The sequence below is a fragment of the Knoellia sp. LjRoot47 genome (assembly GCF_964253435.1).
In the GTDB taxonomy this organism is placed as follows: domain Bacteria; phylum Actinomycetota; class Actinomycetes; order Actinomycetales; family Dermatophilaceae; genus Knoellia.
In genome coordinates this window covers 111,715-223,100 of record NZ_CAXUQS020000003.1, presented here as the reverse complement: position 1 = coordinate 223,100, position 111,386 = coordinate 111,715, and the positions used below count along the sequence as shown (strand labels likewise).

109 protein-coding genes, 2 tRNA genes and 1 pseudogene (2 of these 112 only partly in view) are annotated in these 111,386 nt (G+C 71.6%); 84 read left to right on the top strand and 28 right to left on the bottom strand.

Translation table 11 applies throughout. The annotated features are described in order from the left end of the window. Positions 1-1,219 carry the 3' portion of an aldehyde dehydrogenase family protein gene (locus tag ACSQ11_RS17650; protein ID WP_436007944.1) on the top strand. Its footprint begins 167 nt before the window's first position, so only the last 1,219 of its 1,386 coding nucleotides appear in the window; the start codon falls outside the window, past its left edge; its stop codon occupies positions 1,217-1,219. On the opposite strand, the gene ACSQ11_RS17645 is transcribed toward ACSQ11_RS17650, so the two are convergent. Both ACSQ11_RS17645 and ACSQ11_RS17640 read right to left on the bottom strand, forming a co-directional pair. Next, positions 1,201-1,911 carry a response regulator gene (locus tag ACSQ11_RS17645; RefSeq protein WP_436007942.1) on the bottom strand — a complete coding sequence of 237 codons (711 nt, stop codon included), beginning with the start codon at positions 1,909-1,911 and terminating at the stop codon, positions 1,201-1,203. The genes ACSQ11_RS17650 and ACSQ11_RS17645 overlap by 19 nt on opposite strands. Positions 1,912-1,914: 3 nt before the next feature. Beyond that, positions 1,915-3,582, bottom strand: a complete 1,668-nt coding sequence (locus ACSQ11_RS17640) for a sensor histidine kinase (protein ID WP_436007940.1) — start codon at positions 3,580-3,582, stop codon at positions 1,915-1,917. A 167-nt stretch (positions 3,583-3,749) separates the two neighbouring features. Between ACSQ11_RS17640 and ACSQ11_RS17635 the strand changes: the two genes are divergently transcribed. The 7 genes from ACSQ11_RS17635 (at position 3,750) to gatB (ending at position 10,847) form a co-directional block, all read left to right on the top strand. Then, positions 3,750-4,766, top strand: a complete 1,017-nt coding sequence (locus ACSQ11_RS17635; protein WP_436007938.1) for a Bug family tripartite tricarboxylate transporter substrate binding protein — start codon at positions 3,750-3,752, stop codon at positions 4,764-4,766. After that, a complete protein-coding gene (locus ACSQ11_RS17630; RefSeq protein ID WP_436007936.1) occupies positions 4,766-5,269 on the top strand; it encodes a tripartite tricarboxylate transporter TctB family protein in 504 nt (167 codons plus the stop codon). The genes ACSQ11_RS17635 and ACSQ11_RS17630 overlap by 1 nt, the downstream gene beginning before the upstream one ends. 1 nt (position 5,270) lies before the next feature. Then, positions 5,271-6,836, top strand: a complete 1,566-nt coding sequence (locus ACSQ11_RS17625; protein WP_436007934.1) for a tripartite tricarboxylate transporter permease — start codon at positions 5,271-5,273, stop codon at positions 6,834-6,836. Position 6,837: 1 nt separating this feature from the next. Further along, positions 6,838-7,233: a universal stress protein gene (locus ACSQ11_RS17620; protein WP_436007932.1), complete on the top strand. Its 396-nt coding sequence runs from the start codon at positions 6,838-6,840 to the stop codon at positions 7,231-7,233. Positions 7,234-7,414: 181 nt separating this feature from the next. Then, on the top strand, positions 7,415-7,711 hold the full coding sequence (gene gatC, locus ACSQ11_RS17615) for an Asp-tRNA(Asn)/Glu-tRNA(Gln) amidotransferase subunit GatC (RefSeq protein ID WP_436007930.1): 297 nt from the start codon (positions 7,415-7,417) through the stop codon (positions 7,709-7,711). 81 nt (positions 7,712-7,792) lie between these two features. Then, positions 7,793-9,319 (top strand): Asp-tRNA(Asn)/Glu-tRNA(Gln) amidotransferase subunit GatA, encoded by a 1,527-nt coding sequence (gene gatA / locus ACSQ11_RS17610; RefSeq protein ID WP_436007928.1) that lies wholly within the window; start codon positions 7,793-7,795, stop codon positions 9,317-9,319. Position 9,320: 1 nt separating this feature from the next. Then, positions 9,321-10,847: an Asp-tRNA(Asn)/Glu-tRNA(Gln) amidotransferase subunit GatB gene (gatB, locus tag ACSQ11_RS17605; RefSeq protein WP_436007926.1), complete on the top strand. Its 1,527-nt coding sequence runs from the start codon at positions 9,321-9,323 to the stop codon at positions 10,845-10,847. 105 nt (positions 10,848-10,952) lie between these two features. On the opposite strand, the gene ACSQ11_RS17600 is transcribed toward gatB, so the two are convergent. Continuing rightward, the gene (locus ACSQ11_RS17600) at positions 10,953-11,570 is read right to left on the bottom strand and encodes a DUF937 domain-containing protein (protein WP_436007924.1); all 618 of its coding nucleotides are present in this window, start codon (positions 11,568-11,570) and stop codon (positions 10,953-10,955) included. 86 nt (positions 11,571-11,656) lie between these two features. Continuing rightward, on the bottom strand, positions 11,657-12,829 hold the full coding sequence (locus ACSQ11_RS17595; RefSeq protein WP_436007922.1) for a PQQ-dependent sugar dehydrogenase: 1,173 nt from the start codon (positions 12,827-12,829) through the stop codon (positions 11,657-11,659). Positions 12,830-12,954: 125 nt separating this feature from the next. On the opposite strand from ACSQ11_RS17595, the gene ACSQ11_RS17590 reads away from it, so the two are divergent. Beyond that, a complete protein-coding gene (locus ACSQ11_RS17590) occupies positions 12,955-13,884 on the top strand; it encodes a 2-hydroxyacid dehydrogenase (protein WP_436007920.1) in 930 nt (309 codons plus the stop codon). Between the two features lie 31 nt (positions 13,885-13,915). Continuing rightward, positions 13,916-14,461, top strand: coding sequence for a SixA phosphatase family protein (locus tag ACSQ11_RS17585; RefSeq protein ID WP_436007918.1), 546 nt, complete (start codon positions 13,916-13,918; stop codon positions 14,459-14,461). A gap of 43 nt (positions 14,462-14,504) precedes the next feature. Here the strand turns inward: ACSQ11_RS17585 and ACSQ11_RS17580 are convergent, their stop codons facing one another. Then, complete coding sequence (locus ACSQ11_RS17580) at positions 14,505-14,996, bottom strand: MarR family winged helix-turn-helix transcriptional regulator (protein WP_436007916.1); 492 nt, start codon at positions 14,994-14,996, stop codon at positions 14,505-14,507. A gap of 111 nt (positions 14,997-15,107) precedes the next feature. Here ACSQ11_RS17580 and ACSQ11_RS17575 point away from each other — a divergent pair, with 111 nt between their 5' ends. Continuing rightward, positions 15,108-17,180, top strand: a complete 2,073-nt coding sequence (locus ACSQ11_RS17575) for an MMPL family transporter (RefSeq protein WP_436007914.1) — start codon at positions 15,108-15,110, stop codon at positions 17,178-17,180. A 43-nt stretch (positions 17,181-17,223) separates the two neighbouring features. Further along, positions 17,224-18,924 carry a dihydroxy-acid dehydratase gene (ilvD, locus tag ACSQ11_RS17570; protein ID WP_436007912.1) on the top strand — a complete coding sequence of 567 codons (1,701 nt, stop codon included), beginning with the start codon at positions 17,224-17,226 and terminating at the stop codon, positions 18,922-18,924. A gap of 83 nt (positions 18,925-19,007) precedes the next feature. Here the strand turns inward: ilvD and ACSQ11_RS17565 are convergent, their stop codons facing one another. Next, entirely contained in the window at positions 19,008-19,955 is a 948-nt protein-coding gene (locus ACSQ11_RS17565) for a family 43 glycosylhydrolase (RefSeq protein WP_436007910.1), read from the bottom strand. 387 nt (positions 19,956-20,342) lie between these two features. Here ACSQ11_RS17565 and ACSQ11_RS17560 point away from each other — a divergent pair, with 387 nt between their 5' ends. The 3 genes from ACSQ11_RS17560 to ilvC are packed head-to-tail and all read left to right on the top strand — an operon-like array spanning position 20,343 to position 23,859. After that, positions 20,343-22,235 (top strand): acetolactate synthase large subunit, encoded by a 1,893-nt coding sequence (locus ACSQ11_RS17560; protein WP_436007908.1) that lies wholly within the window; start codon positions 20,343-20,345, stop codon positions 22,233-22,235. Next, entirely contained in the window at positions 22,235-22,747 is a 513-nt protein-coding gene (ilvN, locus tag ACSQ11_RS17555; protein ID WP_436007906.1) for an acetolactate synthase small subunit, read from the top strand. Before ACSQ11_RS17560 ends, ilvN begins: the two co-directional genes overlap by 1 nt. Before the next feature lie 32 nt (positions 22,748-22,779). Further along, positions 22,780-23,859, top strand: coding sequence for a ketol-acid reductoisomerase (gene ilvC / locus ACSQ11_RS17550; protein WP_436007904.1), 1,080 nt, complete (start codon positions 22,780-22,782; stop codon positions 23,857-23,859). 113 nt (positions 23,860-23,972) lie between these two features. Here ilvC and ACSQ11_RS17545 read toward each other — a convergent pair whose 3' ends face one another. The 3 genes from ACSQ11_RS17545 to ACSQ11_RS17535 form a co-directional block, all read right to left on the bottom strand. Continuing rightward, positions 23,973-24,299 carry a hypothetical protein gene (locus ACSQ11_RS17545; RefSeq protein ID WP_436007902.1) on the bottom strand — a complete coding sequence of 109 codons (327 nt, stop codon included), beginning with the start codon at positions 24,297-24,299 and terminating at the stop codon, positions 23,973-23,975. A 227-nt stretch (positions 24,300-24,526) separates the two neighbouring features. Continuing rightward, positions 24,527-24,664, bottom strand: a complete 138-nt coding sequence (locus ACSQ11_RS17540; protein WP_436007900.1) for a hypothetical protein — start codon at positions 24,662-24,664, stop codon at positions 24,527-24,529. Continuing rightward, positions 24,661-25,443, bottom strand: coding sequence for an SDR family oxidoreductase (locus ACSQ11_RS17535; protein WP_436007898.1), 783 nt, complete (start codon positions 25,441-25,443; stop codon positions 24,661-24,663). Before ACSQ11_RS17535 ends, ACSQ11_RS17540 begins: the two co-directional genes overlap by 4 nt. Between ACSQ11_RS17535 and ACSQ11_RS17530 the strand changes: the two genes are divergently transcribed. The 13 genes from ACSQ11_RS17530 to ACSQ11_RS17470 all read left to right on the top strand — a co-directional run bounded on the left by ACSQ11_RS17530 (position 25,442) and on the right by ACSQ11_RS17470 (position 40,359). Beyond that, positions 25,442-25,900, top strand: coding sequence for a hypothetical protein (locus tag ACSQ11_RS17530; protein WP_436007896.1), 459 nt, complete (start codon positions 25,442-25,444; stop codon positions 25,898-25,900). The two genes, ACSQ11_RS17535 and ACSQ11_RS17530, sit on opposite strands and share 2 nt — an antisense overlap. 155 nt (positions 25,901-26,055) lie before the next feature. After that, positions 26,056-27,642, top strand: coding sequence for a phosphoglycerate dehydrogenase (serA, locus tag ACSQ11_RS17525; RefSeq protein WP_436007894.1), 1,587 nt, complete (start codon positions 26,056-26,058; stop codon positions 27,640-27,642). 158 nt (positions 27,643-27,800) lie between these two features. Then, on the top strand, positions 27,801-28,076 hold the full coding sequence (locus ACSQ11_RS17520) for an HU family DNA-binding protein (RefSeq protein ID WP_147061694.1): 276 nt from the start codon (positions 27,801-27,803) through the stop codon (positions 28,074-28,076). Positions 28,077-28,614: 538 nt separating this feature from the next. Then, on the top strand, positions 28,615-29,694 hold the full coding sequence (locus ACSQ11_RS17515; RefSeq protein WP_436007892.1) for a 3-isopropylmalate dehydrogenase: 1,080 nt from the start codon (positions 28,615-28,617) through the stop codon (positions 29,692-29,694). Between the two features lie 60 nt (positions 29,695-29,754). Continuing rightward, positions 29,755-30,852, top strand: a complete 1,098-nt coding sequence (locus tag ACSQ11_RS17510; protein ID WP_436007890.1) for a branched-chain amino acid aminotransferase — start codon at positions 29,755-29,757, stop codon at positions 30,850-30,852. 157 nt (positions 30,853-31,009) lie between these two features. Continuing rightward, positions 31,010-32,539 carry an amino acid permease gene (locus ACSQ11_RS17505; RefSeq protein WP_436007888.1) on the top strand — a complete coding sequence of 510 codons (1,530 nt, stop codon included), beginning with the start codon at positions 31,010-31,012 and terminating at the stop codon, positions 32,537-32,539. Between the two features lie 36 nt (positions 32,540-32,575). After that, a complete protein-coding gene (locus ACSQ11_RS17500) occupies positions 32,576-33,307 on the top strand; it encodes a FadR/GntR family transcriptional regulator (protein WP_436007886.1) in 732 nt (243 codons plus the stop codon). 70 nt (positions 33,308-33,377) lie between these two features. After that, entirely contained in the window at positions 33,378-34,763 is a 1,386-nt protein-coding gene (locus ACSQ11_RS17495; RefSeq protein WP_436007884.1) for a glutamine synthetase family protein, read from the top strand. 127 nt (positions 34,764-34,890) lie between these two features. Further along, the gene (locus ACSQ11_RS17490; RefSeq protein WP_436007882.1) at positions 34,891-36,270 is read left to right on the top strand and encodes an aldehyde dehydrogenase family protein; all 1,380 of its coding nucleotides are present in this window, start codon (positions 34,891-34,893) and stop codon (positions 36,268-36,270) included. Between the two features lie 30 nt (positions 36,271-36,300). Next, positions 36,301-37,068, top strand: a complete 768-nt coding sequence (locus ACSQ11_RS17485; RefSeq protein WP_436007880.1) for a 3-oxoacyl-ACP reductase — start codon at positions 36,301-36,303, stop codon at positions 37,066-37,068. Between the two features lie 3 nt (positions 37,069-37,071). After that, the gene (locus ACSQ11_RS17480; protein ID WP_436007878.1) at positions 37,072-37,809 is read left to right on the top strand and encodes a gamma-glutamyl-gamma-aminobutyrate hydrolase family protein; all 738 of its coding nucleotides are present in this window, start codon (positions 37,072-37,074) and stop codon (positions 37,807-37,809) included. A 10-nt stretch (positions 37,810-37,819) separates the two neighbouring features. Continuing rightward, positions 37,820-38,929 carry an MBL fold metallo-hydrolase gene (locus tag ACSQ11_RS17475; protein ID WP_436007876.1) on the top strand — a complete coding sequence of 370 codons (1,110 nt, stop codon included), beginning with the start codon at positions 37,820-37,822 and terminating at the stop codon, positions 38,927-38,929. A gap of 137 nt (positions 38,930-39,066) precedes the next feature. Next, positions 39,067-40,359: a DUF2786 domain-containing protein gene (locus ACSQ11_RS17470; protein ID WP_436007874.1), complete on the top strand. Its 1,293-nt coding sequence runs from the start codon at positions 39,067-39,069 to the stop codon at positions 40,357-40,359. Positions 40,360-40,438: 79 nt separating this feature from the next. Here ACSQ11_RS17470 and ACSQ11_RS17465 read toward each other — a convergent pair whose 3' ends face one another. The 3 genes from ACSQ11_RS17465 to ACSQ11_RS17455 are packed head-to-tail and all read right to left on the bottom strand — an operon-like array spanning position 40,439 to position 41,782. Beyond that, positions 40,439-41,026 carry a hypothetical protein gene (locus ACSQ11_RS17465; protein ID WP_436007872.1) on the bottom strand — a complete coding sequence of 196 codons (588 nt, stop codon included), beginning with the start codon at positions 41,024-41,026 and terminating at the stop codon, positions 40,439-40,441. Next, entirely contained in the window at positions 41,016-41,267 is a 252-nt protein-coding gene (locus ACSQ11_RS17460; protein WP_436007870.1) for a hypothetical protein, read from the bottom strand. Before ACSQ11_RS17460 ends, ACSQ11_RS17465 begins: the two co-directional genes overlap by 11 nt. A 53-nt stretch (positions 41,268-41,320) precedes the next feature. Continuing rightward, entirely contained in the window at positions 41,321-41,782 is a 462-nt protein-coding gene (locus tag ACSQ11_RS17455) for a YdeI/OmpD-associated family protein (RefSeq protein WP_436007868.1), read from the bottom strand. Positions 41,783-41,987: 205 nt separating this feature from the next. On the opposite strand from ACSQ11_RS17455, the gene ACSQ11_RS17450 reads away from it, so the two are divergent. The 4 genes from ACSQ11_RS17450 (at position 41,988) to arfB (ending at position 46,790) form a co-directional block, all read left to right on the top strand. After that, on the top strand, positions 41,988-42,923 hold the full coding sequence (locus tag ACSQ11_RS17450; RefSeq protein WP_436007866.1) for a hypothetical protein: 936 nt from the start codon (positions 41,988-41,990) through the stop codon (positions 42,921-42,923). A 316-nt stretch (positions 42,924-43,239) separates the two neighbouring features. Continuing rightward, entirely contained in the window at positions 43,240-44,922 is a 1,683-nt protein-coding gene (gene cimA / locus ACSQ11_RS17445) for a citramalate synthase (RefSeq protein WP_436007864.1), read from the top strand. A 173-nt stretch (positions 44,923-45,095) separates the two neighbouring features. Next, positions 45,096-46,304 carry a hypothetical protein gene (locus ACSQ11_RS17440; protein ID WP_436007862.1) on the top strand — a complete coding sequence of 403 codons (1,209 nt, stop codon included), beginning with the start codon at positions 45,096-45,098 and terminating at the stop codon, positions 46,302-46,304. Positions 46,305-46,334: 30 nt separating this feature from the next. After that, complete coding sequence (arfB, locus tag ACSQ11_RS17435; RefSeq protein ID WP_436007860.1) at positions 46,335-46,790, top strand: alternative ribosome rescue aminoacyl-tRNA hydrolase ArfB; 456 nt, start codon at positions 46,335-46,337, stop codon at positions 46,788-46,790. Positions 46,791-46,796: 6 nt separating this feature from the next. Here the strand turns inward: arfB and ACSQ11_RS17430 are convergent, their stop codons facing one another. Further along, entirely contained in the window at positions 46,797-48,704 is a 1,908-nt protein-coding gene (locus ACSQ11_RS17430) for an N-acetylmuramoyl-L-alanine amidase (protein WP_436007858.1), read from the bottom strand. A 123-nt stretch (positions 48,705-48,827) separates the two neighbouring features. Beyond that, positions 48,828-49,715, bottom strand: a complete 888-nt coding sequence (locus ACSQ11_RS17425) for a 3-methyladenine DNA glycosylase (RefSeq protein ID WP_436007853.1) — start codon at positions 49,713-49,715, stop codon at positions 48,828-48,830. A gap of 117 nt (positions 49,716-49,832) precedes the next feature. Here ACSQ11_RS17425 and ACSQ11_RS17420 point away from each other — a divergent pair, with 117 nt between their 5' ends. The 6 genes from ACSQ11_RS17420 to ACSQ11_RS17395 all read left to right on the top strand — a co-directional run bounded on the left by ACSQ11_RS17420 (position 49,833) and on the right by ACSQ11_RS17395 (position 53,910). Continuing rightward, positions 49,833-50,669, top strand: a complete 837-nt coding sequence (locus ACSQ11_RS17420; protein ID WP_436007851.1) for an SGNH/GDSL hydrolase family protein — start codon at positions 49,833-49,835, stop codon at positions 50,667-50,669. A gap of 16 nt (positions 50,670-50,685) precedes the next feature. Continuing rightward, positions 50,686-51,120, top strand: a complete 435-nt coding sequence (locus ACSQ11_RS17415) for a group II truncated hemoglobin (RefSeq protein WP_436007849.1) — start codon at positions 50,686-50,688, stop codon at positions 51,118-51,120. Between the two features lie 9 nt (positions 51,121-51,129). Continuing rightward, the gene (locus ACSQ11_RS17410) at positions 51,130-51,903 is read left to right on the top strand and encodes a fumarylacetoacetate hydrolase family protein (protein ID WP_436007847.1); all 774 of its coding nucleotides are present in this window, start codon (positions 51,130-51,132) and stop codon (positions 51,901-51,903) included. A gap of 45 nt (positions 51,904-51,948) precedes the next feature. Further along, a complete protein-coding gene (locus ACSQ11_RS17405) occupies positions 51,949-52,146 on the top strand; it encodes a hypothetical protein (protein WP_436007845.1) in 198 nt (65 codons plus the stop codon). Positions 52,147-52,259: 113 nt separating this feature from the next. After that, on the top strand, positions 52,260-52,607 hold the full coding sequence (locus tag ACSQ11_RS17400; protein WP_436007843.1) for a YciI family protein: 348 nt from the start codon (positions 52,260-52,262) through the stop codon (positions 52,605-52,607). A gap of 19 nt (positions 52,608-52,626) precedes the next feature. After that, positions 52,627-53,910, top strand: coding sequence for an RNA polymerase sigma factor (locus tag ACSQ11_RS17395; protein ID WP_436007841.1), 1,284 nt, complete (start codon positions 52,627-52,629; stop codon positions 53,908-53,910). Here ACSQ11_RS17395 and ACSQ11_RS17390 read toward each other — a convergent pair. Next, positions 53,882-54,094: a dodecin gene (locus ACSQ11_RS17390; protein ID WP_436007839.1), complete on the bottom strand. Its 213-nt coding sequence runs from the start codon at positions 54,092-54,094 to the stop codon at positions 53,882-53,884. The two genes, ACSQ11_RS17395 and ACSQ11_RS17390, sit on opposite strands and share 29 nt — an antisense overlap. A gap of 128 nt (positions 54,095-54,222) precedes the next feature. Here ACSQ11_RS17390 and gltX point away from each other — a divergent pair, with 128 nt between their 5' ends. The 3 genes from gltX to ACSQ11_RS17375 all read left to right on the top strand — a co-directional run bounded on the left by gltX (position 54,223) and on the right by ACSQ11_RS17375 (position 56,113). Then, a complete protein-coding gene (gltX, locus tag ACSQ11_RS17385; protein ID WP_436007837.1) occupies positions 54,223-55,752 on the top strand; it encodes a glutamate--tRNA ligase in 1,530 nt (509 codons plus the stop codon). Between the two features lie 115 nt (positions 55,753-55,867). Then, positions 55,868-55,939: transfer RNA gene (locus ACSQ11_RS17380), tRNA-Gln, on the top strand. A gap of 98 nt (positions 55,940-56,037) precedes the next feature. Next, a tRNA-Glu gene (locus ACSQ11_RS17375) sits at positions 56,038-56,113 on the top strand. 263 nt (positions 56,114-56,376) lie between these two features. Here the strand turns inward: ACSQ11_RS17375 and ACSQ11_RS17370 are convergent. Further along, complete coding sequence (locus ACSQ11_RS17370; RefSeq protein WP_404383918.1) at positions 56,377-57,120, bottom strand: IclR family transcriptional regulator; 744 nt, start codon at positions 57,118-57,120, stop codon at positions 56,377-56,379. Positions 57,121-57,253: 133 nt separating this feature from the next. On the opposite strand from ACSQ11_RS17370, the gene leuC reads away from it, so the two are divergent. The 3 genes from leuC to ACSQ11_RS17355 all read left to right on the top strand — a co-directional run bounded on the left by leuC (position 57,254) and on the right by ACSQ11_RS17355 (position 60,371). Then, positions 57,254-58,687, top strand: coding sequence for a 3-isopropylmalate dehydratase large subunit (gene leuC / locus ACSQ11_RS17365; protein WP_436007835.1), 1,434 nt, complete (start codon positions 57,254-57,256; stop codon positions 58,685-58,687). 1 nt (position 58,688) lies between these two features. Beyond that, on the top strand, positions 58,689-59,276 hold the full coding sequence (leuD, locus tag ACSQ11_RS17360) for a 3-isopropylmalate dehydratase small subunit (RefSeq protein WP_436007833.1): 588 nt from the start codon (positions 58,689-58,691) through the stop codon (positions 59,274-59,276). A 387-nt stretch (positions 59,277-59,663) separates the two neighbouring features. Beyond that, entirely contained in the window at positions 59,664-60,371 is a 708-nt protein-coding gene (locus ACSQ11_RS17355) for an HU family DNA-binding protein (RefSeq protein WP_436007831.1), read from the top strand. A 92-nt stretch (positions 60,372-60,463) separates the two neighbouring features. Here ACSQ11_RS17355 and ACSQ11_RS17350 read toward each other — a convergent pair whose 3' ends face one another. Next, complete coding sequence (locus ACSQ11_RS17350) at positions 60,464-60,673, bottom strand: hypothetical protein (RefSeq protein WP_436007829.1); 210 nt, start codon at positions 60,671-60,673, stop codon at positions 60,464-60,466. A 9-nt stretch (positions 60,674-60,682) separates the two neighbouring features. Beyond that, positions 60,683-61,306, bottom strand: coding sequence for a 2-phospho-L-lactate guanylyltransferase (cofC, locus tag ACSQ11_RS17345; RefSeq protein ID WP_436007827.1), 624 nt, complete (start codon positions 61,304-61,306; stop codon positions 60,683-60,685). Positions 61,307-61,431: 125 nt separating this feature from the next. On the opposite strand from cofC, the gene ACSQ11_RS17340 reads away from it, so the two are divergent. Both ACSQ11_RS17340 and ACSQ11_RS17335 read left to right on the top strand, forming a co-directional pair. Next, entirely contained in the window at positions 61,432-62,274 is an 843-nt protein-coding gene (locus ACSQ11_RS17340) for a lysophospholipid acyltransferase family protein (RefSeq protein WP_436007825.1), read from the top strand. Continuing rightward, positions 62,271-63,269: an NAD(P)H-dependent glycerol-3-phosphate dehydrogenase gene (locus ACSQ11_RS17335; protein WP_436007823.1), complete on the top strand. Its 999-nt coding sequence runs from the start codon at positions 62,271-62,273 to the stop codon at positions 63,267-63,269. The genes ACSQ11_RS17340 and ACSQ11_RS17335 overlap by 4 nt, the downstream gene beginning before the upstream one ends. Positions 63,270-63,282: 13 nt before the next feature. Here ACSQ11_RS17335 and ACSQ11_RS17330 read toward each other — a convergent pair whose 3' ends face one another. Further along, a complete protein-coding gene (locus ACSQ11_RS17330; RefSeq protein ID WP_436007821.1) occupies positions 63,283-64,392 on the bottom strand; it encodes a trans-sulfuration enzyme family protein in 1,110 nt (369 codons plus the stop codon). Between the two features lie 50 nt (positions 64,393-64,442). Here ACSQ11_RS17330 and ACSQ11_RS17325 point away from each other — a divergent pair, with 50 nt between their 5' ends. After that, complete coding sequence (locus ACSQ11_RS17325) at positions 64,443-65,588, top strand: D-alanine--D-alanine ligase family protein (RefSeq protein WP_436007819.1); 1,146 nt, start codon at positions 64,443-64,445, stop codon at positions 65,586-65,588. A gap of 92 nt (positions 65,589-65,680) precedes the next feature. Here ACSQ11_RS17325 and ACSQ11_RS17320 read toward each other — a convergent pair whose 3' ends face one another. Next, positions 65,681-66,136: a DUF3515 family protein gene (locus ACSQ11_RS17320; protein WP_436007818.1), complete on the bottom strand. Its 456-nt coding sequence runs from the start codon at positions 66,134-66,136 to the stop codon at positions 65,681-65,683. 2 nt (positions 66,137-66,138) lie between these two features. Further along, positions 66,139-66,372, bottom strand: coding sequence for an Lrp/AsnC ligand binding domain-containing protein (locus tag ACSQ11_RS17315; protein ID WP_147061664.1), 234 nt, complete (start codon positions 66,370-66,372; stop codon positions 66,139-66,141). Between the two features lie 168 nt (positions 66,373-66,540). Between ACSQ11_RS17315 and thiL the strand changes: the two genes are divergently transcribed. Further along, complete coding sequence (thiL, locus tag ACSQ11_RS17310; protein ID WP_436007816.1) at positions 66,541-67,554, top strand: thiamine-phosphate kinase; 1,014 nt, start codon at positions 66,541-66,543, stop codon at positions 67,552-67,554. Between the two features lie 200 nt (positions 67,555-67,754). On the opposite strand, the gene rpmB is transcribed toward thiL, so the two are convergent. Then, entirely contained in the window at positions 67,755-67,949 is a 195-nt protein-coding gene (rpmB, locus tag ACSQ11_RS17305) for a 50S ribosomal protein L28 (protein ID WP_009778186.1), read from the bottom strand. A 171-nt stretch (positions 67,950-68,120) separates the two neighbouring features. Between rpmB and ACSQ11_RS17300 the strand changes: the two genes are divergently transcribed. The 9 genes from ACSQ11_RS17300 (at position 68,121) to mutM (ending at position 76,539) form a co-directional block, all read left to right on the top strand. Continuing rightward, on the top strand, positions 68,121-69,827 hold the full coding sequence (locus ACSQ11_RS17300) for a DAK2 domain-containing protein (RefSeq protein WP_436007813.1): 1,707 nt from the start codon (positions 68,121-68,123) through the stop codon (positions 69,825-69,827). A gap of 4 nt (positions 69,828-69,831) precedes the next feature. After that, positions 69,832-72,057 carry an ATP-dependent DNA helicase RecG gene (locus tag ACSQ11_RS17295; RefSeq protein ID WP_436007811.1) on the top strand — a complete coding sequence of 742 codons (2,226 nt, stop codon included), beginning with the start codon at positions 69,832-69,834 and terminating at the stop codon, positions 72,055-72,057. A gap of 4 nt (positions 72,058-72,061) precedes the next feature. Then, entirely contained in the window at positions 72,062-72,625 is a 564-nt protein-coding gene (rsmD, locus tag ACSQ11_RS17290) for a 16S rRNA (guanine(966)-N(2))-methyltransferase RsmD (RefSeq protein ID WP_436007809.1), read from the top strand. Between the two features lie 34 nt (positions 72,626-72,659). Further along, positions 72,660-73,292, top strand: coding sequence for a hemerythrin domain-containing protein (locus tag ACSQ11_RS17285; protein ID WP_436007807.1), 633 nt, complete (start codon positions 72,660-72,662; stop codon positions 73,290-73,292). A 48-nt stretch (positions 73,293-73,340) separates the two neighbouring features. Further along, positions 73,341-73,844, top strand: a complete 504-nt coding sequence (gene coaD, locus ACSQ11_RS17280; RefSeq protein WP_436007805.1) for a pantetheine-phosphate adenylyltransferase — start codon at positions 73,341-73,343, stop codon at positions 73,842-73,844. A gap of 211 nt (positions 73,845-74,055) precedes the next feature. Then, the gene (locus tag ACSQ11_RS17275) at positions 74,056-74,637 is read left to right on the top strand and encodes a YceD family protein (protein ID WP_436007996.1); all 582 of its coding nucleotides are present in this window, start codon (positions 74,056-74,058) and stop codon (positions 74,635-74,637) included. Between the two features lies 1 nt (position 74,638). Continuing rightward, positions 74,639-74,833, top strand: coding sequence for a 50S ribosomal protein L32 (gene rpmF, locus ACSQ11_RS17270; RefSeq protein ID WP_436007803.1), 195 nt, complete (start codon positions 74,639-74,641; stop codon positions 74,831-74,833). Between the two features lie 11 nt (positions 74,834-74,844). Next, a complete protein-coding gene (rnc, locus tag ACSQ11_RS17265) occupies positions 74,845-75,618 on the top strand; it encodes a ribonuclease III (RefSeq protein WP_436007801.1) in 774 nt (257 codons plus the stop codon). A gap of 18 nt (positions 75,619-75,636) precedes the next feature. Continuing rightward, on the top strand, positions 75,637-76,539 hold the full coding sequence (mutM, locus tag ACSQ11_RS17260; RefSeq protein ID WP_436007799.1) for a bifunctional DNA-formamidopyrimidine glycosylase/DNA-(apurinic or apyrimidinic site) lyase: 903 nt from the start codon (positions 75,637-75,639) through the stop codon (positions 76,537-76,539). On the opposite strand, the gene ACSQ11_RS17255 is transcribed toward mutM, so the two are convergent. Both ACSQ11_RS17255 and ACSQ11_RS17250 read right to left on the bottom strand, forming a co-directional pair. After that, entirely contained in the window at positions 76,481-76,927 is a 447-nt protein-coding gene (locus ACSQ11_RS17255) for a DUF1801 domain-containing protein (RefSeq protein WP_436007797.1), read from the bottom strand. The two genes, mutM and ACSQ11_RS17255, sit on opposite strands and share 59 nt — an antisense overlap. Continuing rightward, positions 76,924-78,885 (bottom strand): acyltransferase family protein, encoded by a 1,962-nt coding sequence (locus ACSQ11_RS17250; protein WP_436007795.1) that lies wholly within the window; start codon positions 78,883-78,885, stop codon positions 76,924-76,926. The genes ACSQ11_RS17255 and ACSQ11_RS17250 overlap by 4 nt, the downstream gene beginning before the upstream one ends. Positions 78,886-78,959: 74 nt before the next feature. On the opposite strand from ACSQ11_RS17250, the gene ACSQ11_RS17245 reads away from it, so the two are divergent. From ACSQ11_RS17245 to smc, 3 genes are all read left to right on the top strand, one after another. Next, positions 78,960-79,283, top strand: a complete 324-nt coding sequence (locus ACSQ11_RS17245; RefSeq protein ID WP_436007793.1) for an acylphosphatase — start codon at positions 78,960-78,962, stop codon at positions 79,281-79,283. Positions 79,284-79,388: 105 nt separating this feature from the next. Then, positions 79,389-79,676: a chorismate mutase gene (locus ACSQ11_RS17240; RefSeq protein ID WP_436007791.1), complete on the top strand. Its 288-nt coding sequence runs from the start codon at positions 79,389-79,391 to the stop codon at positions 79,674-79,676. 148 nt (positions 79,677-79,824) lie between these two features. After that, a complete protein-coding gene (gene smc / locus ACSQ11_RS17235; RefSeq protein ID WP_436007789.1) occupies positions 79,825-83,409 on the top strand; it encodes a chromosome segregation protein SMC in 3,585 nt (1,194 codons plus the stop codon). A gap of 9 nt (positions 83,410-83,418) precedes the next feature. On the opposite strand, the gene lepB is transcribed toward smc, so the two are convergent. Further along, positions 83,419-84,126, bottom strand: coding sequence for a signal peptidase I (lepB, locus tag ACSQ11_RS17230; protein WP_436007787.1), 708 nt, complete (start codon positions 84,124-84,126; stop codon positions 83,419-83,421). A 97-nt stretch (positions 84,127-84,223) separates the two neighbouring features. Between lepB and ACSQ11_RS17225 the strand changes: the two genes are divergently transcribed. From ACSQ11_RS17225 to ACSQ11_RS17200, 6 genes are read left to right on the top strand one after another with little or no spacing between them, the layout of a single operon-like run. Then, complete coding sequence (locus tag ACSQ11_RS17225; protein WP_436007785.1) at positions 84,224-84,505, top strand: hypothetical protein; 282 nt, start codon at positions 84,224-84,226, stop codon at positions 84,503-84,505. Beyond that, entirely contained in the window at positions 84,505-86,466 is a 1,962-nt protein-coding gene (locus tag ACSQ11_RS17220) for a M13 family metallopeptidase (protein WP_436007783.1), read from the top strand. Before ACSQ11_RS17225 ends, ACSQ11_RS17220 begins: the two co-directional genes overlap by 1 nt. A 22-nt stretch (positions 86,467-86,488) precedes the next feature. Then, on the top strand, positions 86,489-87,691 hold the full coding sequence (gene ftsY / locus ACSQ11_RS17215; RefSeq protein WP_436007781.1) for a signal recognition particle-docking protein FtsY: 1,203 nt from the start codon (positions 86,489-86,491) through the stop codon (positions 87,689-87,691). Beyond that, positions 87,691-88,440 carry a maleylpyruvate isomerase N-terminal domain-containing protein gene (locus ACSQ11_RS17210; RefSeq protein ID WP_436007779.1) on the top strand — a complete coding sequence of 250 codons (750 nt, stop codon included), beginning with the start codon at positions 87,691-87,693 and terminating at the stop codon, positions 88,438-88,440. Before ftsY ends, ACSQ11_RS17210 begins: the two co-directional genes overlap by 1 nt. Before the next feature lie 45 nt (positions 88,441-88,485). Then, positions 88,486-88,962 (top strand): hypothetical protein, encoded by a 477-nt coding sequence (locus ACSQ11_RS17205; RefSeq protein WP_436007777.1) that lies wholly within the window; start codon positions 88,486-88,488, stop codon positions 88,960-88,962. Further along, entirely contained in the window at positions 88,959-89,885 is a 927-nt protein-coding gene (locus tag ACSQ11_RS17200) for a hypothetical protein (protein ID WP_436007775.1), read from the top strand. The genes ACSQ11_RS17205 and ACSQ11_RS17200 overlap by 4 nt, the downstream gene beginning before the upstream one ends. Here ACSQ11_RS17200 and ACSQ11_RS17195 read toward each other — a convergent pair. Beyond that, positions 89,818-90,210, bottom strand: coding sequence for a thiol-disulfide oxidoreductase DCC family protein (locus ACSQ11_RS17195; protein ID WP_436007773.1), 393 nt, complete (start codon positions 90,208-90,210; stop codon positions 89,818-89,820). The genes ACSQ11_RS17200 and ACSQ11_RS17195 overlap by 68 nt on opposite strands. Before the next feature lie 174 nt (positions 90,211-90,384). Here ACSQ11_RS17195 and ACSQ11_RS17190 point away from each other — a divergent pair, with 174 nt between their 5' ends. From ACSQ11_RS17190 to ACSQ11_RS17135, 12 genes and pseudogenes are all read left to right on the top strand, one after another. Next, positions 90,385-91,818 carry an ammonium transporter gene (locus ACSQ11_RS17190; protein ID WP_436007771.1) on the top strand — a complete coding sequence of 478 codons (1,434 nt, stop codon included), beginning with the start codon at positions 90,385-90,387 and terminating at the stop codon, positions 91,816-91,818. Then, positions 91,815-92,153, top strand: a complete 339-nt coding sequence (locus ACSQ11_RS17185; protein WP_436007769.1) for a P-II family nitrogen regulator — start codon at positions 91,815-91,817, stop codon at positions 92,151-92,153. The genes ACSQ11_RS17190 and ACSQ11_RS17185 overlap by 4 nt, the downstream gene beginning before the upstream one ends. 145 nt (positions 92,154-92,298) lie before the next feature. Further along, a complete protein-coding gene (locus tag ACSQ11_RS17180; protein ID WP_436007767.1) occupies positions 92,299-94,701 on the top strand; it encodes a [protein-PII] uridylyltransferase in 2,403 nt (800 codons plus the stop codon). A gap of 22 nt (positions 94,702-94,723) precedes the next feature. Beyond that, complete coding sequence (gene ffh / locus ACSQ11_RS17175; protein ID WP_436007765.1) at positions 94,724-96,328, top strand: signal recognition particle protein; 1,605 nt, start codon at positions 94,724-94,726, stop codon at positions 96,326-96,328. A gap of 10 nt (positions 96,329-96,338) precedes the next feature. Next, the gene (locus tag ACSQ11_RS17170) at positions 96,339-97,154 is read left to right on the top strand and encodes an alpha/beta fold hydrolase (protein ID WP_436007763.1); all 816 of its coding nucleotides are present in this window, start codon (positions 96,339-96,341) and stop codon (positions 97,152-97,154) included. Positions 97,155-97,335: 181 nt separating this feature from the next. After that, positions 97,336-98,424, top strand: coding sequence for an amidohydrolase family protein (locus ACSQ11_RS17165; RefSeq protein WP_436007761.1), 1,089 nt, complete (start codon positions 97,336-97,338; stop codon positions 98,422-98,424). Between the two features lie 131 nt (positions 98,425-98,555). Beyond that, entirely contained in the window at positions 98,556-99,596 is a 1,041-nt protein-coding gene (locus ACSQ11_RS17160; RefSeq protein ID WP_436007759.1) for a sulfate ABC transporter substrate-binding protein, read from the top strand. A gap of 1 nt (position 99,597) precedes the next feature. Next, on the top strand, positions 99,598-100,542 hold the full coding sequence (gene cysT / locus ACSQ11_RS17155; RefSeq protein WP_436007757.1) for a sulfate ABC transporter permease subunit CysT: 945 nt from the start codon (positions 99,598-99,600) through the stop codon (positions 100,540-100,542). Then, entirely contained in the window at positions 100,539-101,345 is an 807-nt protein-coding gene (cysW, locus tag ACSQ11_RS17150) for a sulfate ABC transporter permease subunit CysW (RefSeq protein WP_436007755.1), read from the top strand. Before cysT ends, cysW begins: the two co-directional genes overlap by 4 nt. Beyond that, positions 101,342-101,995 (top strand): annotated as a pseudogene (locus ACSQ11_RS17145) (sulfate/molybdate ABC transporter ATP-binding protein); the annotation flags it as partial. The gene cysW and the pseudogene ACSQ11_RS17145, both read left to right, overlap by 4 nt. Positions 101,996-102,025: 30 nt before the next feature. Then, positions 102,026-102,352 (top strand): TOBE-like domain-containing protein, encoded by a 327-nt coding sequence (locus tag ACSQ11_RS17140; protein WP_436007994.1) that lies wholly within the window; start codon positions 102,026-102,028, stop codon positions 102,350-102,352. A gap of 224 nt (positions 102,353-102,576) precedes the next feature. Further along, entirely contained in the window at positions 102,577-104,136 is a 1,560-nt protein-coding gene (locus tag ACSQ11_RS17135) for an SDR family NAD(P)-dependent oxidoreductase (RefSeq protein ID WP_436007753.1), read from the top strand. On the opposite strand, the gene ACSQ11_RS17130 is transcribed toward ACSQ11_RS17135, so the two are convergent. Further along, on the bottom strand, positions 104,108-104,581 hold the full coding sequence (locus ACSQ11_RS17130; protein ID WP_436007751.1) for a hypothetical protein: 474 nt from the start codon (positions 104,579-104,581) through the stop codon (positions 104,108-104,110). The two genes, ACSQ11_RS17135 and ACSQ11_RS17130, sit on opposite strands and share 29 nt — an antisense overlap. Positions 104,582-104,847: 266 nt before the next feature. On the opposite strand from ACSQ11_RS17130, the gene rpsP reads away from it, so the two are divergent. The 6 genes from rpsP to ACSQ11_RS17100 all read left to right on the top strand — a co-directional run bounded on the left by rpsP (position 104,848) and on the right by ACSQ11_RS17100 (position 110,638). Beyond that, on the top strand, positions 104,848-105,363 hold the full coding sequence (rpsP, locus tag ACSQ11_RS17125) for a 30S ribosomal protein S16 (RefSeq protein ID WP_436007749.1): 516 nt from the start codon (positions 104,848-104,850) through the stop codon (positions 105,361-105,363). Positions 105,364-105,365: 2 nt separating this feature from the next. Next, positions 105,366-105,608, top strand: coding sequence for an RNA-binding protein (locus ACSQ11_RS17120; RefSeq protein ID WP_147061631.1), 243 nt, complete (start codon positions 105,366-105,368; stop codon positions 105,606-105,608). An 84-nt stretch (positions 105,609-105,692) separates the two neighbouring features. Next, positions 105,693-106,241 (top strand): ribosome maturation factor RimM, encoded by a 549-nt coding sequence (rimM, locus tag ACSQ11_RS17115; protein ID WP_436007747.1) that lies wholly within the window; start codon positions 105,693-105,695, stop codon positions 106,239-106,241. A gap of 10 nt (positions 106,242-106,251) precedes the next feature. After that, positions 106,252-107,496, top strand: a complete 1,245-nt coding sequence (trmD, locus tag ACSQ11_RS17110) for a tRNA (guanosine(37)-N1)-methyltransferase TrmD (RefSeq protein ID WP_436007745.1) — start codon at positions 106,252-106,254, stop codon at positions 107,494-107,496. A 111-nt stretch (positions 107,497-107,607) separates the two neighbouring features. Beyond that, complete coding sequence (locus ACSQ11_RS17105) at positions 107,608-109,965, top strand: chromosome segregation ATPase (protein WP_436007743.1); 2,358 nt, start codon at positions 107,608-107,610, stop codon at positions 109,963-109,965. A gap of 88 nt (positions 109,966-110,053) precedes the next feature. After that, on the top strand, positions 110,054-110,638 hold the full coding sequence (locus ACSQ11_RS17100; RefSeq protein ID WP_436007741.1) for a hypothetical protein: 585 nt from the start codon (positions 110,054-110,056) through the stop codon (positions 110,636-110,638). 48 nt (positions 110,639-110,686) lie between these two features. Here ACSQ11_RS17100 and ACSQ11_RS17095 read toward each other — a convergent pair whose 3' ends face one another. Beyond that, a protein-coding gene (locus ACSQ11_RS17095; protein ID WP_436007739.1) for an ABC transporter permease crosses the window boundary here: on the bottom strand, positions 110,687-111,386 show its 3' portion. Its footprint extends 59 nt past the window's final position; the window shows 700 of its 759 coding nt (coding positions 60-759); its start codon lies off the right edge, out of view; its stop codon occupies positions 110,687-110,689.

The following is a 111,386-nucleotide window of genomic DNA, read 5'->3' as shown; positions in this document are numbered from 1 at the left end:
CGACACCCTCGAGGCCCGGCGTGAGCAGCTCGCCGCGCTCATGACCTCGGAGATGGGCAAGCCGCTGCGCGAGGCGCGCGGCGAGGTGGACAAGTCGGCGACGACCGCCCGCTGGTACGCCGACAACCTCGACCGGCTGCTCGCCCCACAACAGGTCGACGTCGGTGACGGCGCGCAGGCCTGGGTGACGCGCGAGCCCATCGGACCCGTCCTCGCCGTGATGCCGTGGAACTTCCCCCTGTGGCAGGTCATGCGGTTCGTCCTGCCCGCGATCGGCGCCGGCAACACCGTCCTGCTCAAGCACTCACCCAACGTCACGGGCTCGGCGCTGGCGATCGAGACGCTCCTGCTCGAGGCCGGTGCGCCCCAGGGCCTGCTGCGCGCCCTCGTCGTCGACGAGGCACGCGTCCCCGAGGTGAGCGACCGGCTGGTCGCCGACCCGCGGGTCGCGGGCGTGACCCTCACCGGCAGCAACCGGGCCGGCGCGGCTGTCGGCGCCGCGGCGGGTCGGGCGGTCAAGCCGTCCGTGCTCGAGCTCGGCGGCTCCGACGCCTTCGTCGTCCTGTCCGACGCCGACGTGGCCGCCGCGGCCGAGGCCGCCGTGCGCGCGAGGTTCCACAACTCCGGGCAGTCGTGCGTGTGCGCGAAGCGCTTCGTCGTCGCGGCAGACGTCGCCGACGACTTCCTCGACCGCTTCCTGCTCGGGGTCTCCGGGCTCCGCGTCGGCGACCCCACCGACGAGTCCGTCGACGTCGGCCCGATGGCACGCAACGACCTCCGCACGGCGATCCAGCGTCAGGTGGACGCCTCGGTCGCCGCAGGCGCACGCCTCGTCGCCGGCGGCTCGGCGATCGACGGCGACGGCTGGTTCTTCGAGCCGACCGTCCTCACCGTCGACGGTCCCGGGGTCCCGGTGTTCGACGAGGAGACCTTCGGTCCGGTGGCTGCCGTCGTGGTGGCCGCGGACGACGACGACGCGGCACGGCTGGCCGGCGCGACGGCATACGGGCTGGGTCTGTCCGTCTGGAGCGCCTCCACGAAGCGCGCGGTGGCGCTGGCCGCGAAGGTGACCACGGGTGCGGTCTTCATCAACTCCGTCGTCGCGTCCGACGTCCGCGTGCCGTTCGGCGGCACGAAGCAGTCGGGCTACGGTCGCGAGCTGTCGGGCGAGGGGATGTACGCGTTCATGAACCAGCGGACCTACTGGGCCGCGCTCTGATAGCGGCGCTCGGGGCGGCCGGCTGACCCGTAGCGGTGCCGGACGGCCGCCGCCCCCGTGTCGACGAGGTGCTCGAGGTAGCGGCGGGCGCTGCTGCGCGCGATGCCCACGGCCTCGCCGCACTCCGTCGCGGACATTCCCTCGTCGCCGGCGCCGGCGAGCGCCGCGCTCACGAGGGCGACGGTCTCGGCGCTGATGCCCTTGGGCAGGGAGGTCCGGCCACGGCCGGCCGGTCCGGCCCGGAAGAGACGGTCGGCCTCCTCCTGCTCGACGGTGGTGTCCGGGTCCTGGCCGCGGATCCGCGCGCGGTGGAGGGCGTACTCGGCGAGCCGTCGGCGCAGCTCGTCGAGCTCGAAGGGCTTGACGAGGTACTGGTAGACGCCGGACTGCATCGCCTGACGGAGCGAGTCGAGGTCGCGGGCGGCGCTGATGACGATGACGTCGCAGTCGGCGCCGAGCCCTCGCAACCGGCGCAGCACCTCGAGGCCGGTGAGGTCGGGGAGGTAGACGTCGAGGAGGACGAGGTCGGGGCGCTTGTCCTTGACGACGGCGAGCGCCTGGGCGCCGGTGCTCGCCACGCCGACGACCTCGAAGCCGTCGAGGCGGGTGACGGTGCTCGAGTGCAGCCGCGCCACCATGAAGTCGTCGTCGACGACGACGGTGCGGATGGGGAGGGGGTCCGGGGTCGCCATGGGTCAGGCGGTCGGGAGGTCGACCGTGAAGACGGCACCGTCGTCGTTGCTCACGCTCACCTCTCCTCCTCGCTTGGTGCAGACCATACGCACGAGGGCGAGCCCGATGCCGCGCGAGCCCCCGGGCTCGGTCTTCTTGGTCGACCAGCCCCGGACGAACAGGGTGCTCATGTCGTCGGCCGCGACCCCGGGTCCGTTGTCGTGCACCACGAGCCGGACCGAGCCGTCGTCAGGGCCGGTGAGCGCGACCCGCACGCGACCGCTGACCTCGGGGACGGCGTCGAGGGCGTTGTCGACGAGGTTGCCCAGGATGGTGTTGAGGTCGGTCGACAGGTCGCCGTCGAGCCGGGCGAGGTGGGTGTCATCGTCGAGGTCGAGCGCGATCCCTCGCTCTGCCGCCTGACGCGACTTCGCCATGAGCATGGCCGCGACGGCGGGGTCGGCCACGGCGGTGCCCACTCTTGCGGTGAGCTCGGCCTCGTCGGCGGTGATGTGGCGGATGTAGTCGGTGACGTCGGCGTACTCCTCGAGCGCGATGAGGCCGGCGACGACGTGCATCCGGTTGCTGAACTCGTGGGCCTGGGCGCGCAGCGAGTCGGTCGTCGCCCGGGTGACGTCGAGGTCGCGCTGGAGCTCGAGCAGCTCGGTGCGGTCGCGCAGCGTCGCGACGTGTCCGACGAGGCGGCCCTGCTGACGAACCGGCATGACGTTGGCGGTGACGAGGCGTCCGCGCACGAGCAGGACCCGGTCGACCGAGGAGACCTCCGGCTCGTCCGTCACGGTGACGGTCGGTCCGCTGCGCAGCGCGCCCCGTCGCGGGAAGAGCGCGAGGAGCGGCCGGTCGGCGCCGAGCTCGGAGAGCGAGTGGCCCACCGCACCGGCCTGCGGGATGGACAGGAGCGTCGCTGCCTCGTCGTTGATGAGCGTCACCCGGCCGGTGAGGTCGACGGCGAGCAGGCCCTCCTTGATGCCGTGGAGCACCGCCTCGCGCTGCTCGACGAGCCCGGCGATCTCGCGCGGCTCGAGGCCGAGGGTCTGCCGCTTGACCCGGCGGGCGAGCAGGAGCGAGCCGACGACACCGATGAGCCCGGCGAGCCCGAGGTAGGTGAGGAGGTTCGGCGTGATGGCGGCGAGGTCGTCCCAGACCGAGTGCGAGGGGCGGGTGACCGCGACGACGCCGGCGGGCTCGAGGCTGCCGGGGACGATGACCGGGGCCATCGCCATGACCGTCGACGCGTCCGCGTCGTCTCCGTCGCCGCCGAGGAAGGACCTGCCGTCGAACGCCTCGGTGCGGGGGACCCGGCGCAGCGGCTGGTCGGCAGCCGACGCGACGACCGTGCCGTCGGCGCGGGCGAGGTAGACGCCGGCGGAGTCCGACAGGGTCCGCCCCGACTCCAGTGCCGCTTGTGCCTGCGACATCCACGCCTCGCCCTGCGGGCCGAGCACCTGGCGCACACCCGGCTCCTGGGTCACCTGCTCGGCGACCTGGCGGGCCCGCCGCACCTCGCGGTCGGTGACGCCGGCGCCCTGCTGGGCGACGGAGAGCGCGCCCACCCCGACGAAGACGATGCTCACGATGAGGAGCTGGGTGGCGAGCATGCGGCCGGCCAGGGTCTGCGGCCAGATGCGGCGCAGCGCAGCCCGCACCTGCCCCGACCGTCGTCGCTCCACCCCCTGATTGTGCCGGTCGCCGCGGCGGGCGCCCGCATGACCGTGAGCACAAAGAACTCAACGACGTCTGTGCCCGCAACCGTGACAGGCGGGCCGCGAGGGGAGACCGTTGCCTGCGACGCACCCCACCGTGCACCGTCACGCACCCCTCGACAAAGGAGTCCCCCGTGCGAATGACCTCCCTGGCTCGCGCCGCCGCCGTCACCGCGGCCGCCGCCCTCGCCCTCAGCGCCTGTGGCGTGAGCAAGACCGACGACGGCGCCACCTCCGGCTCCGGCAGCAGCGCCTCGGCAGAGAAGCTGAGCGGCCTGCGCATCATGGTCCCGAACTCGCCCGGCTCGGGCTACGACCAGACGGCCCGCGCCGTCTCGGCCGACCTCCAGTCCTCGGGCCTCAGCGGCTCGATCGAGGTCTTCAACCAGGCCGGTGCCGGCGGCACCGTCGGCCTCGCCCGCCTCGTCAACGAGAAGGGCAAGGGCGACCTCCTCATGCAGATGGGCCTCGGCGTCGTAGGCGCGTCCTACAGCAACAAGTCGGAGGCCAAGCTCACCGACACCACGCCCATCGCCAAGCTCATCGAGGAGTCCGAGGCGATCGTCGTGGCGAAGGACTCGCCCTACAAGACGCTCGACGACCTCGTCAACGCGTGGAAGGCCAACCCGGGCGCCGTGCCCGTCGGTGGCGCCTCCAACGTCGGCGGTCCCGACCACCTCACGCCGATGCTCCTCGCCAAGGCCGTCGGCCTCGACGCCAAGAAGGTCAACTACGTCTCCTACGACGGTGGTGGCGAGCTCATGACTGCCGTGCTCGGCAAGAAGCTCGGCTTCGCAGCGACGGGTGTCAGCGAGGTCGTGAAGCAGGCCGAGTCCGGTGCCGTTCGCGTCCTCGCCGTGACGAGCGACAAGGCGGTCGAGGGCCTCGACGCCAAGCCGCTCAAGGACCAGGGCGTCGACATGGTCTTCACGAACTGGCGTGGCCTCGTCGCCGCCCCGAACATCTCCGAGGCCGACAAGAAGAAGCTCGTCGACGCCGTGACCGCCCTGCACGGCACGGAGGAGTGGAAGAAGACGCTCGCCGAGAAAGGCTGGGGTGACGCGTTCGTCCCCGGCGACGAGTTCGAGACCTTCCTGACGTCCGAGAGCGACCGGGTCGCCGGTGTGCTCAAGGAGCTCGGGCTCTCCTGATGACTGACCAGGTGCAGAAGCGGGGGGAGGGTCGCTCCGAGTACGGGGTGTCCCTCCTCCTGCTGGCCCTCGGCGTGGTCGCGATCGTCGACGCCTTGGGGCTCGTCGACCAAGGAGCCCGCGGCTTCATGACCACGCGGACCGTCCCGATGTTCGTCGGCGGCCTCCTCATCCTCTGCGCCGTCCTCCTCGCGGTCGACATCGCCCGCGGCGGTCGGGGTGAGCAGGAGGAGGGTGAGGACGTCGACCTCAGCCACGGGTCGGACTGGAAGACCGTCGGGCTGCTCGTGGCGGCGTTCGGCTTCAACGCGGCGTTCATCGACCGCCTCGGCTGGCCGATCACCGGGGCGGTGCTGTTCTTCGGTTCCGCCTACGCGCTCGGCAGCCGCCACTACGTGAGGCTCGCGATCATCTCCGTCGCGTTGTCGCTCATCACCTGGTACGGCTTCTTCCTCGGCTTGGACGTCAAGCTCCCGGCCGGCCTCCTGGACGGGATCCTCTGACATGGACGGCATCAACCTCCTTCTCGACGGGATGTCGGCGGCCCTGACGCCGATGAACCTCCTGTACGCCTTCCTCGGCGTGCTCTTGGGCACGGCCATCGGCGTCCTGCCCGGCATCGGTCCGGCGATGGCCATCGCCCTGCTGCTGCCCCTCACCTACACGCTGCCTGTCGAGCAGGCGATCATCATGTTCGCCGGGCTCTACTACGGCGGGATGTACGGCGGCTCGACCACCTCGATCCTGCTCAACACCCCGGGCGAGAGCGCGTCGGTCATGACAGCCATCGAGGGCAACAAGATGGCCAAGGCGGGACGCGGGGCAGCCGCTCTCTCCACCGCGGCCATCGGCTCCTTCGTCGCCGGCACCATCGCGACGCTGCTGCTCGCCCTCCTGTCACCGCAGGTCGTGAAGGTCGCCATCCAGCTCGGCGACCCCGACTACCTGGCCGTCATGCTCTTCGCGTTCGTCGCGGTCACCACGGTCCTGGGATCCTCGAAGGTCCGCGGTTTCGCCAGTCTCGGCGTTGGTGTCTGGATCGGGCTCATCGGCATCGACCGCCTTTCCGGTCAGCAGCGGCTCACCTTCGGCATCGACCAGCTGTCGGACGGCATCGACGTCGTCGTTGTCGCCGTGGCCGTCTTCGCGATGGGCGAGGCTCTCTGGATCGCCGCGCACCTGCGGCGGGCCCCGGCGCGGATCACCCATGTCTCGGGCCGTTGGATGACCAAGGAGGACTTCTCGCGCTCCTGGAAGCCGTGGCTGCGCGGCACAGCCATTGGCTTCCCGTTCGGAGCCATCCCGGCTGGCGGTGCGGAGATCCCGACGTTCCTCTCGTACATCACCGAGCGCAAGCTCGCCAAGAAGCCGGAGGAGTTCGGCAAGGGCGCCATCGAGGGCGTCGCGGGACCGGAGGCGACCAACAACGCGTCGGCGGCCGGCAGCCTCGTCCCGCTCCTCACCTTGGGCATCCCGACGACCGCGACCGCGGCCGTCATGATCCTTGCGTTCCAGACCTACGGGATCCAGGTCGGTCCACGACTCTTCGACGAACAGGGCCCGCTCGTGTGGACCCTCATCGCGAGCCTGCTCATCGGCAACGCCATGCTGCTCGCCCTCAACCTGCCGATGGCCGGACTGTGGGCCAAGCTCCTGCTCATCCCGAGGCCCTATCTGTATGCCGGCATCCTCATGTTCGCCTCGCTCGGCGGCTACGCCGCCAACGGCTCGTCGTTCGACCTCTGGCTGCTTCTCATCATCGGTGGACTGGGCTTCGCGATGCGCCGCTTCGGCCTTCCGGTGGTCCCGCTCATCGTCGGGATGATCCTCGCCCCCCGGGCCGAGGTCTTCATGCGACGGGCTCTGCAGATCAGCGACGGACACCTGTCGGGACTGGTCAACACGACCTTCGCGAAGGTCGTCTACTTCTTCATCGTGCTCCTCGTCGTCGCTCCGTTGCTGTGGTCCAAGGTTCAGCGCCGTCGCACGCCCCCGCGCGGGGACGACACAGCAGACCACGGTGACGGCGACGCCCGCCGTCAGCAGCACGCCAACAGCGAAGGAGCCTGACATGCCGGTCATCGTGGGGTTCGTGCCCACCAAGGAGGGCCGCGCCGCCCTCGACGCCGCCGTCACCGAGGCGCGCCACCGCGGCAGCAGGCTCCTCGTCGTCAACGCGAGCACCGGTGCGGCGTCGGCGGACAACCGCTACGTCGACGACGAACAGCTCACCGCGCTGCGCGCCGAGCTCGACGCGTCGGGCCTGGACTACGAGGTCTCGCACGCGGTCCACAAGAAGGACCCGGCCGAGGTCATCGTCGAGCTGGCCGAGGAGACCCGCGCCGACCTCATCGTCATCGGGGTGCGACGTCGCACCCCGGTCGGCAAGCTCCTCCTCGGGAGCCAGGCCCAGAAGGTCCTCCTCGACGCCGAGTGCCCCGTGCTCGCCGTCAAGGCACCGCGCTAGCCCGTCACCCGCCCCGCCGCGGCACCCCCCTGCCAGGCCGCGGTGGTCGCCGCGAGCACCGCGCGGCACGGAGCCGCCCACAAGATCCCCCGTGGGCGGCTCCGTTGTGTCCGGGGACGTCGCGCCCACCGCCGTCGAAGCCCTGAACGCGCGACCTCGGCGGAGTCCTAGACTGGCGCCCATGGCTGAACTCACCCGTGACGACGTGGCGCACCTCGCCGGTCTCGCCCGCATCGACCTCTCCGACGCCGAGCTCGACAAGATGGTCGGCGAGCTGGGCGTCATCCTCGAGTCGGTGGCCGTCGTGCAGCAGTCGCCCATCGAGGGCGTCGAGCCGATGAGCCACCCGATGCCGATCGTCAACGTGACGCGCCCCGACGTCGTCCGGCCGAGCCTCGGCGCCGACGCGGCGCTCGCGGGCGCTCCGGAGTCCGACCAGCAGCGTTTCTCCGTACCCCGCATCCTCGACGAGGACTGACGCGACCGTATGCCGTGAGGTGAGCCCCCGGCATACCTCCGCCTCGACAGCCCCACGCCTCCCGCAACCGCAAGGACCGACGTGACCACAGACCTGACCCGCGCCAGCGCCGCCGAGCTCGCCGACCTCCTCACCAGTGGTGGGGCGAGCTCGGTCGAGGTGACGCAGGCGATGCTCGACCGGACCGAGGCCGTCGACGGCGACGTCCACGCCTACCTCCACGTCGACCGTGAGGGCGCCCTCGCGAGCGCGCGCGCCATCGACGAGCGGCGTACGGCGGGGGAGCAGCTGCACCGGCTCGCCGGTGTCCCGATCGCCGTCAAGGACGTCATGGCGACCCAGGGCCTGCCGACGACGTGCGGCAGCAAGATCCTCGAAGGGTGGATCCCGCCCTACGACGCGACCGTCGTGTCGCGCCTCAAGCAGGCGGGCATGCCGATCCTTGGCAAGACCAACATGGACGAGTTCGCGATGGGCTCCTCGACCGAGCACTCTGCCTACGGGCCGACGCGCAACCCGTGGGACCTCGACCGCATCCCCGGCGGCTCCGGTGGTGGCTCGAGCGCGGTCGTCGCGTCGTTCCAGGCGCCGCTCGCGATCGGCACCGACACCGGTGGCTCGATCCGCCAGCCCGCCGCGGTCACCGGCACCGTCGGCACCAAGCCGACCTACGGCGGTGTCTCGCGCTACGGCCTCGTCGCGCTCGCGTCCTCGCTCGACCAGGCCGGGCCGTGCACGCGCACCGTCCTCGATGCCGCCCTCCTGCACGAGGTCATGGGTGGTCACGACCCGATGGACTCGACGTCGATCGACGCCCCGGTCCCGCCGGTCGTCGAGGCTGCGCGCCGCGCCGACGTCAAGGGCATGAAGATCGGCATCGTCCGCGAGCTCACCGGCGACGGCTTCCAGGCCGGCGTCCAGGCGCGCTTCGACGAGTCGGTCCAACACCTCGTCGACGCCGGCGCCGAGGTCGTCGAGGTCTCATGCCCGAGCTTCACCGCCGCCCTCGCGGCCTACTACCTCATCCTCCCGTCGGAGGCCTCGAGCAACCTCGCGAAGTTCGACGCCATGCGCTACGGCCTGCGCGTCCTCCCCGAGGGCATCGACGACCCGAGCGCCGAGCAGGTCATGGCGGCGACGCGTGACGCCGGCTTCGGCGACGAGGTCAAGCGCCGCATCATCCTCGGCACCTACGCCCTCTCGTCGGGCTACTACGACGCCTACTACGGCTCGGCCCAGAAGGTCCGACGCCTCATCGCCGACGACTTCACCAAGGCGTTCGAGACCGCCGACGTCCTCGTCTCGCCGACCGCGCCGACGACGGCGTTCCGGTTCGGCGACAAGCTCGACGACCCGATGGCGATGTACCTCAACGACATCGCGACCATTCCCGCCAACCTCGCCGGCGTCCCCGGCATGTCGCTGCCGAGCGGCCTCGCCGACGAGGACGGCCTGCCCGCGGGCTTCCAGATCCTCGCGCCGGCCGCTGCCGACGAGCGCCTGTATGCCGTCGGCTCGGCTCTCGAGCAGCGGCTCCACGCCGCGTGGGGTGGGCCGCTGCTCGCCCAGGCGCCCGACCTGTCCACCTCGACGACGAAGGGTGCGTGACATGAGCACCACGACCACCGACGCGACCCTCGCCTACGACGACGTCCTCGCCTCGTTCGACCCGGTGCTCGGGCTCGAGGTCCACGTCGAGCTCGGCACCAACACGAAGATGTTCTGCGGCTGTGCGACCGAGTTCGGCGCCGAGCCCAACACCCAGGTCTGCCCGGTCTGCCTCGGCCTGCCCGGTGCGCTGCCCGTCGTCAACGAGAAGGCCGTCGAGTCGGCGATCCGGATCGGGCTCGCGCTCAACTGCGAGATCGCGCAGTGGTGCCGGTTCGCACGCAAGAACTACTTCTACCCGGACATGCCCAAGAACTTCCAGACCTCTCAGTACGACGAGCCGATCGCCTTCGAGGGCTACCTCGACGTCGAGCTCGACGACGGTTCGACCTTCCGCGTCGAGATCGAGCGGGCGCACATGGAGGAGGACACCGGCAAGTCGCTGCACGTCGGTGGCTCGACCGGTCGCATCCACGGCGCCACGCACTCGCTCGTCGACTACAACCGCGCGGGCATCCCGCTCATCGAGATCGTCACCAAGCCGCTGCGCGGTGCGGGGGAGCGCGCGCCCGAGGTGGCCCGTGCCTACGTCGCCACCCTGCGTGACCTGCTCAAGGCGCTCGACGTCTCCGACGTCAAGATGGAGCAGGGCTCGATGCGCTGCGACGTCAACCTCTCGCTCATGCCCAAGGGCACGACGACGCTCGGCACCCGCACCGAGACCAAGAACGTCAACTCGCTTCGCTCGGTCGAGCGCGCCGTCCGCTACGAGATGTGCCGGCACGGCGCGATCCTCAAGGACGGCGGGTCGATCCTCCAGGAGACGCGGCACTGGCACGAGGACACCGGCATCACGACGTCGGGTCGCGTGAAGTCCGACGCCGACGACTACCGCTACTTCCCCGAGCCCGACCTCGTGCCCGTCGCCCCGACGCGCGAGACGGTCGAGGAGCTGCGCGCCACGCTGCCCGAGCCGCCGGCCCAGCGCCGCAAGCGCCTCCAGTCCGACTGGGGCTTCAGCGACCTCGAGATGCGCGACGTGCTCAACGCCGGTCTCGTCGACCTCATCGGCGAGACGGTCGACGCGGGCGCGACCCCTGCGGGCGCGCGCAAGTGGTGGTCCGGTGAGATCGCTCGTCGCGCCAACGCGGAGGGCTCGACCGACGTCGCCTCGTATGCCGCGCAGCGGTCGATCACGCCGGCTCACGTCGTCGAGCTCGAGGGCCTCGTGACCTCGGGTCGGCTCAACGACTCGATGGCGCGCCAGGTCTGGGAGGGCGTGCTCGACGGTGAGGGTGCACCCACTGCCGTCGCCGACGCCCGCGGGCTCGAGCTGGTCCAGGACGACGGCGCCCTCGAGGCAGCCGTGGACGAGGTCATCGCCGCCAACCCCGACGTGGCTCAGAAGGTCCGTGACGGCAAGGTCCAGGCCGCGGGTGCGCTCATCGGCCAGGTCATGAAGGCCATGAAGGGTCAGGCCGACGCCGGCAAGGCCCGCGAGATCATCCTCGCCAAGCTCACGAGCTGACGCTCCCGGGGGGACACCCCGACTTCTTGCGACTTCGCAGAGTGGCTCGCTGCCCTCGCAACTCTGCGAAGTCGCAAGAAGTCGAACCGGGGTCGGGGCGGACGCTCAGCGGCGGCCGCCGCCGAGCAGGCCGCCGAGGACGTCGAGGATCGAGCCGCCGCCCGACGGCTGTGACTGCTGCGGTGCCTGCTGTGTGGCCGTGCCCCCGCCCAGCGCGCCGCCGAGGACGTCCTGGAGCATCGAGTCGAGCGAGCCGGGCCCGCCCTGGGCCGAGTTGTCGGTGGTCGAGGGAGCCGTCGCGCCGCCTGCGCCACCCAGGCCGCCGCCGCCCTTGAGGACGCGGTTGGCGATGTAGGACAGGACGATCGGCGCGAGGATCGGGATGAGGCGCTTGACCAGCCCGCCACCCGCACCGGACGAGCCCAGTGCCGAGTAGACCTGCTCCTCGTTGGACCCGAAGATGTGCGACGCGATCTTCTCCCCGTCGGCCTGGTCCACCTGTCCGAGGTCGACACCGCCTTGGAGCAGGTCGTCGTCGTGCTGTCCGAGCGCCTCGACGATCGAGCTGGCGCCACCGGGGTCCTGCGCGTTGGCGTGGAGCCCACCGAGCAGCGCGGGCAGCGCGGTCCGGGCGGCCTGCTGCACCTCCTGCGGGTCCGCGCCGAGCTGCTGGGCCAGCTGGTCGAGGGGGAGGTTCTGGAGGATGTCGTCTGTTGCGGCCATGGGTGGTGCCACCTCTCTCAGATCGGTGGGCGACGGTGCCCACTCTTCGCACAACGTACTCAGCGACGGTGGGCCCGGGGGGCTCGTCAGCCGATGGGCACCCGCAGGACGCGGTCGTCGCCCTCGCGCGCGTTCCCCCGTGCGGTGTTGTTCGTGAGCACCCAGAGCGTGCCGTCCGGTGCCCTCACGGCGTCCCGGAGCCGGCCGTACCTGTCCTCGAGCAGCCGCACCGGGTCCCCACTGCGGTTCGCGCCGTCGACCGGGACCTTCCAGAGCGAGGCCCCTCGCAGGGCCGCCATGTAGACCTCGCCGTCCGCGCCGACGGCGATCCCGCTCGGCGACGCGTCGTCGGTCGACCACTGGGCCACGGGCGCGACGAAGCCCTCGCGCCTCTCGATGCCCTCGACGTCGGGCCAGCCGTAGTTGCTGCCCGGGGTGATGACGTTGAGCTCGTCCCACGTGTTCTGCCCGAACTCGCTGGCGTACATCGTCCCGTCGGCGCCCCAGGCCAGCCCCTGCACGTTGCGGTGGCCCAGGCTCCACACCCGGCTGCCGGCGGTGGGGTTGCCCGGCGCCGCCTTGCCGTCCGCCGTGACGCGCAGGATCTTGCCGCCGAGGTTGCTCGGGTCCTGGGAGCGTTCGGGGCGGGCGGCGTCGCCGGTGCTCACGTAGAGGAAGCCATCGGGCCCCCACGCGATCCGCCCGCCGTTGTGGTTGCCGGCCTTGGGTATGCCGGTGAGCACCGGTGTCATCGGCCCGAACCCGCCTGCCCGTAGCGTCGTCCTGACGACACGGTTGTCGTCGGAGGCGGTGAGGTAGAAGTGCACGGTCGCGTCGGTGGCGAACGTCGGTGAGACGGCGACGCCGAGCAGTCCGCCCTCCCCACCGGCGTCGACGCCGTCGACCCGGCCCAGGCTCGTGCGACCACCGGTCGGCGAGATCCTCAGCACCTCCCCGCGGTCGCGCAGGGTGACGAGGGCGTCGCCACCGGGCAGGAAGGCGATGGCCCACGGCACCTCGAGACCTGTGACGACGTCGCTCGGCGAGCCCGCGGGGATCGGCGCTCGCGCGCTGGCGCTCGGTGGTGCGGAGGACCCCGACGAGGCAGAAGGGGTCGGACTCGAGGTGGGCCCACCGGAGGTGGGGGCGCTCGTCGTCGGTTCGGTGCCGCCGTCCTCGTCCGGGGCGCCGCACCCGGCGAGGGCGCAGGTGAGGGCGAGCACGAGGAGTGCCGGGGACGTGCGGTGACGGGACGGCATACGTCATCGTCTCCCGAAGGGAGCCGAAGGTCACGGGCTCGGGCCGGACTGGCAGGGACTTCCCAGCCTGACCGCGCAGCGAACACCTGCCGGACCGTGTCGGGCGCTCGCCTAGGGTCGAGACCATGGTCGTCGTCTCCTTCCCGGACCCTGTCCTGCGCGACGCCGTGGGGGAGGTGCCCGGCATCGAGGCCGTCCTGTGGGACCCCGCGGGGGATGAAGCCCCCGACGAGCGGATCGAGGTCGTCGTCGCGCCCTACCTCGGCGCCGCGTCCGCGCTCGGCTCCGTCGCCGGGCTGCCCCGGGTCCGCCTCGTGCAGCTCCAGTCCGCCGGCTACGACGGGGTGCTCGAGGTCGTGCCCGACCCGGTCGGGGTGGCGAACGCGGCGGGTGTCTACGACGCGGTGACGGCCGAGCTCGCCGTCGGCATGACGATCGCCTCGCTGCGCGGCATCCCGGACGCCGTGCGCTCGGGCGACGAGGCCCGGTGGGTCCCGTTGGGGCGCCGCACGTCCCTCGCCGACCGGCGGGTGCTCGTCGTCGGCTACGGCTCGGTCGGCAGGGCGATCGCGCAGCGGCTCAGCACCTTCGAGGTCGCCCTCACCGCGGTGGCCTCCCGGGCGCGGGCCGGCGACGACCTCGTCGACAGCGTGCACGGGATCGACGAGCTCCCGGCGCTCCTCCCCGAGCACGACGTCGTCATCGTCATCGTCCCGCTCAACGACTCCACCCGGCACCTCGTCGACGACGCGTTCCTGTCGGCGATGCCGGACGGCGCACTCCTCGTCAACGTGGCGCGTGGTCCGGTCGCCGACACCGACGCGCTCGTCGCCCACGCCGGGCGCCTCGGGATCGCCCTCGACGTCACCGACCCCGAGCCGCTCCCGGACGGCCACCCGCTGTGGAGCGCACCCGGCGTGCTCATCACACCGCACGCCGGCGGCAACACCACGGCCCTGCTCCCACGCATGTCCGCGCTGCTGCGCGACCAGCTCGCCCGGATCGCGGCGGGGGGCGAGCCGCGCCACCTCGTGCGGCCGATTGTCAAGACCTGACATCGCGGTCCGGCAGGAGCAAGATCGACCCATGACCACCGCCGCTGAGGACCGGACGCTCGTGCTCGTGCGTCACGCCAAGGCCGAGCAGGGTGGCTTCGACGCCGACCACGAGCGTGAGCTCACCAAGCGGGGTCACCGCGACGCCCACGCTGCCGGGAAGTGGCTCTGCGACCAGGGCATCGGGGTCGACGAGGTCATCTGTTCGACCGCGACGCGGGCCCAGCAGACCTGCGAGGGGATCTGGAGCGCCGGCTGCTCCGAGGCCGACATCCACGAGGAGCACCGCGTCTACAACGCGTCCGCGGACCGGCTGCTCGAGGTCGTGCGCGAGGCCGACGAGGACGCCAACGTCGTCATGGTCGTCGGTCACGCACCCGGGATCCCGGCGCTGGCGTCGATCCTCGCCGAGGGCTCGGGCAGCGACCGGGCGCACGACCTCATGAGCGAGGGCTTCCCGACCGCCGGTGTCGCGGTGCTGCGCTTCTCCGGGCACTGGGCCGACCTGGCCGCGGGAGTCGCGCGGCTGGACCGCTTCCACGTCGCGCGGGCCGAACGCCAGTCCGCCGACACCTGACTCCCACGCCTGACCCTGACGCCTCACGTCAGGGCGGCTCGGCTCACATCACCGACCGCAGGGCCGCGACCGCACCCCTGAGGTAGCGCTCGACGACGACGCGTTCCTCGTCGGTGAGCGCCCCGTCGATCTCGGCGAGCGCGGTGAACATCGGTGCGAGCAGGGCGAACACCTCCCGGCGGCCGGAGTCCGTGACGACGACCTCGGTGCGGCGCCGGTCGTCCGAGCGGGCGCGCCGTTCGGCGTGCCCACGGGCGACGAGCCGGTCAACGACGCCCGAGGACGCGGCGGAGGTGATACCGAGGACCTTGGCGAGCTCGACCGGCCCCATCGGTGTCGAGGCGAGGTGCCGCAGCGAGTGCAGCTCGGAGACAGAGAGCCCGCCGCGGCGGGCGACCGCCTGCGGTGACTGCGCGGACAGGGCCACGAGCTCCTCGAGGGCCTCGAGGGAGCCGGACGCGCGGTAGGCCGGGGCGACCGACTGCACCGTGGGGCGCGCCCCGTCCGGGGGAGTCTCGGACCCGGCAGACGTCAAGGATTCGGGGGTGGGCCCGGTTGTCGTCGGGCGTCGGCGTTCGCTAATATCACTCACCTACTTAGTAACTTACTGAGTCACTGATCTAGCCACCCTACCGAAGGACGGTCCATGGGCGCGCTCGCCACACTCCTCACCCGCACGTGGGTCGCCGGCCTCGTCGCCCTGTTCGCCCTCCTCGGCGCGGGTGCGGTCATCGGTGTCGTGGGCCAGGCCGAGCAGGGCCCGACGGCGAACGCCGCCCTGCCCTTCGACTCCGACAGCCGCGCAGCCGCCGAGCTGCGGGCCGAGCTGCCCGAGGCGGAGGGCTCCGCCGCCGTCGTGCTCTTCAGCAGCGACGCGGCGTTCACGCCCGACCAGCTCGCCGCCCTCCAGACCAAGGCGCGCGAGCTGCCCGGTGCGACGGGCGCCCCGCCGACGGTCTCCGAGGACCGGACCGCGGCCATCGTCGTCGTGCCCGTCGCGGCGCAGGACAACACCGAGAACATCGAGGTCGTCGCCGACGTCCGCGAGGCGGCCAGGGCCGACCTGCCCGACGGCCTCACCGCGCAGGTGACCGGGCCGGCGGCGATCCAGGCCGACCTCGGTGCGGTGTTCGACGGCGCGAACTTCCGGCTCCTCGGGGCGACGGCGTCGGTCGTGGCGCTGCTGCTCATCATCACCTACCGCAGCCCGGTGCTCTGGCTCGTGCCGCTCACCGTCGTCGGTGTCGCCGACCAGCTCGCGGCCACCCTTGCCACGCGCACCCTCGCGGCGTTCGACGTCCAGTGGGACGAGTCCACGATCGGCATCCTCTCCGTCCTCGTCTTCGGCGCCGGTACCGACTACGCCCTCCTGCTCATCTCGCGCTACCGCGACGAGCTGCGGGTCATCGAGGACCGTCGCGAGGCCATGGCGCACGCGCTGACCCGCACCGCGGAGGCCGTCCTGTCGAGCTCGACGACGGTCGTCCTGGGGCTGCTCACCCTGCTGCTCTCCGCGTTCCCGACGACGCGCGGGCTGGGACTCGCGTGCGCGGTCGGAGTCGTCGTCGCCGCGCTGTTCGTCCTCGTCGTCCTGCCGGCCGCCCTCGTGGTCTTCGGACGGTGGATCTTCTGGCCCAAGGTGCCGCGCACCGGCCAGGCCAGCCTCGCGGACTCCCGATCCTTCTGGCGTCGCATCGGGGACGCGGTCTCGCGCCACCCGCGGCGCTTCGCGACGGTGACGCTCGTCCTCCTCGCCATCGCCGGCGGTGGCATCAGCCAGATCAAGACCGGACTCGACGGCTCCGACCAGTTCCTCGAGAAGCCCGAGGCCATCGCAGCGGGGGAGCGGCTCGCCGAGTCCTTCCCTGCAGGCTCGGCGGACCCGGTCATCGTCGTCTCGCGCGGCGTGGTTGCCTCCGAGCTGGCGAGCACCGTCGGTGCGGTCGAGGGGGTGACCTCCACCCGCGAGATCGCGAGCGCCGGTGGCGTGAGCGAGATCCAGGCGGTGCTCGACTCGCAGCCCGGCTCCGACGCCGCCGAGCGCGCCGTCCGCGACATCCGGGCAGCCGTGGCCTCGACCGGGGAGACCCACGTCGGCGGCACCGAGGCCGAGGCCCTCGACGAGGCGGAGGCGAGCGGTCGCGACCGGATGCTGATCTTCCCGATCATCCTCGGGCTCGTCCTCGTCGCCCTCGCCGCTCTCCTGAGGTCGGTCGTCGCGCCGGTCATCCTCGTCTCGACGGTCGTCGCGACCTACCTCGCCAGCCTCGGCATCTCGTGGGTGCTGTTCACCCAGGTGTTCGGCTTCGACCGGCTCGACAACGGCGTCCCGCTCTTCGCCTTCGTCTTCCTCGTCGCGCTCGGCGTCGACTACAACATCTTCCTCGTGACCCGCACGGCCGAGGAGGCCAAGGGTCACGGACCCCGCGAGGGGATGCTCCGGGCACTGGCAGCCACCGGAGGCGTCATCACGAGTGCCGGAGTGCTGCTCGCCGCGGTGTTCGCCGTCCTCGGAGTGCTGCCGCTCGTCGTCCTCGCTCAGCTCGGTGTCGTCATCTGCGTCGGCGTGCTGCTCGACACCCTCGTCGTCCGCACGGTGCTCGTCCCGGCGATCGCGCTCGTGCTCGGTGACCGCTTCTGGTGGCCCCGCCGGGTCGGTGGCGACCACGCCGGCGAGGGGCAGCACGATGCGACGGAGCTCGTCACGGCCGAGAGGTGAGATCGGCGTCCCACCTCGTGGACAGCCGTCCTAGAGTTGCCCCATGAGCGACGCCCCCGACATCAAGCCCCGTTCCCGCGACGTCACCGACGGCCTCGAGAAGACCGCCTCCCGGGGGATGCTCCGGGCGGTCGGCATGGGTGACGACGACTGGGTCAAGCCCCAGATCGGCGTCGCGAGCTCGTGGAACGAGATCACGCCGTGCAACCTCTCGCTCGACCGGCTCTCCAAGGCCGTCAAGGACGGGGTCCACGCGGCCGGTGGATACCCCCTCGAGTTCGGCACGATCTCGGTCTCCGACGGCATCTCGATGGGGCACGAGGGCATGCACTTCTCGCTCGTGTCGCGCGAGATCATCGCCGACTCGGTCGAGACCGTGATGAGCGCCGAGCGCCTCGACGGCTCGGTGCTCCTCGCCGGCTGCGACAAGTCGCTCCCCGGCATGCTCATGGCCGCCGCGCGCCTCGACCTCGCCTCCGTCTTCCTGTATGCCGGCTCGATCCTTCCCGGAGTCGCGAAGCTCTCGGACGGCACCGAGAAGGAGGTGACGATCATCGACGCCTTCGAGGCAGTCGGTGCGTGCAACGCGGGCAAGATGTCGCTCGAGGACGTCGACGCCATCGAGCGCGCCATCTGTCCGGGCGAGGGCGCCTGCGGCGGGTTCTACACCGCCAACACCATGGCCGCGGTCGCCGAGTCGATCGGCATGTCGATCCCCGGCTCGGCCGCCCCGCCCGCCACCGACCGGCGCCGGGACGTGCACGCGCGACGTTCCGGCGAGGCCGTCGTCGAGCTCCTGCGCAAGGGGATCACCGCCCGGCAGATCATGACCAAGCCGGCGTTCGAGAACGCCATCGCCGTCGTCATGGCCTTCGGCGGCTCGACCAACGCCGTCCTCCACCTGCTGGCGATGGCGCACGAGGCCGAGGTCGACCTCACCATCGGCGACTTCCAGCGCATCGGCAAGAGGGTGCCCCACCTCGCCGACGTCAAGCCGTTCGGCGCGTTCGTCATGAAGGACATCGACCACATCGGCGGCATCCCCGTCGTCATGAAGACCCTCATGGAGGCCGATCTCCTCGACGGAGACTGCCTCACCGTGACGGGGCGCACCGTGGCCGAGAACCTCGACGAGATCAAGCCGCCCCACATCGACGGCCGCGTCATCCGCGAGTTCACCAAGCCCATCCACGCCACCGGCGGCCTGACGATCCTCTCCGGCTCGCTCGCCCCCGAGGGCGCGGTCGTCAAGTCGGCCGGGTTCGACACCGACGTCTTCGAGGGCACGGCCCGCGTCTTCGACGGCGAGCGCGCCGCCATGGACGCCGTCGAGCAGGGCACGCTCAAGCCCCAGGACGTCGTCGTCATCCGTTACGAAGGCCCCAAGGGCGGCCCCGGCATGCGCGAGATGCTCGCCGTCACCGGCGCCATCAAGGGCGCCGGCCTCGGCAAGGACGTCCTCCTCCTCACCGACGGTCGCTTCTCCGGCGGCACGACCGGGCTCTGCGTCGGTCACGTCGCGCCCGAGGCGGTCGACGAGGGCCCGATCGCCTTCGTCCGCGACGGTGACGGCATCCGCCTCGACGTCGCGAACGGCACCCTCGATCTCCTTGTCGACGACGACGAGCTCGCCCGCCGCCGCTCCGAGGGCGTCACGCACCCGGAGCCCAAGTACGCCCGGGGCGTGCTCGCCAAGTACCGCAAGCTCGTCGGCTCGGCGAGCAAGGGCGCTGTCTGCGACTGACCGCTTCGCGGAGAACGCGCGCACACGGCATACGGAAGGCCTTTCCGTATGCCGTGTGCGCGTCTGCGCTGTGGCGCCTCGCGTCAGCGGACGACCGGCAGGCCGCTCACCCAGTCGAGCTTCGCCGTCTTGAGGATCCGCTTGCCGGGCGTCTGCGGCGTCGGCTTGCTGTCCTTCCACACGTGGTAGGCGATGTAGGTGTCGCCGTCCGCGGCCGTCTCGACCTCGGCGCCGCCGGGGCCGTAGCCGTAGCCCTGGCTGGTCTTCATGAGGTTCTTGCGGAACGTGAAGGTGCCGTGGATCGTGTCCGCCGAGTAGACGGCCGTGTAGTAGGCGTTGGTGTCGTAGCGGTTGCGTGAGACGAAGAGCCAGACCTTGCCGCCGTGCCGCACGAGGCTCGGCGCCTCGTAGACATGGTCCGAGGTGCGGTGCAGGAGGTTGTCGTTGCGCGAGCCGGCCGTGAACGCCGCCGTCCCCCCGCTGAACGACAGCCGGCGAGCGATGATGTCGTAGTCGCCGCGCGGGAAGCCCAGCCGGTGCACCCCGCTGCGCCACACCAGGTACGTGTTGCCCTCGGACGTGACGAAGGTCGAGGCGTCGATGGCCTCGCGACCGCTGCCGCCACCGCAGGTGAGCAGTCGCGGAGCGGAGTAGCCGCCGGCGACCCGGGTCGACGACGCGTAGTAGACGCAGGGCTTGGCGCCGTTCCTGCTCGCGCTGAAGAACGCGAAGTAGGACGAGCCGCGCTTGACGAGGTGCGGCGCCCAGTACTTGCTGAAGCCGGCCCGGTTCGCGTCGACCCGCCCGATCTTGCGGTAGGTCCCCGTGGGCGAGGTGCGGCTGAGGACCGGCATGATCCCGGAGTCCGCGCTGCCGGTGCCCGTGAGGTACCAGGTGGAGCCGATCCGGGAATACCCCGGGTCGGCGATGCCGAGCGAGCTGGCCACCGTGGCCGCGTTCGCCGGGGCGACCATCGTCGCCGTGAGCCCGAACGCCGCCAGTGCGCCCAGGAGTGCGGTGCGAAGCTTCATGCTGTCCCCCTTGTGTGTTGGTGGCGTCAGCGTCCTCCCGCGCAGGGCGTGGCGTCGATGGGGAGCGGTCCCCGGTCCCGCGCCGTCCCGCTGCGTCCCGGAAGGCTGGCGGCCTCGGAATGACCGGATGGTGGGATGTGTCGTCTCACACGTTGACACTGCGGACGGTGGGGGAGAGAGTCTTCCCGTGGCCCGAATCCTCGTACTTCCTCCGGCGCCCGGCCCCTCCTGACAGGTCCGGCCAGGCGCCTCCCTCCATCGTCCCCACCTCGTGGGACGGGAGGGTTTTTTTGTGCCACACGCAGCACCAGGCAGCACCCAGCAGCACCGGCACGAACCCCGAACGCACCGAGCACAACGCAACTCCGACACAGAGATGGTGACGACGTGAGCGAGACCCAGGCAGCGCCCACCCCGGCGCGGCTCGCGCAACAGGCCCGAGCCAAGGCTCCCCTGCAGGTGACAGGAGCCCAGAGCCTCGTACTCGCCCTCGAGTCCATGGAGGTCGACACCGTCTTCGGCATCCCCGGCGGCGCGATCCTCCCGGCCTACGACCCGCTGCTCGACTCGGTCAAGGTCCGCCACATCCTCGTGCGCCACGAGCAGGGCGCCGGCCACGCCGCCGAGGGCTACGCCTCCGCGACCGGCAAGGTCGGCGTCTGCATGGCGACGTCCGGCCCCGGCGCGACCAACCTCGTCACCGCCCTCGCCGACGCGCACATGGACTCGGTGCCGATCGTCGCCATCACCGGCCAGGTGGCCAGCGCCTCGATCGGGACGGATGCGTTCCAGGAGGCCGACATCCGCGGCATCACCATGCCGATCACGAAGCACAACTACCTCGTCACCGATGCCGCGGAGATCCCGCGCGTCATCGCCGAGGCCTTCCACATCGCCTCGACCGGGCGACCCGGACCCGTGCTCGTCGACATCAGCAAGGACGCGCTCCAGGCGAGGACGACCTTCTCGTGGCCCCCGCGCGTCGACCTGCCCGGCTACCACCCGGTGACGCGACCGCACGCCAAGCAGATCCGCGAGGCCACCAAGCTCATCGCGGCCGCGGAGCGTCCGGTGCTCTACGTCGGTGGTGGCGTCATCCGCGCCGATGCCTCCGAGGAGCTGCGCCAGTTCGTCGAGCTCACGCAGATCCCGGTCGTCACGACCCTCATGGCCCGCGGCGCCCTCCCCGACAGCCACGAGCTGCACCTGGGCATGCCGGGCATGCACGGCTCGGTCGCCGCGGTGACGGCGCTGCAGAAGTCGGACCTGCTCATCACCCTCGGCGCCCGCTTCGACGACCGCGTCACCGGCCAGCTGTCGACGTTCGCCCCCGAGGCCAAGGTCATCCACGCCGACATCGACCCGGCCGAGATCTCCAAGAACCGCAAGGCCGACGTGCCGATCGTCGGCTCCTGCAAGGACGTCCTCGTCGACCTCATCGAGTCCGTCGACGCCGACATCGATGCCGGCCACGGTGGCGACTACGCGCAGTGGCGCGAGCGCACGCAGGGCTGGAAGCGCGACTTCCCGGTGGGATACACCGTGCCCGAGGGCGGCACGCTCGCCCCGCAGTACGTCATCGAGCGGCTCAGCGCCCTCGCCGGACCGGACGCGGTCTACGTCGCCGGCGTCGGCCAGCACCAGATGTGGGCGGCGCAGTTCGTCCAGTACGAGCGCCCGCGCGCGTGGCTCAACTCCGGTGGCCTCGGGACGATGGGGTATGCCGTCCCTGCCGCCATGGGTGCCCAGGTCGGCGAGCCCGACCGGACCGTGTGGGCGATCGACGGCGACGGCTGCTTCCAGATGACGAACCAGGAGCTCGCGACCTGCGTCATCAACAACATCCCGATCAAGGTCGCGGTCATCAACAACAGCAGCCTGGGCATGGTGCGCCAGTGGCAGTCGCTGTTCTACAACGAGCGCTACTCCAACACCGACCTCCACACGTCGCACGAGGGGACGCGCATCCCCGACTTCGTCAAGCTCGCCGACGCCTACGGCTGCGCCGGACTCCGGTGCGAGCGGCCCGAGGACGTCGACGAGACGATCCGCCAGGCGATGGCGATCAACGACCGGCCCGTGCTCGTCGACTTCGTCGTCCACCGCGACGCGATGGTGTGGCCGATGGTCCCCGCCGGCGTGAGCAACGACGCGATCCAGGTCGCCAAGGACACCGCACCCCAGTGGGACCGCGAGGAGTCCGAGGCGCTGCCGCAGGACGAGGACGCCGACCACAGCGAGCCGGCCCGCTCCGCCGCGACCGAAGGTGAGGAGAACTGATGTCCCAGCACACCCTGTCGGTGCTCGTCGAGAACAAGCCCGGCGTGCTCGCCCGCATCGCCGGCCTGTTCTCCCGGCGCGGGTTCAACATCCACAGCCTCGCCGTGGGCCAGACCGAGCACGTCGAGATCTCGCGCATCACGGTCGTCGTCGACGTCGAGGACCTCCCGCTCGAGCAGGTGACCAAGCAGCTCAACAAGCTCGTCGAGGTGCTCAAGGTCGTCGAGCTCGACGCCGCGTCCGCCGTCCAGCGCCAGGTCATGCTCATCAAGGTCCGCGCCGACTCGGCGACCCGCAGCCAGGTCCTCGAGCTCGTCCAGCTCTTCCGCGCCAAGGTCGTCGACGTCGCCACCGAGTCGGTGACCATCGAGGCGACCGGACCCGGCGAGAAGCTCAGCGCGCTGCTCGGTGTGCTCGAGCCCTACGGCGTGCGTGAGCTCGTCCAGTCCGGCATCGTCGCCATCGGACGCGGCCCCCGATCCATCACCGACCGCGCGCTGCGCGGAGCCTGACCACACCAGCCGAGCAGCCGGCATACGCCGCGGTGCTCCCCGGACCACATCGCACGACAACTCAAGGAGAAGCCGAAACCATGGCCGAGATGTTCTACGACGACGACGCCGACCTGTCGATCATCCAGGGGCGCAAGGTCGCCGTCATCGGATACGGCAGCCAGGGGCACGCCCACGCGCTGAGCCTGCGTGACAGCGGGGTCGACGTCCGCGTCGGTCTCGCCGAGGGCTCCAAGAGCAAGGCCAAGGCCGAGGCTGAGGGCCTGCCGGTCAAGACCGTCGCCGAGGCCACGGCCGAGGCCGACCTCGTGGTCATCCTCACGCCGGACCAGGTCCAGCGCACCGTCTACGCCGACGAGATCAAGCCCCACCTCAAGGAGGGCGCCGCGCTCCTCTTCGGCCACGGCTTCAACATCCGCTTCGGCTACATCACGCCCGAGGCCGGCTCCGACGTCATCATGGTCGCCCCCAAGGGCCCGGGACACCTCGTGCGTCGTGAGTACGTCGACGGGCGCGGTGTGCCCGTGCTCGTCGCCGTCGAGCAGGACGCCTCGGGCACGGCCTGGGACCTCGCGAAGTCCTACGCCAAGGCCATCGGCGGCCTGCGCGCCGGCGGGATCAGGACGACGTTCACCGAGGAGTGCGAGACCGACCTCTTCGGCGAGCAGGCCGTCCTCTGCGGTGGCGCCTCGCAGCTCGTCATGTACGGCTTCGAGACGCTCGTCGAGGCGGGCTACCAGCCCGAGGTCGCCTACTTCGAGTGCCTCCACGAGCTCAAGCTCATCGTCGACCTCATGATCGAGGGCGGCATCGCCAAGCAGCGCTGGTCGGTATCCGACACGGCGGAGTACGGCGACTACGTCTCGGGCCCGCGCGTCATCGACCCGTCGGTCAAGGACAACATGCAGGCCGTCCTCGCCGACATCAAGAACGGTGCGTTCGCAAAGCGCTTCATCGACGACCAGGACGCGGGTGGCCCCGAGTTCAAGGCCCTGCGCGAGAAGGGTGCCCAGCACCCGATCGAGGCCACCGGGCGCGAGCTGCGCAAGCTCATGTCGTGGGTGAAGAGCGACACCGATAGCGACTACGTCGAGGGTTCCGCCGCGCGCTGAGCCGTGCTGCCGCGTCGTGACGCAGGAAGCTCCCCACGGACATCCGTGGGGAGCTTCCTCGTGTGGGGTGGTGGGCACGGCGAACGGCGTGTGCCGTCTCTCACCCGGGTGCCTCACGCCGGGTGGGCGTCGCCGTGACGGCGCCCGGCGCCCGCAGCGATCGCGCCGGCGACGACGAGACCGCCGATGGCGCCGAGGGCGACCTGGAGGTACTCGATGGCGTTGTCGTCGACCGGCGGCAGCAGCGGCGTGGTGACCGAACCGCTGCCGTCACGAGGTGCTGAGTGCTCGTTCTCCCACACCCGGACCTCGGCCGAGGTGATGACTCCGTCGTCGCCGGGTCCTGCCTCTGCGTGGGCGGGGGCCACGGTCACGAGGCCGGTGAGGGCCATGGTGGCGAGAAGGGCTGCGGCCCGACGGGTGCTGGTGCTGGTGCGCATGTCATGTCCTTTCCTGGGGTGACCGGCGTGCCGGTCGGGGGACCGCCCCCGGTTGGTGCGGTGCAGGACCATGTGACGCGCGGGTGGTACCGGTCCGGTGTCGGGTGTCCGATCGGGTGCCCGTGCCGGTGTCGGCTCGGTATCGGGCCTGGCAGGCCCGAGGCTGGTGTCGCGCATCGAGGTAGCACGACACGCCGTGTGCCCCCAGGGATGCACGGCGTGTCGTGCTACCTCGACCCGTCGACGCCGTCGCCGTCCTCGACGCGCACGACGACGGTGTGCCCGGCAGGGCCGCCCTCGCGGATCTCGCTGGCGGAGAACGGAGTCGGCGCGGTCCCGGGGGCAAGGACGTGGTCGTCGCTCATGTCGGCGAGTGGAAGCGACGGGGGAGCGGGACGGGCTGGCTGGCGAGCCACTCCTCGAAGGTCCGTCCGCCGATCTCGGCGTCGGGATCGGGCAGGATCGCGCCCTGCGAGAAGCCCTTGAGCACCGGCAGGAACGGCGGGACGCGGACGATGCGCGGCACGCTGCGCCCGTCGTGCGTCGCGAGGAGGTCGGCGACCTCGCGAGCGGTGTATGCCGTCGGGCCGGCGAGGTCGGTCGCGCGCCGGCAGCCGCTCGGCGCCGGGCCGGTGGCGTGGTCACAGAGCCGCTGTGCCACCCAGTCGATGTCGACCGGCTGCACTCGCATGTCGCCGATGGCGAAGGAGAGCGGACCCACCCTGCCCGCGCTCGCGAAGAACGCGGCGAGCGAGTGGAACTGTGTGGCCCGCACGACGGTGGCCGCGACACCGGCGTCCTCGAGGGCGCGCTCGGAGTCGACCTTGGCGCGGTAGTAGGGGTAGGGCACCAGGTCGCAGCCGACGATCGAGATGGAGACGACGTGGGCGGGGGAGCGGAGCCGCTGGAGGGTTTCGGCGACCCGGCGGGCGCCGGCGACGTCGACGGACTGGGGCCGGGTCTGCGACGAGGCCGCGTGGACCACGGCGTCTGCTCCCTCGAGGACTGCGTCGAGACCGTCCCCGGTCGCGAGGTCCACGCCGGTGCGGCGACTGGCGGGGACGGGGTCGTGACCCCGGGCCTGCAGCTCCCGCACGACCCGACCGCCAAGGTCTCCACGGCCACCGGTGACGACGATGCGCATGGTCGTCAGTCTCGCAGCGCTCGTGTGGCGCGTCGAGCACGGCGCGCGCCCCACCGAGCACCGCATCGGGGCGTCGAGCCCTCGCGGCCCGCGCCTATCCTCAGGTGTGACCGCGACCATGGAGAGCTGGCCCACCGGGCTGCTCTACCTCGGGCTGTTCGCGCTCGGTGTCGTGCGAGGGCTCGGCTACTACGCCGCCGGGCTGGTCGCCACGACGCGGGCGGCCCCCGACGGCCGGGTCGCCGCGGCCCAGGCCAGGGTGCAGCGGTTCGGGGCGCGCTCGGTCCTGCTCACCTACCCGGTCTACGGCCTCGCCGCCGCCACCCAGGTCGCCAACGGCGCCGCGCGGATCCGACTGCCTCGCTTCGTCGCCGTGCTCACGCTGGCCTCGGCCTGCTGGGCAGCGTTGCAGACCGTCGTCGGGGTCGCCGTGTGGCAGACCATCTTCGCCGGCTGACCCACCGCCTCCTCAGCGCACCGGCTCGCCCGTCGCGGCGACCTGTGGCGTGTCACATACCGGGCGCCACCATCCACATGCTGAACGCGGCCCTAGACTCGGGCTCGCGCACAGCGTCGTGCGGACCCCCTTCCCCGAACCCCCAAGGACTGCACGTGAGCAAGCCGATCGTCCTGATCGCCGAGGAACTCAGCCCGGCAACCATCGACGCCCTCGGGCCGGACTTCGAGATCCGCCAGATCGACGGATCCGACCGTTCCCAGCTCCTCCCGTCCCTCGCCGACGTCGACGCCGTCCTCATCCGCTCCGCCACCAAGATGGACTCCGAGGCGATCGCGGCGGCCAAGAACCTCAAGGTCATCGCCCGCGCCGGTGTCGGCCTCGACAACGTCGACGTCCCGGCCGCGACCCAGGCCGGGGTCATGGTCGTCAACGCCCCGACGTCCAACATCACCAGCGCCGCCGAGCTCGCCGTGGGCCTGCTCCTGTCGACCGCCCGCAACATCGCGCCTGCCAACCAGGCGCTCAAGGGTGGCGCGTGGAAGCGCAGCAAGTACGGCGGTGTCGAGCTGCTCGACAAGAAGGTCGGCGTCGTCGGCTTCGGACGGATCGGCCAGCTCGTCGCCGAGCGACTCAAGGGCTTCGGCATGGAGATCCTCGCCTACGACCCCTACGTCTCGGCGCAGCGCGCCGGCCAGCTCGGGGCCCGCCTCGTCACCCTCGACGAGCTGCTCGCCGAGTCCGACTTCATCACCGTGCACCTGCCCAAGTCGCCCGAGACCCTCGGCCTGCTCGGCAAGGACGCCTTCACCAAGGTCAAGCCGACGGTCCGCATCATCAACGCCGCCCGTGGCGGGATCGTCGACGAGGAGGCCCTCGCCGAGGCCCTGCGCGACGGTCGGGTCGCCGGTGCCGGCATCGACGTCTTCGCCACCGAGCCGACCACCGAGAGCCCGCTCTTCGAGCACGAGTCGGTCGTCGTGACGCCGCACCTCGGCGCGTCGACCGAGGAGGCCCAGGAGAAGGCCGGCGTCGCCGTCGCCAAGTCCGTGCGCCTCGCCCTCGGCGGCGACCTCGTCCCGGACGCCGTCAACGTGTCCGGTGGCGCCGTCGCCGAGGAGGTCCGCCCGGGCATCGACCTCGTCGAGAAGCTCGGCCGCATCTTCACCGGTGTCGCCGGCTCGGTCCCGGTCCAGCTCGATGTCGACGTCCGCGGTGAGATCACCGAGCACGACGTCTCGGTCTGGGAGCTCTCGGCCCTCAAGGGCGTCTTCACCGACGTCACCGAGGACCCGGTGACCTATGTCAACGCACCGCTGCTCGCCAAGGAGCGCGGCTGTGAGGTGCGTCTGCTCACCGACCCGGTCTCGGACGAGTTCCGCAACGTCACGACGCTGCGCGGCACCCTCGCCGACGGCACGACGGTCTCGGTCGCCGGCACGCTCACCGGACCCAAGCTCGTGCAGAAGCTCATCGGCATCAACGGCTTCGACCTCGAGGTCCCGATCAGCGACCACATGGCGTTCTTCTCCTACAAGGACCGCCCGGGCGTCGTCGGAGTCATCGGGCGCCTCCTGGGCGAGGCCGACGTCAACATCGGCGGCATGCAGGTCGACCGTGACGACGCCGCCGGCACCGCCCTCGTCGTCCTCACCGTGGACAACAAGATCCCGGCGGACGTCGTCAACGCGATCGCGTCCGAGGTCGACGCAGAGGTCCAGACGGTCGACCTCGTCGACTGAGTTTGGCTGTCGCACAGCGTCGTCGACGCACAGCACGTATGCCGTGCCCTCACCTCCCGAGGTGGGGGCACGGCATACGTGGCAGCGGGTCGGTTGCGCGGATCCCGGACCACTGTGCTTAGGGTTGGCCGTCAACACCACCAGACTCAGGAGGGTTTGTGAACCGTCAGGACCTCAAGACCAAGGTTGCCGAGAGCACCGAGCTCAGCGGCGCCGACGCCGACCGCGCCATCGGCGCCGTCCTCGATGCCATCACCGAGGCGCTCGTCGCCGGCGACAAGGTGTCGCTGCCGGGCTTCGGCATCTTCGAGACGCGCGAGCGTGCGGCTCGCACCGGCCGCAACCCGCAGACCGGGGAGGCGCTCGAGATCGCTGCGAGCACCGCTGCCGCGTTCAAGCCGGCCGCCGAGCTCAAGCGCAAGCTCGCCAAGTGAGCTGAGGTCTCGCACCTCGACGAATGCCGCGCTCCCACCTCGGTGGGGCGCGGCATCCGTGCGTCCGGGGTCGCATCCCTGAGACGGCGTCCCAGATCGTGGTCACACCCTTCCGGATAGTTGGACGTCCTCATAACCTCGAGACCATGCAGCGGCAGGTACTCCTCATCGCCAGCCGCGGCGAGGTCCGGTAGTCAGCACCCTCGCCGCGGAGACCCCGCGACGCCGCTGACCGGTTCGCCCACACCACGGGCTCGAGCCGACCGACCACCCCCCGATCGAGATGTCGAAGGACTGAGCAATCCCATGAGCGAAGAAGCCAAGCAGGCCCAGCAGGCGCTGCAGGAGTCCCTGGACCTGCGCGACCAGGACCACACCGACGCCTGAGCGTCCCCCATGACTTATTGCCCGATCGGGCCCGTCTCAGCTTGGCTCAGCCGCGCTGGAAGGGGCCCGATCGGGCAATAAGTCGTTCTGGGGGTGACCGCATCGTGAGCACGCGGTCCCGGATCGCGAGATGACTTCCTAAGGTGGCCGCATGACCGAGAGCACCGCACCGCAGACCGGCCGGACCGACATCGACCTGGCGGTCCTGCCCGGCGACGGCATCGGACCCGAGGTCGTCGCCGAGGGACTCAAGGTCCTCGAGGCGGTCACCGCCGGCAGCGGCACCAAGGTGAGCTCGACGGCATACGACCTCGGCGCGCAGCGCTGGAACGCCACCGGCGAGACGCTGCCCGACAGCGTGCTCGAGGAGCTGCGCGGCCACGACGTCATCCTCCTCGGGGCCATCGGTGACCCCAGCGTCCCGAGTGGCGTCCTCGAGCGCGGCATCCTCCTGCCGCTGCGCTTCGCGCTCGACCACTACGTCAACCTGCGCCCGGCCAAGCTGCTCCCCGGCGTCGAGAGCCCTCTTGCCGTCGAGCGGGTGGCCCCCGACGGCATCGACTTCGTCGTCGTGCGCGAGGGCACCGAGGGCCCCTACGTCGGCAACGGCGGCTCGGTCCGTGCCGGCACGGCCCACGAGATCGCGACCGAGGTGAGCGTCAACACCCGATTCGGCGTCGAGCGGGTCGTGCGCGACGCGTTCGCGCGCGCCCAGGCCCGTCCGCGCCAGCACCTCACGCTCGTCCACAAGCACAACGTCCTCACCCACGCCGGCCACCTGTGGCGGCGAACGGTCGAGGAGGTCGGCGCCGAGTTCCCCGACGTCGAGACCGCCTACCAGCACGTCGACGCCGCGACGATCTTCCTCGCGACCGACCCCGGGCGCTTCGACGTCATCGTCACCGACAACCTCTTCGGCGACATCATCACCGACATCGCCGCGGCCATCGCCGGTGGCATCGGCCTCGCCGCGAGCGGCAACATCAACCCCACCGGCGAGGCACCGAGCATGTTCGAGCCGGTCCACGGCTCGGCGCCGGACATCGCGGGACAGGGCAAGGCCGACCCCACGGCGACGATCCTGTCCGTCGCGATGCTGCTCGAGCACCTCGGGCGCACCGATGAGGCGGCCCGGGTCGAGGCCGCCGTCGCCGCGGACCTCCTCGAGCGGGGCAGCGCCGTGCGCTCGACGAGCGCCATCGGTGACGCCGTCGCCGACCGCCTGTCATAGGCTCGGGCACGGCCGCACCGACGCGCCGCCGAAGCCGCACCGCGTGGAAGGACCCCGGAGATGACCGACCTCTCGTTCACGACCCAGCGCCGTGAGGACCCGGCGACCGACGAGCGTCGCGCCGAGATCCACGCCAACCCCGGCTTCGGCGTCCACTTCACCGACCACATGGTCTCGGCCACGTGGACCAAGGACGGCGGCTGGCACGACGGACGCGTCGTGCCCTACGGCCCCATCCAGCTCATGCCGAGCGCCGCGGTGCTGCACTACGCGCAGGAGATCTTCGAGGGCATGAAGGCCTACCGCCACGAGGACGGGTCCGTGTGGACCTTCCGTCCCGAGGCCAACGCCGCCCGGATGGCCCGCAGTGCGCGCCGCCTCGCCCTGCCCGAGCTCTCCGAGGCCGACTTCATCGGCTCGCTCAAGGCGCTCCTCGCCGTCGACGAGGCCTGGGTGCCGCCGGCCGACGGCAGCGAGGCCAGCCTCTACCTGCGCCCGTTCATGTACGCCTCCGAGTCCTTCCTCGGGGTGCGCCCGGCCAACGAGGTGACCTACTCGGTCATCGCCTCGCCGGCCGGTCCGTACTTCGCGGGTGGCCTCAAGCCGGTCAAGCTGTGGATCTCGCAGGACTACGCCCGCGCCGGCGCCGGTGGCACGGGTGCCGCGAAGTGCGGTGGCAACTACGCCTCCTCGCTCGCCGGCCAGCTCGAGGGCATCGAGAACGGCTGCGACCAGGCCGTCTTCCTCGACTCCGGCACCCACGAGCTCATCGAGGAGCTCGGCGGCATGAACCTCTTCTTCCTCACCAAGGATGGCGAGCTCATCACCCCCGAGCTGTCCGGCTCGATCCTCGAGGGCATCACCCGCAGCTCGATCCTCGAGCTCGCCAAGGACCTCGACCTCACGCCCGTCGAGCGCAAGGTGCCGATCCAGGAGTGGAAGGACGGCGTCGCCTCCGGGGACATCGTCGAGATCTTCGCCTGCGGCACCGCGGCGGTCATCACGCCCGTCGGTGAGCTCCGCTGGGAGGGTGGCTCCGCGCCGGCCGTCGGCGGGGACGAGGGTGGCGAGGTCACCCGGGCCATCCGCTCGCGCCTGCTCGACATCCAGTACGGCCGCGCCGAGGACTCGCGGGGTTGGCTGACCCGCCTCGCCTGAGCGGGCGCCCACCCGCGCCGCGGGGGCGGACGGCATACATGCGTGTCAAAGGTTCATGGGCAGACCATTGACGGCGTATGCCGTGCGGGTGTTTCCTGTGCGTCACTGACGTTCCGGAGTCAAAGGGTTCTGGAACAGACCTTTGATGGAGCACGCGATGGCATCTCAGGCGGACAGCACCACGCAGCGGGACGAGCACCACGACGACGACGCAGCCCTGCTGGCCGAGCTGGGCTACAAGCAGGAGCTCCATCGCCGATTCGGTGCGTTCAGCAACTTCGCCGTGTCCTTCTCGATCATCTCGGTCCTCGCCGGGTGCATCACGAGCTACCTCATCGCCATGAACGCCGGTGGCCCCGTCGCCATCTCGATCGGCTGGCCGGTGGTCGGCTTCTTCGTCGTCTGCGTCGCCCTCGCCATGGCCGAGATCTGCTCGGTGTACCCGACGGCCGGCGGGCTCTACTTCTGGGCGGGCCGGCTCGCGACGAGGGGCAAGCGCCAGTGGGCCTGGACGGTCGGCTGGTTCAACTTCCTCGGTGAGGTGGCGGTGACGACAGCGGTCGACTTCGGCGCGGCGATCACCTGGATGGCCTTCCTCGACCTCACGATGGGCATCGAGGTCACCGCCGTGCGGACCTTCATCTGCTTCGTCGTCATCCTCGTGCTCCACGGCCTGCTCAACGCCTTCGGCGTCAACCTCGTCCAGATGCTCTCCACCGTCTCCGCGTGGTGGCACCTCGCGGGTGTCGCGGTCATCGTGCTCGTCCTCGCGTTCGTCCCGGACCAGCACCAGAGCGCGTCGTTCGTCTTCACCGAGTTCAAGAACGAGACCGGGTGGGGGAGCACCCCCTACGTCTTCCTCATGGGCCTGCTCATGGCGCAGTACACCTTCACCGGCTACGACGCCTCGGCCCACGTCGCGGAGGAGACACGCAACGCCTCGGTGGCCGCACCCAAGGGCATCGTCAACTCGGTCGTCGTGTCGCTCGGGGCTGGCTGGGTCCTCCTGCTGGCCGTGACCTTTGCCGTCCAGGACTGGGACGCCGCGCGGACGACCGACATCGGCCTCCCACCCGCGCAGATCTTCATCGACGCCGCGGGCTCGGGGCTCGGCAAGGGCCTTCTCCTCATCTGCGCCATCGCCCAGTTCTTCTGCGGCATGGCGTGCGTGACCAGCTCGTCCCGCATGTCGTTCGCGTTCTCGCGCGACAACGCCCTGCCGGGCTCGCGTCTGTGGTCGAAGGTCAACCCGCGCACCGGGACGCCGACCAACTCGATCTGGCTCGTCACCGTCGCCTCGATCATCCTCGCCTCGCCGTCGCTGTTCTCGACCACGGCCTACCTGGCAGTGACGTCGATCGCGGTCATCGGCCTCTACATCGCCTACGTCACGCCCGTGCTGCTGCGTCGGCTCAACCCGGACTTCCGCCCGGGCCGGTGGAACCTCGGCCGCTGGTCGGCCCCGATCGGTTGGATCGCCATCGTCTGGGTGGGCTTCATCGTCATCCTCTTCATGCTCCCTCCGGCCTCGCCGGTCACGGTCGACACCTTCAACTACGCACCCATCGCCGTGGGCGTCGTCGCGCTCTTCGCCCTCGCCTCGTGGTTCGCCGGTGGGCGCAAGCACTTCATGCGGGACGTCCCCGAGGGGCACGACACCATCCCGCCCGCGGAGATCTTCCAGTGAGCCCCACCCGATGACGTATGCCGTGGGGCCGGTCGCATGACCGCTCACCTCCCGGACGTGGGATGGCTTCCCGCAGCCGTCCTGCGTCCGGCGACGGCGAACGTCTTCGAGACGACGGTCGAGCAGCTCGCCACGGCGATCCGGCTCGGGGTGTTCGTCGACGGGGAGCAGCTGCCGCCCGAGCGTGAGCTCTCCGAGCGACTCGGCGTCGCCCGCAACACGCTGCGGGACGCCATCGCCGCGTTGCGCGACAGTGGGCTCGTCACCACCCGGCGTGGAAGAGGCGGCGGCACGGTGGTCACCTACACGACGCCGGAGCCGGGGTCGTCGGCGGCGCCGCCGGTCCGTCGAGGTGCCGCGCTGGCGGACGCGCTCGACTTCCGGCGGATCGTCGAGCCGGGGGCCGCGTGGCTCGCGGCGCGTCAGGAGCTCGCCGGCGACCAGCGGGCCTGGCTCGTCGCCTCGGCCGCGGACGTGTGGGAGGCCTCCGACACCGGTGCGCACCGCATCGCGGACAGCAGGTTCCACCTCGCCGTCGCGACCCTGTCGGCCTCGCCCATGGTCATCGAGTCCGTGACGCGCGCACAGGCCGCGCTGGGAGAGATGCTCGCCGCGATCCCCGTGCTCCCGCGCAACATCACCCACTCGTGCGAGCAGCACGACGCCGTGGTGGCGGCCATCCTGCAGGGGGACGCCGATGCCGCCCGGGCTGCGATGGAGGAGCACTGCGACGCGACCTCGGCCCTGCTCAGAGGACTGCTCGGATGACGACACGGACGATGACGACACGGACGATGACGACACGGACGATGACGACGACGACGAAGGAGAGCGACTGATGACCGGATCCATCCACGCCGGGGGCCCGAGGCAGCTCACCCTGGACGACCTGCGCGAGGGCTCCGCGAGCGGCGAGATCGACACCGTCGTCGTGGCCTTCACCGACATGCAGGGACGGCTCACGGGCAAGCGGCTGCACGCGGCATACTTCCTCGACCACGTGCTCGACGGCGGAGCAGAAGGCTGCAACTACCTGCTCGCGGTCGACGTCGACATGAACACCGTCGACGGCTATGCGATGTCGTCGTGGGAGAAGGGCTACGGCGACTTCGAGTTCGTCCTCGACATGGACACCCTGCGCCGCACGCCCGGGGCGCCGCACTCCGTGACGATCCAGTGCGACCTCGCCTGGCTCGACGGGTCGGGGCCGGTGCGCCAGTCCCCGCGGGGGATCCTGCGGGCGCAGGTCGACCGGGCCGCCAAGCTCGGGTGGACCGCGATCGCCGGGACCGAGCTCGAGTTCATCGTCTTCGAGGACACCTACGCGTCGGCCTGGGACCGCCGCTACGTCGGGCTCACCGGGGCGAACCGCTACAACGTCGACTACTCGATCACGGGCGGCACGGTCGTCGAACCGCTCCTGCGTGAGATCCGCAACGAGCTGTATGCCGCGGGCGTCACCGTCGAGGGCGCCAAGGGCGAGTGCAACTTCGGCCAGCACGAGATCGGCTTCCTCTACGACGAGGTCGTGCGCACCTGCGACAACCACGTCATCTACAAGACCGCAGCCAAGGAGCTCGCCGCCAAGCACGGGATGTCGCTGACCTTCATGGCGAAGTACGACGAGCGCGAGGGCAACTCGTGCCACATCCACCTGTCGCTGCGCGGTCTCGACGGCGAGGTCGTCTTCGCCGACGACGAGCGCGACGGCGGTCAGAGCGAGCTGCACGACCAGTTCCTCGCCGGGGTGCTCGCCACGATGCGCGAGTTCACCTACTTCTACGCGCCGAACATCAACTCCTACAAGCGGTTCGCCGCAGGGTCGTTCGCGCCGACCGCGGTCGCGTGGGGGCGGGACAACCGGACGTGCGCGCTGCGCGTCGTCGGGCACGGCGGCGGGCTGCGCATGGAGAACCGCGTACCCGGTGGCGACGTCAACCCCTACCTCGCCGTCGCGGCGATGCTCGCCGGGGGGCTGTACGGCATCGAGCACAAGCTCGAGCTCGAGCCGGCGTTCGAGGGCAACGCCTACCTCTCCGACGTCGACACCGTGCCGACGACCCTGCGCGAGGCGCGCGAGCTGCTCGCGGGGTCGGCCATCGCCCGCGAGGTCTTCGGCGAGGACGTCGTCGACCACTACGTCAACGCCGCCGACGTCGAGCTCAAGGCCTTCGACGCGGCGGTCACCGACTGGGAGCGCATCCGCGGCTTCGAGCGCCTCTGACCCAGCGACCTATTGCGACTTTCGGCGCGGACCGCGGATGGGTCACCGGTGCTGGTAGCCCGCCGAAAGTCGCAATAAGTCGCACCACGCCGAAAGTCGCAATGAGTCGACAAGGAGAACGAACCACATGAGCACCACCACGCACGACGTCATCAACCCGGCGACCGAGGAGACGGTGCGCAGCATCGAGCTCGTCGGCGTCGAGGAGACCGACGAGGCCGTCGCCCGGGCCGTCGAGGTGGGGCCGACCTGGCGTGCTCTCGCCCCCGCCGACCGTGGCCGGCTGCTGCGCCGCTTCAGCGAGGTCGTCGACGACCACCTCGAGGAGCTCGCGCAGCTCGAGGTGACCAACGCCGGCCACACCATCGGCAACGCGCGGTGGGAGGCGGGCAACGTCCGCGACGTCCTCGCCTACTACTCGGCCGCACCCGAGCGGCTGTTCGGCCGCCAGATCCCGGTCGCCGGTGGCCTCGACATCACGCTCAAGGAGCCGCTCGGTGTCGTCTCCGTCATCGTCCCGTGGAACTTCCCCATGCCCATCGCGGGTTGGGGCTTCGCACCGGCGCTGGCCGCCGGCAACACCGTCGTCCTCAAGCCTGCCGAGCTCACCCCGCTCACCGCGATGCGACTCGGCGAGCTGGCGCTCGAGGCGGGCATCCCCGAGGGCGTGTTCACCGTCCTGCCGGGCAAGGGCTCGGTCGTGGGGGAGCGGTTCGTCACCCACCCCGACGTCCGCAAGGTCTGCTTCACCGGCTCGACCGCCGTGGGCCAGGGGATCATGCGCAAGGCCGCGGACCAGCTCAAGCGGGTCACGCTCGAGCTCGGTGGCAAGTCCGCCAACATCGTCTTCGACGACGCAGACCTTGACGCCGCCGCCGCGTCCGCGCCGATGTCCTTCCTCGACAACGCCGGTCAGGACTGCTGCGCCCGGACGCGCATCCTCGTGCAGCGCAACGTCTTCGACGCCTTCATGGAGCGCTTCGAGTCGGCCATGCGCGACGTCCGCGTCGGCGACCCCGGTGACGAGAGCACCCAGATGGGGCCACTGGTCAGCGCCGGCCAGCGCGACACCGTGCGGGGCTTCGTCGAGGACTCCGACGACACCGTCGACGTCGCCTTCCGCGGCTCGGCGCCCGAGGGGGCCGGCTACTGGTACCCACCGACCGTCGTCCTCCCGGGCGCCACCACGGACCGCGTCTGGCAGGACGAGATCTTCGGCCCGGTCGTCGGGGTCATGCCCTTCGACGACGAGGCGGACGCGATCACCAAGGCGAACGACACGGCATACGGGCTGTCGGGGTCGATCTGGACCCGCGACGTCGGGCGGGCGATCCGGGTCTCCCGCGCCGTCGAGGCCGGCAACCTCTCGGTCAACAGCCACAGCAGCGTCCGATACTCGACCCCCTTCGGCGGATACAAGGCGAGCGGCATCGGGCGCGAGCTCGGCCCCGACGCGCTCGATGCGTTCACCGAAGTCAAGAACGTCTTCATCAGCACCGAGAGCTGATCACCACCACCACTGAAAGGCTTGCAACACATGGGAACTCGTCTTGAGGGCAAGGTCGCCGTCGTCACCGGGGGATGCTCCGGCATCGGCCTCGCGACCGTGCGCCGCTTCGCGGAGGAGGGCGCCACGGTCGTCATCGGAGACCTCGATGACGCCAACGGCGAGCGGATTGCCGACGAGGTGGGTGGCGCCTACGTCCACTGCGACGTCACCGACAAGGACCAGGTCGACGCCCTCTTCGCCACGGCCAAGGAGCGCTTCGGCAGCGTCGACATTGCGTTCAACAACGCCGGCATCAGCCCGCCCGAGGACGACTCGATCCTCGACACCGACCTCGACGCGTGGCGCAAGGTGCAGGAGGTCAACCTCACCTCGGTCTACCTGTGCTGCAAGGCGGCGATCCCCTACATGCTCGAGCAGGGCAAGGGGTCGATCATCAACACCGCGTCGTTCGTCGCGGTCATGGGTGCGGCGACGTCGCAGATCTCCTACAGCGCCTCCAAAGGTGGGGTGCTGTCGATGTCGCGCGAGCTCGGCGTCCAGTTCGCGCGCCAGGGCGTGCGGGTCAACGCGCTGTGCCCCGGGCCGGTCAACACCCCGCTGCTGCGCGAGCTCTTCGCCAAGGACGAGGAGCGCGCCGCCCGACGCCTCGTGCACGTGCCGATGGGGCGGTTCGGCGAACCCGAGGAGATGGCCAACGCGGTGCTCTTCCTCGCCTCCGACGAGTCAAGCTTCATCACCGCCAACACCTTCCTCGTCGACGGCGGCATCTCCGGCGCCTACGTCACGCCGCTCTGAGCCGTGGCGGTCTCGAGCGGGCGGCCGGTCATCGGCGTCACGTCCTACGTCGAGCCGGTCGTCCGCGGCGACTGGACCGACCAGGCCAGCACCGTCCTGCCGCACAACTACGTCGAGCACCTCGAGCGGGCCGGGGCGATCGCCGTCGTCCTGCCCCCGCGCCTCGACGCCGACGAGGAGCTCGTCGAGGAGGTGCTCTCGCGGCTCGACGGCGTCGTCATCGCGGGTGGCGCGGACGTCGAACCGAGCCGGTATGCCGCCGTCCCCCACGAGAGCGTGCAGGCTCCACGACCCGACCGGGACGGTTTCGAGATGGCGGTCGCGGCGGTGACGGCGCGGACGCGGCTGCCGCTGCTCGGGATCTGCCGCGGGATGCAGGTCATGGCCGTCGCGGCGGGCGGCACCCTCGAGCAACACGTGCCCGACCGCGTCGGCCACACGTCGCACAGCCCGTCACCCGGCGTCTACGCGTCACACCACGTCTCCGCGGTCGACGGGACGCGACTCGCGGCGATCCTCGGCACCGAGGTCCTCGACGTCCCGACCTACCACCACCAGGCCGTCACCACCCACCCCGGCTACGCACCGGCCGCGTGGCACGAGGACGGCACCCTGGAGGCGATGGAGGACGCGGCATACCCGTTCCGGATCGCCGTCCAGTGGCACCCGGAGGCGGGCGACGACGGGCGACTCTTCGACGCGTTGGTGGCGGCATGCCGCGACTTCGGCCCGATGGGGTGACACTGGTCTGGTGAGAATTCCTGGACTGGCAGTGGCAGCAGGCGGCGTCGGGCTCGCGGCGTGGCTCGTCAAGGCGGGACGCCCCATCCCCGAAGCGATGGGCGGACGGGCGACGGGGGAGCGCGCGTCCCGGATGGCGCAGTCGCCCGAATGGTCCAACGGCAGGTTCCACAACCAGCAGCTGCGCTTCGAGCCGTCCTCGCGCTCGCTCGCCGGCAGCGTCAAGGAGCTGCTCGCCGGACGGCAGGAGCGCCACCCCGTCGGTGACGTGCCCCTCGTGCGCGAGCCGCTCGGCTCCCTGCCAGAGGGCACCCACGTGTCCTGGCTCGGGCACTCGACGGTGCTCGTCCAGGTCGACGGGGCCGTGCTGCTCCTCGACCCCGTGTGGAGCGACAGGTGCTCGCCCTCGCAGCAGGTCGGCCCACGCCGCCTCCACCCGGTGCCGGTCGCCCTGCGCGACCTTCCTCCGGTCGACGCGGTCGTCATCTCGCACGACCACTACGACCACCTCGACATGGACTCGGTCAAGGAGCTGGCCGACCTGCGGCCGGAGACGCGCTTCGTCGTCCCGCTTGGGGTCGGGGCCCACCTCGAGAAGTGGGGCATCGACCCCGACCGCATCGACGAGCTCGACTGGCACGAGGACACCAAGGTCGCCGGGGTGCGCCTCGTCGCGACGCCGGCCCAGCACTTCTCGGGCCGCGGCCTCTCCCGCGACGGCACCCTGTGGGCCTCGTGGGTCCTCGAGGGCGAGCACGGCAAGGTCTTCTACTCGGGCGACACCGGCTACTTCATCGGGTTCGCGCAGATCGGTGAGCGCTACGGACCGTTCGACCTCGCGCTCGTGCAGGTCGGTGCCTACGACGACGGGTGGCCGACGATCCACATGACCCCGGAGCACGGTGTCGAGGCGGCCCTCGACGTCGGCGCCGAGGTCATGGTTCCGGTGCACTGGGGGACGTTCAACCTCGCGTTCCACCCGTGGAGCGAGCCGATCGAGCGGGTCCTTGCCGAGGCCGAGCGCCGCGGGGTCACGGTCGTCGTGCCGCGGCCGGGGGAGCGCATCGACGTCTCCGCCCTGCCGTCCGAGCCCACGCACTGGTGGCGCTCGGTCACCTGAGAGGCCCATGGCCGGCGGTCCTCGTCGTCCACAGGACCCGACCCGGTATGCCGTCGTCCACAGGTCCGCTCGTGCGTCCGGACCGTCGTCGTGCCGCGATGCGATGGTGGACGTTCACGAGGAGTAGTGGAGGTGACATGGACGACAGCACGGAGTCGGAGCTCGTCGCGGTCGCGGTGCGTGCGCTCGGCGCCGGTCGCGGTCGCGTCTTCGACGACGCCACCGTTGCGCTGGCCCAGCGCTGCGACGGCCAGCAGGGCGCGCGGGTCGTGGTCGGCACCGTGGTGGACTCACTGCGCGCCGCCACGACCGGCGCCTGGGAGCGCGGGTGGCAGCCCGCAGACGTCCACCGGATGGCGGTGCGGGCCCTCGGCGTCGACGAGCAGGCCGTCGTCCTCGACGTCGTGGTCGACGAGCTCGACCGCTACGCGCCGGCGACCGTCGACCCGTCGTGGGGCTCGCAGCTCTCGTCGCTCGAGGCGGTGGTGTGGTGGCCCCGCTCGCTGACGTGGCTCGATGCCCGACGGGGCCGAGGCGCCGACTGGCTCACCCTGCTCAGCCAGGCCCTCACGGTGCTGCACCTCGTGCAGACCCTGCCGGGCATCGAGCGGCTCTCGCCGCTGCCGGGCACGGCCACGGTGCCGACGGAGCACGCTGCTGCACCTGGTGGTGCGGTGGCTGGCCCCGGGGCGCCGGCCCACGTGGACTCCCGGGTCCTCGAGCGGGTGCGCATGCTCCTGGCCAAGGCCGAGTCGACGACGTTCGCCGCCGAGGCCGAGACGTTCACGGCCGGCGCGCAGGCGCTCATGGCCCGTCACCGCATCGACCAGGCCCTGCTGTCGGACCGCGACCCGGCGTCCGGCGACACCCCACACGGTCGCCGGATCGGCATCGACACGCCCTACGACGGACCCAAGGCGTCGCTGCTCACCGCGGTGGCGGCGGCCAACTCGTGCCGCATGGTCTGGACCCGGGCGCTGGGCTTCGGCACCGTCGTGGGGTTCGAGGCCGACCTCGAGACGGTCGAGCTGCTGTTCACGTCGTTGCTCGTCCAGGCCAACGCGCTCATGCTCGCCGAGGGCTCCCGCGCCGACCATCGCGGTCGCAGCCGCACCCGAGCCTTCCGCTCGTCCTTCCTCACCGCCTACGCCCACCGCATCGGTGAGCGGCTGCGCGAGGTCGCGGACGCCGAGACGCGGGCGGCGGCGCCGGCAGCGAGCACCCGGGGGCAGGAGCTCGTGCCTCTCCTCGCGGCCCGGACCGAGCAGGTCGAGGCCACGGTGGGTGAGTGGTTCCCGAGCGTGCGGACCAAGGCCGCGGGTTCGGTGCGCGACGCCGAGGGCTGGCACGTCGGGCGGGCCGCGGCCGACCGCGCCAGCCTCGACGGCAGAGGCGTCCGACCCGAGCTGGGAAGGCGCCGCGGGCGTTGAGCCGGGGCCGTGCCGTGGCGGGCGCCGAGATCGGGCCTGCGGGAGGGGTCGAGTGCACGTGGTGGTCGGCGGCCCCCTGTCACGCCTCCGCGGGCAGCCCGGTGTCGCGCACGAGGTAGACCCATGGGAACGCGCGGGACCCCAGCACCCAGCCGTCCTTCTCGTAGCGGTTGAGCGATCCCGACCAGAGCACCCGCTTGTGCTCCCACTGGTGCGCGGTGCGCACCATGCGGTGCCGGAGCATGCCTACCCCGATCGTGTGCCAGCCGAGACGTCCGGCGATCTCCAGCTCGGCCATCTCGTCGAAGGCCGTGACCGGACCCAGCCAGCGCTCCTCCGGCTCGAGGTCGTCATCGCCGGCGCGCCCGCCGAACCGCTGCTGCACGGCCTGACGGCTCATGCCGAGCACGGCGCCGATGGCCGCCCAGCTGTGGCCGTCGGCCCTCGCCGTGCCGACGGCCTGGGTGAGCAGGTCGCGGGCGGCGGTCTCGGCGGACGCCGTGTGCTCGACGAGGACCAGCGGGTCGCGGCTCGGGGAGGTCGACAGGATGGCCGACCCGACCGCTTCGACGAGATCGCGCCGGGCCTCGGCGGCGGCCTTGTCGAGGGTCTCGCCGGCTGGGGTCGCGGGCGGGCTGTCCGACGACGGCACCCGGTCAGCGCCCATCGCGACTCGGCAACCACGCGTCGTCACCGAGCTCGTCCCCGGTGCCCTTGCGGAAGGTGGCCGACCCGAGGAGGTAGGCACCCAGGACCATGAGGGCGATGCAGGCCCCTTGGAAGAGGCCCTTGTCGAACCCGTCGCGGCCCCGGGAGAGCATGAGGGCGACGAGGCCCGCGAGCACGCAGAGCATGCCGGTGCTCAGTGAGGTGCTGCGGCGTGGGCGGATGTCGGGGCGTCGCGTCATGGTGTCAACGATAGGTTGACGCGAGAGCGGACGTCAACCCTTGGTTGACATCGTCACCGTGTCTGGCCGGTACGCACCATCTCGACGGTCTTGGCGATGCGGTCCGACCGGGTCTGCTCCCGCTTGGCCTCGCTCACCCAGCGCACGTACTCCTTGCGGTGGCTGTAGGCCATCGCCTCGAAGGCCTCGGCCACGGCGGGATCGGCAGCGAGGGCGGCAGTGAGGTCCTCGGGCACGTCGACCGTCCGCGGTGCCGTCTCGGCCGCGATGCTGAAGGTCACGGTGTCCCCGATCTCCACGCCGGCCTCGGCGCGGGCCGCCTTGCTGAGGCCGACGAGCGACTCGCCGCCCATCCGCGCCAGGCGCAGGTGCAGCACGTGCCCGCCGATGGTCACCGTCACCGGGAAGACCTTGGCGCCGTCGCCGAGGGCGGCGACCTGCTCGTCGGTGAACGCGAAACCGCCGGCGGGTCCTCGGGGCTCCAGCACGGCGGTGAGGTGCAAGGTGTCTCCCATGGCAGCCGAGCGTAGCGACGCACGGGTGCGGACGGCATACGTCGCGTCGGTTCGTCGAGAGCGTCTCGATGCGCGGCTTCCTCCGCGTCACGAGACGTTGGCCGCGTCGTGAGCGTTGTCCACACCTCGCCGTGTCGGCTTCGGCTGTCCACAGGTTGCGAGTGACGGGTCGCGTGGGCGACGAGCCGGCGCCGAGGCTGACCACATGGACGAAGAGCTGCGAGACAGAGCGCTGGCACACGGTGGCGTCATCGCGTCACATGTCATGGATGCGCTGGGGGTCGGTGGTCGGACGGTCGACCGATGCGTGCGCGAGGGTTCCCTCGAGCGGGTGCGACCCGGGTGCTTCGTCCTCACCGAAGCCCTGTCGGGTGTGAGCGCCAGCGAGGCCTACCGGCTCCGGGTCGCCGCCGTCCTGCTCGGGCGAGCGGCTCCGGGCCGTGAGCCCAGGGGCCCGGCCCGAGCCAGCCACCACGCCGGGCTCGCCGTCCACGGCCTGCCGCTCTTCGGCTGCGACCTGGGCGTCATCGACCTCGCATGCGACGTCGTCCACGGCTCTCGGCAAGGGCTGGTTCGCGTCCACCCGACGCCCGAAGGCGACGTGCTCGCGCGGGTGCGCGGTGTGCTGACCTCGTCGGTGGCCTCGTGCGTCGTGCAGACGGCGGCGGCCTCCGGTGTGACGGCCGGAGTGGTGGCGCTCGACGCGGCGCTGCATGAGCGTCTGGTCACGCTGGACGCCATGCGCCGACGGTTCGACGCCATGCGGCCGCGCTACGGAGCGCGGGCCGTGGCTCGCACGATCGAGCTGGCCGACCCGCTGTGCGAGTCGCCGGGCGAGACGCGAACTCGACTCATCCTGCGTTCACTCGGCATGGTCTACGTGGCCCAGGCGGAGATCCGTGCCGGTGGCTTCCTCGCGCGGGTGGACTTCCTCGTCGGCAGGGTCGTCGTGGAGTTCGACGGCGCGATGAAGTACGCCGGTGCGCAGGGTCGGGATGCCCTGGTGCGTGAGAAGCGGCGGGAGGACGAGCTGCGTCGGCTGGGCTACGAGATCGTGCGACTCACCTGGGCCGACCTCGCCGACCCGGCGCGGGTGGGGCGACTCATCCGCGAGGCGCAGGCGCGCGTCTCGTTTCGCTGATCTTCGCTCGCTTCGCGCGTACCCCAGCGTTTCGAGGGATGCGGCGCGTCGGGAGGGCGGGTGCGGGCGGCGACCGCGATGTGGACAGGGCTTCCCGCATGCCGGGCGTGCGTGCGACTCTCTCCTCGTGACACTCATGTCCGTGGCCACCGCCACCGTCATTATCGACTAGCGCGACGAACCCCACCGTTCGTCGCGCAGACCTCCCACACCCGGGGGGTCTTTTTGTGTGGTCGACGACGGTGCGCCGCAGTCGCCAGGCAGAGGGTCCAGCAGCCACACCCCGGCCGCTGGGCGGCGCCGCTGGAGTCCGACAATGACACGTGAGGCACTGCGAAGTCCCCGGCACGAGACCGATCGAGGCGAGACACGAATGAGCGACCTGCACGTCTACGACACCACCCTGCGCGATGGTGCCCAGCAGGAGGGGCTCAACCTCTCCGTGGCGGACAAGCTCACCATCGCGTCGCACCTCGACGAGCTCGGCGTGGGCTTCATCGAAGGTGGCTGGCCCGGGGCGAACCCGAAGGACACCGAGTTCTTCGCCCGGGCCGCCACCGACCTCGACCTCAAGAACGCGACGCTCGCGGCGTTCGGTGCGACCCGGCGCGCCGGGGGCTCCGCCGCGACCGACCCGCTCGTGCGAGCACTGCTCGACAGCCGTGCACCGGTCGTCACCCTCGTCGCGAAGTCCCACATCGGGCACGTCGAGCGTGCGCTGCGCACGACCGGCGACGAGAACCTCGCGATGATCCGCGACACCGTGACGTTCCTGCGTGGGGAGGGGCGCCGCGTCTTCGTCGATGCCGAGCACTTCTTCGACGGGTATGCCGTCGACCGCGCCTACGCGCTCGAGGCCCTGCGTGCCGTCTTCGAGTCCGGTGGCGAGGTGGCTGCCCTGTGCGACACCAACGGCGGCATGCTCCCGGGCCAGGTCTGGGACGTCGTCACCGACGTCGCCCAGAGCCTCGGGCTCACCGGTGTCGACGGGGGAGCGAGCAGCGATGCGCGCCTGGGGATCCACTGCCACAACGACACCGGCTGCGCCGTCGCCAACTCGATGGCGGCCGTCGACGCCGGCGCGACGCACGTGCAGGGCACCATCAACGGCTACGGCGAGCGCACGGGCAACGCCAACCTCGTCACCGTCGTCGCCAACCTCCAGCTCAAGGTCGGCCAGCAGGTCATGGAGCCGCACCGGCTGCAGGAGTCGACGCGGATCAGCCACGCCATCAGCGAGATCACCAACGTGCCGGCCTACAGCCGCCAGCCCTACACGGGCGCGAGCGCGTTCGCACACAAGGCCGGGCTGCACGCCAGCGCGATCAAGGTCGACCCCGACCTCTACCAGCACCTCGACCCCAAGCACGTCGGCAACGACATGCGGATGCTCATCTCCGACATGGCCGGGCGTGCGTCGATCGAGCTCAAGGCCCGCGAGCTCGGGCTCGACCTCGACCCGCTCAAGGACGACGACAGCGCGCTCGTGCAGCGGGTGCTCGCGACCGTCAAGGACCTCGAGCTGCGCGGCTACACGTTCGACGCCGCGGACGCGAGCTTCGAGCTCCTCCTGCGGCGCGAGATCGAGGGGGCGCTGCCTCCGTTCTTCGACGTCGAGTCGTGGCGGGTCATCACCGACAGCCAGTCCGACGGCGGCGCCCTGTCCGAGGCGACGGTCAAGCTCACCGCCGGGGGCGAGCGGGTGCTCCGCACCGGCGAGGGCAACGGCCCGGTCAACGCGCTCGACCACGCGCTCCGGCTCGCGCTCGCCACGGCATACCCCGAGATCGAGCACCTCGAGCTCATCGACTACCGCGTCCGGATCCTCGACGCCGCCCACGGCACCGACGCGGTGACGCGCGTGCTCATCGAGACGAGCGACGGTGAGACGACCTGGGAGACCATCGGGGTCGCGGCCAACATCCTCGAGGCCAGCTGGATGGCGCTCGTCGAGAGCGTGACCTACGGCCTGCTGCGCGCCGGCGTCCCCGCCCGCTGACGCCAGCCAGGTGACGCCCGCCCGCTGACGCCGAGCCCCTGGCCCGGCGCCATCCCTCCGGGCGCCGGGGAGATCTCCCCATGCCGAAGGGGTGCGCGAAGCCCGGCTCTGGTCCTAGCCTCAGGACCGCGGGCCGACCGGTCCGCGCACCGGCACCGAGGGGGATCCGCATCATGAGCACTCGACCCAGGAGCCGCACGCGCGGCATCGTCAAGGCGGCGCTCGCGGCAGGCGTCGCGACGTTGACCGTCACCGCGGTCGGGGCGGGCGCCGCGCACGCGGCGGGCGCGATCTCCACGTCGGGCTTCAACCTCACCCGCACGAGCAGCTCCTCGTCGGTCCTCAGCGCCCTCGACGCGGCGCTGCCCAACGTCAGCCTCGACACCGTTGCCGCCGACGCCAACAGGGTGGGTCCGACGGGGTCCTCCTGCACCTCCGTGCTCCCGCACGTCAAGAAGAAGTACTGCTGGGCGAGCGACGACAACAACACCGAGCAGTGGTACGCCCAGGGTGTCTCGAGCACCTACGACGCGTACGGCGGAGCCGGCACGACCGCCGGCGGCCGCTCGCTTCTCGCGACCTCCTGGTACGACCACGACGGAGGCACCAACAAGGGCGCCCGCGTCTCCCTCCTCAACCGCGCCACCGCGAAGTACCGTCACGTGCTCCTCGCCGTGCCCACCGGCACTGCGTCGTCGCCGTCGTTCACCATCGCCAACACGCACGCCGGTGGCCTCGCCTGGTACGGCCGCTACCTCTACGTCGCCGACACCTCGGGGATCCGGGTCTTCGACATGGCGCGGATGTGGCGCGTCAACACCGACATCAGCGGCTCGATCGGGCGGACCTCGTCGGGCTACGGCGCCTACGGCTACAAGTACGTCGCCCCGCAGGTGCACCGCTACGCCCGCCAAGGGACGTTCCGCTACTCGTCGATCGCCATCGACCGCACCACGTCGCCGGACACCCTCGTCGCCACCGAGTACCGCGCGCCGGGTGACACGTCGCAGGCGTCGCCGCGCACCGTGCGATACAACCTCAACGAGTCCACGAAGCTCATCGCCGAGAACGCCTCGAAGGTCGCCGGCGCGGACGGTGCGTGGAACATCGGCGTCGACAGCCTCCAGGGTGGTGTCTTCGTCAGCGGGCGGCTCTACCTCAGCCAGAGCGACGGTGGCTCGACGGCGGGGACAGACAACGACCGCGGCGACCTCTACCGCTACACGCCGTCCTCGAACTCGCTCGTCCGCTGGGGCAACCACCTGCCGGTCGGCACCGAGGACTTCAGCCACTGGGGTGGTCGCGGTGAGCTGTGGACCACGGCCGAGTACCCGACGCTGCGGGGGCTCTACGCGCTCGACCTGGGCGCGTACACCGGCTGACGCCCAGCCGTGGGTGCGACCATGCCAGGCATGAACGGACTGGGCGGCAACCTCGTGGTGCGGCCCGGTCCGGGTCTGCCCGGGGGTCTGGTGCTCGACGCGTCCGAGCTGCTCGAGCGGTTCAGCCGGTCGTCGGGCCCGGGAGGGCAGGGCGTCAACACGACCGACAGCCGCGTCGAGCTCGTCTTCGACCCTGCGGCCTCCACGTCGCTCACGCCGTCCCAGTCCTCCCGCGTGGTCGAGGTGCTGGGGCCCAGCCTGGTCCAGGGACGCATCGTCGTCGTCGCCTCCGAGTACCGCTCACAGCTGCGCAACCGGGCTGCCGCCCGCGAGCGGCTCGGCGACCTCCTGCGCGACGCCCTGGCACCGGCACCGCCGGCGCGGCGACCCACCCGCCCGACGCGTGGGTCGCAGCGGCGACGGCTCGACTCGAAGAAGCGCCGGGGTGACCTCAAGTCCGGTCGCGGCCGGGTCACACCCGACTGACGCGCGTCACCGGCCGGCGATCACCTTCACGTCCTCGGCCTTGACGTAGCCGAAGCGGTGCCCGACCCAGACCTGGAAGTACTCCTGCTTCCCGGTGACCACGGTCTTGTCGCCGGGCAGCGAGTTGTCGAAGGACTTCGCGTAGTAGTAGTCGGTCGGAACCGTCCTGTCGGCGACGACGTAGCGCTGACCCGGCTGGAGGGTGAGCACCGAGCCGTCCGGCGCGGCCACGGTCGGCTGCCCCTGGTTCGGCACCGGCGTGCCGGCATACGCCGAGGCTTCGGGATAGGCGCGGGCGTAGACCGGGACCGACGGGCGAACGGCCTCGACGACCTCGCCCTGCGACGGGACGACGTTGGCGTCCTCACCCTTCGGGCTCTTGATCCACCCGGCCGAGCCGTCCCACCAGACCTTGAGCCAGTCACCCTGGCGTCCGGCGACGGAGAACTTGTGACCGGCGACGGCGCGGGCGTCACGGTCGGAGACGAGGTCGGTGGACCCCCACACGAGAGGCGCCGAGTCGCTCGGGGCCGTGCGGACGTCGACGTAGTTGGTGCCGAATGACGGGCAGGCCCGGCCCGGCTGCGTCTCCGTCGCGAAGCACCCGGTGAGGGTCCGGGCGTTGTCCGTAAAGCCGGGCTTGACCGTGAACACCTGGCTGGGGCCGCTGCGGCGGTCGGGCTTGATGGGGGCGCCGAGCAGTGCCATGTAGTGCTCCCAGTCCCAGTAGGGCCCCGGGTCCCACTTGTAGTTGCTCGACATGAACTCCTCGTGGCCGACGACGTGCGCCCGGTCAAGCTGGATGCCCTTCTCCTTGGCGAGGTACGACACCAGCTGGGCCGAGGAGCGGTAGAGCGCCTCGGTGTACCACGTGCCGGGCTCGCCGGCCTTGCCCTCGTGCTCGACACCGATGGAGTGCATGTTGAGGTACCAGTTGCCCGCATGTGCGGCGACGTTGCGGGTGGCGACGTGCTGGTCGACATGGCCGTCGTTGGACCGGACGGTGTAGTGCCACGACACGAACCGGTTCGGCTCGGCCTCGCCCTTGATGAGCCTGGTGCAGACGTCGTAGGTGCACTCGGTGTTGTGCACGACGAGGTAGTCGATCGACAGGTCCTTCTCGCGGTCGGCGAGGTCGTAGTTGACGTACTGCGTGACGGCGGGTCCGGTCCGGCGGTACTGCGCCTCGACGACGTCGCAGTCGATCGTCGAGGGGCACTCCAGCTCCTGGACGCCGGGCTCGAGGACCCGGTCGTCCGACACGGCCGCGGTGTCGAGCGTCGCGCCCGGGTCCGCCACCAGCGTCACGGTGTCACCGAGGTCGGTGGTCTCGGTGGCACCGGTTCGGATCACGTCGAACACGAGGCCGGCGTAGTTCAGGGCCTCCTGCCGGTCGGCGGTGCCGGCATACCGCGCGACCGCCTTGCTCCACCCGGCCGGGCCCTGCGCCGTCGTGCCGGGTTGGTACGACGCCAGCACGGCAGCCGCCCCACAGATGTTGGCGACCGGATCGGTGCGCAGCCGCTCGGCCGACAGCCCGGTCCGCTCCTGCGCGACGAGCAGCGTGCCCGCACGCGTGGGCAGCCCCGTGGCGGAGTCACCCTTGTCCGGTGCGGACACCGGGGTCACCGGTCGGTCGGTCAGGTGCATCACGCCGTAGCCGCCGGACACACTCGGCTGCCCGGCGTGGTGGCTCCACCGGCCGCCCAGGTAGCCGACCCCGAGCAGCACGTCCTCCGGGACGCCGCTGACCTGCGCGGCACGGGCGAAGACCGACTGCGTGTCGTCCGGGCCCGTGAGGCAGGCGCCCCAGTCCGTGGCCGAGGCCGTCGAGGTGCTGCTGAGCGTGAGTCCGGCTGCGGCCAGCGTCGCCGCCAGCGCCCCCGCCCCGAACCGTGAAAACCTGCGCGCCATCGTCGCGACCCTTCCAGCAAGGTCCCGGGGGAGTCCCGGGCGATGGGACTATCCAACGCCGTGGAGCCTTTCCGCGTCAATGGTTGACGAAGCAAGCCGACGCGGGCAGCCGACGCGGTCGGCTCAGTCCGCGACGGTGTCCAGCACGTCGATCAGCCTGTGGCGCAGGGCGTTCGAGCGCTCGGCGAACTCTCGCTGACGCTCGATGTATGCCGTCTTGCCAGCGGCCGTCTCGATCCGCACGGGCTCGACGTCGTAGCCGGAGAGGTCGTAGGGGGAGGCCTGCATGTCGAGCAGGCGGATCTGCGACGCGAGGTCGAAGCAGTCCATCGTCAGCTCGCTCGGCACGAGCGGCGACAGCTTGGTGGCCCACTTGTAGGTGTCCATGCCAGCGTGCAGGCACCCGGGCTGCTCAAGCTCGGTCTGGGACTCCCGGGTGGGCTGGATCGCGTTGCGGGACAGGGCTTCTGGGGTGAAGAAGCGGAAGGCGTCGAAGTGGGTGCACGCGATCTGGTGCCGCTCGACGACCTCGTCGGTCGCGGCCTGGCCCAGGCGCAGCGGCACCTGCTGGTGGCGCACCCCGTCCTCGCCGGCGCGGTAGACCATCGCCCACTCGTGCAGCCCGAAGCAGCCGAGGCGGGCCGGTCGCGACACCGTCGCGGTGAGCAGCCCCTTGACGAAGTCCACGGCGCGCCCGCGTGCGGCGACGAAGGCGGCGACGTCGAGCTCGACCGACCCCTCGACGACGCGATAGTGCTTCCACGACGCCCGCTCCAGCGCGGCGGCCCCTTCGAGGCGCACGCCGGGACCCGGGTGCCACCGACGCAGCTGTGACGGCGTGGTGCCGTAGTAGGAGAAGAGGAAGTCCTCGACCGGGTGCGACTCGCCCCGTCCGCGCCGGGCCCGGTGGGCCGCCGTTGCCGCGTCGACCCTCTCGCCGTGCGACTCCGCACGCGCCGTCCACGTCGCGACGCCCAGGGTGGTGGGCTCGGTGACGGTCTCGGCGTTCATGGCCCGTCAAGCGTAGGGGAGCGTGCGGGGTCCGGATTCCACCCCGCACCGTGCTGCCTGTGCGACGATCCCGAGAGGACCGCAGCGCCGCGGACCACGAACCCCTGGAGCCATCGCATGCGTCGAGTCCTCGCCATCGTCATCGCCACCCTCGCCGTCCTCGGGACGCCTGCCGCCGCCTCGGCGAAGCCGGACCCCAGTGCGGGCAGGGCGACCTCGTGGTACCTCGCACTGGGTGACTCGCTCGCCGCGGGCTACCAGCCCGGGGTCGGGGACGACCGGGACGGCGGCTACGTCGGCGGTGTCCTCGACGCCCTCCAGGAGAGCGCCCCCAAGGCGAAGCTGACCAACCTGTCCTGCTCGGGCGCGACGACGGCGTCGATGCTTGGCACCGACCGCTGCACCTACGAGCAGGGTTCGCAGGTCGACGCGGCCGTGCAGTTCCTCCGCGCGCACAAGTCCAAGGTCGACCTCGTGACCATCGACATCGGCGCCAACGACGTCACCCCCTGCGCCCGGGGGACGGTCGACGTCGCCTGCGCGATCGGGGCGGTCGGCACGGTCGAGCGCAACCTCACGACGATCCTGGGCCGGCTGCGTGCCGCGACGGGTCCGCAGACGCAGATCATCGTGCTCAACTACTACAACCCCTTCCTCGCCGCGTGGCTCACCGGAGCGGCCGGACAGCAGGTCGCCGCGCTGACCACCCAGCTGCAGTCGCTCCTCAACGGCGCCGTCTCCCGCTCGGCCGCCACGGCCGACGCCGACGTCGCGGACGTGGCCACGGCGTTCCGGTCGACGAACACGACACCGGTGACGACGGCATACGGGACGATCCCGACCAACGTCGCGACGATCTGCGCGTGGACGTGGATGTGCAGCCGCAACGACATCCACGCGAACGACACGGGGTATGCCGTCCTCGCCGGTGTCGTCGCGGGTCGCCTCGACTGAGGCGACCGTCGGTCCCGTGTCGATCTACGAGGCCGTCGGGGGAGCGGACGGCGTCCTCGCGCTGGCGGAGGCGTGGCACCGGCGGGTGCTCGCCGACCCGGTGGTGTCGCACGCGTTCTCGCACGGGTTCCGGGAGGACCACACCGAGCGGCTCGCGGTCTACCTCGGCGAGGCGTGGGGCGGCCCACCGACCTACACCGGGTCGATGGGCACGGAGTCCGAGGTCGTCCGCATGCACTCGGGCAACGGCCCGCACGAGGAGATGGACCGGCTGGCGCTGGCCGCCTGGGACCGGGCGCTCGCCGACTGCGGACTCGACCGCGACGTCGAGCTGGCCAGCACGCTGCACGACTACTTCGCCGACGGCATCCGGCGCATGGGGGAGCACCACGAGGCGCCCGACACCGTGCCCGACGGCCTCGACCTCCAGCGCTGGCCGCGACCCAACTAGGGTGGGGCCGTGCGCATCGCGAGATTCACGACAGGTGAGGACCCGGCATACGGACTGGTCGACGGGGCCGGCGAGAAGATCGCCGAGATCACGGGCGACCCGCTCTACCAGCGGATCGAGCTGACAGGAGCGACCCACCTCGTCGAGGACGTGCGTCTGCTCGCGCCGGTCATCCCGCGCAGCAAGGTCATCGGCATCGGCAAGAACTACGCCGACCACGCCAAGGAGATGGGGGGCGAGGCGCCGGCGACACCGCTGATGTTCCTCATCCCCAACACCGCCGTCGTCGGGCCCGGTGACCCCGTCGTCATCCCGTCGGTGACGCAGGAGGTCAGCTACGAGGGTGAGCTCGCCGTCGTCATCGGCCGCATGGCCAAGGACGTCGAGGTCGAGCACGCCCTGTCGACGGTCTTCGGCTACACCGTCGCCAACGACGTCACCGCGCGCGACCTCCAGCGCTCCGACGGGCAGTGGGCCCGAGCCAAGGGCATGGACACGTTCTGCCCGCTGGGTCCGTGGATCGAGACCGACCTCGACCCGGCCGCCTGCCGGATCCGGACCACGCTCGACGGCGAGGTCGTCCAGGACGGCCCCACCTCCGACATGGTCCACGGCGTCGCCGAGCTCATCGCCTTCGCCTCGCAGGCGTTCACGCTGCTCCCCGGTGACGTCATCCTCACCGGGACGCCGGCCGGCGTCGGACAGGTCGTCGCCGGACAGCGGGTCGAGGTCGAGGTCGACCAGATCGGCACCTTGAGCAACCCCTTCGTCAGCGCCGGCTGAGCCCGGCGCCGCGCACTCGGCGCCTCCGACTGCCAGACTCCGGGCATGCGCATGTTCCCGTTCTGGATCCAGATCGCCTGGTGCGTCGGCCTCGTCGTGGCTGCACTCACCCTCAACGGCATGGGTTCGCTGCCGTGGGCGATGGCCGTGCTCGGTGGGTTCGTGACGTTCGGCGCGGTGATCGCTCACCTCGCCGACGACCTCGCGGAACAGCGCGCGGGCGAGCGCGCCGAAACCTCCTGAAAGAATTTTCGGCAGGGGTGTCGTATCCGGGGCGACCCGTTCGTGGAGAGGATGAGACGACGCCACAGGACGCCACACCGGCGGTCCCGTCGCTCCGAACCAAGGAGAACACCATGACGCAGTACATGCTCTCGGTCCCCGGCAACGTCGACGACCCGATGCCCAGCGACGACGTCATGCAACAGATGTTCAAGGACGTCGAGGCGTTCAACACCACCGTCCGCGACGCCGGCAAGTGGGTCTTCGCGGGTGGGCTCGAGCCCATCACGACGGCCACCACCGTCGACGCCACCGGTGACGCGCCGACGGTCACGGATGGGCCCTACTCCGAGGCCAAGGAGTTCCTCGGTGGCTTCTGGATCATCGAGGCGGCCGACCTCGACGAGGCGCTCACCTGGGCCAAGCAGGGCTCGGCCGCGTGTGGCGGCCGGGTCGAGGTCCGGCCCTTCTCCCAGGCCTGAGCCGGTCACCGACGCCCTCGTGACCGCACCCGGGTCGCCCGACCCAGCCGCCGCGCTCGGTGCGGACGCCGTCGCCGACGTCGTCCGCGCCGAGTACGGCCGTGTGGTCGCCGGGCTGATCCGTCGCTTCGGCGACATCGGCCTCGCCGAGGACGCCCTCGGCGAGGCCCTCGTCATCGCGCTCGAGCGGTGGCCGCAGGACGGCGTCCCGCCCAACCCGGCGGGGTGGCTCACGACGACGGCCGCACGCAAGGCGCTCGACCACCTGCGCCGCGAGAAGGTGCGCGACGAGAAGTACGCCGAGGCGGCCATGATCACCGACGACACGCCCCCGGAGCCCACCGGACCCGTCACCGACGACCGCCTGCGGCTCATCTTCACGTGCTGCCACCCGGCCCTCGGCGAACCGGCCCGGGTGGCCCTCACCCTTCGGCTGTTGGGTGGGCTCACCGTCGCCGAGATCGCCAGCGCGTTCCTCGTCCCCGAGACGACGATGGCCCAACGGATCACCCGTGCCAAGGCCAAGATCGCCAAGGCCCGCATCCCCTACCGCGTCCCCGGGCCGGATGACCTCGCCGAGCGGCTCGCCGGAGTCCTCGCCGTGCTCTACCTCGTCCACAACGAGGGCTACCTCAGCTCGAGCGCCGAGGCGGCGGACCGCCCGGACCTGGCACGGGAGGCGATCCGGCTCACCCGCGCCGTCCGCGACCTGGCGGGCGGCATCGGTTCACCTCCCGAGGTCGACGGCCTGCTCGCGCTCATGCTGCTCAGCCAGGCGCGTCGGCCCGCCCGGATCGGTCCCGACGGCGAGCTCGTCACCCTCGACGAGCAGGACCGCACCCTCTGGGACGCCGACCTCGTCGACGAGGGGCACGCACTCGTGCGCGACTGCCTCGCGCGCAACCGACCCGGTCCCTACCAGCTGCAGGCCGCGATCCAGGCGGTGCACACCGATACGCTCGACGCCTCGCTCACCGACTGGGGCCAGGTCGTCGCGCTCTACGACCAGCTCATGGCGCTCGCCCCCACCCCGGTGGTCGCCCTCAACCGCGCCGTCGCCGTGGCCGAGCTCGACGGGCCACAGGTGGCGCTGAGCCTCGTCGACGGACTGGGGCTCACGGCATACGCACCGTGGCACGCGACCCGCGCGGACCTCCTGCGCCGCCTGGGACGTACGGACGACGCACGACGCGCGTATGCCGCCGCTATCGCGACGACGGAAAACCCCGCCGAGCGTGGGTGGCTGGCCCGCCGGCGCGAGACGCTGGGCGGGGCTACTTCTCGACCCGGAAGCCGAGCTTGATGCCCACCTGCCAGTCGGCGACCGTGCCGTCGTCGCCGAGGTGACCGCGGATCTCGGTCACCTCGAACCAGTCGAGGTTGCGCACCGTGTCGCTGGCGGACGCGATGGCGTTGTCGACGGCTGCCTCGACACCCTCGGGTGAGCTCCCGACGAGCTCCGAGATCGCATACACGTGGTTGACCATGGGGTGCCTCCGCAGGTCGTGCCGGGCGCCGGTCGCCCGGTCCTGTCGCCAACGTAGACCCGGGGCCGGGGTGGAGGACACCTCGCGCGGACGACCGGGCCCCGGTGAGTCCCTAGAATCGGGGCACCATGAGTGAACAGCCCACCACCTCAGCCCGCACCCCCCGCCTCCGCGTCGCCCCGTCGCCCACCGGGGACCCGCACGTCGGCACGGCATACATGTCGTTGTTCAACCTCGCGTTCGCACGGCAGCAGAGCGGGCGCTTCCTCCTGCGCATCGAGGACACCGACCGCGCCCGGTTCCGCGCCGACAGCGAGCAGCAGGTCTACGACACGCTGCACTGGCTGGGGCTCACCTGGGACGAGGGTCCCGACCTCGGTGGCCCGTACGCCCCGTACCGCCAGAGCGAGCGGCTCGACACCTACCGCCCCTACGTCGAGCGCCTGCTCGAGGAGGGCAAGGCCTACCACTGCTGGTGCACCGGCGAGCGCCTCGCCCAGATGCGCGAGATGCAGCAGAAGACCAAGCAGCCGACCGGCTACGACCGCCTCTGCCACGGCAAGACGCGGGAGGAGCGCGCCGAGCTGCCGGGCTTCAGCGAGACGCCGGTCGTGCGGATGTTCATCCCGCAGGACGTGCCCCTGACCTTCGAGGACCTCATCCGCGGCACCGTCTCGGCGCCCCGCCCGGACGACCAGGTCATCCTCAAGGCCGACGGGTTCCCGACCTACCACCTCGCCGTCGTCGTCGACGACCACGAGATGGGCATCACCCACGTCGTGCGTGGCGAGGAGTGGATCAGCTCCACGCCCAAGCACGTGCTCCTCTACCAGTGGCTGGGGCTCGAGCCGCCGCAGTTCGCACACATGCCGCTGCTGCGCAACGCCGACAAGTCCAAGATCTCCAAGCGCAAGAACCCGGCTGCCCGTCTCACGTGGTTCCGCGAGGAGGGCTACCTGCCCGAAGCCCTCGTGAACTTCCTCGCGCTGCTGGCCTACCCGCCGGTGACCGAGGCCGACGGCACCGAGCGCGAGGTCTTCACCTTCCGCGAGTTCAGCGACGGCTTCGACTGGAAGAAGGTCAACCCGGTCGGCCCGATCTTCGACCTCAAGAAGCTCGACTGGCTCAACGGCGTCTACATCCGCGAGCTCGAGCTCGGGAACTTCACCTCGCGGCTGCTGCCCTTCCTCGAGCGCGACGAGGTGCTCTCGGGCAACCCGTCGCTCGGCGAGCTCGGCCGGCTCAAGGCGGTGGCCGAGCTCATCCAGACCCGCATCGCCCACCTCACCGAGGCGTCCGCGCTCGTGCGTCCGTTCTTCGTCGCCGACGACGCCCTCGAGATCGCCGAGGACGCGCGTGGCCAGCTCAAGGAGGACGCCCCACAGGTCCTCGACGCGGCCCTCACGGCGCTCGGCGACCTCGACGACGCCGGCGAGGGCGTCCTCGGCACCGACAGCGGCTGGAACGCCGCCGCCATCGAGGCGGTGCTGCGCGAGGCGGTCGTCGACGGGCTCGGCATCAAGCCGAAGTTCGCCTTCGGCCCGCTGCGCACCGCGGTCTCGGGCGCGCGGATCAGCCCGCCGCTCTTCGAGTCCATGGAGATCCTCGGCAAGACGTCGACGCTGGCCCGGTTGCGGGCGCTGCGCGACTCGCTCTGAGGCTGCGCGGCCACGGCACGACCCGCGATTTGGGCGCGGGGGAGCGGACCGGTAGTATCGCTCCTCGGTTCACCGGTGCAGCCGACTTCGGTCCTAAGCGCCAGTGATACCCCCTTGGGGTATGGTGTAATTGGCAACACTACGGTTTCTGGTACCGTCATTCTAGGTTCGAGTCCTGGTACCCCAGCTTGGTCAATGTCCTTGTGGCACAGGCCGATTCGGAAGATCCACCGTTCTGCGGTAGTCTTCCATCCGCTGTCCGGCTCGTCCGGCAGCAGCAGCTAGGGCCCCGTTGTGTAGCGGCCTAGCACGCCGCCCTCTCAAGGCGGTAGCGCGGGTTCGAATCCCGTCGGGGCTACCAGTGCGACGTCCCCGTCACCTTCTCGGTGACGGGGACTTCGTCGTTCCCGGGCCACGCGTGCGTCCGCAACCCTGGTCGAGAAGGTGACCAGGACTGCGGACGCAGCGCGACGGCATGCGGCAGCGTCCGCAACCCTGGTCGGGAAGGTGACCACGGCTGCGGACGCAGCGGGACGGCATAAGGCAGCGTCCGCAGCTCTGGTCGAGAAGGTGACCAAGGTTGCGGACGCACGCCGTCGTATGCCGGGTGCTCGCCTTCGCGGGTCAGGCCGAGTGCTGCTCCTCGGCCGTCTTGGCGTGGCGGGCCAGGACCTCGGTGAGCTTGTTGGCGCCCGCGATGACCGTGGACGCGTGCAGCCGTCCGGGCTGGCGCGAGAGACGCTCGATCGGCCCCGAGATCGACACGGCGGCGATGACGCGACCGGAGGGGGAGCGGACCGGGGCCGAGACCGAGGCGACGCCGGGCTCGCGCTCGCCGACGCTCTGGGACCAGCCGCGACGCCGGACGCCCGAGAGCGTCGTCGCGTTGAAGGCGGCGCCCTGCAGCCCGCGGTGGAGCCGGTCGGGCTCCTCCCACGCGAGCAGCACCTGGGCCGCCGAGCCGGCGAGCATCGTCAGGCTCGCACCGATCGGGATGGAGTCGCGCAGGCCGACCGGACGCTCGGCGGCAGAGACGCAGATGCGGTGGTCGCCCTGGCGGCGGAAGAGCTGCGCGCTCTCGTTGGTGTGGTCGCGCAGTGCGCCGAGCACCGGGCCGGCGGCGGCGAGCAGGCGGTCCTCGCCGGCGGCGGCGGCCAGCTCGCCGAGCCGCGGGCCGAGGACGAAGCGGCCCTGCATGTCCCGGCCGACGAGGCGGTGGTGCTCGAGCGCGACCGCGAGGCGGTGGGCCGTCGGGCGGGCCAGGCCGGTGGCCGTGACGAGCTGAGCGAGGGTGGATGGGCCCGCTTCGAGAGCGCTCAAGACGATGGCGGCCTTGTCGAGAACGCCGACCCCACTGGTGTTGTCCATGTCTTGATACTGCCGTCCCAAGCGGTGAGACGCAAGTTCCACGCTGGGAGCGTCGTGCGAACCTCGGTCAGAGCGGCGTCGCCCACGACCTGGACGGGCGGTGCCCAAGAACCGTTTCGTGGAGGTGTTGGCCGTGGGCAAGACCCTGGCAGAGAAGGTGTGGGACGCCCATGTCGTGCGTCGGGGCGAGGGCGAGCCGGATCTGCTCTACATCGACCTCCACCTCCTCCACGAGGTGACGAGCCCGCAGGCGTTCGACGGGCTCCGGCTCGCGGACCGACCCGTCCGACGCCCCGACCTCACGCTCGCGACCGAGGACCACAACGTCCCGACGACGCCGGGCCCGATCTCGGACCCGATCAGCCTCACCCAGGTCGAGACGCTGCGCCGCAACTGCGACGAGTTCGGCATCAAGCTCTATCCGATGGGCGACGCCGAGCAGGGCATCGTCCACGTCGTCGGCCCCCAGCTCGGGCTGACCCAGCCGGGCATGACCGTCGTCTGCGGCGACAGTCACACGTCGACCCACGGCGCGTTCGGCGCGCTCGCCTTCGGCATCGGCACCAGCGAGGTCGAGCACGTCCTCGCGACCCAGACGCTGCCGCTCAAGCCGTTCCGCACCATGGCCGTCACGGTCGAGGGCGACCTGCCCGCCGGCGTGACCTCCAAGGACATCGTGCTGGCCGTCATCGCCAAGATCGGGACCGGCGGCGGCCAGGGCTACGTCCTCGAGTACCGCGGCAGCGCCATCCGGTCGCTGTCGATGGAGGCCCGGATGACGGTGTGCAACATGTCGATCGAGGCCGGTGCCCGCGCCGGCATGATCGCGCCAGACGAGACGACCTTCGCCTACCTCGAGGGGCGCGACCACGCCCCGAAGGGCGCCGACTGGGACGCCGCCGTCGAAAGCTGGCGCGAGCTGCGCACCGACGACGACGCCGAGTTCGACGCAGAGGTCGTCCTCGACGCCGCCTCGCTCACCCCCTTCGTCACGTGGGGCACCAACCCCGGCCAGGGCGCGCCGCTCGGCGACGCCGTCCCGGACCCGGCCCAGATGGAGGACTCCGAGCGCCACGCCGCCGAGCGGGCCCTCGAGTACATGGGACTCGTCGCGGGGACTCCCTTGCGCGAGATCGCCGTCGACACGGTCTTCGTCGGGTCCTGCACCAACGGTCGGATCGAGGACCTGCGTGCCGCGGCCGAGGTCGTCAAGGGCCGCCAGGTCGCGGACGGGGTGCGGATGCTCGTCGTCCCCGGCTCCGCGCGCGTCCGCCTGCAGGCCGAGGCCGAGGGCCTCGACGCGGTCTTCACCGCGGCGGGTGCCGAGTGGCGCCTGCCCGGCTGTTCGATGTGTCTGGCCATGAACCCCGACAAGCTGGCGCCGGGGGAGCGCAGCGCGTCGACCTCCAACCGCAACTTCGAGGGTCGCCAGGGCAAGGGTGGCCGCACCCACCTCGTGAGCCCTCTCGTCGCGGCCGCGACCGCCGTCCGCGGCACCCTCTCCAGCCCGTCCGACCTCCAGCCGCTCTCGGCTGCGACCGCCGGCTACGCCACCCAGGAGGCCTGACATGGACGCCTTCACCACGCACACCGGCATCGGCGTCCCGCTGCGCCGCAGCAACGTCGACACCGACCAGATCATCCCTGCCGAGTACCTCAAGCGAGTCACCAAGTCCGGCTTCGAGGACGGCCTCTTCGCCGCGTGGCGTGCCGACGAGACCTTCGTCCTCAACGACCCGACGTATGCCGCGGGCTCGGTCCTCGTCGCCGGTCCCGACTTCGGGACGGGCAGCTCGCGCGAGCACGCCGTGTGGGCGCTGATGAACTACGGCTTCCGGGTCGTCATCTCCTCGCGGTTCGCCGACATCTTCCGGGGCAACAGCAGCAAGGCCGGACTGCTCGCGGCACAGTGCAGCCAGGACGACGTCGAGCTCCTCTGGAAGCTGCTCGAGAACGAGCCGGGCACGTCGGTCACGGTCGATCTCGAGTCGCGCACCGTCACCGCGGGCGACCTCACGGCACCGTTCCAGGTCGACGACTATGCCCGCTGGCGCCTCCTCGAGGGCCTCGACGACATCTCGCTCACGCTGCGTCACGAGGGTGACGTCACGGCATACGAGGCGACTCGACCGAGCTGGAAGCCCGTCACGCTCTGAGGTACGGGGTGCGACACGCCGTGTGCGAGTGGGGAGTTCACGCGCCACGCGCCACCCGTCCATGTGACTGGTGTGACTGGTGTGACTCACAGCCGGACGGCCAGCCGCGCCCTCAGCCGTATCGGATGCCATCGCCTGTGAGCGAATTGCGTTGTGGCACAGGCATGCTCGCACTCGTCGAGCCTGAGGGTGCCCCAGGGGCTGCGTGACCGTGTGCAGGAAGCCCCAGCCGGGGGGCTCGGCCAAAGCCCTTGTGGGACAACGGAACACGCCTCGGGGGTGGTGGACGTGCCACGGCGGCGGTTCTAACGTCGTGGGCAGGTCAGGCGTTCGCCTGGTCGCACGCACATCGTCGGGTCGGCCGACGGCACACACGATGGAGAGCCAGTGAACAAGGGAGAACTCGTCCGGGAGCTCGAGAAGCGACTCGGTAGCCGCAAGGCAGCGACCGAGGCACTCGACGCGGTCCTCGACACGATCGTCCGTGAGGTCACCAAGGGTGGCAAGGTCGGCATCACCGGCTTCGGCACCTTCGACCGGGTCGAGCGCGCCGCGCGCACCGGCCGCAACCCGCACTCCGGCGCCAGCGTGCGCATCCCGAAGGCCAAGGCTCCCCGCTTCCGGGCCGGCGCCGCCTTCAAGTCCTACGTCAAGAAGCCGTCGCTGCTGCCCAAGGCCTCCCCGGCCGCGCAGCGCGCCAGCGCTGGTTCCGCCACGGCGGCAGCGACTGCCAAGAAGGCCGCTCCCGCCAAGAAGACGGCGGCCAAGGCCACGGCGACCAAGGCCACGGCGAAGAAGACCGCGACCAAGGCCGCTCCCGCCAAGAAGACGGCGACCAAGGCCACGGCGACCAAGGCCGCCGCGAAGAAGACGGCGACCAAGACCGCGACCGCTGCGAAGTCGACCGCCAAGAAGGCCACCACGGCCACCAAGACGGCGGCGAAGAAGGCTCCCGCCAAGAAGGCCGCAACGGCCACCAAGACGGCCGCCAAGAAGGCTCCGGCCAAGAAGGCGACGACCGCGACCAAGGCCGTGGCCACGAAGGCCCCCGCCAAGAAGGCTCCGGCGAAGAAGGCTCCGGCCAAGAAGCGCTGAACCGGGTACGACGAGAGGGCCGACACCGCGATGCGGGTCGGCCCTCTTCGCCTGCCACCGGGTCGACGACGTCGAACGACCGGCACTCAGGGTCAGCGGATGACTTCGCCCTCGCCGATGCCGACGATCCAGAGCCGGGTCACCTCGGCGCCCTCGACCTCGACGCTGACCCGCTGACCCGGGCGCACGTGGCGCAGGGCGCTGTCGGCGAAGACCTCGCCGGGCCAGGTCACCACCTGCCCGTCGTCGAGCAGCGCGGAGCCCGAGCCGTCCTCGGCGAAGGTGTGGATGCTCGCTTGCACGCCCCGACGTTATCGCCCGAGGGCAGCCCGTGTGCGTGGACCCAGGGCGAGATGATCCATCGCCCAGCGCAACGAGTCCTCGTCGTCGACGTCGTGCCGCAGACCCGGGGCGTCCAGGCCGAGCGGCACGTGGCCGAGGTCGCGGTGACGCCCAGCGCTGCCCGGTCCGAACGCCAGGGCCGGGATCTCTCCCGTGGTCGAGCCGACGAGGGCAGTGCCGGTGCCGTCGGCGTCGGCCACGAAGAAGGTCGGGTGGGCCTCTCCTGCACGCAGCGTCGCCGCGAGCTCACGGGGGGTCAGGGCGGGGTGGTCGCCGAGCAGGACGGCCACGCGCGTCGCGCCCGTCGCGTGGGCTGCGGCCACACCGGCGGCGCACGCTCCGTCGAGACCTGTCGCGGGGTCGGGCACCGTCACGTGGCCTGCGGCGCGGGCGTATGCCGTCTCCACCGGTTCCGAGGTCACGACCACCACGCATCCCGGGCCGACGACCTGCGCGGCGACGTCGAGCGTGTCGTGCGCGACGGCGGCGACGACCGCACCGTCGTCGAGGGAGTGGCGCAGCCGGGACTTCGCCGTCGGTCCACCCTTGACCGGAACCACGACGTGCCACCCGGGCTCGAGGACTGGCTCCATGGCTCGATCCTCTCCTGACGGGCCCGCCTGCTCGACATCACCCCTCGCGGCGACCAAGATGTCCGCAGACCTCGCCCCGTCGACCGTCGTGGGCACGCTGCACGAGAACTCGACGAAAGGGCTGCATGAGGACCGGGCCACGAGACTCGCCGCCGGCATACCGGTTCGCGGTCACCGTCCTGCGGCCCCTGCTCATGTCGCTCACGCGACGCAGCTGGTCGGGAGCCGAGAACCTTCCCCGGGACCGCGGGTTCGTGGCCGTCTCCAACCACATCTCGCACGTCGACCCGTTCGTCTTCGCACACTTCCTCAATGACGAGGGGATCGTGCCGCACTTCCTCGGCAAGGTGGAGGTCTTCAGGATCCCGCTCATCGGGGCGATCCTGCGCGGGGCCGACCAGATCCCCGTCTACCGCGAGACCGGTCAGGCCTCGGATGCCTACCGGGCCGCCGTGCAGGCGGTCGAGGACGGCAAGTGCGTCGGGATCTATCCCGAGGGCACGGTGACGCGCGAGCCCAACCTCTGGCCGATGCGTGGCAAGACCGGCGCCGCGCGCATCGCGCTCGAGACCGGGTGCCCGGTCATCCCCGTCGCGCAGTGGGGCGCGCAGGAGATCCTCGGGCCCTACTCCCACCGGCCGAGCGTCCTTCCCCGGCACACGATGCAGGTCAGTGCGGGGACACCTGTCGATCTCGCAGACCTCCAGGGCCGGCCCGTCACCGCGGACGTCCTCGCCGAAGCGACCGAACGGATCATGGTGGCCCTCACCCATCAGCTCGAGACCCTGCGCGGCGAGTCGGCGCCGCCGGGCCGGTTCGACCCCCGGGAGCACGGCATCACCGTGACCGGGCGTCCGCGCGCGGTCACCCCGAGCGAGCGTTCCGACTCCCTGGGTGCGGCGCGCCCCGCACAATGGGCCGACGACCACCCCGACGACCAACCCGACGATGGAGAGGACCGCGCGTGAGCACTGCAGCCGTTTTCGGTACCGGCAGCTGGGGGACCGCCTTCGCCGCCGTGATGGCCGATGCCGGGACCGACGTGAGGATGTGGGGTCGGCGCGCCGAGGTCGTCGAGGCGATCAACGCCGGGTGCAACGACGAGTACCTCCCCGAGCTCCCGCTCCCGCAGCGGATCTCGGCGACCTCCGACCCGGAGGAGGCGGCCGCCGGCGCCGACATCGTCGTGCTCGCCGTGCCGTCCCAGACGCTGCGCGACAACCTCGGCACCTGGGGCTCGGTCCTGCCGACCGATGCTGCCGTCGTCTCGCTCATGAAGGGTGTCGAGCTCGGGACGACGAAGCGGATGAGCGAGGTCATCGCCGATGCCGGAGGGGTCGACCCGTCTCGCATCGTTGTCGTGTCCGGCCCCAACCTCGCCCGTGAGATCGCCGTCAAGCAGCCCGCGGCCAGCACGGTCGCGGCCTCCGACGAGGCAGCGGCGCAGCAGGTCGCGGACGCGTGCGCCGCGGCATACTTCCGTCCCTACACGAGCACCGACGTCGTCGGCACCGAGATCGCGGGGGCGACCAAGAACGTCATCGCGCTCGCCGTCGGGATGGCCGAGGGGCTCGGGATGGGCGACAACTCCAAGGCGTCGATCATCACCCGCGGCCTGGCCGAGACCACGCGGCTCGGCATGGCTCTCGGCGGCTCCCCGGCGACGTTCGCGGGCCTGGCCGGGGTCGGTGACCTCATCGCGACGTGCATGTCACCGCTGTCGCGCAACCACAGCTTCGGCGTGCGCCTCGGTCAGGGGATGACGGTCGACGAGGTCGTCGCGGTGACGAAGCAGACCGCCGAGGGCGTGAAGTCCTGCACGTCGATCCTCGACCTCGCGCGCCAGCACGGCGTCGACGTGCCGATCATCGAGCAGGTCAACGCGATGATCACGGAGGGGACCTCGGCCCAGGACGTCGTCGGCGCCCTGCTCTCGCGTCCGCGCAAGGCCGAGACGGGCTGACCGACCCTTCGGCTCACGCGCCGGTGGAGATGCCCGTCGCCGTGCCGGTGGCGGTGTCGAGGGCGGCGGACAGGTCGCGCCAGAGGTCCTCGACGTCCTCGATGCCGACCGAGAGGCGGAGCAGGGTCTCGGGCACGGCCTCGGGCTCGCCCGGCTGGCGCCGCCGCCGCTCGACCTGGCTCTCCACGCCACCGAGGCTCGTGGCGTGCACCCACACCTGCGTCGCGGCCGACACGCGCTCGGCGGTCTCGGCGTCACCGTCGACCTCGATCGCGACCATGGCCCCGAACCCCGGGTAGCGCACCCGCGTCACCCCGGAGTGGCCCGCGAGCCGCTCGGCGAGCGTGGCGGCGTTGGCGGAGGCACGCTCGAGCCGGACCGCGAGGGTGCGCAGGCCGCGCAGGGCGAGCCACGTCTCCATCGGTCCCGCGATCGCGCCGTGGAGCTGGCGGTGGCGACGTACGCGTTCGTGCAACGCACGTCCGGTGTCGTCGGTGCCCGTGACGACCGCTCCGAGGACGAGGTCGCTGTGGCCCGAGAGGTATTTCGTCACCGAGTGGACGACGAGGTCGGCCCCGAGCGAGAGGGGCTGCTGGAGCAGGGGAGTGGCGAAGGTGTTGTCCACGACGACGAGGACGCCGCGTTCGCGGGCGGCCGCAGCGAGCACCTCGACCTCGGCGACGTCGAGGAGGGGGTTGGTCGGCGACTCGAGCCAGAGCATCGCGGCGCCGTCGAGGAGCGCGACGACGGCGTCGGTGTCGGTGACCTCGACCGTGCTGACGATGACCTCGCCGGCCTCGGACCGGTCCGCCAGTGTCACGAGCGTGCCGTTGTAGGCCGCGGTCGGGACGACGACCCTGCCCCCGTGGGGCACGAGGGAGAGCGCGCCGGCCACCGCCGCCATGCCGGAGGCGAAAACGAGCGCCTCACCGCCCTCGAGTGAGCCGAGAGCCTCCTCGAACGCCGACCACGTCGGGTTGGCGACGCGGGCATAGCTGGCCGGTCCGTCCGCGTGGTAGGTCGACGTCATCGTCAGCGGCGCACCGACCTGCTCACCCGGCTCGCGCGGCACGCGACCGAGGGCAACGAGGCGGGTGGCGGGGCTGAGGTCGTCGTGGTCCACGGCGCGAGCGTATGCCGGGTGCTCGCCTCCCCGGGATAGGGTCTCTGGCGATGGACACCGAGCTGAGCACCCCGGACCCTGCCCCCGAGAACCGCCGCCTGCGGGTCGCGCTCGTCTTCGGTGGCCGCTCCTCCGAGCACGCGGTGTCGTGCGCCACGGCCGCCAGCGTGATGTCGGCTCTCGACCCCGAGCGCTACGAGGTCATCCCGATCGGGATCGCCAAGGACGGCAGCTGGGTCCTCGCGCCCAACGACCCCGAGCCCCTGCGGCTCGCCCCCGGTCACGTGCCCGAGGTCGACCCGGCCGGTCCCGCCGTGCTCGTCCCCACGAGCATGTCGGCCAGCCACCTCATCGTCCAGGAGCCCGGCGCCGCGCCCCGCGAGCTGAGCGACGTCGACGTCGTCTTCCCACTGCTCCACGGCCCGTTCGGTGAGGACGGCACGATCCAGGGCCTGCTCGACCTTGCCGACGTCCGCTACGTCGGGTCGGGGGTGACGGCGTCAGCCGTGATGATGGACAAGCACATGATGAAGGTCGTCTTCCAGGCGGCGGGGCTGCCCGTCGGGCCCTACGTCGTCATCACCGACCGCCAGTGGCGCCGCGACCCCGAGGCGGCGCTCGACGCCGTCGGCGCCCTCGACTACCCCGTCTTCGTCAAGCCCGCCCGGGCCGGCTCGAGCATGGGGATCACCAAAGTGGACTCGGCCGACGGCCTCCGCGACGCGGTCGAGGCCGCCCGCGAGCACGACCCCAAGGTGGTCGTGGAGCAGGGCATCGTCGGTCGCGAGATCGAGTGCGGCGTCCTCGACGGCCACGGCACCGAGGCTCCACGGACGAGCCCGCTCGGCGAGTGCATCGTCGTCAAGGGGCACGCCTTCTACGACTTCGAGGCGAAGTACCTCGCCGACGACGACATCCGGCTCGAGTCGCCGGCGGACGTCGCGCCCGACGTCGCCGAGCAGGTGGCTGCGATGGCGCTCACCGCGTTCGAGGCGGCGGGCTGCGAGGGCCTGGCCCGGTGCGACTTCTTCCTCACCGAGGACGGCGAGCTCCTCATCAATGAGATCAACACGATGCCCGGCTTCACGCCGAGCTCGATGTACCCGCGGATGTGGGCCGCCGCCGGCCTCACCTACCCCCAGCTCATCGACGAGCTCATCGCGCTCGCCATGGAGCGCCGCGTCGGCCTCCGCTGAGACCCCGACTTATTGCCCGAATGGGACGCGCGCGTCGGCCGGAGGCTTCATCCGCGTGTCCCATTCGGGCAATAAGTCGCGAGAAGGGATGGTCAGCGGCAGGCGAGGTCGTTCGTGGGCAGGGACTGCGCGGCCTTGCTGAACGCCGGGAGCAGCAGCGGCTCTGGCGCGTAGTCCTTGGGGATGAGCACCTCGATGGCGGGGTCACGCCCGAACGTCGTGAACCTCGTGCCGTCGCTGAGCGGCTGGGCCACCCAGCCGAGACCGTCGACCTCGATGCAGTCGTCCGTGGTCGGACCGAGAGCGGGGACACCGCACCTCGCGATGATCGCCGGATCGCCGTATGCCGCACCGGCACTCGCGTCGGACACCTCGCGTCGCTCCTGGGCACCGACCTGGTCGGGCCAGGCGGAGGCGGCGGAACGGCATACCTCGCCGCCTGCGAGGGGAGCGGCCGCGATCTCGACGGCCGACGAGCAGCCGGACAGCATGACGACGGCGGTGGCGCCGAGCGCCACCGCCGTCGTCGAACGCTTCCGTGGAGGCACGCTCAGACGTGCACCACCGTGCAGGTGAGGGTGCGGGTGATGCCCTCGACCTCCTGGATCTTGGCGATGACGAGCTTGCCGAGCTCGTCGACCGTCTCGGCCTCGACGCGCGCGATGCAGTCGTAGGGACCGGTGACGTCCTCGGCGAGCGCCACTCCCGGGATCGCCGCGATCGCCTGGGCCACGGCGGCCGCGCGACCGACCTCGGTCTGAATCAGGATGTAGGCCTGGACCACTGGATGCCACCTCACTGTCGTGGGAGCGGAGCCGCTCCGTCTGAGATCTTTCGTCCTGCGTCGACCGTCGCCGGGGCGGCGGTGTCTGCACGGTACCGTGCCGGGAGTTCACACGTCGCGGGTGGCTCAGGAGGTGGAAGTGTGGTCGCGCACATCACGATCGGCTCGGTGAGCGAGTCCGATCTGCTCGCGCGGATCATCCCGATGTTCGGGGACAGCCCGCACGCCGGCTCCGGGGTCGTCGTGCCACCCGGTGACGACGCCGCCGTGCTCGCGACGAGCGGGTCGATCGTCCTGTCGACCGACTCGATGGTGCGCGGACGGGACTGGCGCGACGACTGGTCGAGCGGTCACGACGTGGGCCTCAAGGTCGTCGCCCAGAACGTCGCGGACATCGGCGCCATGGGGGCCGTGCCGACCGGTCTGCTCGTCTCGGTCGCCGCCGACCCCGGCACCGAGCTCGACTGGGTCCTCGACCTCACCCGGGGAATCGCCGACGGGGCCGAGGACGCCGGGTGTCCGGTGCTCGGGGGAGACCTCTCGTCCGCGCCCGAGGGTGTCGTCGTCGTGGCGCTCACGGCGTTCGGCGACCTGCAGGGTCGCGCGCCCGTCCTCCGCTCCGGTGCCCGGCCCGGTGACGTCGTCGCGGTGTGCGGCTCGCTCGGGTGGTCCGGTGCCGGTCTCTCCCTGTATGCCGGGGGAGCGCAGGACCCGATCTCGGCACCGGTGAGGGGTCGTCACCTCGCCCGCGTCGATGCCGCCGCGTCGCTGCTCATGTGGTTCCACCGGTCGCCCCGGCCGCCGTTCGAGTCCGGACCCGTGGCGGCGGACGCCGGAGCCACCTCGATGATCGACCTCTCCGACGGGCTCGTGCGCGACGGTGGTCGGATCGCCGCCGCCAGCTTCGTCGAGCTCGCGCTCGACGAGGACGTCCTCCGTCGCGAGTTCCTCGCCGGGCCGGTCGATCTGGCGCTGGGCGACGACGCGGGGTGGCGCCAGGTGCTCTCCGGTGGCGAGGAGCACTCGCTGCTCGCGACCTTCCCCGAGGGAGCCGTGCCGCAGGACCCGCACGCGCCGTGGACCGTCATCGGCCGGGTCGTCGAGGCCGGCGCCGAGGGGCCGCGGGTCACCGTCGGTGGAGCCGTGCCGAGCGTGACCGGCTGGGACCACTTCGCCGGCTGACCGGCATACCCCTCCCGCCCCATCACTCTCGTCCCGACTTTCCCGCCCGAAGTGGGTTGGTCGCACTGGAGGCGGGAACGGTTGTGCTGCGAAGTGCGCTGTTCCCATCCGAAGTGGCCGGCCGTGCGTCGCGAACCCGGGCATGCGAGAGGGCGCCGACCGGAAGTCCGGACGGCGCCCTCTCGGGTACGGCTAGGGGGTCAGCGCTTGACCTTGCCGGCCTTGAGGCAGGACGTGCAGACGTTGAGACGCTTCGGCGTCACGCCCTTGTCGCCGACGAGAGCCTTCACGCGCTGGATGTTCGGGTTCCAGCGACGCTTGGTGCGGCGGTGCGAGTGCGAGATGCTGTGGCCGAAGCCGGGTCCCTTGCCGCAGACATCGCAGTTGGCAGCCACGGTGGATCTCCTTGAAGTCAGGTGTCAAACGAGACCGACTGGATGGCCAGCCGTCTCAGGTCAGTGGATTCCGGTGCCCGCCCCGGATGGGGCTCACGCGGAACCGCTCAAGAGTAGCCGAGTTCGGGTGTGGCTCCAAAACGCGTCGGAGCCGCCCGATAGCCTGCCACCGTGCCAGCCGTTCTCGATGCCGACGCAGCCCGCCTCTGGGGAGCCCTGACCCGCGCCGCGTTCGCGGCGAGGCGCACCGAGATCGACGACCTCAACGTCTTCCCCGTCCCGGACGGCGACACCGGCACCAACCTCTACCTCACCATGGACGCCGCGATGGGCGAGGTGCGCCGCGAGCACGCGGACCGGGGGATCCTCGGATCGGCGTCTCTCGTCGACGAGGCACGCACGCTCTCGCGAGCCCTGCTCATGTCCGCGCGCGGCAACTCGGGCGTCATCGTCAGCCAGATCGTCGCGGGCATCAGCGCGGTGATCGTCGAGGAGGACCTCGCCGAGGTCGACGGACCCGCCCTCGCCCGCGCGGTCACCCGTGGCGCGGAGCTGGCCCGGGCCAGCGTCGCGCACCCGCAGGAGGGCACGATCCTCAGCGTCGCCGACGCGCTGGCCGAGGCGGCGCGCGAGGCCGCCGACGGTGGTGGCGACGCGGTCGCGGTGGCAGCGGCCGGTGTGGCGGCGGCCGAGGAGGCGTTGGCGCGCACGCCCGAGCAGCTCCCGACCCTCGCCCAAGCAGGAGTGGTCGACGCCGGTGGCGCCGGGTGCCTGCTCATGGTCGAGGCGCTGCACCGGGCCCTCACCGGCTCGTGGACCGACGAGAGCGGCTCCCTCCAGCAGGCGACCGAGGACCTGCTCCTGCCCCGCTCGTCGTGGCACTCCGACGGCGCTGCCGGCAGCGGGTCGGCGCAGGCCAGCCGACCGCGCCCCGGGGGCGACGACCGGATGGACCCGCTCCCCGTCGGCATCGACGGCCCCGCGTTCGAGGTGATGTACCTCCTCGAGGACAGCGACGCCGACCGGGTCGGTCGACTCACCACGGCCCTCGACGGGCTCGGCGACTCTCTGCTCGTCGTCGGCGGCCCGGAGCTCTGGAACGTCCACGTCCACGTCGACGACGTCGGTGCGGCCATCGAGGCCGGGCTCGACGCCGGACGGCCCCACCGCATCAAGGTCACGCACTTCGCGACCCAGGTGGCGGCCCGCGAGCCGCAGCGGTTCGCCGTCGTCGCCTGCGCCGCCGGCCCCGGCATGGCGGCCGTCCTCGAGGACGCCGGCGCGTTCGTCGTCACGAGCGCCCCCGGCGCACGAGCTTCCGCAGGGCAGCTGCTCGAGGCGATCCGGTCCACCGGTGCCGCCTCCGTGGTCGTCCTGCCCAACGACAAGGACACCCTCATGGCGGCCGAGGTCGCCTGCCGCGCCGCCGACGAGGACGGGCTCGTCACCGCGATCGTCCCGGCGCGCACCGCGGTCCAGGGCCTGGCCGCCCTCGCCGTCGTCGACTTCGACCGAGGCCTGCGCGAGAACGCCATCGCGATGACGGACGCAGCCGTCTCGACCCGTCACGGTGCCGTGTCGATCGCCTCGCGCGAGGTGCTCACGTGGGCCGGGCCGGTCTCGGTGGGCGACGTGCTGGGCATCGTCAGCGGCGATGTCGCCCTCATCGGCGACGACCTGGCAGCCACGGCCAACGAGGTGCTCGACCGGCTCCTGTCCGGCGGCGGAGAGCTCGTGACACTCGTGTCCGGGGTCGACGCCGACGACGCCCTTGTCGACGCCGTCGCCGACCACCTCGCCAAGGACCACGCCGAGGTCGAGGTCGTCCGCCTCGACGGCGGACAGCAGGTCTACCCCCTGCTCCTGGGGGTGGAGTAGCCCGGTGTACTCGGAGACCACCCCGCTCTCCAAGGTCCTCGGCAAGCGCGAGGCCACGAAGTTCCGGACCGCACGCGGCATCACCACCGTCGGCGACCTCCTGGGCTACTGGCCCCGGCGCTACCAGTCGCCCGAGAGCAACCTCGCCGCCGCGACGATCGGCTCCTACATCGTCGCTGTGGCCGAGGTGAAGTCGGCGACGACGCGCACGATGAAGGCCCGACGGGGTCGCATGCTCCAGGCGGTCATCACCGACGGCAGCAAGGACCTCGAGATCACCTTCTTCTCGGCGCACGGCCACGAGGGCAAGCTCGTGCCGGGCACCCGGGCGCTGTTCGCCGGCAAGGTGTCGTCGTTCAACAACCGGCTCCAGCTCGCGCACCCCGGCTACTCGCTGCTCAGCGACTTCGACCGTGGCGAGCGTCGCGACCTCATCCCGATCTACCGCGCCGTGGGCAACCTCCACACGTGGACGGTGACCGAGTGCGTGCGGATGGTGCTCGACCTGCTCGACGAGACTCCCGAGGCGATCCCCGAGCCGATCCTCGACCGGCGCGACCTCATGGACCGCACCGCGGCGCTGCGCGGCATCCACACACCGGCGTCGACCTCCGAGGTGGATGCTGCGCGCCGACGCATGTCCTACGAGGAGGCGTTCGTCCTCCAGGTCGCCCTCGCGCAGCGCCGCGCCCGGCAGGCGCAGGAGTCGACCAAGGCCCGCGTGCCCCGACCCGGTGGGCTGCTCGACGCGTTCGACGCCCGGCTCCCGTTCAGCCTCACCGACGGCCAGCGTGAGATCGGCGAGACCCTGGCCACCGAGATGGCCCGCGACGTGCCGATGCACCGGCTGCTGCAGGGAGAGGTCGGCTCCGGCAAGACCGTCGTCGCCTTGCGGGCGATGCTCGCCGCGGTCGATGCCGGCGGACAGGCAGCCCTGCTCGCACCCACCGAGGTCCTCGCCGCCCAGCACCACCGCTCGATCACCGCGATGCTCGGCGACCTCGCCGAAGGCGGGATGCTCGGCGGGAGCGACATCGGCACCCGCGTCACGCTCCTCACCGGCAGCATGCCAACGGCGTCGCGGCGCAAGGCCATGCTCGACATCGCCAGCGGCGACGCGGGCATCGTCATCGGCACCCATGCCCTCATCCAGGAGCACGTGAGCTTCCAGGACCTTGCCCTCGTCGTCGTCGACGAGCAGCACAGGTTCGGTGTCGAGCAGCGCGACGCGCTGCGCAGCAAGGCTGCCCAGCCTCCCCACGTCCTCGTCATGACGGCCACCCCGATCCCGCGCACCGTCGCCATGACGGTCTTCGGCGACATGGAGACGTCGACACTGAGCGAGCTGCCCGCCGGGCGCGCGCCCATCACGACGCACGTCGTCCCCGAGGGCAAGCCCGGCTGGCTGCAGCGCACGTGGGTGCGCGTCGCCGAGGAGGTGGCGCAAGGTCGTCAGGCCTACGTCGTCTGCCCGCGCATCGGCGACGACGACGAGCCCGACGACGACACAGAGATCTTCGACGCCGACCCGAGCAGCGGGGTCGACGGCGGCGACGCCGACCCCGGTGACGACGGCGGACCCGACGACGGCGACGGCGACCGTGAGGCCCCGCCGCGCCCGCTCGCCTCGGTGCACCGCGTCCACGCCGACCTCGTCGCCAACCCCGCACTCGCCGGGCTGCGCATCGAGATCCTGCACGGTCGTCTCCCCGCGGAGGACAAGGACGCCGTGATGCGCGCGTTCGCCGTCGGCGAGATCGACGTGCTCGTGTCGACGACCGTCATCGAGGTCGGCGTCGACGTCCCCAACGCCAGCGTCATGGTCGTCATGGACGCCGACCGCTTCGGGGTCTCCCAGCTGCACCAGCTCCGCGGCCGGGTCGGTCGTGGTGGCCTCCCCGGACTCTGCCTGCTCGTCCACGCCGGAGCCCCCGACACACCCCACGAGCGGCTCGACGCGGTCGCCGCGACGACCGACGGCTTCGAGCTGTCCCGCATCGACCTGCGGCAGCGTCGCGAAGGAGACATCCTCGGCTCGTCGCAGCACGGTGTGCGCAGCCAGCTGCAGTTCCTCCATGTCCTCGAGGACGAGGACCTCATCGAGGCCGCGCGCGAGGACGCCCACGGCGTCGTCACCGACGACCCCGACCTCACCGCCCACCCCCGGCTCGCCGCGCTCGTCTCGGCGCGGGTCGACGCCGAGCAGGCGGCATACCTGGAACGAGGATGAGGACGTGACCCGCATCATCGCCGGCACCGCCGGTGGCCGAGAGCTCCGGACCCCACCCGGTCGCGGGACGCGTCCGACGAGCGACCGCGTCCGCGAGGCGCTCTTCTCGGCGCTTGAGGCGCGTGACGCGCTGGCCGGCGCGCGCGTCATGGACCTGTATGCCGGCTCCGGCGCCCTCGGTCTGGAGTCCGCCAGCCGTGGCGCGGCCGAGGTCACGCTCGTCGAGTCGGACCGGCCGGCGGCGTCGGTCATCAGGGACAACGCGGGCCGGCTCGGTCTGCGCGCCACCGTCCTGCCGATGACGGTGGCGTCGGCGCTCGGTGGCGCCCCGCGGCCGCTGGACCTCGTCTTCCTCGACCCGCCCTACGACCTCGGCGAGGAGGCCCTCGCCGGCAACCTCGCGACCTTGGTCGAGCGGGGCTGGCTCGACGACGACGCGCTCGTCGTCGTCGAACGCTCGAAGCGCTCGGCTGAGCCGACCTGGCCCGAGGGGCTCGTGCCCGAACGCGTCAAGAAGTACGGCGAGACCGTGATCTGGTACGCCGTCCGGACCGTCGGGTCCCAGTGACCCGAAAGCGCTTCTGATCAGCCAGAATGCGGGGATGAGCGACTACGAGATCCCCCGTCCGACCAGTGGTGACGTCCTCGACCTCATCCTGGCCGATCACCGTCTGTTCGAGGACCTCATCCGTGAGGCCCGCCGCAACGACTCCGACCGCGCCGCGGCACGCACGGCACTTGCCGAGCTCATCGTGGCCCACGGCGAGGCCGAGGAGGAGAAGGTCTACCCGACCCTGCGCACCAAGGGGGCCATCGGGGAGCACGAAAAGGAGCACGGCGAGGAGGAGCACGCCGAGATCAACGAGGCGCTCGTCGCCTTCCTCGAGGCCAAGGGCACCGACACCGAGAAGTACGACAACGCCCTCGAGGAGCTCGCCACCGTCCTCAACCACCACGCCAACGAGGAGGAGCAGACGATCGTCAACCCGGCGCGCGAGGACGTCGCGGAGGACGTGCGCGCCGAGCTGGGCGTCGCCTGGGCCACCCGGCGCAACGAGCTGCTCGAGCAGGGCTGCGCCAGCCTCGAGCAGGTGCAGGCCCTGGTCCGCCGCGCGGAGAAGGAGGGCGTCCTCGCCTCGCCGAAGGCGCGCGAGGAGGCCGACGCGATCAAGGAGGACGCCAAGGAGGAGGCCAAGGAGGTCGAGGAGGCCTCCAAGGAGAAGGCCAGGGACTGAGGTGCGGCGGCCCGGGCCGGCGACGTCCCAGTCAGTAGGGTGACGCGCGTGAGCGACAACATCAGGCGCGCCGTCTGCCCGGGCTCGTACGACCCGATCACCGTCGGGCACGTCGACGTCCTCGTCCGGGCCGCAGCGCTCTACGACGAGGTCGTCGTCGCCGTCCTGCACAACCCGGCGAAGTCCGGCACGTTCGACGTCGAGGAGCGGATCGGGTTCATCGAGCGGGCCCTGCCCGCCGAGGCCGCCGCGCACGTGCGGGTCGAGGCCTTCGCCGGACGCCTGCTCGTCGACGTGTGCCGCGACGTCGGCGCCGACGTCATCGTCAAGGGGCTGCGGGGCGGCACCGACTTCGCCTACGAGCTCCCGATGGCGCTCATGAACCGGCATCTCACCGGGGTCGAGACGGTGTTCCTGCCCGGGGCGCCCGACCTCGAGCACGTGTCGAGCTCGCTGGTCAAGGAGGTCGCGCGGTTCGGGGGAGACGTCGCCGGGCTCGTCCCCGACGAGGTCCTCGGCGCACTGAAGGCGAAGTTCGCCACCGGCGCCTGACCCGCGCGGGGTGGGCGCGGGTCCCATGCTCTGCATGGGCCGGCATACGACGGCGTCCGCAGGAGTGGTCGAGAAGGTGACCACCGGTACGGACGCACCGGGAGCGACGGCTGACCGCATTTGGGCAGGCGGCACCCCCTCCGGTACCTTTGACCTTCGGTCTGCGTCAGCCGTGACGACCGACCGAACCACTCGACCTAGGCATGAGGAAATGAACCGTCTCGATCCTCGGTCTCCTCTGGTGCTCGACACCAAGGAGGTCGGCCGGCGACCCGGCTCGATGGCGGAGCTCTCTCGTGAGGTCGAGGCACCAGCCGAGTTCGGCACGGAGGTGCTGCGCGTCGCCGAGGGGGAACCCTTGGACCTGGACGTGCGGCTCGAGTCCGTCGTCGAGGGCGTCCTGGTCACCGGTTCGGTCCAAGGAACGGCGACCGGCGCCTGCGTGCGGTGCCTGGACCCGATCAGCCACGACGTGGATGCCCGGTTCCAGGAACTGTTCGCCTACGCCGATCGCAACGCCCACCACCAGGAGGTGGGCGACGAGGACGCAGCCGGGGAGTACCTCATCGAGGACGGTCTCATCGACCTCGAGCCGGTGCTCCGGGACGCGGTGGTGCCTGCACTGCCGTTCCAGCCCGTGTGTCGCCCGGACTGCCCGGGGTTGTGTTCCGAATGCGGAATCCACCTCGCGGAGGACCCGGGTCACGCACATGACGTGATCGACCCCAGGTGGGCGGCGCTCACGGACCTCGGGTCCGAGCCGTCCGCGAAGCAGACAGAGAAGAGGACCTGACGTGGCTGTTCCGAAGCGGAAGACGTCGCGCTCCAACACGCGCCACCGCCGTGCCAACTGGAAGGCCACGCCGGTCACCCTGACCACGTGCCCCCAGTGCAAGGCCCCCATGCAGCCGCACGTGGCCTGCCCGTCCTGCGGCAGCTACAACGGCCGCCAGTACGGCGTGGCCGAGCGCACCGAGCACCAGGGCTGAGCCCACTCCTCATGGGGAGGGGCACGCAGCGCCCTGCGGCGCTCACGCCGCTGCGCCCCGTCGATGAGCTCCACCAGCACCTCACCGAGGTGACTGGTGGAGACATCGACGAGGCGCTGCTCGGTCGTGCCCTGACACATCGGTCGTACGCGTACGAAGCCGGGGGGATCCCGCACAACGAGCGCCTCGAGTTCCTCGGGGACTCGGTGCTCGGCCTCGTCGTCACCGACACGCTCTACACGACGCACCCCGACCTCACCGAGGGCCAGCTCGCCAAGCTGCGGGCCGCCGTGGTCAACATGCGTGCCCTCGCGGCGGTGGGGCGCACCCTCGGGCTCGGGGACTACCTCCTGCTCGGTCGGGGTGAGGAGTCCACGGGCGGTCGCGACAAGGACTCGATCCTCGCCGACACCGTCGAGGCCGTCATCGGTGCGACCTACTCCAGCGCCGGCATGCCCGCCGCCGCCGAGCTCGTGCACCACCTGCTCGACCCGCTCATGGCGCGGTCGGCCACCCTCGGCGCCGGACTCGACTGGAAGACCAGCCTGCAGGAGATCTGCGCCCTGCACTCCGCCGGTCCGGTCGAGTACTCCGTGCAGGAGGAGGGCCCCGAGCACTCCAAGACGTTCACCGCCCAGGTGCTCGTCGACGGCGTCGAGCACGGCAGCGGCGTCGGTCGCACGAAGAAGGACGCCGAGCAGCAGGCCGCCGCCCAGGCGTGGCAGGCGCTGCGCGACCGCCACGGCGACGGCCTCTCGACCGCCCCGCTGCCAGACCTCGGCTGACCGCGAGCGACTGCACCCGTGCCCGAGCTGCCCGAGGTCGAGGTCGTCCGACGCGGTCTGGCTGACCACGTCGTCGGACGCCGCATCACCACGGCCTCCTTCACCGGCGCCCGCGTCGCGCGCCGGCACGTCCCGGGCCCGGCCGACCTCGCCGACCGGATCGCGGGGTCGACGGTCCTTCAGGCACGGCGGCGAGGCAAGTATCTCTGGCTCGTCCTCGCCGAGGACCGCGACGAGACCGACCGCGAGTCGGTCTCGGCGATCGGTCTCATCGCTCACCTCGGCATGAGCGGCCAGCTGCTCGTCGAGTCGAGCGAGGCACCGGACGAGAAGCACCTGCACGCCCGGTTCACCTTCGCGGACGGCGACCCCGAGCTGCGATTCGTCGACCAGCGCACCTTCGGCGGCTTCGCGCTGGACGAGCTCGGCGACGACGGCGTGCCTCACCAGATCCGGCACATCGCACCCGACCCCTTCGAGACGGCCTACGACCAGGCCGCCGTGGTCCGTCGCATCAAGGCGAGCGACAGCGCGGTCAAGCGGATGCTCCTGCACCAGGGCGTCGTCTCGGGCGTCGGCAACATCTATGCCGACGAGGCGCTGTGGCGCGCGCAGGTCCACGGGGAGCGCCCCGGGAGCAGCCTCACCAAGCCGACGATCTCACGCATCCTCGACCACGCTCGCGATGTCATGGCGGCGGCACTGCTCGAGGGCGGGACGAGCTTCGACGCGCTCTACGTCAACGTCAACGGTGCCTCCGGCTACTTCGACCGGTCGCTGCACGCCTACGGCCAGGAGGGGGAGCCGTGCGACCGGTGCGGAACCCCGATCCGGCGCGAGCAGTTCATGAACCGCTCGTCGTTCAGCTGTCCGCGCTGTCAACCGCGTCCGCGTGGTTCTCGGCCCACGACAGCGCGATGAGGGCGCGCAGCGCGCTGGGGTCGACCGCGTCGAGGGCCTTGAGGTAGAGGCAGCCCTTGCCGGTCGTGTGCGGACCGAGCTGCTCGAGCAGCTCGGCGTGCGACCCCCCGAGGGTGAGGCCGTAGAGGACGAGCGCCGCCCTGCGGGCGGCGAGCCCGACCGCGAACCACTCGCGCTGCCTGCCGTCGGCGGTGGTGTAGGGCTGGCGGCCGAAGCCGACCATCGAGCTGCCCCACATCACCGGCTCGGCGCCGGTGACCTCGCGCATCAGGGCCACGACCGACTGTGCGTCCTCACGCCGTCGTGCGGGGACGATGCCGGCGAGGTGGGTCTCGACGTCACCGGACCCGGGCCGGGTGACGCGGTCGCCGTGGTCGGGCGTCGTCACGGGAGCGGGAGCTCCTTGAGCGTCACGGCTCGTCCCGTATGCCGTTCGCTCAGGTCCGCGAACGCCTGCCGGATCGTCTTGGCGTAGAGGTGGGCGCCGACGAGCGAGGGGTGGATGCCGTCGGACTGCAGCTGCCCGGTGGTGTCGTCGAGCGCGGCGTCCCAGTCGGCGACGGCGACGTTGTCGCGGCCCTTGGCGAGCTCCCTCAGGGCGGCGTTGTCGCCGGCGATCCGGTTGAGCTTGCCGTGCAGGGTGACGAGCACGACCATGCGGTCGGGACCGAGGGCGTCGAGCGTGGCGCGTGCCGTGTCGAGGTCGGTGCCGGCGTTGGTGCCCAGGGCAAGGACGACGGCCCGACGGGTGCCGGCGCCACGTGCGGTGACGACCTTGAGCCCTTCGGACCACTGCCGGTTGGAGCGGGCGTCCATGCGGATGCCGGGGAAGTAGTAGCGCAGGGCGTGGACGCTGCCGACCATCATCGAGTCGCCATAGCCGTCGATCTCGGCGCCGGTGGGCATCGCCCACGTCTGCTTTCCCGCCGCAGGCCTCGTCGAGGCGGCGGACTTCGGTGGCGCCGGCGTCGCCCCCGTGGTGCCGGAGCCGGTCGTGCCACCCGAGGCGGCAGCGCTCGGCCCGACCCGGGCCGCAGCGGCGTTGGCGTCGAGGATCTGCTCGACGCGGGTGCGGGTCGGCGCGGTGAGCAGGACGGCGGTGAGGGCGACGGCGAGCACAGCGATGCTCGCCCAGACGACACGCGCGGTGCGGGTGCCGGCGTACCGGATCGTGTGGAGCGCGTGGCGCGCCGTGCCCCGGAAGCCGCGACGACGGACAGGGGTCTCGATGAAGCGGTAGGACAGGTCCGCGACGGCCACGGTGACGACGACGCACCACAGGCGCGACCAGAGGTAGTCGTCGGCGGTGCGCTCGGCCCAGGCGAGGTCGGCCTCGACGATGAGGATGACCGGCCAGTGCCAGAGGTAGAGGCCGTAGGAGCGTTCGCCGACCCAGCGCAGCACGGGCAGGTCGAGCACCGAGCGCAGGGGAGTGGGCCGCTCGATGACTCCGAGCACGAGGACGGCGGTGGCGAGCGAGGCGAGCAGGATGCCGCCGCGGAAGGTGAACGCCGTCGACTCGTCGAGCAGGCCGACGAGCGCGACGAGCACGACGGCCGCGCCGGCGACGACGGGAACGCGGACCCGCTGCCACCCCGGGGTCGATGTCCAGGCCCGGTGCGGCGCGGCCCACGCGAACGCCAGCGCCGCTCCGAGCATGAGGCCCATGAGGTGGGTGTCGGTGCCGTAGTAGACGCGGGTCGCCCCGAGCGAGGGGTCGAAGCGCACGGCCATGAGGACGGCCGAGGTGACGGCGAGGGCGACGGCGACGCCGGCCCGCGCCCGGGACGAGGGGGCGAGACGCAGCAGCACGAGCGCAACCACCGGCCACACGAGATAGAACTGCTCCTCGACCGCGAGCGACCACAGGTTCATGAGGAGCTGCGGCGCGGTGCTGTGGAAGTAGTCGGACCCGGCGGCGATCTCGAGCCAGTTGCTCGTGAAGGTCAGGGCCCCGAGCGACTGCCGGCCGATGCCGACGAGCAGGTCGCTCTCGGCGACTCGGGCCAGCAGGATGACGCTCGGGACGAGGACGAGCAGCGCGGGGAGCAGGCGGCGGGCGCGGCGGGTCCAGAAGCCGCGCAGGTCGACCCGACCCTCGCGGGCGTGCTCGCGCACGAGCAGCGTGGTGATGAGGAACCCGGAGATGACGAAGAAGACGTCGACGCCCAGGAACCCGCCGGGCAGCCAGCGCGGGTCGAGGTGGAAGAGGAGCACGGCGACGATCGCCACCGCGCGCAGGCCGTCGAGACCGGGGATGCGGCCGCCCGGACGCGATGCGGCCGCGCCCGGCGGGGGTGCGGAGGTCGCGGCCCCGGGCCCGATCGACGGGCTGTCCACGCTCATGCCCTCAGGTTATGGAGGCCCACCGACAGGGGCGTGGAGGCGCGCTGGGAAGGGGGCGACCTACGATCGGCGCCATGGAGACCAGCCTGGACCCTCGCGACGACGGCCTGCAGCCGGTCCGCGTCACCGTGAGCGTGCGGGGGCGCGTGCAGGGCGTAGGGTTCCGCTGGTGGACGCGTGCCCGTGCCCTCGAGCTCGGCCTCGCCGGCTCGGCCCGCAACACCGACGACGGGCGGGTCGAGGTCGTGGCCCAGGGGTCGCGTGGCGCCGTCGAGCGGCTCGTCCGGCTCCTGTCCGAGGAGCCGTCGACGAGGCACCGTCCGGGGTCCGTCGTCTCGGTGTCCACGCCCCTGGAGAGCGAGCCCCGTGCCGGCGTCACGGGGTTCGTCGAGAGGTGAGCGGAACCCCGGCAGGTGGCCGCGGGCACCGTGCTCGAACGGTCCGGCATACCGGGTCGTGGGACGTGGGGGACCCGGAGCGGCGCACGTTCCTACGATGGGTCGATGAGCGACGTCCCTCCCGAGCTGGTCCGCCTCCGGTCGAGCATCGACAACATCGACGCGGCCCTCGTACACCTGCTCGCCGAGCGGTTCAAGTGCACCCAGCAGGTCGGTGAGCTCAAGGCGACCGAGGGCCTGCCGCCCGCCGACCCTGCCCGCGAGGAGCGCCAGATCACTCGGCTGCGGGCGCTGGCCGACGAGAGCGGGCTCGACCCGGAGTTCGCCGAGAAGTTCATCAACTTCGTCATCGCCGAGGTCATCCACCACCACGAGTCGATCGCCAAGGGCTGACCGCCCTCACCGGCGTCGGAGTCCCACCAGCCACTGCCGTCACAGGCAACGCAGGGTCTCCCGCACGTCCCGGGCGGGCCGTGCCCCCGCCGGTACAGTGACGGCGTCGTCCCGTCCGCATGTCCCCAGAAGAACCGAGAGCCACCGCGTGTACGTCAAGAGCCTGACCCTCAAGGGGTTCAAGTCCTTCGCCTCGGCCACGACCATGCGGCTCGAGCCCGGCATCACGTGCATCGTCGGACCCAACGGCTCCGGCAAGTCCAACGTCGTCGACGCCCTCGCCTGGGTCATGGGGGAGCAGGGCGCCAAGACGCTGCGCGGCGGCAAGATGGAGGACGTCATCTTCGCGGGCACCGCCGGTCGCCCGCCGCTCGGCCGCGCCGAGGTGAGCCTGACGATCGACAACACCGACGGTGCGCTGCCGATCGACTACACCGAGGTGACGATCACCCGGACGATGTTCCGCAACGGCGGCTCCGAGTACGCCATCAACGGCACTCCCAGTCGCCTCCTCGACATCCAGGAGCTCCTCTCCGACAGCGGCATCGGCCGCGAGATGCACGTCATCGTCGGGCAGGGCCAGCTCGACGCCGTGCTCCGCGCGACCCCCGAGGAGCGTCGCGGCTTCATCGAGGAGGCCGCCGGCGTCCTCAAGCACCGCAAGCGCAAGGAGCGCGCGCTGCGCAAGCTCGACGCGATGGAGGCCAACCTCACCCGCGTCCACGACCTCACCGGCGAGATCCGGCGCCAGCTCGGCCCGCTCGGTCGCCAGGCCGAGGCCGCGCGCAAGGCCGCCGTGATCCAGGCCGAGGCGCGCGACGCCCGGCTCCGCCTCCTCGCCGACGACCTCGTCCAGCTCACGTCGACCCTCGAGCAGGAGGTCGCGGACGAGACCGCGCTCATCGAGCGCCGCACGACCGTCGAGAACGCCCTCGAGTCGCTGCGCTCGCGGATCACTGAGATCGAGCGCCAGGCCGCCGACGCCGCTCCCGAGCTGGGGCGCTCGCAGGACCGCTTCGTCCGGCTCCAGTCGCTGCGCGACCGCCTCGAGTCCACGGCCTCGGTGGCCCGTGAGCGCGTGCGACTGCTCAGCCAGGACGACGTCGACGAGACGACCTCGGGACGCGACCCCGAGGAGCTGCGCGCCCAAGCCGCCCAGGCCCGCGAGGCCGAGCAGAAGCTCGCCGCCGAGGTCGCCACCGCGGCCGAGCAGCTCGCCGCCGCCGTCACCGCCCGCGAAGCAGCCGAGAGCGCGTATGCCGGTGAGCAGCAACGCTTGTCGCGTCTGGCTCGCGCTGCCGCCGACCGTCGCGAGGGGTTGGCCAAGCTCGCCGGCCAGGTCGGTGCGCGACGCAGCCGGATCGAGGCGGGGGAGGCCGAGATCGGCCGGCTCCGCGGGATCATCGAGGCCTCGCTGGCGCGTGCGACGGAGGCCGAGCAGGAGTTCGCCCGACTCGAGGGCACGGTCGCCCACGACGAGGAGGGCGAGGAGGGCCTCGACAGCGCCTACGAGACCGCCGCCGAGGAGCTCGCCACCGTCGAGACCAGGATCGCCGAGCTCGAGACCGTCGAGCGCGAGGCCGAGCGCGAGCGTTCGTCCGCCGCCGCCCGCGTCGAGGCGCTCGAGCTGAGCCTGCGCCGCAAGGACGGCGCGGCCGCGCTGCTCGCCGCGTCCGAGGGCTCCGGGGACGGCGACCGTGACCACGGCATCGTCGGCACCGTCGCCTCGCTGCTCCAGGTGAGCGGCGGGCACGAAGGTGCCGTCGCGGCAGCGCTCGGCTGGGCGTCCGAGGCGCTCGCCGTCGGCACCGCCCAGGACGCCGCCCGTGCGGTCACCACCCTCCGCGAGGAGGACCACGGCCGCGCCACCCTGCTCGTCGGCGACACCGCCGCCCCGTCGGACCGTTCGCGCTGGCCCGCGCTCGACGGCTCGGCCGTCTGGGCGCGTGACGTCGTCGACGCTCCCGGCTCCGTGCGTCCGGCCGTCGAGCAGCTGCTCGACCTCGTCGCCCTCGTGCCGAGCGCGGAGCACGCCCTCGCACTCGTCGCCCGGGGTGAAGGCATCACCGCGGTGACCGCCGACGGCGACGTCTTCGCTCCGGGGTGGGTCCGCGGCGGCTCGAGCAGCGGCCAGTCGCTCCTCGAGGTCCAGTCGGCGCTCGAGGACGCCCAGTCGGCAGCAGCCGCCGCGACGACCAAGGGGGAGCAGGCCCGCTTCGCCCTCGTCGCCGAGCGCGAGAAGGCCGCCTCCGTCACGGCCCGTGTCGAGGCCGCCCTCGAGGCGCTGCACGACAGCGACGCCCGCATGGCCGCCGTCGCCGAGCAGCTCGGCGGTCTCCAGTCGACGATCCGCACGAGCCGCGCCGAGGTCGAGCGCACCGAACGCACCATCGCCGACGCGGAGTCCGCGCTCGAGACCGACCGCCTCGAGGAGGCCGCCCTGTCGGCGCGTCTCGAGGAGGCCAGCGGCGAGCCGACCGAGTCCGAGGAACCCTCGACCGACGAGCGCGACGCTCTCGAGCTCGCCGCCAGCCGCGCCCGTACCGCCGAGACCGAGCTGCGCCTCACCCTGCGCACCAAGGAGGAGCGGGCCCGCTCGCTCAAGGGACGCGCGGACTCGCTCGAGGGCGCTGCCCGCAACGAGATCCAGGCCCGCGAGAAGCTCCGCCAGCGCCAGGAGCGCCGCCGTCGAGAGGCGACCATCGCCGACGCGGTGAGCCAGGCCGCGGCATACGCGACCGAACGGATGGCGACCGCGCTGGTCCGGGCCGCGCGGCTGCGCGACGAGGCCGAGGTCGAGCGCACCCGGCGCGACGCCGCCGTCCGCGAGCTGCGCACCGAGATGGGCACGCACCAGGACGAGCTGCGCGACCTCACCGACTCCGCCCACCGTGACGAGGTCGCCCGTGCACGCCAGGTCGCCCGGATCGAGCAGCTCCAGACCAAGGCGGTCGAGGAGCTGGGGATGGATCCGGACGTCCTCATGGAGGACTACGGACCGCACCAGCCGATCCCGTTCATCGCCGGGCCCGACCACCAGGGCGACGTGCCGATGCCCTCGGCGTTCGTGCGCGACGACCAGGAGAAGCGGCTGCGCCGGGCCGAGCGCGGACTGTCGGCGTTGGGTCGGGTCAACCCGCTGGCGCTCGAGGAGTTCGCGGCGCTCGAGGAGCGGCACAAGTTCCTCACCGAACAGCTCGAGGACCTCAAGAAGTCCAAGCGCGACCTCCTCGACATCGTCAAGGAGGTCGACGAGCGGGTCGAGCAGGTCTTCACGCAGGCCTACCACGACACCGCGGAGCAGTTCGAGCGCGTCTTCCAGCGGCTCTTCCCGGGCGGCTCGGGACAGCTCGTCCTCACCGACCCCGCCGACATGCTCACGACCGGCATCGAGGTCGAGGCGCGTCCGCCCGGCAAGAAGGTCAAGCGCCTGTCGCTGCTCTCCGGTGGCGAGCGCTCGCTCGTCGCGGTGGCCCTGCTCGTCGCGATCTTCAAGGCGCGGCCCAGCCCGTTCTACATCATGGACGAGGTCGAGGCCGCCCTCGACGACACCAACCTCGGCCGGCTCATCACGCTCTTCGAGGAGCTGCGCGACAGCAGCCAGCTCATCGTCATCACCCACCAGAAGAAGACGATGGAGATCGCCGACGCCCTCTACGGCGTGAGCATGCGCGGCGACGGCATCACCACCGTGGTCTCGCAGCGCATCCGCGACGTCGCCGCCACCGCCTGAGGGGCCGGGTCAGCGCTGGTTGACGAAGCCGAACGTGCTGAGCGGCCAGATGCGGAAGACCACGGGGCCGACGACACGGTTCATCGGGACGAACCGCGCGCAGCCCTCGGCCTCGGTGCCGCCACGGCAGTTGACGACGGAGTCGGCCGACTGCGACCGGTGGTCACCGAGGACGAGCAGCCGGTCGGACGGGACGCGGATCTCGGGGAAGCAGCGTGAGGACCGCGGCGAGGTCTCGCAGGTGAGGTCGGACGGACGGAACTCGTGGTCCTCGAAGACGTAGTCCTCGTCGAGCGCGTCGCCGTTGACGACGACGTGGCCCTGCGAGTCGCAGCACCGCACCCGGTCGCCGGGCATGCCGATGACGCGCTTGACCGTGTAGGCCGAGCTCGACGGACCGATGCCGGTGACGTCCCCGACCTTGCGCACCGCGTCCTTGACGACGTTGCCGGTCGGCCGGAGCCGGGCGTCCTGCCAGTTCTCACCGTGCGAGAAGACGACGACGTCGCCGCGCTCCACGGTGGAGTCGGTGCGGTTGACGACGATCCGGTCGCCGATGCGCAGCGTCTCCTCCATCGACTGCGACGGCACGCCGAACGGCTTGACGACAAAGCTCTGGACCAGCGCGACGACGACCACGGCGAGCAGGATCTCGAAGCCCACGGGAAGCCTGCGACGGCGGCGCTCGGGGGCCGCGTGCGGGGTCGTCAGGGTCACCGGGCGAGCCTACGTCGTGCGGCGGTGGGGCGCGCGCCCTGACCACGCGCGGGGTGTCGTTTTGATAGGTCGGGTCCTCATAGGACACCCTTGAGGCATGGTCGCCCTCATCATCGGCATGCTCATCTGCGTCGGACTCGCCCTCGCCGTCGTCGCCCTCGTGGCGATCCCGGCCCGGCGACAGGGGCGCGACATCCTCACGCCCAAGGGCGAGGAGGTCGTCATCGCGCTCAAGGAACGCCAGCAGTCGGCCCGCCAGCGCCTCGAGCGAGACGACGAGGCCGCACCGGCCGAGGGCGGCCCCGCCGCCGAGGCTCGCCCGGTCGACGGTGCCCCCGACGCGCCCGCAGTCCACGCCGACGCCGGCGCGCGTTCCTGATGCGCTCGGGGATCGACCTCACTGCCGGCGACCCCACGGTCCGCCCCCAGGACGACCTCTTCGGACACGTCAACGGCACCTGGGTCAAGCAGACCGAGATGCCCGCCGACCGCGGCCGCTACGGCAGCTTCGACCAGCTGCGCGAGAAGGCCGAGGAGCGCGTCCGCGACATCATCACGCAGGTCGCCGATGGCAGCCCCGAGGCCGGCACCGTCGCACGCAAGGTCGGTGACCTCTACACCTCGTTCATGGACGAGGCCCGCATCGAGGACCTCGGCGCCGCGCCCCTGGCGCCCTTCCTCACCGCGATCGACGACGTGTCGAGCCCGAGCGACGTCATGGCGGCGCTCGGCAGGTTCCTGCGCGCCGGGGTCGACGGGCTCGTCCACCCCATCGTCAACACCGACGACCGCGACTCCAGCCGCTACGTCGTCTACCTCGAGCAGGGCGGCATCGGCCTTCCCGACGAGGCCTACTACCGCGACCCGCAGCACGCGGCGATCCGTGCGGCGTACCCGGGTCACCTCGCGCGGATGCTCACCCTCACCGGTGTGTATGCCGGTGACGCGGCCGCCGCTGCCGCCGACCGGGTCGTCGACCTCGAGACCCGCATCGCGGCCTCCCACTGGGACCAGGTCGCCAACCGCGACGCGGTGAAGACCTACACGCTCGTCGACCGTGACGGTCTGGCCGAGCTGACCCCCGGTGTCGACTGGGACGCCTACCTCGCGGCTGCGCAGGCCCCCGCCGGCGCCTTCGACCAGGTCATCGCGCGCCAGCCCGACCACCTGCGGTCGATGGCCTCGGCGCTCACCGAGGTCGACATCGCCACCTGGCAGGACTGGCTGCGCTGGCGGGTCGTGCACGCCCTTGCCCCCTACCTCGCCGATGCCGTCGTCGCCGAGAACTTCGACTTCTACGGCCGCACGCTCTCCGGCGTCCCGCAGATCCGCGACCGCTGGAAGCGTGGCGTGGGACTTGTCGAAGACGCGCTCGGTGAGGCCGTCGGGCAGCTCTACGTCGAGAAGCACTTCCCGCCGCGCGCCAAGGAGCGGATGGTCGAGCTCGTGGCCAACCTCGTCGAGGCGTTCCGCCGCGACTTCGAGGGCCTGGAGTGGATGGGCGTCGAGACCCGCCGCGAGGCGCTGGCCAAGCTCGGGTCGTTCACCCCCAAGATCGGCTACCCCGACCGGTGGCGCGACTACTCCTCGCTCGAGGTCGACGCCGCGGACCTCGTCGGCAACGTCGCCCGGGCCTCGGCCTTCGAGGTCGACCGCAACCTCGCCAAGCTCGGCGGACCGGTCGACCGCGACGAGTGGTTCATGACCCCGCAGACCGTCAACGCCTACTACAACCCGGGTCTCAACGAGATCGTCTTCCCTGCGGCCATCCTCCAGCCCCCGTTCTTCGACGTGGACGCCGACGACGCCGTCAACTACGGCGGCATCGGTGGCGTGATCGGCCACGAGATCGGTCACGGCTTCGACGACCAGGGCTCGCAGTACGACAAGGACGGCAACCTCCGCAACTGGTGGAGCGACACCGACCGGGCGAACTTCGACGAGCGCTCGCAGCGGCTGATCGCCCAGTTCGACGCCCTCGAGTCGCGTGACGCCCCTGGCCACAAGGTCAACGGCGCGCTCACGGTCGGCGAGAACATCGGCGACCTCGGCGGGCTGACGATCGGGCACGCGGCATACCGGATCTCGACCGAGGGGAGCGACGCTCCCGTCATCGACGGGCTGACCGGCGACCAGCGCTTCTTCTTCGGCTGGGCGCAGGTGTGGTGCGGCATGGCTCGCGAGGCCGAGGCGGTCCGCCTCCTCGCCATCGACCCGCATGCGCCGATGGACCTGCGCGCCAACGCGGTGCGCAACCTCACCGAGTTCCACGAGGCGTTCAACGTCCAGGAGGGCGACGGCATGTGGGTCGCCGAGGACGAGCGGGTCCGCATCTTCTGAGGGCGGGTGCGAGGATGGCGACGTGAGCGCCATCGACACCTTCTGGGAATTCTTCGCCGTCGCGGTCGGCCTGCTGGTCGTCCTCGGAGGCCTCGCCGCGACCTTCCTGCGAGGGCGGGGCGGAGCCACCAAGGACCTCCCACGGGAGCGTCCGACGACGCCGTCCGCGCCTGCCCCGACGGCCGATGAGGAGCGTGAGGACCGGGCGGAGGGATCCGTCGACACGCTGCCCGGTCCGACCACCGACGACACCGTCGAGGAGACGCTCCCGCCGGTCACCGTCCCCGAGGTCGAGCGCCCGGAGGCGCCGCAGACCCGTCTGCAGCGGCTGCGGGCACGGCTGGCGCGCTCCAACACCGCTCTCGGTCAGGGGCTCCTGGCGCTGCTCTCGCGCGGCGACCTCGACGAGGCCGCCTGGGAGGACGTCGAGGACACGCTCCTCACCGCCGACCTCGGCGTCGAGGCGACGACCGAGCTCGTCGACTCGCTGCGCACCAAGGTCAAGGTCCACGGCAACGCCGACGAGGCGACCGTCCGAGGCTGGCTGCGCGAGGAGCTCGTGACGCTCGTCGACCCCTCGATGGACCGTTCGGTCGCCTCGTCCCGCGTCGACGGACGTCCCGCCGTGATCGTCGTCGTCGGCGTCAACGGCACCGGCAAGACCACCACCGTGGGCAAGCTCGCCCGCGTGCTCGTGGCCGAGGACAAGGACGTCGTCCTCGGTGCGGCGGACACCTTCCGGGCTGCCGCGGCCGACCAGCTCCAGACCTGGGGCGAGCGCGTCGGGGTGCCCACGGTCCGCTCGGACCGCGAGGGCGCCGATCCCGCGGCCGTGGCCTTCGACGCCGTCAAGGGAGCCGCCGAGCTCGAGGCCGACGTCGTCATCATCGACACCGCAGGGCGCCTCCACAACAAGGTCGGCCTCATGGACGAGCTCGGCAAGGTCAAGCGCGTCATCGAGAAGCAGAGCCCGATCGACGAGGTCCTGCTCGTCCTCGACGCCACGACCGGCCAGAACGGCCTGCGCCAGGCCGAGGTGTTCAGCCAGGTCGTCGGCATCACCGGCATCGTCCTCACCAAGCTCGACGGCACCGCCAAGGGCGGCATCGTCGTCGCGGTCCAGCGCAAGCTCGGGGTCCCGGTCAAGCTCATCGGGCTCGGTGAGGGTCCCGACGACCTCGCGCCGTTCGATCCCGAGGGCTTCGTCGACGCCATCATCGACTGATGGCGGGCAGCGACCGTCCTGACGGCCCGGCCACCGGCGGCGTCCAGGGCACCCCCCACAGCTCCGACGCCCCTGTCGGCCCGGTCGTGCCGGTCGACCCCGTGGCCCGGCGCAGGCAGGGCGCCGCGCTGCTCGCGTGCGGCGAGGTGACCCTGCGGCTCGCCTCCCGCCCGGAGGTCGCGGCAGCCTGGGACCGGGAAAGCGCGTGCGCCGGCATGAGCGTCGGAGGGCTGACCCACCACACGCTGGCCCAGCTCGGCCACGTGGCCCGCGGACTCGCCGCTCCGGCACCCGCCGACGCACCCGTCATCGCCCTGCTCGACCACTACACCCGCGCCCCGTGGGTCGAGGCGTCGCGTCGCGGCGAGGTCGACCCCGAGCAGAACCGCACCGACGACGAGGCGGCGAGGGTGGGTCAGGAGGCCGTGGTGGCTCAGGCTCGCGACCACCTCGAGGCGCTGCCCGAGCTCCTCGCCCGGCGGCGCGACCCCGACGTCATCCACATCCCGTGGCAGGGCTGGTCGCTGCCGACGACCGAGCACCTCGCGACCCGGATGATGGAGATGGTCGTCCACGGCGACGACCTCGCGGCGAGCGTCGGGCTCGACACCCCCGAGCACGAGCCGGCCGTCGTCGACACGGTGCTCGGTCTCCTCACCGGGGTGTCCCTGCGGCGGCACGGCCAGGTCGCCCTCGTCCGGGCCCTGAGCCGCCCCCAACGTTCGACGGGCGACGTCTCGGCCTTCTGAGCGAGCCGTCACGGGTGGCGCACGGGTGCGCGTACCCTCTCCGCCATGGGCGTGGGGGCGACGAGGCATGACGTGGTGCGGCTGAGCGGGCCGAGCCGGCTGTGGCGGTCGCTGCTCACCGTCGCGCTGCTCGTCCTCTTCTGCGCCGGGTCGCTCGTGGGGAACGACCACTGGTGGCCGTTCAGCCCGTGGCGGATGTTCGCGACGTCGCAGGCGGCCACGGGGTCGGTCTGGTCGACGGGCATCGAGGTCCGCACCGCCGACGACGTGGACACCTGGGTGCCCGCACGGCTCACGCCCGAGAACGTCGGGCTCAACCGTGCCGAGGTCGAGGGTCGGATCCCGCAGATCGAATCCGACCCCTCACGGCTCGGCACCCTCGCCGAGAGCCACGCCAGGTTGCGCCCCTCCGCGCCGCAGTGGGTGGGGCTCAGGGTCGTGCGCCACAAGATCATCGTCGTCGAGCGCGAGACCACGGGTGAGGTCGAGACCGACGTGCTCGCCGAGTGGAGCGCGCGATGACCCGGCTGCGCGACTGGCTCTTCGCACCGATGCCGCTGGCCCGGGTGGCAGTGCTGCGCGTCCTCGTCTTCGCGTTCGTCGTCGTCGACGTCCTCCTGCTCCACACCTCCGGCTGGTACCACGGCGAGGCCGACCCCGTCTGGTACGAACCGCTCGTCATGGGCCAGGTCCTGCACCTGCCACCGGCGTCGGTGCTCCTCGTCGAGGTCCTCAAGTGGGGCTGCGTCGGCGCGGCCCTGCTCGCGATGACCGGTCGGGCGCCGAGGCTGCTCGGCTGGACCGTCGCGGTCGGCTGGATCTGGTACCAGTACGTCGCCTTCAGCTACGGCAAGGTCGACCACGACCGGGCCGACTTCGTCGTGGCGCTGGCGCTGCTGCCGACCGTCGGCATCGCGCACCTGTCGGACCGGCGCCTGTCAGAGGCGGCCGGCTTCGCGCTGCGTGCCGTGCAGATGGCGGCCGTCGCGACGTACTTCCTCTCGGCCTGGGCCAAGCTCCGCTTCGGCGGCCTCGAGTGGGTCAACTCGGCGACGATGGTGCGCGCCGTCGTCCGTCGCGGCACCCCGTGGGCGCAGTGGCTCCTCGAGATCCCGTGGACCCTGCACTGGTTCCAGTGGGTGCTCATGGCGGCGGAGATCACCGCGCCGGTGATCTTCCTGCTCTCGGAGAAGTGGCGCCGGCGTGCGGTTGCGGCGTGGTTCGCCTTTCACGCGATGACGTATGCCGCGATCACGATCGCGTTCTGGCCGCACCTCGTGATGATGCTCGCGTTCCTGCCGCTCGAGGAGTACGCCGACCGGCTGCGTGCGTGGTGGTCGCGGACCCGGGTGGGGGAGCGGGTCGCCGACCGCAGGCTCAGCTCGGGCGCTGAGCCGCCGGGAGCGAGCACGCCGGCGTCCCGCCCGGGAGCCGGTGCCGGTTGAGCGCCACCCATCGGTAGACCAGCCCGGCCAAGGCGTTGACGCCCGGCACGAGCATGAGCGCGCCGAGCGGCTTGAAGGGTGCCTTGCCGGCGAGGAGCACGCGGGCCACGGCGTCCTGCGCCGAGCTCACGCGGCCGTCACGGCCGACCCACTGCAGGGCCTCGTCGCACTGCTCGGGCGTGAGGCCGAGGCTCGGGAGGTCGGCATCCTGGTAGGCGGAGACGGTGAAGTCGCCCTGCCGGCGCCGCACGGTCGTGGTCACGACCCGGGACAGCTTCGTGCACACACCGCAGTCACCGTCGTAGATCAGTATCGAACCGGCCATGGCCCAAGTCTCGCACCGGCGAGCCGGGCCGCGGACGTGAGCACCCGGCATACCGGCGTCGTTCGTGACCGGGGAGCGCTCGAAACACACTTCTTACGTCACGCGACGAGGTGCAACGTGGCTGTAACACAACGCGAGGCGAGGTGAAACGGCCCGCTCGCAGACTCCTTCCCCATGAGCCCAACTCTCCTCCCCGCCGCGGCCGAGCCCGCGATCGACGCATCGGCGACGGCCTTCGTCCTCCTCTGCGCCTCCCTGGTGCTGCTGATGACGCCCGGCCTCGCCCTCTTCTACGGCGGCATGACGCGCGCCAAGTCCGTCCTCAACATGATGATGATGTCGTTCGGCGCCATGGGCGTCGTCGGCGTCGTCTACGTGCTGTGGGGCTACTCGATGTCCTTCGGTGGCAGCAACATCGGCGGCATCATCGGCAACCCGTTCGAGAACTTCGGACTCAAGGGTGTCGTCGGTGACGCGACCGGAGCCACGGTCGACGCCAACGGCACGGCGATCATCGACGTGTTCGGCGCCGACGTGTGGATCCCCGAGGTCCTCTTCGTCGGGTTCCAGCTGACCTTCGCGATCATCACCGTCGCGCTCATCAGCGGCGCCATCGCCGACCGTGCCAAGTTCTCGACCTGGCTGCTCTTCACCGGCCTCTGGGTCACACTCGCCTACTTCCCGGTCGCCCACATGGTGTGGGGCGGCGGCCTGCTCAGCGGCTCCGAGGGCGGCCTGTCAGCCAAGATCTTCGGCGCCACCGACGGCGTCGCCAACGTCCTGCCGATCGACTTCGCCGGTGGCACGGTCGTCCACATCAACGCCGGTATTGCCGGTCTCGTCCTGGCCCTCATCGTCGGCAAGCGCCTCGGCTTCGGCAAGACCGCGATGCGGCCGCACAACGTCCCGCTCGTCATGCTCGGTGCCGGACTGCTGTGGTTCGGCTGGTTCGGGTTCAACGCCGGTTCCGAGCTCGCCGCCGACGGCCTCTCGAGCCTCGTCTGGGTCAACACGACCGTCGCGACCTGTGCGGCGATCCTCGGCTGGCTCGTCGTGGAGAAGGTGCGTGACGGCCACGCCACCTCGGTCGGCGCCGCCTCGGGTGTCGTCGCCGGTCTGGTCGCCATCACCCCGGCCTGTGGCGCGCTCTCGCCCGTCGGCTCGATCGTCCTCGGCGCCGTCGCCGGTGCGCTCGCGGCCCTGGCGGTCGGCCTGAAGTTCCGCTTCGGCTACGACGACTCGCTCGACGTCGTCGGCGTCCACCTGGTTGCTGGCCTCTGGGGCACCGTCGGTGCAGGCCTGCTCGCCACCTCGGGCGGCCTGTTCTACGGTGACGGCGTCAAGCAGCTCGTCGTCCAGGTCCTCATCGCCCTCGCGTCGCTCGTCTTCTCCGCGATCGTCACGGCCGTCATCGGTCTGGCGCTCAAGGCGACCGTCGGGTGGCGCGTCACCGACGACGACGAGGTGGCCGGCATCGACCAGGCCGAGCACGCCGAGTCCGGCTACGACCTCGTGGCCCGCGGTGGACGCCTCGGTGTCACCTCGACCGGTCCGCAGACCGACGCCCGTCACGCCGACGAGCTCACCTCCGAAGGAGTCAAGGCATGAAGCTCATCACCGCCATCATCAAGCCCCACCAGCTCGACGCGGTGAAGGAGGCCCTGGAGGCCTACGGCATCTCGGGCATGACCATCAGCGAGGCCTCCGGCTACGGCCGCCAGCGCGGTCACAGCGAGGTCTACCGCGGCGCCGAGTACACCGTCGACTTCGTGCCGAAGCTCCGCCTCGAGGTGCTCGTCGACGACATGGACGCCTCCAGCGTCGCCGACGTCATCCTCAAGTCGGCCCAGACCGGTCGCATCGGCGACGGGAAGATCTGGACCCAGCCGGTCGAGGACGTCATCCGGGTGCGCACCGGAGAACGCGGCACCGAGGCGATCTGACGGACCCACGACTGATTGCCCCATTGGGCCGTTCCCCAGAACGCGCGGCACCGCGCGAAGGAGCCCGATGGGGCAATCAGTCGAGCAGCACCTGCACACGCAGGCACCGCAGCATTCGAGCAGCACACCTGGGGAGGACCCTCGCATGACTGACATCGCGGACGTCGCCGCCCGCCGGCTCGACCTCGCCGGCACGCGAGCCTTCGAGCAGGTCGGGTCGGGCCTCGAGCGCCGCCGCCGGCTCGCGGACTTCAACCGTGAGTGGCTGGGCGAGCTGTGGGAGGAGGCGACGCGGGGACAGCGCATCGACGGCGTCGCCCTGGCCGCCGTCGGCAGCGTCGGACGCGGTGACGCGGGACCCCTGTCGGACTACGACCTCGTCCTTCTCCATTACGGACGCACCCTCTCCACCGACGAGGTCACCCGGCTCGCCGATCGCATCTGGTACCCGATCTGGGACGCCGGGGTGCGTCTGGACCACAGCGTCCGCACCGTCAACCAGTGCCGGACCGTGGCCGCCGACGACCTCACGGCAGCCGTCGGGCTGCTCGACATCTCTCCCGTTGCCGGTGACGCCGAGGTCGTCGCCGCGGCCCGCGCGACCGTGAGCCACGACTGGCGCGCCAACGCCCGCAAGCGCCTGCCCCAGCTGACCGACGCCATGGCCGTGCGCCACCACCGGCACGGTGACCTCGCCCAGTCGATCGAGCCCGAGCTCAAGGAGGCCCACGGCGGCCTGCGCGACATGACGATCCTCAGTGCCCTGGCCGAGGCCTGGCTCGCGGACCGTCCGCGAGGTGAGGTCGACACGGCATACGGGCTCCTGCTCGACGTGCGCGACGCCGTCCACGTCGTCACCGGCCGCGGACGCGACCGGCTCGGCCGCGAGGACCACGATGCGGTCGCTGCCCTGCTCGGCTACGGCGACCCCGACGACCTCCTCGCCGAGGTCTCCGACGCCGGGCGGACGATCGCCTACGCGCTCGACGGGACCGTGCGTCGCGCCGGCCAGTCCCAGCGCGCCCGCGTGCTGCGCGTCGGTCCGCGACGGCCCCAGATGGCACCGCTGGGCTACGGGCTGTTCGAGAGCGACGGCGAGGTCGTCCTCGGCGCCGGGCGCACCCCCGAGAGCGACCCGCTCCTGCCGCTGCGCGCCGCGGTCGTCGCCGCGCAGGCGAACCTGCCGATCTCGCCGACGACCCTCGAGAACCTCGCGACGAAGTGCGCCGACCTGCCGACGCCCTGGTCGCCGCTGGCCCGGGGCCTGTTCAGCGACCTGCTCGCGGCCGGACCCGGTCTCGTCGCGGTCTGGGAGGGCCTGGACCAGCAGGGCATCATCGAGCGCTGGCTGCCGGAGTGGGCCGCGGTCCGCTCGCGCCCGCAGCGCAACGCCGTGCACCGCCACACGGTCGACCGGCACCTCATCGAGACCGTCGTCCACGCGACCGGGCTCGTCCGCAACGTCGGGCGGGCAGACCTGCTGCTCCTCGCCGCGCTGCTCCACGACATCGGCAAGGTGCCGGGTGCGCACGACCACTCCCGCGCCGGTGCGCCCATCGCGGAGACCGTGATGCGCCGGCTCGGACACCCCGAGGCCGACGTCGACGTGGTCACCGCACTCGTGCGCGAGCACCTCACCCTCATCGAGCTCGCGACCCGCCGAGACCACTCCGACCCGCGCACCATCGACGCCGCGCTCACCGCCGTCGGGGGAGACCGCGACCGGTTCGACCTGCTCCTCGCGCTCACCGAGGCCGACGCCGTGGCCGCGGGGCCGAAGGCGTGGACGGACTGGCGCGCAGCCCTGCTCGCCCAGCTCGCGACCGAGGTGCGCGCCAGGCTCGACCCGAGCACGCACACCCCCGCGTCGCCCGCGACGCCCACGGCGGACGTGGGTCGGGACGCGGCCCAGGGTGTCGTGCCGGAGGAGCTCGTGCACGCCCTCGCCGCCGGGGATCCGCACGTCGAGGTCCTCGCCCACGGCGGCTCCTACCGGATCGACATCGCCGACCGCGACCGGCTCGGTCTCTTCGCCGACACGGCCGGCCTCCTCGCCGCGGAGGGCCTCGTCGTCCGCACGGCGATCCTGCGGACCGTCGACGGGATCGCCGTCAACGAGTGGCACGTCGAGTCGCCGAGCGGCAACGAGCCCGAGCAGTCGCGCCTGCACCGCGGACTGGCCCGGCTCGCAACCGGTGACCGTGGACCGCTGGGTCTTCTCGACCGCCGTCGCCAGTTCGCGGCACGCCCGAGCCGCGAGTCGACGATCGGGACGCCCGGACAGCCGCGCGCGCTCGTCGTGCCCGGCGCCAGCGCCGAGGCCACGGTGCTCGAGGTCCGCGCCGAGGACCGGCCAGGCCTCCTGCACGAGCTCGGCATGGCCTTCGCCAAGTCGGGGGTCTCCGTGCGCTCCGCGCACATCGCGACGTATGCCGGCCAGACCCTCGACACGTTCTACGTCACCGACTTCTCGGGTCACCCGCTCGGGCCGGCCAAGGTGGCGCAGGTCGTCGCCGTCGTCATCGACACGTGTGACGGGACCACCTGAGCGCGCCGGTTAACCTTGTGCGGTGTTCACGAGCCTCTCCGACCGCCTGACGTCGACCTTCAAGAACCTCCGCACCAAGGGGCGTCTGTCCGAGTCCGACGTCAACAGGACCGTCCGCGACATCCGGATGGCCCTGCTCGACGCCGACGTCGCGCTGCCGGTCGTCAAGGAGTTCACGCACTCCGTGCGCGAGCGCGCCCTCGGCGCCGAGGTCTCGCAGGCGCTCAACCCGGCCCAGCAGGTCGTCAAGATCGTCAACGAGGAGCTCGTCGCCATCCTCGGCGGCGCGACCCGCACGATCCGCTTCGCCAAGACCGGCCCGACCGTCATCATGCTCGCCGGCCTCCAGGGTGCGGGCAAGACGACCCTCGCCGGCAAGCTCGCGTATTGGCTCAAGGAGCAGGGCCACACGCCGATGCTCGTCGCGGCCGACCTCCAGCGCCCCAACGCCGTCACCCAGCTCCAGGTCGTCGGGGAGCGTGCCGGCGTCCCCGTCTACGCACCGGAGCAGGGCAACGTCGGGGGCCACGACACCGTCGGCCCCACGGGTGAAGGCACTCGCAGCTTCGGTGACCCGGTCGCGGTCTCGCGCGACGGCATACGGGAGGCGGTCTCCAAGCACCACGACGTCGTCATCGTCGACACCGCCGGACGCCTCGCCGTCGACGCCAACCTCATGCAGCAGGCCGGCGACATCCGCGCTGCGATCAACCCCGACGAGGTCCTGTTCGTCATCGACGCGATGATCGGCCAGGCGGCGGTCGAGACGGCCGAGGCCTTCCTCGACGGCGTCGACTTCACCGGTGTCGTCCTGTCCAAGCTCGACGGTGACGCCCGCGGTGGCGCCGCGCTGTCGGTCGCCGGGGTCACCGGTCGCCCGATCATGTTCGCGTCCACCGGCGAGGGAGTGAAGGACTTCGAGGTCTTCCACCCCGACCGCATGGCCTCGCGCATCCTCGACATGGGTGACGTCCTCACTCTCATCGAGCAGGCCGAGAAGGCGTTCGACCGCACCCAGGCCGCCGAGATGGAGCGCAAGTTCCTCGCGGCCGAGGACTTCACGTTCGACGACTTCCTCCAGCAGATGTCGGCGATCAAGAAGATGGGCTCGCTCAAGTCGATGCTCAAGATGATGCCGGGCATGGGCCAGATGTCGGCCCAGCTCGACAACCTCGACGAGCGTGAGTTCGACCGCGTCGAGGCCATGGTCCGCTCGATGACGCCGTTCGAGCGCAACCACCCCAAGCAGATCAACGGCTCGCGCCGCGCCCGCATCGCCGGCGGCTCCGGTGTCACCGTCTCCGAGGTCAACCAACTGCTCGAGCGGTTCGGCGAGGCCCAGAAGATGATGAAGCAGCTCGCCCGCGGCGGCGGCATCCCCGGGATGCCCGGCATGGGCGGTGGCAAGAAGGCCAAGCAGCAGCAGCAACAGGTCCGCGGCAAGAAGTCGAAGTCCGGCAACCCCGCCAAGCGCGCGGCCGACGCACAGGCCGCGGCCCAGCGCGCCTCGTCCAAGCCGGTGGGCTCGTCGTTCGGGGGCGGCGCCGGTGCCCCGGGTGGCTTCGACCCGGCCGCGATGGACCCCGCGCAGCTCCCCAAGGGCTTCGAGAAGTTCCTGGGCAAGTGACCCGTCGGTCGTGAGCACCGAGCCGCTCCACACGCTGTCGGTCGGGACCGCCGGACCGCGGATCGCCTTCCTCCACGGGCTCTTCGGTCAGGGACGCAACTGGTCGACGATCGCGAAGGCGCTCGCGGGACCTGGCGGTGACGGCGCGCGGTGCACGCTCGTCGACCTTCCCGACCACGGTCGCAGCCCGTGGACGGAGAAGTTCTCCTTCGCGTCGTATGCCGCGTCCGTCGCCTCGACGCTGCGCGCCATCGACGAGGGGCCGTGGGTCGTCGTCGGGCACTCGCTCGGCGGCAAGGTCGCGATGACGCTGGCGCTCACCGAACCCGACCTCGTGGCCAAGCTCGTCGTCGTCGACATCGCGCCCAAGGACTACGTCAACCTCGACCGGTTCACCGGCTACATGGACGAGATGCAGCGCCTGCCCCTCGGGGAGCTGCGGGACCGGGCCGACGCCGAGGCGCGGTTCGAGGAGCCCGACCCGGGGGTCAAGGCGTTCCTCCTGCAGAACCTCCGGCGCGAGGGCACGTCGTGGCGCTGGCAGGCCAACGTCGAGCTCTTCGTCGCCGACGCGGCTCGCGGCCGGCACTCGGTCATCGCGGACTTCCCGTTCGCGCCGGGCGACGTCGAGCCGTATGCCGGTCCGGTCCTGTGGATCGCCGGCTCGGAGTCGCGCTACATCAAGGACGAGGACTCGGTGACGATGCGCGCGCTCTTCCCGCGGGTGCGCCAGCTCACCGTCAAGGGTGCGTCGCACTGGGTGCACAGCGACGCGCCGGCCGTCGTCATCGAGGCGCTGCGCCGCGTCCTCGCCGCCCCCGCCTGACCACGCCCGTCCCCTGCCGCCTCCGGCCCCTCCTCGTTGCGTCTGCGCAAACGGTGGTTCTAGCAACCGTTGCCGCAGACGCTGCGAGAGCTCTCCGCGGACGCTGCGAGAGCTCTCCGCGGACGCTGCGAGAGCGCCCGCACACGGTGCCGGCGGCGGCGGGCACATAAGGTCGGGTGCCATGACGGCATCGGTGCTGCACCTGGTCGGCGAGGTCATCCTCGGACCTGAGGACGTGCGTCCTGAGGCGTGGGTGGTCGGGGGCCGGATGACCTACGAACGCCCGACCGGCGCCGGGCACGACGTGCTGACCCTGCGTGGGTGGTTCGTCCCCGGGCTCGTCGACGCGCACTGCCACGTCGGCCTCGACCGCCACGGCGCCGTCGACGATGCCACCGCCCATGCGCAGGCCACGACCGACCGCGACAACGGCACCCTGCTCATCCGCGACGCCGGCTCACCGGCGGACACCCGCTGGATCGACGGGCGCGACGACCTGCCCAAGGTCATCCGGGCCGGGCGCCACATCGCCCGCACCAAGCGCTACATCCGCAACTACGCGTGGGAGGTCGAGCCCGAGCAGCTCGTCGAGCGCGTCCGCATCGAGGCCCGGGCCGGCGACGGCTGGGTCAAGCTCGTCGGAGACTGGATCGACCGCGAGACCGGTGACCTCGAGCCCTGCTGGCCGGCCGACGTCCTCAAGAAGGCCATCGCCGCCGCCCACGAGGAGGGCGCCCGCACGACCGCCCACTGCTTCGGACCGGACTCGCTGCGCGACTTCGCCGCCGCGGGCACCGACTGCATCGAGCACGCGACGGGGCTCGAACCCGACACGATCGACTCGTTCGCCGCGCAGGGGATCGCCATCGTCCCGACGCTGGTCAACATCGCGACCTTCCCCGCCATCGCCGAGCCCGCGCGCGAGAAGTTCCCCGACTACCACCGGCGGATGCTCGACCTCCACGCGCGGCGATACGAGACGTTCGGCGCGGCGCGGGAGGCCGGCATACCCATCTATGTCGGGACCGACGCGGGAGGCTCCATCGAGCACGGCCTGGCGGCCAAGGAGGCCGTCGAGCTCACGAGGATCGGCTTCTCCGACGCCGAGGTGCTCGCGGCGGCGACGTGGGGCGCTCGCGCATGGCTCGGACGACCCGGGCTCGAGGAGGGCTCCGACGCCGACCTCCTCGTCCTCGACCGCGACCCGCGCACGGACGTCACGGCGCTGGGGGAGCCTGACGCGATCGTCCTGCGGGGCGTCACGTGGTGACCCATCCACGATGCGAGACATAATCTGACGTTGTTTGACGGATAACTTGGGCTTATCCAAAGATCGGCATGTCCGACGGGAAGTGCGGCCGCACGGCCAGCTCTGCCGGACCCGATCGAAGGAGTTCCACCATGAGCCGTCATCCCCGCCTCGCCCTGGCCGCCGCCGCGACCGCTGGTGCGCTGGTGATGTCGGCCTGTGCCGGTGGTGGTGCGAGCGACACGGCCGGGGCCGCCGAGCCGCAGGGCGCAGACCAGGCCTCGACGAGCACGCTCAACCTCTACGGCTACGCCGTGCCCAAGGTGGGATTCGACAAGCTCATCCCGGCGTTCAACGCCACCGACGAGGGGCGGGGCGTGACCTTCCAGCAGTCCTACGGCGCGTCCGGCGACCAGTCGCGCAAGGTCGCCGCGGGTGCCGAGGCCGACGTCGTGAACTTCTCGGTCGAGCCCGACATCACGCGTCTCGTCGACGCCGGTCTCGTGGACGCGGACTGGAACGCCGGCGAGCACAAGGGCGTCCCGTTCGGCTCGGTCGTGACGATCGTGACCCGCAAGGGCAACCCCAAGGCCATCAAGGACTGGGACGACCTGCTCAAGCCGGGCGTCGAGGTCGTCACCCCGAACCCGTTCAGCTCGGGTTCGGCGAAGTGGAACCTCCTTGCTCCGTATGCCGCGAAGAGCGACGGCGGCAAGAACGCCACCGCTGGTCTCGCCTACATCGAGAAGCTCGTGGGCGACCACGTCAAGGTCCAACCCAAGTCCGGCCGTGAGGCGACCGAGACCTTCCTCCAGGGCACCGGCGACGTGCTGCTGTCCTACGAGAACGAGGCGCTCTTCGCCGAGCGTAAGGGCGACCCGGTCGAGCACGTCACGCCGCCGACGACGTTCAAGATCGAGAACCCCGTCGCGGTGCTCTCCAAGAGCAAGAACGCGGAGAAGGCCACGGCGTTCCGTGACTTCCTCTTCACGCCAGAGGCGCAGAAGCTCTGGGCGCAGGCCGGCTTCCGCCCCGTCGACCAGACAGTTGCGGCGGAGTTCGCGAAGGACTTCCCCGAGCCGACGAAGCTCTGGATCATCGACGACCTCGGCGGCTGGAAGACCGTGGACGGGACGCTGTTCAAGAAGGACACCGGCTCGATCGCGGTCATCTACGACAAGGCGACGTCCTGACATGACGACCACGGTGACCGGCGGCAGGGACGACACGAACGTGTCGGCCCTGCCGCCGAGCGCGCCGGCACCCGGTGCGCAGCCGCCCGGAGCCGTGGGGCAGGGACCCGGAGGTGGTGGCCGGGCCCCTGCCCCCGTGGGCGGTTCGAGGGTCGGCCGCGTCGGTCGTCCCCTCGGGATCGGGGTCGTCGGCCTCTGGCTGAGCGTCATGGTGCTGCTGCCGCTCGCGGCGCTCACCGTGACGTCGTTCGAGGAGGGGATCGGCGGGTTCTGGGAGGCGGTCACGGCACCCGTCGCGCTGGCCTCGCTACGCGTCACGGTCGTCGTGGCAGTCGTGGTCGCGCTGATCAACGCCGTCATGGGCACGCTCATCGCCTGGGTGCTCGTGCGTGACGACTTCCCGGGCAAGCGCGTCGTCAACGCCCTCATCGACCTGCCGTTCGCCTTGCCGACCATCGTGGCGAGCATCGTCCTGCTCTCGCTCTACGGCCCCAACAGCCCGATCGACCTCCACCTCAACGCCACCCGGCCCGGCCTCGTCGTCGCCCTCGCGTTCGTCACGCTGCCGTTCGTCGTCCGCTCGGTGCAGCCGGTCCTCATCGAGGCCGACCGCGAGGTCGAGGAGGCCGCGGCGTCGCTCGGTGCGTCGAGCTGGGTGACGTTCCGCCGGGTCGTCCTGCCGACCCTCCTGCCCGCCGTCGTCAGCGGCACGGGTCTCGCGTTCGCCCGCGCCATCGGTGAGTACGGCTCGGTCGTGCTCATCGGCGGCAACATCCCGCGCGAGACCCAGGTCGCCTCCCAGTACATCCAGCAGCAGATCGAGATCGACCGTCCGGTCAACGCCGCCGCCGTGTCGATGGCCCTGCTCGCCATCGCCTTCGTCACGCTCGCCCTGCTCCGCTGGTTCGCAGGGCGGTCGCTGCGCCGCGAGGAGGAGTCGTCGTGAGGACCTCGACCTCGGCCCGGCTCGGGCTGCGCACCGCCGCCCTGGCCTACCTCTTCGTCCTCGTCGCCGTCCCGATCGTCCTCATCCTGTGGCGGACGCTCGAGCCGGGACTCGGCGCGTTCGTCGACTCCGTCCGCACCCCCGCGGCCATCTCGGCGCTCAACCTCTCGCTGCTCATCGTCGCGATCGTCGTGCCCCTCAACGTGGTGTTCGGGGTCGCCACCGCGCTCGCGCTCGTGCGGGGACGGTTCCCCGGCAAGGGGCTCCTGCAGGCCGTCGTGGACCTGCCCTTCGCGGTGTCGCCCATCGTCGTCGGCGTCTCACTCATCCTGCTCTGGGGCGCCGGTGGTTGGTTCGGCGGAGTCGAGAGCCTCGGTGTCCAGGTGATCTTCGGCCTGCCCGGCATGGTCATCGCGACGCTCTTCGTCACGCTTCCGTTCGTCGTCCGCGAGGTCGAACCGGTGCTGCACGAGATCGGCACCGAGCAGGAGCAGGCGGCGTCGACTCTCGGGGCGAGCCCGTGGCAGACCTTCTGGCGGATCACGCTGCCCGCGATCCGGTGGGGGCTCACCTACGGGGTCGTCCTCACCATCGCCCGTGCGCTGGGCGAGTTCGGCGCCGTGATCATGGTGAGCTCGGGCTTCCCGGGCGTGTCCCAGACCCTCACCCTCCTCGTCCACTCCCGCTACATCGACGACCACAACACCTACGGCGCGTATGCCGCAGCGACCCTCCTCATGGGCCTCGCCGTCGCGACGTTGCTGGGGATGACCCTGCTCGACCGCAAGAGGAGCACACGATGATCAGCGTCACCGGAGCGCGCAAGACCTATGGCGACTTCGTCGCCCTCGACGGGGTCTCCCTCGAGATCCCGGCGGGCAGCCTGACCGCCCTGCTCGGGCCGAGCGGGTCGGGCAAGTCGACGCTGCTGCGAGCCATCGCCGGCCTCGAGGGTCTCGACAGCGGGACGGTCGTCATCGGCGGGACGGACGTCACCGGCATACCCCCTCAGAAGCGGGGGATCGGGTTCGTCTTCCAGCACTACGCCGCCTTCAAGCACATGACCGTCCGCGACAACGTCGCCTTCGGCCTGACGATCCGCAAGCGGCCCAAGGCCGAGATCCGGCGCAAGGTCGACGACCTCCTCGAGATCGTCGGGCTCGACGGCTTCCAGCACCGCTACCCGGCCCAGCTCTCGGGCGGTCAGCGGCAGCGGATGGCACTGGCCCGGGCGCTCGCGGTCGACCCCGAGGTGCTGCTCCTCGACGAGCCGTTCGGCGCCCTCGACGCCAAGGTCCGCGCCGACCTGCGCCAGTGGCTGCGCCGCCTCCACGACGAGGTCCACGTGACCACGGTCCTCGTCACGCACGACCAGGAGGAGGCGCTCGACGTCGCCGACCGCATCGCCGTCCTCAACAAGGGGGCGATCGAGCAGGTGGGCGACCCGGTCTCGCTCTACGACCGGCCGTCCAACGACTTCGTCATGTCGTTCCTCGGGTCGGTGGCCCGGCTCGGTGGCCAGCTCGTGCGCCCGCACGACATCGCGCTGCACCGCAGCCGGGAGCGTGCGCGGCAGCTCGACGCTCGCGTCGGCGGTGGTCCCGGCGTCCTCGAGGCGACGGTCGAGCGCGTCGTCCGGCTCGGCTTCGAGGTGCGCGTCGACCTGCGGGCCGACACGGGGGAGCGGTTCGCCGCCCAGCTGACCCGCGCCGAGGCCGACGCGCTCGCGCTCGAGGCCGGCGACACCGTCTTCGCCCACACGGTCGCGCTCGTCAACCCGGCGGAGGCGGAGCCCGCCCTCGCGATCTGAGGAGGACCGCTCGCACCGCCTCTCGACCCGTGGGTATGCCGTGCGCGCACCTCGCGACCCGGCTCCCGCGGGGTCGTCGCCGCCGGTCCCTAGAGGTGTCGCCGAGGGTCGCTCACCAATAAGTGTTCAGCCTGGACACTTATCGGTGATCGAGCCGGGTGAGGACGGGTGCGTGCGTCGACCCGCGGCCTGCGATTGGGGCGCATCGCACGAGGTGGGACAGAATGCACGCCGTGGAGCGCACCCGACCCGTCGACGAGCACCCGACGGACAACGACCCCGAGGACTTCGGGCCCGGGGTCGACCCCGACGACCTCGCGACCGTCCTGCGCGTCCTCGCCGAGCTGCCCGAGCTCGAGGCCGGCCACCCCGACATCCAGGTCGTCAAGCGCGCGACGGGCCGGATGTACAAGCAGGTCCGCAAGGCCCGCCGCCGCGAGGCGAAGCAGCCGCAGATCGACCACGACGAGGCGATCCTCGCGCAGACGGCGACCGGCTCGCCGATGCGGATCGACGACGAGACCAAGGGCATCCTGCTCGAGGTCCCGCCCGTCGGGACGACCGCGGGCGAGCTGCTCAAGCCGCGCGGCTGCTACATCTGCAAGGCCGACTACACGACGGTCGACGCGTTCTACCACTGGCTCTGCCCGACGTGCGCTGCCAAGAGCCACGGCAAGCGTGACCAGCGGACCGACCTCACGGGCAAGCGGGCGCTGCTCACCGGGGGCCGGGCCAAGATCGGCATGTACATCGCGCTCATGCTGCTGCGCGACGGCGCCCACCTGACGATCACGACGCGGTTCCCGCACGACGCCGCCCGGCGCTTCGCCGCGCAGGAGGACTCGGCCGACTGGATCGACCGCCTCAAGGTCGTGGGCATCGACCTGCGCGACCCCACCCAGGTCGTCGCGCTCGCCGACGAGGTCGCCGCCGCCGGCCCCCTCGACATCCTCATCAACAACGCCGCCCAGACGGTGCGGCGCAGCCCCGGCTCGTACTCGCACCTCGTCGACGGCGAGCAGGTGCCGCTCGAGCAGCACGTCCGCTACCCCGAGCTCGTGACCTTCGACCGGATCAGTGAGGCCCACCCCGCGAACCTCCTCGGCACCCTGCGCGACACCAAGGTCGCGCACCACGAGGGGGAGAGCGAGGAGGAGGCCGCGCGCGCCCTCGCCCAGCGCACCGCCGCGTCGATGACCGAGATGGCGCTCACCGCCGGCAGCGCCAGCCTCGAGGCGCACCTCGCCGGCACCGCCGTCGACGCGGGCGGGCTCCTGCCGGACACCCAGCGCAACAACAGCTGGACCCAGGTCGTCGACGAGGTCGACCCGCTCGAGCTGCTCGAGGTCCAGCTGTGCAACTCGACCGCGCCGTTCATCCTCATCTCCCGGCTACGCCCGTCGCTGCGCGCGGCCGTGGCCGCGGGCGCCCGGCGCGCCTACGTCGTCAACGTCTCGGCGATGGAGGGGCAGTTCTCGCGCCGCTACAAGGGCCCCGGTCACCCGCACACCAACATGGCCAAGGCGGCGCTCAACATGCTCACCCGCACGAGCTCGGGCGAGATGTTCGAGACCGACCGCATCCTCATGACCGCCGTCGACACCGGGTGGATCACCGACGAGCGGCCGCACCACGAGAAGCTGCGGATCGCGGCCGAGGGCTGGCACGCGCCGCTCGACCTCGTCGACGGGGCTGCACGCGTCTACGACCCGATCGTGCGCGGCGAGGCTGGCGAGGACGTCTACGGGTGCTTCGTCAAAGACTACGAACCCAGCCCGTGGTGACCCTGCGCAGCACCGCGTAGCCCACGACGGTGAGCACGGCGACGACGGCGGCGGCGACGAACCACGGCGCCCCGGTGCTCCACTGGAACACGTCCGGGTCGTAGGCCAGACCACCCGACGTGCACGTCTCCACCCCGTCGGCGGTCGCGCTGCACGACCCCTGCGACGGGCTCGCGGAGCCGAGGAACACTCCGAGCCCGACGAGTCCCGCGGCCAGTGCGAGACCGAGCCCGGCGATGGCCGGCCAGCTGCCCGGACGACGGACGGTGAGCACGACGGCGAGGACGAGGAGGAGAACGGCCAGGGGTGCGACGAAGATCCCGATGGTGAGCAGTCCCGCGACCGTGACCACCCACAGGAGACCGGTGACCGTCCACACGACGAGGAGCGCGCCCGACTGGGGGGCCGTGAGGGGTCGCGGGGTCGTGCCCGTCGTCGAGGTCACGACACCACGGTAGGCCCGGGAGGGGCCCCCGGAGGGGCGAACACGGCATACCCGAAGGACGTCGGTATGCCGGCCCGCGCCGAGCGGGGTACGCGCGCCACCTTCCCGTGGTCGGGACCACCCCGGCAGGTCTGGCAGAATGGTCCGCTGTACACCTTCTGGCTGGCACTGATGTCGGCCGGATGCCTACCCCGGGCCGTTCGGTACCCCGCGTGATTCTCTCCGCGGTCTGGCCGTGCCCACAACAGGAAAGCGAGACCACACACGTGGCCGTCAAGATTCGTCTCAAGCGGATGGGCAAGATCCGCACCGCCATCTACCGCGTCGTCGTCATGGACTCGCGCACCAAGCGCGATGGCCGCGCGATCGAGGAGATCGGCAAGTACGACCCCAACCAGGAGCCGTCGCTCATCGAGATCGACATGGACCGCGCCAACTACTGGCGTGGCCAGGGTGCGCAGCCGACCGAGGCCGTCGCCGCCCTGCTGAAGATCATGGACGAGGGCACCCTCAAGGTCGCCGAGCCCAAGGCCAACAAGAAGGACCTCTACGAGGCCGCCCTCGCCGCCGCCGGCAAGTCCGACGGTGCCGACACCTCCGGTGCCACCACCGCCAAGAAGAAGGCCGCCAAGAAGACCGAGGAGGCCCCCAAGGCCGACGACGTCGCCCCGGCTGCCGACACCGACTCGAGCGCCGCCACCACCGAGAGCTCCGAGGAGCCCGCCGAGGGCGCCGACGCCAAGGCGGACGAGGCCCCCAAGGCTGACGAGGCAGGGGCCTGAGCATGCTCGAGGAGGCGCTGGAGCACCTCGTCACCGGAATCGTCGACCACAAGGACGACGTCGCCGTGAAGCGCAAGGAGCTCCGTCGCGGCGAGATCATCGAGGTCCGGGTCCACCCGGACGACCTTGGTCGCGTCATCGGCCGCTCCGGCCGCACGGCCAGCGCGCTGCGCACCGTGATGACCGCCCTCGCGGGTGGTCGCCCGGTCCGGATCGACATCGTCGACACCGACCGGGTGCGCTGACCAGCCGCCAGCATCCCGCAACGCGCCGCGTCCCTGAAGTGGGGCGCGGCGCGTTCGTGTGTGCCGCCTGAGAGGATCTGACCCATGGCCAGCAGCACCGACCCCCTGCTCGTCGCCCGCATCGGCAAGCCGCACGGCCTGCGCGGCGAGGTGACCGTGCAGACGCACACCGACGACCCCGAGCGCCGGTTCGCCCCGGGCACCGTCTTCGCCACCCAGGCGGCCGCCGGCACCGGTGTGCCGCGCGAACTGACCTTGGCCACCGCCCGCAAGCACGGCGAGATCTGGCTGCTCGGCTTCGAGGAGATCCCCGACCGGACCGGCGCCGAGTCGCTGCGCGGCACCCGCCTGCTCCTCGACCTCGACGGGGTCGACGAGGATGAGGACGACGACGAGGGCTGGTACGAGCACGACCTCGTCGGGCTCGCTGTCCACGACCCCGCCGGCGCCGTGCTGGGCGAGGTCCGCGGCCTCACCGTCGGCGCGGCCCAGGACCTGCTCGAGGTGAAGCTCACCGACGGTCGCGAGGTCCTCGTGCCCTTCGTCGAGGCGATCGTCACCTCGGTCGACGTCGAGGGCGGCCATGTCGTCGTCGACGCGCCCGCCGGGCTGTTCGACCTCGACGAGGCGTGAGGTCCGCGGCATGAGCCACCTGCGACTCGACGTCGTCACGATCTTCCCCGAGTACCTCTCGCCCCTCGACCTGTCGCTCATCGGCAAGGCCCGCCGTGATGGCCTGCTCGACCTCCACGTCCACGACCTGCGCGACTTCACCCACGACCGTCACCGGACCGTCGACGACTCGCCCTACGGCGGGGGCGCCGGCATGGTCATGAAGCCCGGCCCGTGGGCAGAGGCGCTGGACCACGTCGTGGCCGAGGGTGCTGGGGGCGCGGTGTCGGGCGAGGCCGCCACGGGGCCCGGCGCCGTCGCGGGGCCCGCGCGCGTGCCGACGCTCATCGTGCCCGGCCCCGGGGGTGAGCCGTTCACGCAGCAGATCGCTCGTGAGCTCGCCGAGGAGCCGTGGCTCGCGTTCGCCTGCGGCCGCTACGAGGGGATCGACGAACGGGTCTACGAGTGGGCCGCTGAGCGGATGCCGGTGCGTGTCCTGTCGCTCGGCGACTACGTCCTCAACGGGGGAGAGGTGGCCGTCCTCGCCATGGTCGAGGCGGTCGCCCGGCTCCTGCCGGGCGTCATCGGCAACGCCGAGTCGCTCGTCGAGGAGTCGCACGAGGACGGGCTGCTCGAGTACCCCGTCTACACCAAGCCCGCCGAGTGGGACGGGCGCGCCGTGCCCGACGTGCTTCTCGGCGGCAACCACCAGGCCATCGCCCACTGGCGCCACGAGCAGCGCCTCCAGCGCACCGCGGAGCGCCGTCCCGACCTCCTGCCGGCCAAGGCCGTGAGCACGGTCCTCGCCGACCTCGAGGAGCGGGTCGCGACCCCGGCCGACGCCCCCGACCTGCAGATCCTCACCCGGGCCTGCTGGGCGCCGGAGTTCGCCCGCTACGGCATGTTCAGCGCGGGCGAGGAGGACCTCGAGACGGTGCGGACCGGCATACAGGACTGGGACACGCGGGTCTGGAGGCGCGACGGCCAGCTGCTCGCCTCGGTCCGGGTGCGCCCGCACCCCACGCAGGGGGCGACCTGGCAGATCGGTCGCCTCATGGTCGCGCCCTACCTCCAGGGTCGTGGTCTCGGTCGCGAGCTGCTCTCGTATGCCGAGTCGCTGGCTCCCGAAGACGTGCGCACCTTCTGGCTCAACACCGGTGCCAAGAGCACCGAGAACCTCCGCCTCTACAAGAAGGCCGGCTACCGCGTCCGGCCTGGTGAGGGCGAGTTCCCCGGCACCGTCGACCTCACCAAGAAGGCGCCGTATACCGGATGAACCCGGCCTGACCTCGTCTTTCACCAAAGAGGTCCCGGCCAACGTGACTCTCGTTAGCGTCCGACCCGTGCCCCTCGTCCCGGCGGGCCATCGAGAGAGGTCCTCCCCGAGATGTCGTTCGCCCCTGCCACCCCTTCCCGCTCGTCGGCCCGTCGGGCCGCCCTCCTGCTCGTCGCCCCTGCCGCCGTCGCGGGCCTGGTCCTCACGGCCTCGCCGTCGACGGCCGCCACCGCGACCGCATCCACGACCAAGGGCATCTGCAACGGTGTCGTCAACCAGCTCGCCCACCGGGGGACCGTCCAGGAGAACCTCCTGCGTGCCGCTGCGAAGAAGAACGCCGACGTCATCGCGGCACTGACCGCCCAACGCACCGCACTCCAGGCGCAGGAGTCCACGCTGCGGACCCAGATCGCGGACATCGACCGCCAGATCGCGGCGCTCGACGCCGAGGGGGTCCGGCTCGCCGCCGCGCTCGACTCCGCCCAGCGCTCGCTCACCTCGCTCGAGGCCCAGCGCGTCGCCGCGGCCGCCGCCGTGGCGGACGCGGCTCAGGCGCTGACGTCACTGCAGGAGCACCGGACAGCCACCCAGCAGCAGGTCGAGCAGCTGCAGTCCGAGCTGGCCGACGCCTCCGCGGCCGCCGCAGGACTCACCGGCCAGCGGGACGACGCCCGAGCCGCTCTCGAGGCCAAGCAGGCCGAGATCACCGACGCCACGACCGAGCTGCGGGCCCTCGAGGCCACCGCTGCGGCGGCGGGCGACGCGCTCGACGCCAAGCACGCGCAGATCGTGGCGGCGCAGGCCGAGCTCCAGCACCTCACCACGGTCGCGGACGCCGCTGCTGCCGCCGTCGTCACTGCACAGGACGCGGTGACCGAGGCACAGTCGGAGCTGACCCGCCTCGAGGAGAGCGGCGCTGCCGCCGAGGCCGAGCTGGACGCCCAGCGGGGGCGCGTGGCCGACGCCCAGGCCACGCTGACCGGGCTGCGGGGTGCGGCCGCTGACGCGGGAGCCGCCCTCACGGCCAAGGAGTCCCAGGTGGCCACGGCCCGGGGCGAGCTCGACTCGCTCAAGGACGCCGCCGCGGCTGCGGCCGGGGCCGTCACCGCCAAGCAGGCGCAGATCGCCACGGCGCAGGGCGAGCTGACGGGGCTGCAGGGCCGGGTCGCGTCGACCACCGCGGCGATCGCCGCCAACACTGCCGCGCTCGGCACGCTCGCCGCGGACATCACCAGCCTCCAGGGTGCCCTCGCCACGCTCACCACGCAGGTGAGCGCCAAGCAGGCCGCCGTGACGCAGGCGCAGAGCCAGCTCGCAGCGCTGCAGACGCAGAAGGCGACGCTCACGAGCGAGATCGCCGCGCTGCAGAACCGCATCGACACCGAGTTCCCGCCCAACTCCAACTCGCAGGCGAAGCGCACCCTCGTCGCCCAGAAGGAGGCCAAGCAGGTCGAGCTCGTCACCGTCAACGGCCAGATCACCGACAAGACCGCGCTCATCACCGGCCTCTCCGGTGAGCTCGCGGCGCTCCAGTCGCAGGTCACGACGCTCAACGCCCAGCTGCTCGCCAAGCAGCAGCAGAGCAGCCAGCTGCAGGCCGACGGCGCCCGGCTCCAGACCCAGCTCGCGGCCGACACCGCCGCGGTCTCCGCGAAGCAGGCCGAGCTCGCGACTCTCGCGGGCCAGCTCCCGGCCCTGCAGGGCGCGCTCTCCGCGGCGAACGCCGCCGTGGGCGCCAAGCAGACCGAGCTGCAGACCCTCGAGGGCCAGCTCCCGGCGTTGCAGTCGGCGGCGTCGGCGGCCGCGGCGGCCGTCACGGCCCAGGAGTCCGTCGTGACCGGCCTCGAGGCGGCCCTGCCCGGCCTCATCGAGGACGTCGAGGCCGCCCAGCGCGAGATCGCTGCGCAGCGCGAGGTCCTGGCCGGCAAGGAGGCCGCACTCGCCGAGGCGCGCGACGCCTCGGCGAAGGCGGCTGCGGCGGTGGAGGTCAAGCAGGCAGAGGTCATCAGCCTGCAGGGCGAGCTGCCGGCCCTCAAGGCCGCGCTCGACCGGGCCACCGCCGCTGTGGGGGTCCAGCAGGGCGAGATCGCGACCCTCAACGCCGAGGCCGACGCGCTGGTCGCGCAGCTCGCGGACCTCAACGGCCGGGTCGCGGCCGCGGAGGCCGAGGTGCTTGCGCTGCAGAATCGGGTCGCCCCGCTCCTGGCCCAGCTCAACCGACTCAACGACGAGGTGTCGGCGGCCGAAACCCAGCTGGCCACGCTCCAGTCCCAGGTGACCTCGCTGGACGCACGGATCGTCGACGCCCAGTCGGCCTTGCGGACCCTCGAGTCGCAGAAGAAGGCCAACAAGGACGCCATCGCCGCCCAGAAGGTCGTCGTGACGGGTCTCCAGGGCCAGCTCGGCGACGTGCAGGCGCAGATCAGGGCACTCGACTCGAGCATCGCCCTCGGCGGGTGCGTGGCCTGACCAGGCTGACCGCACGGTGCGAGCCCCCGGACCGACTCGGTCCGGGGCCTCCCACGTGCGACCGCTCGCGAGCACTAGGTTTCCGGGTGTGACGACCCAGCCGCTGTACCCGCCGGACCTCAGGCTCGCCCACGAGGCGCAGGTCCGCCAGTTCCGGATCGGCAAGCTCGCCGCCCTCGGCGTCCTCGGCGCTGCCGGGCTGCTCACCGGACTCGTCCTGTGGGCGGGCATCGGCGGGTGGTCGGGGCTGCTCGTCGGCATCCTCGCGGTCGTGGGCTTCGTGCTCCTCCTGGGCATTCCCATGGCCATCTCCGCGGCGAAGGAGGCCAAGCATGACGGTCCCGCCGGCAAGGGACCCTCGGCGTACGGCCAGATCGTCACCTCCACGCCCCCCGCCGAGGTCTGGAACGCCGTGTATGCCGCTCTGGCCGCCGAGAAGTTCGGCCCGCCCCGCGCCTCCGACCCGCAGACCGTCCTGTCGACCCGCTCGCTGTCGATGGCGAGCTGGGGAGAGACCGTCACCGTCCGGGTTCAGGGGCAGCACGACGGCAGGGGAGTCGTCACGGCGTGGTCGCGGCCGGCATACCCGCTGCAGTGGCTCGACTACGGACGCAACCGGCGCTACGCCAACGCCGTCCTCAACGCGATCCCCGGAGGCACGCCGCTCTCCTGAGCGGGAAGGTCCCACGGATCGCGACCCCTATGTCGCGAGGTGTGGGACCTAGGGGCGCAGGCGGGCGTGCAGGTCCGCAGGCAGCAGCCGGGCCGCGGAGATGAGCCGCCCGGCCACGACGGCGGTCGTCGTCTGCGCCGCCATGATGCCGAGCAGCACGAGCACCTGGGCCGCGGCGGCCTGAGCCGGTGACCCGCCGCCGAGCAGGACACCGATGAAGGCGCCCGGCAGGGTCACCACCCCGGCGGTGCGCACCTGGTCGAGCCCGGGGATGAGCGCCTCGGGCAGCCTGCGGTGGACGATCTCGTCGATGGCCTGCGCCCGGGTCAGGCCCAGCGAGAGGCCCGCGTCGTACTGACCCGTCTCCTCCCGCAGTGCCGCGAACGCGCGCCGGCCGACGAGCGTGTGCCCGTTCATCGTGTTGCCGAGGATGATGCCGACGACGGGGATGAGGGCGATGCCCTCGAGCGGGACGGTGCGGGTGAGCAGGATGATCGCGACGACGGGCAGCAGCCCCGCGAGCATCGCGACGGTCGTCCACGGCCACGCCGGCACCGCCTCGACCCGCCGCGTCGTCGTGACCACCGCGACGGCGAACATGAAGCACAGCAGCAGGACCGACAGTCCGAGGTGGCGCGCCACGGCCGTGATGACCAAGGCGGCGATCCCCAGCTGGACCACGGCCCGCGCGGCCGCGAAGAGGGTGGAACCCGGGTTCGGGAGGCGACCCACGGCATACATGGAAAGG

Bases quoted from the DNA above. Each gene is read 5' to 3' on its own strand.
- ACSQ11_RS17645 (WP_436007942.1), bottom strand. From the start codon at position 1,911: ATGGCGACCCCGGACCCCCTCCCCATCCGCACCGTCGTCGTCGACGAC.
- ACSQ11_RS17630 (WP_436007936.1), top strand. From the start codon at position 4,766: ATGACTGACCAGGTGCAGAAGCGGGGGGAGGGTCGCTCCGAGTACGGG.
- ACSQ11_RS17625 (WP_436007934.1), top strand. From the start codon at position 5,271: ATGGACGGCATCAACCTCCTTCTCGACGGGATGTCGGCGGCCCTGACG.
- ACSQ11_RS17620 (WP_436007932.1), top strand. From the start codon at position 6,838: ATGCCGGTCATCGTGGGGTTCGTGCCCACCAAGGAGGGCCGCGCCGCC.
- gatC (WP_436007930.1), top strand. From the start codon at position 7,415: ATGGCTGAACTCACCCGTGACGACGTGGCGCACCTCGCCGGTCTCGCC.
- gatB (WP_436007926.1), top strand. From the start codon at position 9,321: ATGAGCACCACGACCACCGACGCGACCCTCGCCTACGACGACGTCCTC.
- ACSQ11_RS17600 (WP_436007924.1), bottom strand. From the start codon at position 11,570: ATGGCCGCAACAGACGACATCCTCCAGAACCTCCCCCTCGACCAGCTG.
- ACSQ11_RS17595 (WP_436007922.1), bottom strand. From the start codon at position 12,829: ATGCCGTCCCGTCACCGCACGTCCCCGGCACTCCTCGTGCTCGCCCTC.
- ACSQ11_RS17590 (WP_436007920.1), top strand. From the start codon at position 12,955: ATGGTCGTCGTCTCCTTCCCGGACCCTGTCCTGCGCGACGCCGTGGGG.
- ACSQ11_RS17585 (WP_436007918.1), top strand. From the start codon at position 13,916: ATGACCACCGCCGCTGAGGACCGGACGCTCGTGCTCGTGCGTCACGCC.
- ACSQ11_RS17575 (WP_436007914.1), top strand. From the start codon at position 15,108: ATGGGCGCGCTCGCCACACTCCTCACCCGCACGTGGGTCGCCGGCCTC.
- ilvD (WP_436007912.1), top strand. From the start codon at position 17,224: ATGAGCGACGCCCCCGACATCAAGCCCCGTTCCCGCGACGTCACCGAC.
- ACSQ11_RS17565 (WP_436007910.1), bottom strand. From the start codon at position 19,955: ATGAAGCTTCGCACCGCACTCCTGGGCGCACTGGCGGCGTTCGGGCTC.
- ilvN (WP_436007906.1), top strand. From the start codon at position 22,235: ATGTCCCAGCACACCCTGTCGGTGCTCGTCGAGAACAAGCCCGGCGTG.
- ACSQ11_RS17545 (WP_436007902.1), bottom strand. From the start codon at position 24,299: ATGCGCACCAGCACCAGCACCCGTCGGGCCGCAGCCCTTCTCGCCACC.
- ACSQ11_RS17540 (WP_436007900.1), bottom strand. From the start codon at position 24,664: ATGAGCGACGACCACGTCCTTGCCCCCGGGACCGCGCCGACTCCGTTC.
- ACSQ11_RS17530 (WP_436007896.1), top strand. From the start codon at position 25,442: ATGGTCGTCAGTCTCGCAGCGCTCGTGTGGCGCGTCGAGCACGGCGCG.
- ACSQ11_RS17535 (WP_436007898.1), bottom strand. From the start codon at position 25,443: ATGCGCATCGTCGTCACCGGTGGCCGTGGAGACCTTGGCGGTCGGGTC.
- ACSQ11_RS17515 (WP_436007892.1), top strand. From the start codon at position 28,615: ATGACCGAGAGCACCGCACCGCAGACCGGCCGGACCGACATCGACCTG.
- ACSQ11_RS17510 (WP_436007890.1), top strand. From the start codon at position 29,755: ATGACCGACCTCTCGTTCACGACCCAGCGCCGTGAGGACCCGGCGACC.
- ACSQ11_RS17505 (WP_436007888.1), top strand. From the start codon at position 31,010: ATGGCATCTCAGGCGGACAGCACCACGCAGCGGGACGAGCACCACGAC.
- ACSQ11_RS17500 (WP_436007886.1), top strand. From the start codon at position 32,576: ATGACCGCTCACCTCCCGGACGTGGGATGGCTTCCCGCAGCCGTCCTG.
- ACSQ11_RS17495 (WP_436007884.1), top strand. From the start codon at position 33,378: ATGACCGGATCCATCCACGCCGGGGGCCCGAGGCAGCTCACCCTGGAC.
- ACSQ11_RS17490 (WP_436007882.1), top strand. From the start codon at position 34,891: ATGAGCACCACCACGCACGACGTCATCAACCCGGCGACCGAGGAGACG.
- ACSQ11_RS17485 (WP_436007880.1), top strand. From the start codon at position 36,301: ATGGGAACTCGTCTTGAGGGCAAGGTCGCCGTCGTCACCGGGGGATGC.
- ACSQ11_RS17470 (WP_436007874.1), top strand. From the start codon at position 39,067: ATGGACGACAGCACGGAGTCGGAGCTCGTCGCGGTCGCGGTGCGTGCG.
- ACSQ11_RS17465 (WP_436007872.1), bottom strand. From the start codon at position 41,026: ATGGGCGCTGACCGGGTGCCGTCGTCGGACAGCCCGCCCGCGACCCCA.
- ACSQ11_RS17460 (WP_436007870.1), bottom strand. From the start codon at position 41,267: ATGACGCGACGCCCCGACATCCGCCCACGCCGCAGCACCTCACTGAGC.
- ACSQ11_RS17455 (WP_436007868.1), bottom strand. From the start codon at position 41,782: ATGGGAGACACCTTGCACCTCACCGCCGTGCTGGAGCCCCGAGGACCC.
- ACSQ11_RS17450 (WP_436007866.1), top strand. From the start codon at position 41,988: ATGGACGAAGAGCTGCGAGACAGAGCGCTGGCACACGGTGGCGTCATC.
- cimA (WP_436007864.1), top strand. From the start codon at position 43,240: ATGACACGTGAGGCACTGCGAAGTCCCCGGCACGAGACCGATCGAGGC.
- ACSQ11_RS17440 (WP_436007862.1), top strand. From the start codon at position 45,096: ATGAGCACTCGACCCAGGAGCCGCACGCGCGGCATCGTCAAGGCGGCG.
- arfB (WP_436007860.1), top strand. From the start codon at position 46,335: ATGAACGGACTGGGCGGCAACCTCGTGGTGCGGCCCGGTCCGGGTCTG.
- ACSQ11_RS17430 (WP_436007858.1), bottom strand. From the start codon at position 48,704: ATGGCGCGCAGGTTTTCACGGTTCGGGGCGGGGGCGCTGGCGGCGACG.
- ACSQ11_RS17425 (WP_436007853.1), bottom strand. From the start codon at position 49,715: ATGAACGCCGAGACCGTCACCGAGCCCACCACCCTGGGCGTCGCGACG.
- ACSQ11_RS17420 (WP_436007851.1), top strand. From the start codon at position 49,833: ATGCGTCGAGTCCTCGCCATCGTCATCGCCACCCTCGCCGTCCTCGGG.
- ACSQ11_RS17405 (WP_436007845.1), top strand. From the start codon at position 51,949: ATGCGCATGTTCCCGTTCTGGATCCAGATCGCCTGGTGCGTCGGCCTC.
- ACSQ11_RS17400 (WP_436007843.1), top strand. From the start codon at position 52,260: ATGACGCAGTACATGCTCTCGGTCCCCGGCAACGTCGACGACCCGATG.
- ACSQ11_RS17390 (WP_436007839.1), bottom strand. From the start codon at position 54,094: ATGGTCAACCACGTGTATGCGATCTCGGAGCTCGTCGGGAGCTCACCC.
- gltX (WP_436007837.1), top strand. From the start codon at position 54,223: ATGAGTGAACAGCCCACCACCTCAGCCCGCACCCCCCGCCTCCGCGTC.
- ACSQ11_RS17370 (WP_404383918.1), bottom strand. From the start codon at position 57,120: ATGGACAACACCAGTGGGGTCGGCGTTCTCGACAAGGCCGCCATCGTC.
- leuD (WP_436007833.1), top strand. From the start codon at position 58,689: ATGGACGCCTTCACCACGCACACCGGCATCGGCGTCCCGCTGCGCCGC.
- cofC (WP_436007827.1), bottom strand. From the start codon at position 61,306: ATGGAGCCAGTCCTCGAGCCCGGGTGGCACGTCGTGGTTCCGGTCAAG.
- ACSQ11_RS17340 (WP_436007825.1), top strand. From the start codon at position 61,432: ATGAGGACCGGGCCACGAGACTCGCCGCCGGCATACCGGTTCGCGGTC.
- ACSQ11_RS17325 (WP_436007819.1), top strand. From the start codon at position 64,443: ATGGACACCGAGCTGAGCACCCCGGACCCTGCCCCCGAGAACCGCCGC.
- ACSQ11_RS17285 (WP_436007807.1), top strand. From the start codon at position 72,660: ATGAGCGACTACGAGATCCCCCGTCCGACCAGTGGTGACGTCCTCGAC.
- ACSQ11_RS17275 (WP_436007996.1), top strand. From the start codon at position 74,056: ATGAACCGTCTCGATCCTCGGTCTCCTCTGGTGCTCGACACCAAGGAG.
- rnc (WP_436007801.1), top strand. From the start codon at position 74,845: ATGGGGAGGGGCACGCAGCGCCCTGCGGCGCTCACGCCGCTGCGCCCC.
- ACSQ11_RS17250 (WP_436007795.1), bottom strand. From the start codon at position 78,885: ATGAGCGTGGACAGCCCGTCGATCGGGCCCGGGGCCGCGACCTCCGCA.
- ACSQ11_RS17245 (WP_436007793.1), top strand. From the start codon at position 78,960: ATGGAGACCAGCCTGGACCCTCGCGACGACGGCCTGCAGCCGGTCCGC.
- ACSQ11_RS17240 (WP_436007791.1), top strand. From the start codon at position 79,389: ATGAGCGACGTCCCTCCCGAGCTGGTCCGCCTCCGGTCGAGCATCGAC.
- ACSQ11_RS17225 (WP_436007785.1), top strand. From the start codon at position 84,224: ATGGTCGCCCTCATCATCGGCATGCTCATCTGCGTCGGACTCGCCCTC.
- ACSQ11_RS17220 (WP_436007783.1), top strand. From the start codon at position 84,505: ATGCGCTCGGGGATCGACCTCACTGCCGGCGACCCCACGGTCCGCCCC.
- ACSQ11_RS17210 (WP_436007779.1), top strand. From the start codon at position 87,691: ATGGCGGGCAGCGACCGTCCTGACGGCCCGGCCACCGGCGGCGTCCAG.
- ACSQ11_RS17205 (WP_436007777.1), top strand. From the start codon at position 88,486: ATGGGCGTGGGGGCGACGAGGCATGACGTGGTGCGGCTGAGCGGGCCG.
- ACSQ11_RS17200 (WP_436007775.1), top strand. From the start codon at position 88,959: ATGACCCGGCTGCGCGACTGGCTCTTCGCACCGATGCCGCTGGCCCGG.
- ACSQ11_RS17195 (WP_436007773.1), bottom strand. From the start codon at position 90,210: ATGGCCGGTTCGATACTGATCTACGACGGTGACTGCGGTGTGTGCACG.
- ACSQ11_RS17190 (WP_436007771.1), top strand. From the start codon at position 90,385: ATGAGCCCAACTCTCCTCCCCGCCGCGGCCGAGCCCGCGATCGACGCA.
- ACSQ11_RS17185 (WP_436007769.1), top strand. From the start codon at position 91,815: ATGAAGCTCATCACCGCCATCATCAAGCCCCACCAGCTCGACGCGGTG.
- ACSQ11_RS17180 (WP_436007767.1), top strand. From the start codon at position 92,299: ATGACTGACATCGCGGACGTCGCCGCCCGCCGGCTCGACCTCGCCGGC.
- ACSQ11_RS17165 (WP_436007761.1), top strand. From the start codon at position 97,336: ATGACGGCATCGGTGCTGCACCTGGTCGGCGAGGTCATCCTCGGACCT.
- ACSQ11_RS17160 (WP_436007759.1), top strand. From the start codon at position 98,556: ATGAGCCGTCATCCCCGCCTCGCCCTGGCCGCCGCCGCGACCGCTGGT.
- cysT (WP_436007757.1), top strand. From the start codon at position 99,598: ATGACGACCACGGTGACCGGCGGCAGGGACGACACGAACGTGTCGGCC.
- ACSQ11_RS17140 (WP_436007994.1), top strand. From the start codon at position 102,026: ATGTCGTTCCTCGGGTCGGTGGCCCGGCTCGGTGGCCAGCTCGTGCGC.
- ACSQ11_RS17135 (WP_436007753.1), top strand. From the start codon at position 102,577: ATGCACGCCGTGGAGCGCACCCGACCCGTCGACGAGCACCCGACGGAC.
- ACSQ11_RS17120 (WP_147061631.1), top strand. From the start codon at position 105,366: ATGCTCGAGGAGGCGCTGGAGCACCTCGTCACCGGAATCGTCGACCAC.
- rimM (WP_436007747.1), top strand. From the start codon at position 105,693: ATGGCCAGCAGCACCGACCCCCTGCTCGTCGCCCGCATCGGCAAGCCG.
- trmD (WP_436007745.1), top strand. From the start codon at position 106,252: ATGAGCCACCTGCGACTCGACGTCGTCACGATCTTCCCCGAGTACCTC.
- ACSQ11_RS17105 (WP_436007743.1), top strand. From the start codon at position 107,608: ATGTCGTTCGCCCCTGCCACCCCTTCCCGCTCGTCGGCCCGTCGGGCC.